This is a genomic window from Rhodococcus sp. 06-1460-1B (assembly GCF_002258475.1).
Taxonomy (GTDB): domain Bacteria; phylum Actinomycetota; class Actinomycetes; order Mycobacteriales; family Mycobacteriaceae; genus Rhodococcoides; species Rhodococcoides fascians.
Map to the genome: position 1 here is coordinate 1 of NZ_NOYS01000043.1, position 115,343 is coordinate 115,343.

Annotated in this window: 107 protein-coding genes (1 of these 107 running past the window's edge); 74 read left to right on the plus strand and 33 right to left on the minus strand. The window is 65.1% G+C overall.

The features are described 5' to 3' along the window. From CH268_RS25310 to CH268_RS28025, 8 genes are all read left to right on the plus strand, one after another. Positions 1-223 (plus strand): acetyl-CoA carboxylase biotin carboxyl carrier protein subunit (locus CH268_RS25310; RefSeq protein WP_141215192.1); only part of this gene is annotated, 223 nt, incomplete at its 5' end. A gap of 14 nt (positions 224-237) precedes the next feature. Next, a complete protein-coding gene (locus tag CH268_RS25315) occupies positions 238-702 on the plus strand; it encodes a MarR family winged helix-turn-helix transcriptional regulator (RefSeq protein WP_051365075.1) in 465 nt (154 codons plus the stop codon). Positions 703-866: 164 nt separating this feature from the next. Beyond that, the gene (locus tag CH268_RS25320) at positions 867-3,020 is read left to right on the plus strand and encodes an MMPL family transporter (RefSeq protein ID WP_255182501.1); all 2,154 of its coding nucleotides are present in this window, start codon (positions 867-869) and stop codon (positions 3,018-3,020) included. Positions 3,021-3,062: 42 nt separating this feature from the next. Next, positions 3,063-3,482: a DUF302 domain-containing protein gene (locus CH268_RS25325; RefSeq protein WP_094666230.1), complete on the plus strand. Its 420-nt coding sequence runs from the start codon at positions 3,063-3,065 to the stop codon at positions 3,480-3,482. Between the two features lie 52 nt (positions 3,483-3,534). After that, positions 3,535-3,804, plus strand: coding sequence for a metal-sensitive transcriptional regulator (locus CH268_RS25330; RefSeq protein WP_032366273.1), 270 nt, complete (start codon positions 3,535-3,537; stop codon positions 3,802-3,804). A gap of 128 nt (positions 3,805-3,932) precedes the next feature. Beyond that, entirely contained in the window at positions 3,933-4,412 is a 480-nt protein-coding gene (locus CH268_RS25335; protein WP_032366272.1) for a Fur family transcriptional regulator, read from the plus strand. Between the two features lie 75 nt (positions 4,413-4,487). After that, positions 4,488-6,683 carry a catalase/peroxidase HPI gene (katG, locus tag CH268_RS25340; protein WP_072692110.1) on the plus strand — a complete coding sequence of 732 codons (2,196 nt, stop codon included), beginning with the start codon at positions 4,488-4,490 and terminating at the stop codon, positions 6,681-6,683. A gap of 165 nt (positions 6,684-6,848) precedes the next feature. Then, positions 6,849-6,992: a hypothetical protein gene (locus CH268_RS28025; protein WP_155288482.1), complete on the plus strand. Its 144-nt coding sequence runs from the start codon at positions 6,849-6,851 to the stop codon at positions 6,990-6,992. 3 nt (positions 6,993-6,995) lie between these two features. Here CH268_RS28025 and CH268_RS25345 read toward each other — a convergent pair whose 3' ends face one another. Next, positions 6,996-7,994 carry a fumarylacetoacetate hydrolase family protein gene (locus CH268_RS25345; RefSeq protein ID WP_052053236.1) on the minus strand — a complete coding sequence of 333 codons (999 nt, stop codon included), beginning with the start codon at positions 7,992-7,994 and terminating at the stop codon, positions 6,996-6,998. A gap of 106 nt (positions 7,995-8,100) precedes the next feature. On the opposite strand from CH268_RS25345, the gene glsA reads away from it, so the two are divergent. Next, positions 8,101-9,309: a glutaminase A gene (gene glsA, locus CH268_RS25350; RefSeq protein ID WP_094666231.1), complete on the plus strand. Its 1,209-nt coding sequence runs from the start codon at positions 8,101-8,103 to the stop codon at positions 9,307-9,309. Between the two features lie 25 nt (positions 9,310-9,334). Here the strand turns inward: glsA and CH268_RS25355 are convergent, their stop codons facing one another. Both CH268_RS25355 and CH268_RS25360 read right to left on the minus strand, forming a co-directional pair. After that, positions 9,335-10,516: an NAD(P)/FAD-dependent oxidoreductase gene (locus tag CH268_RS25355; protein WP_094666343.1), complete on the minus strand. Its 1,182-nt coding sequence runs from the start codon at positions 10,514-10,516 to the stop codon at positions 9,335-9,337. Between the two features lie 8 nt (positions 10,517-10,524). Continuing rightward, entirely contained in the window at positions 10,525-10,992 is a 468-nt protein-coding gene (locus tag CH268_RS25360; protein WP_094666232.1) for a hypothetical protein, read from the minus strand. Positions 10,993-11,194: 202 nt separating this feature from the next. Between CH268_RS25360 and CH268_RS25365 the strand changes: the two genes are divergently transcribed. Further along, positions 11,195-11,881 (plus strand): HemK2/MTQ2 family protein methyltransferase, encoded by a 687-nt coding sequence (locus CH268_RS25365; protein ID WP_094666344.1) that lies wholly within the window; start codon positions 11,195-11,197, stop codon positions 11,879-11,881. A 61-nt stretch (positions 11,882-11,942) separates the two neighbouring features. Further along, positions 11,943-12,107 carry a CDGSH iron-sulfur domain-containing protein gene (locus CH268_RS25370; protein ID WP_063216898.1) on the plus strand — a complete coding sequence of 55 codons (165 nt, stop codon included), beginning with the start codon at positions 11,943-11,945 and terminating at the stop codon, positions 12,105-12,107. Here CH268_RS25370 and CH268_RS25375 read toward each other — a convergent pair. Further along, entirely contained in the window at positions 12,089-13,087 is a 999-nt protein-coding gene (locus CH268_RS25375) for an iron-containing redox enzyme family protein (RefSeq protein ID WP_094666233.1), read from the minus strand. The genes CH268_RS25370 and CH268_RS25375 overlap by 19 nt on opposite strands. A 127-nt stretch (positions 13,088-13,214) precedes the next feature. Here CH268_RS25375 and CH268_RS25380 point away from each other — a divergent pair, with 127 nt between their 5' ends. Further along, on the plus strand, positions 13,215-14,396 hold the full coding sequence (locus CH268_RS25380; protein ID WP_094666234.1) for a zinc-dependent alcohol dehydrogenase: 1,182 nt from the start codon (positions 13,215-13,217) through the stop codon (positions 14,394-14,396). A 76-nt stretch (positions 14,397-14,472) separates the two neighbouring features. Here the strand turns inward: CH268_RS25380 and CH268_RS25385 are convergent, their stop codons facing one another. After that, positions 14,473-15,426 carry a hypothetical protein gene (locus CH268_RS25385; protein ID WP_032366265.1) on the minus strand — a complete coding sequence of 318 codons (954 nt, stop codon included), beginning with the start codon at positions 15,424-15,426 and terminating at the stop codon, positions 14,473-14,475. A 207-nt stretch (positions 15,427-15,633) separates the two neighbouring features. Here CH268_RS25385 and CH268_RS25390 point away from each other — a divergent pair, with 207 nt between their 5' ends. Together CH268_RS25390 and CH268_RS25395 are read left to right on the plus strand one after the other, a co-directional pair. Next, positions 15,634-16,026 carry an OsmC family protein gene (locus CH268_RS25390; RefSeq protein WP_027496209.1) on the plus strand — a complete coding sequence of 131 codons (393 nt, stop codon included), beginning with the start codon at positions 15,634-15,636 and terminating at the stop codon, positions 16,024-16,026. Between the two features lie 39 nt (positions 16,027-16,065). Next, positions 16,066-16,902: a YihY/virulence factor BrkB family protein gene (locus tag CH268_RS25395; RefSeq protein ID WP_094643833.1), complete on the plus strand. Its 837-nt coding sequence runs from the start codon at positions 16,066-16,068 to the stop codon at positions 16,900-16,902. On the opposite strand, the gene CH268_RS25400 is transcribed toward CH268_RS25395, so the two are convergent. The 4 genes from CH268_RS25400 to CH268_RS25415 form a co-directional block, all read right to left on the minus strand. Continuing rightward, positions 16,850-17,563: a CDP-alcohol phosphatidyltransferase family protein gene (locus CH268_RS25400; protein ID WP_052053234.1), complete on the minus strand. Its 714-nt coding sequence runs from the start codon at positions 17,561-17,563 to the stop codon at positions 16,850-16,852. The two genes, CH268_RS25395 and CH268_RS25400, sit on opposite strands and share 53 nt — an antisense overlap. A gap of 98 nt (positions 17,564-17,661) precedes the next feature. Continuing rightward, positions 17,662-17,811: a hypothetical protein gene (locus CH268_RS28030; RefSeq protein ID WP_155288598.1), complete on the minus strand. Its 150-nt coding sequence runs from the start codon at positions 17,809-17,811 to the stop codon at positions 17,662-17,664. Positions 17,812-17,992: 181 nt separating this feature from the next. Then, complete coding sequence (locus CH268_RS28365; protein WP_255182502.1) at positions 17,993-20,242, minus strand: glycosyltransferase; 2,250 nt, start codon at positions 20,240-20,242, stop codon at positions 17,993-17,995. A gap of 65 nt (positions 20,243-20,307) precedes the next feature. Then, complete coding sequence (locus tag CH268_RS25415) at positions 20,308-21,252, minus strand: WcbI family polysaccharide biosynthesis putative acetyltransferase (protein ID WP_255182503.1); 945 nt, start codon at positions 21,250-21,252, stop codon at positions 20,308-20,310. A 202-nt stretch (positions 21,253-21,454) separates the two neighbouring features. Here CH268_RS25415 and CH268_RS25420 point away from each other — a divergent pair, with 202 nt between their 5' ends. Genes CH268_RS25420 through CH268_RS25440 form a run of 5 tightly spaced genes read left to right on the plus strand, consistent with a single transcriptional unit; the run spans position 21,455 to position 26,518 of the window. Then, positions 21,455-22,489: a glycosyltransferase gene (locus tag CH268_RS25420; protein ID WP_230074238.1), complete on the plus strand. Its 1,035-nt coding sequence runs from the start codon at positions 21,455-21,457 to the stop codon at positions 22,487-22,489. Beyond that, positions 22,486-23,598, plus strand: coding sequence for a glycosyltransferase (locus CH268_RS25425; RefSeq protein WP_032366263.1), 1,113 nt, complete (start codon positions 22,486-22,488; stop codon positions 23,596-23,598). The genes CH268_RS25420 and CH268_RS25425 overlap by 4 nt, the downstream gene beginning before the upstream one ends. After that, complete coding sequence (locus CH268_RS25430; protein WP_094666236.1) at positions 23,595-24,614, plus strand: glycosyltransferase; 1,020 nt, start codon at positions 23,595-23,597, stop codon at positions 24,612-24,614. Before CH268_RS25425 ends, CH268_RS25430 begins: the two co-directional genes overlap by 4 nt. Next, the gene (locus tag CH268_RS25435) at positions 24,611-25,462 is read left to right on the plus strand and encodes a glycosyltransferase family 2 protein (protein ID WP_094666237.1); all 852 of its coding nucleotides are present in this window, start codon (positions 24,611-24,613) and stop codon (positions 25,460-25,462) included. The genes CH268_RS25430 and CH268_RS25435 overlap by 4 nt, the downstream gene beginning before the upstream one ends. A 33-nt stretch (positions 25,463-25,495) precedes the next feature. After that, entirely contained in the window at positions 25,496-26,518 is a 1,023-nt protein-coding gene (locus CH268_RS25440) for an LLM class flavin-dependent oxidoreductase (RefSeq protein WP_032383516.1), read from the plus strand. A 70-nt stretch (positions 26,519-26,588) separates the two neighbouring features. Here CH268_RS25440 and CH268_RS25445 read toward each other — a convergent pair whose 3' ends face one another. Beyond that, positions 26,589-27,782, minus strand: a complete 1,194-nt coding sequence (locus CH268_RS25445) for an esterase/lipase family protein (protein ID WP_027496218.1) — start codon at positions 27,780-27,782, stop codon at positions 26,589-26,591. A gap of 353 nt (positions 27,783-28,135) precedes the next feature. Here CH268_RS25445 and CH268_RS25450 point away from each other — a divergent pair, with 353 nt between their 5' ends. Together CH268_RS25450 and CH268_RS25455 are read left to right on the plus strand one after the other, a co-directional pair. After that, a complete protein-coding gene (locus tag CH268_RS25450; RefSeq protein WP_032366259.1) occupies positions 28,136-29,392 on the plus strand; it encodes a PucR family transcriptional regulator in 1,257 nt (418 codons plus the stop codon). After that, positions 29,389-30,123 carry an EAL domain-containing protein gene (locus tag CH268_RS25455; protein WP_255182504.1) on the plus strand — a complete coding sequence of 245 codons (735 nt, stop codon included), beginning with the start codon at positions 29,389-29,391 and terminating at the stop codon, positions 30,121-30,123. Before CH268_RS25450 ends, CH268_RS25455 begins: the two co-directional genes overlap by 4 nt. A 62-nt stretch (positions 30,124-30,185) precedes the next feature. Here CH268_RS25455 and CH268_RS25460 read toward each other — a convergent pair whose 3' ends face one another. Then, entirely contained in the window at positions 30,186-30,383 is a 198-nt protein-coding gene (locus CH268_RS25460) for a CsbD family protein (protein WP_094666347.1), read from the minus strand. Between the two features lie 118 nt (positions 30,384-30,501). Between CH268_RS25460 and CH268_RS25465 the strand changes: the two genes are divergently transcribed. After that, a complete protein-coding gene (locus CH268_RS25465) occupies positions 30,502-30,963 on the plus strand; it encodes a hypothetical protein (protein ID WP_027496221.1) in 462 nt (153 codons plus the stop codon). A 74-nt stretch (positions 30,964-31,037) separates the two neighbouring features. On the opposite strand, the gene CH268_RS25470 is transcribed toward CH268_RS25465, so the two are convergent. From CH268_RS25470 to CH268_RS25480, 4 genes are all read right to left on the minus strand, one after another. Next, the gene (locus tag CH268_RS25470; RefSeq protein ID WP_027496222.1) at positions 31,038-31,586 is read right to left on the minus strand and encodes a Dps family protein; all 549 of its coding nucleotides are present in this window, start codon (positions 31,584-31,586) and stop codon (positions 31,038-31,040) included. Between the two features lie 79 nt (positions 31,587-31,665). Then, positions 31,666-32,730, minus strand: coding sequence for a TerC family protein (locus tag CH268_RS25475; protein WP_027496223.1), 1,065 nt, complete (start codon positions 32,728-32,730; stop codon positions 31,666-31,668). Continuing rightward, the gene (locus CH268_RS28035; RefSeq protein ID WP_167326732.1) at positions 32,727-32,882 is read right to left on the minus strand and encodes a hypothetical protein; all 156 of its coding nucleotides are present in this window, start codon (positions 32,880-32,882) and stop codon (positions 32,727-32,729) included. The genes CH268_RS25475 and CH268_RS28035 overlap by 4 nt, the downstream gene beginning before the upstream one ends. 160 nt (positions 32,883-33,042) lie before the next feature. Continuing rightward, positions 33,043-34,257, minus strand: a complete 1,215-nt coding sequence (locus CH268_RS25480) for a PucR family transcriptional regulator (RefSeq protein ID WP_094666238.1) — start codon at positions 34,255-34,257, stop codon at positions 33,043-33,045. Between the two features lie 215 nt (positions 34,258-34,472). Between CH268_RS25480 and CH268_RS25485 the strand changes: the two genes are divergently transcribed. Together CH268_RS25485 and CH268_RS25490 are read left to right on the plus strand one after the other, a co-directional pair. Next, entirely contained in the window at positions 34,473-35,912 is a 1,440-nt protein-coding gene (locus tag CH268_RS25485) for an amino acid permease (RefSeq protein WP_027496225.1), read from the plus strand. Then, positions 35,909-36,808, plus strand: coding sequence for a universal stress protein (locus CH268_RS25490; protein WP_027496226.1), 900 nt, complete (start codon positions 35,909-35,911; stop codon positions 36,806-36,808). The genes CH268_RS25485 and CH268_RS25490 overlap by 4 nt, the downstream gene beginning before the upstream one ends. Positions 36,809-36,815: 7 nt before the next feature. Here CH268_RS25490 and speB read toward each other — a convergent pair whose 3' ends face one another. After that, the gene (speB, locus tag CH268_RS25495; RefSeq protein ID WP_027496227.1) at positions 36,816-37,775 is read right to left on the minus strand and encodes an agmatinase; all 960 of its coding nucleotides are present in this window, start codon (positions 37,773-37,775) and stop codon (positions 36,816-36,818) included. A gap of 115 nt (positions 37,776-37,890) precedes the next feature. Here speB and CH268_RS25500 point away from each other — a divergent pair, with 115 nt between their 5' ends. Genes CH268_RS25500 through CH268_RS25510 form a run of 3 tightly spaced genes read left to right on the plus strand, consistent with a single transcriptional unit; the run spans position 37,891 to position 41,047 of the window. Then, a complete protein-coding gene (locus CH268_RS25500; RefSeq protein WP_094666239.1) occupies positions 37,891-38,523 on the plus strand; it encodes a helix-turn-helix domain-containing protein in 633 nt (210 codons plus the stop codon). Beyond that, on the plus strand, positions 38,520-39,365 hold the full coding sequence (locus tag CH268_RS25505) for a carbon-nitrogen hydrolase family protein (RefSeq protein ID WP_094666240.1): 846 nt from the start codon (positions 38,520-38,522) through the stop codon (positions 39,363-39,365). The genes CH268_RS25500 and CH268_RS25505 overlap by 4 nt, the downstream gene beginning before the upstream one ends. Next, positions 39,362-41,047: a flavin monoamine oxidase family protein gene (locus tag CH268_RS25510; protein ID WP_094666241.1), complete on the plus strand. Its 1,686-nt coding sequence runs from the start codon at positions 39,362-39,364 to the stop codon at positions 41,045-41,047. Before CH268_RS25505 ends, CH268_RS25510 begins: the two co-directional genes overlap by 4 nt. On the opposite strand, the gene CH268_RS25515 is transcribed toward CH268_RS25510, so the two are convergent. Together CH268_RS25515 and CH268_RS25520 are read right to left on the minus strand one after the other, a co-directional pair. Continuing rightward, positions 41,044-41,754, minus strand: coding sequence for a YoaK family protein (locus tag CH268_RS25515; protein WP_032371096.1), 711 nt, complete (start codon positions 41,752-41,754; stop codon positions 41,044-41,046). The genes CH268_RS25510 and CH268_RS25515 overlap by 4 nt on opposite strands. Before the next feature lie 28 nt (positions 41,755-41,782). Next, the gene (locus CH268_RS25520) at positions 41,783-43,279 is read right to left on the minus strand and encodes a PucR family transcriptional regulator (RefSeq protein WP_094666242.1); all 1,497 of its coding nucleotides are present in this window, start codon (positions 43,277-43,279) and stop codon (positions 41,783-41,785) included. Positions 43,280-43,408: 129 nt separating this feature from the next. On the opposite strand from CH268_RS25520, the gene gabT reads away from it, so the two are divergent. Both gabT and CH268_RS25530 read left to right on the plus strand, forming a co-directional pair. Beyond that, positions 43,409-44,773, plus strand: coding sequence for a 4-aminobutyrate--2-oxoglutarate transaminase (gene gabT / locus CH268_RS25525; RefSeq protein WP_094666243.1), 1,365 nt, complete (start codon positions 43,409-43,411; stop codon positions 44,771-44,773). A 1-nt stretch (position 44,774) separates the two neighbouring features. After that, a complete protein-coding gene (locus CH268_RS25530; protein WP_094666244.1) occupies positions 44,775-46,226 on the plus strand; it encodes an NAD-dependent succinate-semialdehyde dehydrogenase in 1,452 nt (483 codons plus the stop codon). 93 nt (positions 46,227-46,319) lie between these two features. Here the strand turns inward: CH268_RS25530 and CH268_RS25535 are convergent, their stop codons facing one another. Together CH268_RS25535 and CH268_RS25540 are read right to left on the minus strand one after the other, a co-directional pair. Continuing rightward, positions 46,320-47,348, minus strand: coding sequence for a Glu/Leu/Phe/Val family dehydrogenase (locus tag CH268_RS25535; protein ID WP_094666348.1), 1,029 nt, complete (start codon positions 47,346-47,348; stop codon positions 46,320-46,322). Between the two features lie 283 nt (positions 47,349-47,631). Next, the gene (locus tag CH268_RS25540; protein ID WP_027496234.1) at positions 47,632-48,111 is read right to left on the minus strand and encodes an Lrp/AsnC family transcriptional regulator; all 480 of its coding nucleotides are present in this window, start codon (positions 48,109-48,111) and stop codon (positions 47,632-47,634) included. Positions 48,112-48,245: 134 nt separating this feature from the next. On the opposite strand from CH268_RS25540, the gene pdhA reads away from it, so the two are divergent. The 3 genes from pdhA to CH268_RS25555 all read left to right on the plus strand — a co-directional run bounded on the left by pdhA (position 48,246) and on the right by CH268_RS25555 (position 51,753). Continuing rightward, positions 48,246-49,328 carry a pyruvate dehydrogenase (acetyl-transferring) E1 component subunit alpha gene (pdhA, locus tag CH268_RS25545; protein WP_032375633.1) on the plus strand — a complete coding sequence of 361 codons (1,083 nt, stop codon included), beginning with the start codon at positions 48,246-48,248 and terminating at the stop codon, positions 49,326-49,328. Continuing rightward, positions 49,325-50,329 (plus strand): alpha-ketoacid dehydrogenase subunit beta, encoded by a 1,005-nt coding sequence (locus CH268_RS25550; RefSeq protein ID WP_094666245.1) that lies wholly within the window; start codon positions 49,325-49,327, stop codon positions 50,327-50,329. Before pdhA ends, CH268_RS25550 begins: the two co-directional genes overlap by 4 nt. Positions 50,330-50,403: 74 nt before the next feature. Then, a complete protein-coding gene (locus CH268_RS25555; protein WP_094666246.1) occupies positions 50,404-51,753 on the plus strand; it encodes a dihydrolipoamide acetyltransferase family protein in 1,350 nt (449 codons plus the stop codon). A gap of 32 nt (positions 51,754-51,785) precedes the next feature. On the opposite strand, the gene CH268_RS25560 is transcribed toward CH268_RS25555, so the two are convergent. After that, complete coding sequence (locus tag CH268_RS25560) at positions 51,786-53,255, minus strand: MDR family MFS transporter (protein ID WP_094666247.1); 1,470 nt, start codon at positions 53,253-53,255, stop codon at positions 51,786-51,788. 110 nt (positions 53,256-53,365) lie between these two features. Between CH268_RS25560 and CH268_RS25565 the strand changes: the two genes are divergently transcribed. After that, on the plus strand, positions 53,366-54,013 hold the full coding sequence (locus CH268_RS25565; RefSeq protein WP_051365083.1) for a TetR/AcrR family transcriptional regulator: 648 nt from the start codon (positions 53,366-53,368) through the stop codon (positions 54,011-54,013). Between the two features lie 67 nt (positions 54,014-54,080). Here the strand turns inward: CH268_RS25565 and CH268_RS25570 are convergent, their stop codons facing one another. Both CH268_RS25570 and CH268_RS25575 read right to left on the minus strand, forming a co-directional pair. Further along, entirely contained in the window at positions 54,081-55,223 is a 1,143-nt protein-coding gene (locus tag CH268_RS25570; RefSeq protein ID WP_094666349.1) for an NAD(P)/FAD-dependent oxidoreductase, read from the minus strand. Beyond that, entirely contained in the window at positions 55,220-55,717 is a 498-nt protein-coding gene (locus tag CH268_RS25575) for an Lrp/AsnC family transcriptional regulator (RefSeq protein WP_027496240.1), read from the minus strand. The genes CH268_RS25570 and CH268_RS25575 overlap by 4 nt, the downstream gene beginning before the upstream one ends. 172 nt (positions 55,718-55,889) lie before the next feature. Here CH268_RS25575 and CH268_RS25580 point away from each other — a divergent pair, with 172 nt between their 5' ends. Both CH268_RS25580 and CH268_RS25585 read left to right on the plus strand, forming a co-directional pair. Beyond that, entirely contained in the window at positions 55,890-56,456 is a 567-nt protein-coding gene (locus tag CH268_RS25580; RefSeq protein WP_032366526.1) for an antibiotic biosynthesis monooxygenase, read from the plus strand. 46 nt (positions 56,457-56,502) lie between these two features. Beyond that, complete coding sequence (locus tag CH268_RS25585; RefSeq protein WP_094666248.1) at positions 56,503-57,027, plus strand: peroxiredoxin; 525 nt, start codon at positions 56,503-56,505, stop codon at positions 57,025-57,027. A gap of 3 nt (positions 57,028-57,030) precedes the next feature. On the opposite strand, the gene CH268_RS28370 is transcribed toward CH268_RS25585, so the two are convergent. Then, a complete protein-coding gene (locus CH268_RS28370) occupies positions 57,031-57,153 on the minus strand; it encodes a hypothetical protein (protein WP_255032376.1) in 123 nt (40 codons plus the stop codon). A 90-nt stretch (positions 57,154-57,243) separates the two neighbouring features. Here CH268_RS28370 and CH268_RS25590 point away from each other — a divergent pair, with 90 nt between their 5' ends. Next, the gene (locus CH268_RS25590) at positions 57,244-58,362 is read left to right on the plus strand and encodes a class I SAM-dependent methyltransferase (RefSeq protein WP_094666350.1); all 1,119 of its coding nucleotides are present in this window, start codon (positions 57,244-57,246) and stop codon (positions 58,360-58,362) included. 24 nt (positions 58,363-58,386) lie between these two features. Here the strand turns inward: CH268_RS25590 and CH268_RS25595 are convergent, their stop codons facing one another. Beyond that, complete coding sequence (locus tag CH268_RS25595) at positions 58,387-58,812, minus strand: hypothetical protein (RefSeq protein ID WP_027496244.1); 426 nt, start codon at positions 58,810-58,812, stop codon at positions 58,387-58,389. A 197-nt stretch (positions 58,813-59,009) separates the two neighbouring features. Between CH268_RS25595 and CH268_RS25600 the strand changes: the two genes are divergently transcribed. Next, entirely contained in the window at positions 59,010-59,858 is an 849-nt protein-coding gene (locus tag CH268_RS25600; protein ID WP_027496245.1) for a Bax inhibitor-1/YccA family protein, read from the plus strand. 64 nt (positions 59,859-59,922) lie between these two features. On the opposite strand, the gene CH268_RS25605 is transcribed toward CH268_RS25600, so the two are convergent. Both CH268_RS25605 and CH268_RS25610 read right to left on the minus strand, forming a co-directional pair. Then, on the minus strand, positions 59,923-61,143 hold the full coding sequence (locus tag CH268_RS25605) for an acetyl-CoA C-acetyltransferase (RefSeq protein ID WP_094666249.1): 1,221 nt from the start codon (positions 61,141-61,143) through the stop codon (positions 59,923-59,925). Between the two features lie 72 nt (positions 61,144-61,215). Continuing rightward, positions 61,216-62,229, minus strand: a complete 1,014-nt coding sequence (locus CH268_RS25610) for an SGNH/GDSL hydrolase family protein (RefSeq protein WP_094666250.1) — start codon at positions 62,227-62,229, stop codon at positions 61,216-61,218. A 95-nt stretch (positions 62,230-62,324) separates the two neighbouring features. Here CH268_RS25610 and CH268_RS25615 point away from each other — a divergent pair, with 95 nt between their 5' ends. Beyond that, positions 62,325-63,710, plus strand: a complete 1,386-nt coding sequence (locus tag CH268_RS25615) for a cystathionine beta-synthase (RefSeq protein WP_032375640.1) — start codon at positions 62,325-62,327, stop codon at positions 63,708-63,710. Positions 63,711-63,770: 60 nt separating this feature from the next. On the opposite strand, the gene CH268_RS25620 is transcribed toward CH268_RS25615, so the two are convergent. Then, complete coding sequence (locus CH268_RS25620; RefSeq protein WP_032387071.1) at positions 63,771-64,943, minus strand: acyl-CoA dehydrogenase family protein; 1,173 nt, start codon at positions 64,941-64,943, stop codon at positions 63,771-63,773. Between the two features lie 81 nt (positions 64,944-65,024). On the opposite strand from CH268_RS25620, the gene CH268_RS25625 reads away from it, so the two are divergent. The 10 genes from CH268_RS25625 to CH268_RS25670 all read left to right on the plus strand — a co-directional run bounded on the left by CH268_RS25625 (position 65,025) and on the right by CH268_RS25670 (position 76,162). Continuing rightward, positions 65,025-66,197 (plus strand): cystathionine gamma-synthase, encoded by a 1,173-nt coding sequence (locus CH268_RS25625; protein WP_032365667.1) that lies wholly within the window; start codon positions 65,025-65,027, stop codon positions 66,195-66,197. Beyond that, positions 66,194-66,964 carry a glutamate racemase gene (locus CH268_RS25630; protein WP_094666251.1) on the plus strand — a complete coding sequence of 257 codons (771 nt, stop codon included), beginning with the start codon at positions 66,194-66,196 and terminating at the stop codon, positions 66,962-66,964. The genes CH268_RS25625 and CH268_RS25630 overlap by 4 nt, the downstream gene beginning before the upstream one ends. Positions 66,965-67,048: 84 nt before the next feature. After that, positions 67,049-68,281 (plus strand): MFS transporter, encoded by a 1,233-nt coding sequence (locus CH268_RS25635; protein WP_032365665.1) that lies wholly within the window; start codon positions 67,049-67,051, stop codon positions 68,279-68,281. Positions 68,282-68,479: 198 nt separating this feature from the next. Beyond that, complete coding sequence (gene mdo, locus CH268_RS25640) at positions 68,480-69,751, plus strand: NDMA-dependent methanol dehydrogenase (protein WP_027496261.1); 1,272 nt, start codon at positions 68,480-68,482, stop codon at positions 69,749-69,751. 82 nt (positions 69,752-69,833) lie between these two features. Further along, on the plus strand, positions 69,834-70,871 hold the full coding sequence (locus CH268_RS25645; protein ID WP_094666252.1) for a MadB family AAA-type ATPase: 1,038 nt from the start codon (positions 69,834-69,836) through the stop codon (positions 70,869-70,871). Beyond that, positions 70,868-72,385, plus strand: a complete 1,518-nt coding sequence (madC, locus tag CH268_RS25650; RefSeq protein WP_032365663.1) for a MadC family VWA domain-containing protein — start codon at positions 70,868-70,870, stop codon at positions 72,383-72,385. The genes CH268_RS25645 and madC overlap by 4 nt, the downstream gene beginning before the upstream one ends. Positions 72,386-72,571: 186 nt before the next feature. Continuing rightward, positions 72,572-73,759: an iron-containing alcohol dehydrogenase gene (locus tag CH268_RS25655; protein ID WP_027496264.1), complete on the plus strand. Its 1,188-nt coding sequence runs from the start codon at positions 72,572-72,574 to the stop codon at positions 73,757-73,759. After that, the gene (locus CH268_RS25660) at positions 73,756-75,108 is read left to right on the plus strand and encodes a MadS family sensor histidine kinase (RefSeq protein ID WP_032408042.1); all 1,353 of its coding nucleotides are present in this window, start codon (positions 73,756-73,758) and stop codon (positions 75,106-75,108) included. Before CH268_RS25655 ends, CH268_RS25660 begins: the two co-directional genes overlap by 4 nt. Next, a complete protein-coding gene (locus CH268_RS25665; RefSeq protein WP_094666253.1) occupies positions 75,105-75,785 on the plus strand; it encodes a MadR family response regulator transcription factor in 681 nt (226 codons plus the stop codon). Before CH268_RS25660 ends, CH268_RS25665 begins: the two co-directional genes overlap by 4 nt. 119 nt (positions 75,786-75,904) lie before the next feature. Beyond that, entirely contained in the window at positions 75,905-76,162 is a 258-nt protein-coding gene (locus CH268_RS25670) for a hypothetical protein (RefSeq protein ID WP_094666254.1), read from the plus strand. A 38-nt stretch (positions 76,163-76,200) separates the two neighbouring features. Here the strand turns inward: CH268_RS25670 and mftM are convergent, their stop codons facing one another. Next, positions 76,201-77,028 carry a mycofactocin oligosaccharide methyltransferase MftM gene (gene mftM / locus CH268_RS25675; protein ID WP_094666351.1) on the minus strand — a complete coding sequence of 276 codons (828 nt, stop codon included), beginning with the start codon at positions 77,026-77,028 and terminating at the stop codon, positions 76,201-76,203. 277 nt (positions 77,029-77,305) lie between these two features. Between mftM and mftA the strand changes: the two genes are divergently transcribed. The 5 genes from mftA to mftD (CH268_RS25700) are packed head-to-tail and all read left to right on the plus strand — an operon-like array spanning position 77,306 to position 81,373. Further along, entirely contained in the window at positions 77,306-77,419 is a 114-nt protein-coding gene (mftA, locus tag CH268_RS25680) for a mycofactocin precursor MftA (RefSeq protein ID WP_069973092.1), read from the plus strand. 2 nt (positions 77,420-77,421) lie between these two features. Further along, positions 77,422-77,706 carry a mycofactocin biosynthesis chaperone MftB gene (mftB, locus tag CH268_RS25685; protein WP_032368354.1) on the plus strand — a complete coding sequence of 95 codons (285 nt, stop codon included), beginning with the start codon at positions 77,422-77,424 and terminating at the stop codon, positions 77,704-77,706. 33 nt (positions 77,707-77,739) lie between these two features. Continuing rightward, positions 77,740-78,972 carry a mycofactocin radical SAM maturase gene (mftC, locus tag CH268_RS25690; protein ID WP_094666255.1) on the plus strand — a complete coding sequence of 411 codons (1,233 nt, stop codon included), beginning with the start codon at positions 77,740-77,742 and terminating at the stop codon, positions 78,970-78,972. A gap of 2 nt (positions 78,973-78,974) precedes the next feature. Continuing rightward, entirely contained in the window at positions 78,975-80,153 is a 1,179-nt protein-coding gene (mftD, locus tag CH268_RS25695) for a pre-mycofactocin synthase MftD (RefSeq protein WP_094643293.1), read from the plus strand. Further along, entirely contained in the window at positions 80,150-81,373 is a 1,224-nt protein-coding gene (gene mftD, locus CH268_RS25700; protein ID WP_094666256.1) for a pre-mycofactocin synthase MftD, read from the plus strand. The genes mftD (CH268_RS25695) and mftD (CH268_RS25700) overlap by 4 nt, the downstream gene beginning before the upstream one ends. Positions 81,374-81,402: 29 nt before the next feature. Here the strand turns inward: mftD (CH268_RS25700) and CH268_RS25705 are convergent, their stop codons facing one another. From CH268_RS25705 to CH268_RS25715, 3 genes are all read right to left on the minus strand, one after another. Further along, positions 81,403-82,134 (minus strand): aspartate/glutamate racemase family protein, encoded by a 732-nt coding sequence (locus CH268_RS25705; protein ID WP_032408036.1) that lies wholly within the window; start codon positions 82,132-82,134, stop codon positions 81,403-81,405. Between the two features lie 10 nt (positions 82,135-82,144). Then, positions 82,145-83,698: an NCS1 family nucleobase:cation symporter-1 gene (locus tag CH268_RS25710; RefSeq protein WP_094666257.1), complete on the minus strand. Its 1,554-nt coding sequence runs from the start codon at positions 83,696-83,698 to the stop codon at positions 82,145-82,147. 94 nt (positions 83,699-83,792) lie between these two features. Further along, complete coding sequence (locus CH268_RS25715; protein WP_094666352.1) at positions 83,793-84,518, minus strand: GntR family transcriptional regulator; 726 nt, start codon at positions 84,516-84,518, stop codon at positions 83,793-83,795. Between the two features lie 70 nt (positions 84,519-84,588). On the opposite strand from CH268_RS25715, the gene mftE reads away from it, so the two are divergent. From mftE to CH268_RS25780, 13 genes are all read left to right on the plus strand, one after another. Further along, complete coding sequence (mftE, locus tag CH268_RS25720; RefSeq protein ID WP_094666258.1) at positions 84,589-85,275, plus strand: mycofactocin biosynthesis peptidyl-dipeptidase MftE; 687 nt, start codon at positions 84,589-84,591, stop codon at positions 85,273-85,275. A gap of 126 nt (positions 85,276-85,401) precedes the next feature. After that, complete coding sequence (mftF, locus tag CH268_RS25725) at positions 85,402-86,799, plus strand: mycofactocin biosynthesis glycosyltransferase MftF (RefSeq protein ID WP_027496281.1); 1,398 nt, start codon at positions 85,402-85,404, stop codon at positions 86,797-86,799. Between the two features lie 3 nt (positions 86,800-86,802). Further along, positions 86,803-88,356 (plus strand): mycofactocin dehydrogenase MftG, encoded by a 1,554-nt coding sequence (mftG, locus tag CH268_RS25730; protein WP_094666259.1) that lies wholly within the window; start codon positions 86,803-86,805, stop codon positions 88,354-88,356. Between the two features lie 57 nt (positions 88,357-88,413). After that, a complete protein-coding gene (locus CH268_RS28040; protein WP_167326762.1) occupies positions 88,414-88,551 on the plus strand; it encodes a hypothetical protein in 138 nt (45 codons plus the stop codon). Positions 88,552-88,660: 109 nt separating this feature from the next. Beyond that, on the plus strand, positions 88,661-89,956 hold the full coding sequence (locus tag CH268_RS25740) for a transcriptional regulator (protein WP_094666260.1): 1,296 nt from the start codon (positions 88,661-88,663) through the stop codon (positions 89,954-89,956). A 121-nt stretch (positions 89,957-90,077) separates the two neighbouring features. Then, positions 90,078-91,601 (plus strand): acetaldehyde dehydrogenase ExaC, encoded by a 1,524-nt coding sequence (exaC, locus tag CH268_RS25745; RefSeq protein WP_032386983.1) that lies wholly within the window; start codon positions 90,078-90,080, stop codon positions 91,599-91,601. Next, positions 91,601-92,140, plus strand: a complete 540-nt coding sequence (locus CH268_RS25750; RefSeq protein WP_052057186.1) for a DUF779 domain-containing protein — start codon at positions 91,601-91,603, stop codon at positions 92,138-92,140. The genes exaC and CH268_RS25750 overlap by 1 nt, the downstream gene beginning before the upstream one ends. 113 nt (positions 92,141-92,253) lie before the next feature. After that, positions 92,254-93,237 carry a cation diffusion facilitator family transporter gene (locus tag CH268_RS25755; protein WP_094666261.1) on the plus strand — a complete coding sequence of 328 codons (984 nt, stop codon included), beginning with the start codon at positions 92,254-92,256 and terminating at the stop codon, positions 93,235-93,237. A gap of 121 nt (positions 93,238-93,358) precedes the next feature. Continuing rightward, positions 93,359-94,813, plus strand: a complete 1,455-nt coding sequence (gene eat, locus CH268_RS25760; RefSeq protein WP_032383547.1) for an ethanolamine permease — start codon at positions 93,359-93,361, stop codon at positions 94,811-94,813. Continuing rightward, the gene (locus CH268_RS25765; protein ID WP_094643278.1) at positions 94,810-96,222 is read left to right on the plus strand and encodes an ethanolamine ammonia-lyase subunit EutB; all 1,413 of its coding nucleotides are present in this window, start codon (positions 94,810-94,812) and stop codon (positions 96,220-96,222) included. Before eat ends, CH268_RS25765 begins: the two co-directional genes overlap by 4 nt. Before the next feature lie 62 nt (positions 96,223-96,284). After that, positions 96,285-97,058 carry an ethanolamine ammonia-lyase subunit EutC gene (gene eutC, locus CH268_RS25770; RefSeq protein WP_037220145.1) on the plus strand — a complete coding sequence of 258 codons (774 nt, stop codon included), beginning with the start codon at positions 96,285-96,287 and terminating at the stop codon, positions 97,056-97,058. A 52-nt stretch (positions 97,059-97,110) separates the two neighbouring features. Next, entirely contained in the window at positions 97,111-98,727 is a 1,617-nt protein-coding gene (locus CH268_RS25775) for an AMP-binding protein (RefSeq protein WP_176458061.1), read from the plus strand. A 31-nt stretch (positions 98,728-98,758) separates the two neighbouring features. Next, positions 98,759-100,714 (plus strand): acetoacetate--CoA ligase, encoded by a 1,956-nt coding sequence (locus CH268_RS25780; protein ID WP_094666262.1) that lies wholly within the window; start codon positions 98,759-98,761, stop codon positions 100,712-100,714. Here CH268_RS25780 and CH268_RS25785 read toward each other — a convergent pair. After that, positions 100,690-101,124 carry an acyl-CoA thioesterase gene (locus CH268_RS25785; RefSeq protein WP_027496292.1) on the minus strand — a complete coding sequence of 145 codons (435 nt, stop codon included), beginning with the start codon at positions 101,122-101,124 and terminating at the stop codon, positions 100,690-100,692. The two genes, CH268_RS25780 and CH268_RS25785, sit on opposite strands and share 25 nt — an antisense overlap. Before the next feature lie 76 nt (positions 101,125-101,200). Here CH268_RS25785 and CH268_RS25790 point away from each other — a divergent pair, with 76 nt between their 5' ends. The 8 genes from CH268_RS25790 to CH268_RS25825 all read left to right on the plus strand — a co-directional run. Further along, positions 101,201-102,658 carry an amidohydrolase gene (locus CH268_RS25790; RefSeq protein ID WP_094666263.1) on the plus strand — a complete coding sequence of 486 codons (1,458 nt, stop codon included), beginning with the start codon at positions 101,201-101,203 and terminating at the stop codon, positions 102,656-102,658. Between the two features lie 111 nt (positions 102,659-102,769). Further along, positions 102,770-103,195, plus strand: a complete 426-nt coding sequence (locus tag CH268_RS25795; protein WP_094666264.1) for a hypothetical protein — start codon at positions 102,770-102,772, stop codon at positions 103,193-103,195. Then, positions 103,192-104,682: a sensor histidine kinase gene (locus CH268_RS25800; RefSeq protein ID WP_094666265.1), complete on the plus strand. Its 1,491-nt coding sequence runs from the start codon at positions 103,192-103,194 to the stop codon at positions 104,680-104,682. Before CH268_RS25795 ends, CH268_RS25800 begins: the two co-directional genes overlap by 4 nt. A gap of 10 nt (positions 104,683-104,692) precedes the next feature. Then, entirely contained in the window at positions 104,693-105,352 is a 660-nt protein-coding gene (locus CH268_RS25805) for a response regulator transcription factor (RefSeq protein ID WP_027496295.1), read from the plus strand. Positions 105,353-105,425: 73 nt separating this feature from the next. Next, positions 105,426-106,925 carry an SLC13 family permease gene (locus tag CH268_RS25810; RefSeq protein WP_080730092.1) on the plus strand — a complete coding sequence of 500 codons (1,500 nt, stop codon included), beginning with the start codon at positions 105,426-105,428 and terminating at the stop codon, positions 106,923-106,925. 30 nt (positions 106,926-106,955) lie between these two features. Then, positions 106,956-108,149, plus strand: a complete 1,194-nt coding sequence (locus CH268_RS25815; RefSeq protein WP_027496297.1) for a glycerate kinase family protein — start codon at positions 106,956-106,958, stop codon at positions 108,147-108,149. A gap of 168 nt (positions 108,150-108,317) precedes the next feature. Continuing rightward, positions 108,318-108,743 (plus strand): PPOX class F420-dependent oxidoreductase, encoded by a 426-nt coding sequence (locus CH268_RS25820; protein ID WP_027496298.1) that lies wholly within the window; start codon positions 108,318-108,320, stop codon positions 108,741-108,743. Between the two features lie 296 nt (positions 108,744-109,039). Further along, positions 109,040-115,343, plus strand: the 5' end (the start) of a protein-coding gene (locus CH268_RS25825; protein ID WP_255182507.1) for a non-ribosomal peptide synthase/polyketide synthase. Its footprint extends 14,564 nt past the window's final position; the window shows 6,304 of its 20,868 coding nt (coding positions 1-6,304); its start codon is at positions 109,040-109,042; its stop codon lies off the right edge, out of view.

Here is a 115,343-nt window from a genome sequence, read left to right on the forward strand (position 1 = left end):
CGCAGCCTCCGGTGACTCGGTCACCGCACCGATGCAGGGCACCGTGGTCAAAGTCGCCGTCGACGAAGGCCAGGAAGTCGCCGCCGGGGACCTCGTCGCCGTCCTGGAAGCGATGAAAATGGAAAACCCCGTCACCGCCCACAAAGCAGGCACCATCACCGGCCTGAGCGTCACCGCAGGCGACGCCATCACCCAAGGCACCGTCCTCGCAGAAATCAAGTAGGGGAGCACCTTTCGATGACTGCCCTCGCTGAATCGTTCGACGGCGACACCTCTCCGGCGCATTCCACCGAGTTCGAGATCGTGTCCACGGTATTGCGGATGGCCTCGGCCGCCCGGGTGCGGTTGGCGGAGGCGCTCGATGCCCAGGGACTGAGCTGGGCACGGTACGAGGTACTCGAATTGGTTTGTCGGAGAGGGCCGTTGTCGTACAGCGCGCTCTCACGTGAATTGGTGCGACACCGAACCAGCATCACTGCGACAACTGCCAGTCTCGTCGACGCGGGCCTGTTGGTGCGCAGTGTCAATCCGCGAAATCGACAGCAGTACTTGGTCGACGCCACCGACTCGGGGTATCGCGCGGTGACACGTGCCGAACGTGCGCTCGAACGGGCTCGGTCGCGGATGGCGGTCGATGCAGATTCCGAACAGACACTCGAAGTGCTGCGCGGCATCGAGAAGCAGTGGAACAGGCGGCGCTGATCGACACGTCCTGGTTGTGATCCGCCGACGGTGATGCAAGTACCCCTGGGCTGATACCCCCAGGGGTACTTGCATACCCCCTTGGGTATGTGCAATGGTGGGCACGTTCGATCGCTCGGGGTTTCGTCCGCCTCGACCGATACCCCCACCCGTATAGGAGAACCATGTCGCTGCGCGATGCCGAAATTCTTCGCCCACCTGACGACCTGCCCGCGAGAGGGCCAGGACTACTCGGCCGTGCGGGTGCGTCGATGGTGACCCACCGTCGTTGGGTGTTCGGCGTATGGCTCATCGCGCTGATCGGCCTCGGTTCGTTCGCGCCCTCGGTCTTCACCGATCTGGCGGGAGCCGGGTGGCAGGCGAACGGATCCGAATCCGTACAGGTTCGAGAACTGGCCCAGCAGCATTTCGGTGGCAATTCGTCCGCAGCGGTGCAGGTGGTCGTTCACTCCGACGCAGCATCCATCACGGACCCCGCTGTTCGGGCAGTGATCGACGACGTGACCGAGGTGTTCTCCGGTGACTCCCGATTCGGAGACGTCGTTGCGCCGCAACCGAATATGACGATCAGCCCGGACGGCCGCACCGGCATCGTCATCGCCGGCGCGAACGGCACGACCGACGAGATGGTCAAAGCCGTCGACGATGTGAAGGAACGGTTGACTGCGCTCTCGACCGACGGAATCGAGGTGTATCCCACCGGTTCGTCGGCCCTGTGGTCGGACTTCAACAAGGCGAACCACGACGCCATGATCCAAGCCGAACTGTTCTCGTGGCCGGTCACCTTGGCGATCATGGTGCTTGCCTTCGGTTCCCTCGTCGCGGCCGGTTTGCCGCTGCTGCTCACCGTCGCGGGGCTCGTTGCCTCCGCAGGTGGTCTCGTTCTGCTCAACGGTGTCACACCGATCTCGGTGTGGGCCATGAACTTTGCAATGATGTTCGCCCTCGCGCTGGGAATCGACTACGCCCTGTTCATCGTCGCTCGATTCCGCGACGCGCTGCGGAACACCGACCCTCGGGCTGCCGTCGCCGCCACCATGGACACCGCAGGTAAGGCCGTCGTGTTGTCCGGGCTGACGGTGCTGGTGAGTCTGTCCGCAGTGCTGCTGGTCCCCGCGCCGGCGGTGCGCACGATGGCCGTCGGGATCATGCTGGCTGTCGCCTTCGTGTTGCTGGCAACGATGACTCTGCTGCCTGCGGCATTGGGTGCGCTCGGACCCAAGGTCAACGCCGCTTCGTTGCCGTACGCCAAGCGTCAAGTGCATCGATCCCCAAGGTTCGCGGCATGGGGGGAGTTGCTGCACAAGCACCCGTGGCCGTTCGCGGTCGTGTCGGTGGGGATTCTGATTGCGCTCGCCCTGCCGGTGCTCGGGCTGAAGGTGGCAATGCCGTCGATAGCAGTGGTGCCCGAGGATGCCCCCGTGCGGCAGGGCTACGAGCTCGTTCAGGACCGGTTCGGACCGGGCGCACCGGGTTCGCTGCAGATCGTGGTTCCCGAAGTTTATGCTGCCGAGACCGCAACCGTCGCTGCGCGGGTCGACGGGATCTCGATGGTGACGCCGCCGCAGAGTGCGGCTGACGATTCGGGATATGCACTGCTGCAGGCAATTCCGTCGGTGGATCCGTCCGACGAAGCGATGAGCTCCGTTCTCGCCGAGCTGCGATCGACACTGCCCGATTCGGCACTCGTCGGCGGAGCACCGGCAGAGAACCTGGACCTGCAGCAGGCCTTGAACGACTACCTGCCGATAGTCGTCGGGATCATCCTGGTTCTCGGATTCGTGCTGCTGCTGGTGGCGCTTCAGGCTCCGCTCATCGCGTTGCTCGGTACCGCGGTGAGCCTGCTGTCCACCGCGGCGGCGTTCGGCGTCGCCAAGCTGATCTTCCAGGACGGACACGGATCCTCGCTGCTGGGCTTCACGCCGCAGGGATTTCTCGACGGTTGGGGCCCGGTCTTCTTCTTCGCGATGATCTTCGCGATCGCCATGGACTACACGGTGTTCCTCCTGGCTACCGCCAAGGAACATTACGAGCGCTCCGGTGATTCCAAGGTTGCCCAGGTGGACGGGTTGGCCCACTCGGGACGAGTCATCTTTGCCGCAGCAGCGGTGATGGTGGCAGTGTTCTTCACATTCGCACTGTCGGATCCGTTGCCCCCGAAAGAGATGGGCATCATCCTGGGTGTTGCGGTACTGCTCGACGCGTTCCTGGTTCGACTCGTCCTGCTTCCGGTCCTGCTACGGCTGACCGGACACGGCGCGTGGTGGTCGCCGGCATGGTTACGTGCCGTCCTGCCCTCCATCCGCTTTTCACACTGAATCGACAGCTCACACTGACACAACAATTTTCGAGGAGACATCATGAACATCGCACTGTCCACCACACTGACCGACACCGATTTCGCCGACGCGATCGAGAGCACGAGAAAGGCGTTGTCGCAGCAGGGATTCGGAGTTCTCACCGAAATCGACATGCAGGCCACGTTGAAGGCCAAGCTCGACGAGGACATGGAGCGCTACGTGATCCTGGGCGCGTGCAACCCGGGACTGGCTCACCGCGCAGTGGGGGTGATGAAGCAGATCGGTCTGCTGTTGCCGTGCAATGTGGTCGTACGTGAGAACCCGGCGGCGGCGCGGTCCGTCGTCGTCGAGGCCATGAACCCGGCCATCATGGTCGAGGTCACCGGTGAGCCGCGGTTGGGTGCGGTCGCCGCCGAGGCCACGGCGAAACTGCAGGCGGCAATCGCGGCCCTCGGCGGTACCGGTACCGCGCCGCAATGATGCCCCCGGGGGTACCCTCGAGTTCACTGCTACCACCATCGAAGGAATCGACATGATCGGCGACGAAGACAGCATTGCACTGGTACTCAACCGGCTCAAGCGTGCGCACGGCCAACTTGCGGGTGTCATCGGGATGATCGAGAACGGTCGTGATTGCAAGGATGTCGTCACCCAGCTCGCTGCCGTGTCGCGGGCGCTCGACCGTGCCGGGTTCAAGATCGTGGCAACCGGCCTACGGGAGTGCATGACGGGGGATGCTGCTGACGGTAGGGAACCGATGACCGAGGCCGAGCTCGAAAAGTTGTTCCTGGCTCTGGCCTGAGCCGCCGGCCGAACTCCGGGCGAACGGCATGTGTCGGGTTGCCGTCGATACCGAGTTGCAGTCGACAAGCAGCGGATTCGCCTGCATACTTGACTTGGTCCAGAAAACCGGAGGATACTGAGGCTGTGATGCCGATCTCACCCTATGCGGAGCAATTACGCACCGCCGATTTGCGCGTGACCCGTCCGCGGGTCACCGTGCTCGAGGTCGTCGAAACCAATCCGCATGCGGACACCGACACGATTCTCGGACTCGTCCGATCGGTGCTCCCCGAGGTATCACGCCAGACGGTGTACGACGTTCTCAATGCCCTGACCGCTGCGCGCCTGGTGCGTCGCATCGAGCCCGCGGGATCTCCCGCACGATACGAATCTCGGGTCGGGGACAACCATCACCACGCTGTGTGCCGCAACTGCGGCGTGATCGCAGACGTGGATTGCGCGGTGGGCGAGACGCCGTGTCTCACCGCATCGGACTCCGTCGGTTTCACGATCGACGAGGCAGAGGTCATCTACTGGGGCTTCTGCGCACAGTGTTCGGCTGCTCGCGAGCAGCCGGCAGTTCCCGTTCAGTTCCCTCCCCGGTCTCGAACACAGCAGAGTTCGTGACCACCGATCACAGCCCGATCGTCACACCTTGGAAGGAAGCACGTGTCTGAAGATCACGTAACACGCGAAAAAGAGATGAACGAGGATCAGCCGCAGGAGAGCGGTGGCAAGTGTCCGGTCATGCACGACGCGATGCCCACGCCTGTCGAAGGCGGCGGCAACCGCGAGTGGTGGCCCAAGGCGCTCAATCTCAAGATCCTCAAGAAGAACCCGGCCGTGGGCGATCCGATGGGTGCGGATTACGACTACGCCGCCGAGTTCAATTCTCTCGATCTCGCCGAGGTCAAGCGTGACATCGAAGCCGTGATGACGAACTCGCAGCCGTGGTGGCCCGCGGACTTCGGGCACTACGGTCCGTTCTTCATCCGCATGGCGTGGCACGCGGCCGGAACCTACCGCAAGCAGGACGGTCGCGGCGGTGCCGGAGCCGGCATGCAGCGATTCGCTCCCCTCAACAGCTGGCCCGACAACGCAAGCCTGGACAAGGCCCGCCGTCTCATCTGGCCGGTCAAGCAGAAGTACGGCCGCAAACTGTCCTGGGCCGACCTCATCGTGCTCACCGGCAACGTCGCCATCGAGTCCATGGGCCTGCCGACCTACGGCTACGCCGGCGGACGCGTCGACGCCTGGGAGCCGGACGAGGACGTCTACTGGGGCCCCGAGCAGACCTGGTTGGGCGACGAGCGCTACCACGGTGACCGCACGAGCCTCGAGAACCCGCTGGCCGCAGTGCAGATGGGCTTGATCTACGTCAATCCCGAAGGCCCCAACGGCAATCCGGATCCCGTGCAGTCCGCACTGGACATCCGCGAGACCTTCGGCCGCATGGCCATGAACGACATCGAGACTGCGGCACTCGCGGTCGGTGGACACACCTTCGGCAAGACCCACGGCGCAGCCGACCCCGATGCCCACATCGGACCGGAGCCCGAGGGCGCGCCCATCGAGCAGATGGGCCTGGGCTGGAAGAACAGCTTCGGCACCGGCTCGGGCGCCGACGCGATCACCAGCGGACTCGAGGTCATCTGGACCCCGACGCCGACCCAGTGGGACAACTCGTTCCTCGAGACCCTCTACGGCTTCGAGTGGGAGCTCTACAAGAGCCCGGGCGGCGCACACCAGTGGCGTCCGAAGAACGGAGAAGGCGCGGATCTCGTTCCCGACCCGGCGGATCCGTCCAAGCGTCGCCACCCGTCGATGCTGACCTCCGACATCGCGATGCGCGTCGATCCGATCTACGAGCAGATCACCCGTCGTTGGCTCGATCATCCCGAGGAGCTCGCAGAAGAGTTCCAGAAGGCGTGGTTCAAGCTTACCCACCGCGACATGGGACCGGTCTCGCGTTACCTCGGCCCCGAGGTTCCGGCGGAGCCCCTGCTCTGGCAGGACCCGATTCCGGCCGTCGATCACGAGCTGATCGGTGACGCGCAGATCGCCGAGCTCAAGCAGACCATCCTCGGTTCCGAACTGAGCCAGGATCAGCTGATCTCGGCTGCGTGGGCGGCGGCATCGTCGTTCCGCGTCAGCGACAAGCGCGGCGGTGCCAACGGTGGCCGTCTGCGCCTGCAGCCGCAGGCCGGCTGGGAGGTCAACGAGCCCGACGAGATCGCACAGGTCATCCGCGTTCTCGAAGGCATTCAGCAGTCGTTCTCCGGAACGGTGTCCTTCGCGGACCTCGTCGTCCTCGGCGGTGTCGCAGCCGTCGAGCAGGCCGCCAAGAACGCAGGCGTCGACATCACCGTCCCGTTCACCCCGGGCCGCATGGATGCGACGCAGGAGAAGACGGACGTCGACTCGTTCTCCGATCTCGAGCCCAAGGTGGACGGCTTCCGCAACTTCCTGGGCAAGGGCCAGAAGCTGCCCGCCGAGTTCAACCTGGTCGATCGGGCCAACCTGCTCTCGCTCAGTGCACCGGAGATGACCGTGCTGGTCGGCGGTCTGCGTGTACTCGGCGCGAACTACAAGGGGTCGACGCACGGCGTCCTCACCGACAAGGTCGGCACGCTCACCAACGACTTCTTCGTCAACCTCCTCGACATGGGCACCGAATGGGTTCCCACCGCGGAGGACGGCATCTACGAGGCCAAGGACGCCGCTACCGGCGAGAAGAAGTGGACCGGAACACGTAACGATCTGGTCTTCGGCTCGAACTCCGAATTGCGCGCTCTCGCAGAGGTTTACGCTTGCGATGACGCCAAGGAGAAGTTCGTCCGGGACTTCGTCGCAGCCTGGGACAAGGTCATGATGCTCGATCGCTTCGAGCTCGCCTAGTACTCACCGGCGCTGATGCGCCACCCGAACTCGAAGTTGTGGATGGAAAACGAGCTGGATCCATCCACAGCTTCGAGTTCGTCGTTACCGGGCTGTTATCGTTCGATGCCGATTCGTGACTTTGCACCTGGATTTGTCGCAATGTCCGATTGTCATGCTGGTTGCATGACACAACAGGACGTATCCGCAGGCTCTGCGGACAACAACAGAGACGAAACACGTCAGAGTGCATCCGGTTTCGGGTCGTTCCTCGAGATGTTCCAGGACGCGTCGACCGACAAGTCGGACACCGAGCGCGGAATCCGATAGGACTCAGCGAGCACCGATGGTGTTGGTGACGGAGCCGATTCGTTCGATATCGAGTTCGACGCGGTCGCCCGGAGCGATCCACCGGTCGAGTTCGAGCCCACAACCGCGAGGCAGAGTGCCCGACGTCAGGAGCTCGCCGGGGTAAATGCTCTCGCCGCGACTCGCAAACGCCAGAGATTCACCCATGGAATAGCGCATCCCGGCAGTGCTGGTGGTCGACCAGAGTTCGCCGTTGACCCGGACGGTCGCGGCCAGCGAATCTATTTGCGCCGCAACCTCATCGGGGGTGACGATGTCTGCGCCCATCGAACTGGCGAAGGTCTTGGTCTTGACCACCGGTCCGAACGGAGTGCGACGCTGCTCCTCCCACTGCGTGTCCCGCGCGCTGATGTCGTCGAAGACGACGTAACCGCCTATCGAAGCCTCGGCCTCCCGCTCGGATGCATCTCGGATCGGTCGGGTGACGACGGCACCGAATTCGAGCTCGAAATCGAGAACTCGGCTGTACGACGGCCACTCGACATCGGCCCCGTCGGCTACGACGGTCAGGTGGTTACCGGTGTAGTAGATCGGATGGTCGTCGAACCCCGGACCGGGACGCAGGGCCGGGAATGTTCGACGCGTCAGCATCTCGAATCCACGGATGAACGGGACGGCACGCGGTAGATTTCGCCGAACGAGGTTGTGTGCGGCCAGGTCCCAGTGCTCGTCCCAGCCCAGGAAGCAGCGCAGTGACGCGGGAACGACCGGAAGGGTCGGTGCCGGTCGGTCCATCGTCGCGACGCCCTCGTCGGCCGCCCGCCGCGCCACCGTCGTTGCGGCTTCACGTGCGGGTTCACCTGCATCGAGGAACCGAAGCATGGACCCGGTGAGCGGGTGCAGGATCTCGGGGGCACCCAGAGTCGAGACCGCAGCCTCGAGATCGATCCACGTGGTTGTGTCGGGCACGTGGACGGCAAGGCGGTCGGCGGAATCGGTGGAGGTCAAGCGTCGCAATCGCACGGGCGCGTCCGATCTGTGCGGAGCGATGCTCCACAACGGTTGAGGAACCCGGAGTGTAAACGGTGCCACGGTCGGCGTGTCAAGACCCGACGGTTAGCGTGGGGTGATGAGATCACCGGTGCCCGAGTATCTTCAGTCCGTCCTGACGGAGTGCCGACACCTCGACGATGGGGAAATGTCGAGCGGCAACCCGGAATTGGCGGCGGCCGATCCCGACACGTTCGCGGTTGCGCTCGCCACCGTCGGTGGGTCGCACTACGGGGCGGGCGATACCGACACCGAATTCTCGATCCAGTCGATCGCCAAAGCGGTGGCCTATGCGTTGGCCATCGAGGACAACGGGCTCGCAGCGGTGCTCGAGGCCGTCGACGTCGAACCGTCGGGTGATTCGTTCAACGAGATCTCGTTGGAAGCGCGGACCGGTCGACCTCGCAACCCTCTGATCAATGCCGGTGCGCTGGCGGTACATTCGATGATCGCGGGCAGTGACGGCGAAGAACGAGCGGGGCGGCTCATCGAGCTGCTCGGAGCCATGGCCGGCCGTGAACTCCACATCGATCGGGCGGTGTACGAGGCCGAACTGGAATCCGACGATCGAAATACCGCGATCGCGCACCTGCTGAAGTCGGTCGGCCACCTCGGTGCGGAACCCGCGGTCGTCGTCGATGGGTATGCGCGCCAGTGCGCGGTGACGGTGACGTGCAACGATCTGGCCGTGATCGCCTCGGTGATGGCGAACGGCGGAACCGATCCGGCCACCGGCCGACAGGTCGTCGACCCCGCGGTCAACCGTCACGTTCTCGCTGTCATGGCAACCTGTGGGATGTACGACGGCAGCGGCAGTTGGATTGCGACAGTGGGCATTCCGGCCAAGAGTGGAGTCGCGGGAGCCATCATGGGCGTGCTCCCCGGTCAGGTGGGTGTTGCCGTGATCTCGCCCCGGTTGAACGAGCACGGAAACAGCGTCCGCGGGGTTGCGGTGTTCGAGAGGCTGTCACGCGACCTCGGTCTGCACATGATGCACGTCCCTCCCAGCGGCGAATCCGCCATTCGCACGCTGAGCGATTCCGACGGCGTCACCACCGTCGAACTGCAGGGCGATCTGAGGTTCGCCGGTGCGGAATCCGTCGTCGCCCGTCTTGCGGCCGGCGTCCCGGACTGCGAGGAGATAGTCGTCGATTTCACCGAAGTGCGCGCCGTCGACGGCGCTGCACAGCGCCTCCTTCGAGAGGCTGTGAGCGGACTGGAAGACGACGGCTACCGCGTCGTCGTCGAGGATCCCGACGGGCTGATGAACGTCTCCCGCGACAGCTGACACCCCTCGAATAAGACGGTCGGTGTCACAGTCTCCCGGCGAGAATCATGTGCCAGTAGGACTGCGGTAGGCCGTATCGGTCGAACGCCCACGCGGACCGTCTGGGTTTCAGGGGATCGAGAAACGAGGGTAGCGACGACGCCAGTGCACCGGTGCGGTCGAACTCGGCAGCGATCAGAGTGTGTGCTTCGACAGCGATGGGTGCGACAGTGTACCCGTCGTAACTCGACATCGCTCCGCCGCTCCTGGATGCGACGAGATTGTCGACGAGAACCGAAATCTGTTTGCGTAGAGCGCCACCCGACGAGTCGGTGTCGGTCGCTGCACCGTCGCCCGCAGCCCACACCTCGGGGTGGCGTCGGTGCCGCATCGTGCGGGAGTCGATGTCGACGACACCGTGCTGCTGCTCTCCGGCCAGACCGGACTCCTGTACCCACAGTGGTCCGCGATACGGCGGGACCAGGTGCAGCATGTCGTAGTCGATTCGCTCGTCGACCCCGGCGTGATCGGTGACGGTGATGCGCTTGCTCTCGGGCTCGAGCGCCGTGACCGATGTATCCATCAGGACGCGCACACCCAGGTCTCGGAGGTGGCCGGCGAGCCGGGGGTCCAGGTCAGGGACACCGAGCAGACTCTCACGATCTACGACCAACGTGATGTCGACGGTCGGTAGTCGTCCTGTGCGTTTCCAATGGGCCGCCGCGAGAAACAGCGGCTTGACGGTTGTCCCGGTACACCCGACGGGCGGACGCGGCACGGTGAACACGGCGTGGCTGTGTGCAGGCAGGTCACGGACCAGCCGCCATGTGCGCTCGGCCCGGTCGAGGTAATTGCTGGCGACATCGGGAAAACGAAGTGCCGCGTGCACACCCGGCAGATCGGCTTCGTCGGCGATCAGGCCTTGCCCCAGCACGAGATCGCGGTAGCCGTACTCAATTCCCGACGCGCAGCGAACCGATCGTTCTGCCAGATCCACCGACACGACCGAGTCTTCGAGCCACACACAGCCCTCGGGGATCACCGAGCGTTGGGTCCGTTCGGCCTCGGTCAGCGGTGCCTGACCGGCACCGACGTACGACAACAGGGGCTTGTACGTGTGCACCTGCTTGGGCTCGATCACGGCGACGTCGGACACGCCCTTCTTCAGCAGTCGTGCGGCCGCGCTGATCCCGGCATTGCCTCCACCGATGATCAGCACGTCGTACATGGTGCGGCTCACCGTGAATCGGCCGCCTGCGCTGTGACGTCGGTGCGGGCACCGGTTTCGGTGCGGGCTTCGGCGAGCGTGCGGTAGACGAACACGCGGTCCGAGACGCCGCTCGGGTCTGCGCCGTCGGGAAGCACGACGGAGAGTTTCTGCTGCCAGCGACCCTGGCGAATAGCGGTGGCGTCGAGCACGGAGCGAACTCCCGCCGCGACGAACGTGACGCGAGACAGATCGAGAATCAGAGCCCGGCCGCGCTCGGCGGCTTCCCCCAACGTCTCTGCCAGCACCGGAACGTCCACGTCGGTGATGGTGCCGGCAATGCGCACCTCGATGTCGTCGCCTGCGCTCTCGTCGACCGACACCGTCATCTCGGCCTCCGGGAGCGAGGAACGGGTACTCGAGGCACGGTCGTCGGCGGTGGAGAGCGATGGAACCACACCGGCGAGCGGAGTTCGAATGGACGGAACGACGATCATGGACAACTCCTCTGGAGCCGAACTCCTGAACCCGTGCAGGGGGAGTGCGGCAGTCGACTGCCGAGACTGCGGGCTGCTCCTCAACCAACCACGTCCTAGCACTACCCCGAAGTGCGTGTCGGTAAGCCTGTTCCGAACAACCGGTTTGCGGGGCTCGGACACGGGAATACGAATCCGACAATCCACGCTGGGAGGAATGTCCATGACGACAGCCGAATTCGATTCCGTCCGTTCGCTGGCACGAGTACACGCCGATCCCGGAGTGTACGAGCCTCAGGAGGATTCACTTCTGCTGTGCGACGTCGCCGCAGATTCGGGGCTCGTGCCCGGAGCCCGTGTGCTCGACATGTGTACCGGTAGCGGCGCAGTAGCCATCACCGCAGCACTGCTCGGTGCCCGCGAGGTGGTGGCCTTCGACATCTCTCCGCGTGCGGTTGCCTGTGCGCAGCGCAATGCCCGGTCGGTCGGAGTCGATGTGGATGTGCGGCTGGGGTCGTTCTCGGAGGCAGCCGAGCTGGAGCCGTTCGACATTCTGCTGTGCAACCCTCCGTACGTTCCGTCGGAGACCGCGCCCACCGGCATGGGTTTGCACCGCGCCTGGGATGCGGGTGAGGACGGGCGAGTGGTGCTCGACCCTCTGTGCACGCGAGGCGCGGAACTGTTGGCACCCGGTGGTGTGTTGCTGGTGGTCCACTCGGAATTCTCGGGTCCGCAGCGAACACGGGAGATGCTGAATACTCACGGTTTCGGTGCATCGGAGGCGGCGTGCCGCACAATCGACTTCGGGCCCGTCATGACGGCTCGTGCCGAGTGGCTCGAGGCCAAGGGCGTGCTCGAATCGGGCCGCAGAACGGAAGAATTGGTGGTGTTGCGTGGCGACAAGCGATGAGCCGACGGGTGGTAACGCTGCACCTGCGCGCACTCGGGTGAGACTGGTCCGGGGCGGACCGATGCTGATCGACGGGCCGGTCGAGATCGAACTCGACGACGGCTCCGTCGTCACCTCGGATCGTTTCGTTGTCGCGCTGTGCACGTGCAAGCGCAGCAAGACGTACCCACTGTGCGACACGAGCCATCGCGCGAAGCGACGAGCGAGTCAGTCCAGCGACGACTGACCGGCGGACCACCGCTGCATCACGTGGTCCGCGAGCTCGTTCTCGACGAAATCCAGTGCGCGCATGCCGAATACGATGTCGGCTTCGATGTGCGGTTCCTGTCCGATCAGGTTCTCCACCACGTCGTGGCGCAGGACCTGCTCGTGGACGGCGTCGGCCTCGACGTGCTCCGCGTAGAACGCGATGCATGCAGCCGGCGCTGACAGCCTGCGAAGGCCCTGCACGAACCGCTGTGAACCCGGCGAGGACGTGATCTCCGTGGCGGCGAAATGGCCCACGGTGGCACCTCGGCGGCTACGGTGCAATCCGAACAACGACATGAGGTTGACCCACGCGAGTGTCTGGGCGGGGACGCGGTCCACGTACCCGAGGTACGACGCATCGAGATCTGCTGCCGTCATGGATTCGGCCCACAGATGCTGGTGGACACGCTCACCCCTGCCACCGCCGTACTCGTCGAATTCGACTGCGACATACGAGGCCTTGACCTGGCCGACCAGCCTCGGGATCGCCCACGCATGGGGATCTGCTTCCTTGAGGTGGTAGATGGACCGATGTACGAAGTACTCGCGCATCTGCTCCCACGATCCTTCGTCCCGCAGGAACCACGACGGGCCGGTACCGGACGACGACTCGATCGACAGTCGCTTCATTTCGGCGACGACGTCGTCGCCGGGTTCTACATTCGAGCGCACGTAGTTCAGAAACGCGGATTCGAGTGCTGCTCTGAACTGCAGCAGTGCTGGATCCCACTCCAGTTCGTCGTCCACGCCCTCGAACCCGCGGTAGTGCAGTTCGTAGCTGACGAGCAACGCCAGTTGCATATCACGCGACGTCGGATCGGCATCCGACGCGCTGGGCAGTGCGGCACCGCCGCCGGTGGAGAGATACCGGATCACGGCGTCCGAGAGTGGACCACACGGCACCGGCAACCGAGGCGACACGAGGGTGGGGGCGATGGAAGGGGTCACAACACTCATTGTTCACGCCTACCCGCTGCCGGTCACGGTCAATCGTGTGGGTCCGATGCGTTTGCACGCATACGAAGCAGGTAATCCGCTTCGTGCGATTCCGAGTTTCGGGGTCGAGTAACAGAGAGGAGCCTCCATGCGCGCAGTGACATGGCAGGGCAAGAGGAACGTCAGCGTCGATTCGGTGCCCGATCCCCGCATCGAAGCGCCGACGGACGCAATTGTGAAGATCACGACCACCAATATCTGCGGATCGGACCTACACCTGTACGAGACGCTCGGTGCCTTCATGGACCAGGGCGATATTCTGGGTCACGAGCCCATGGGCATCGTGGAGGAAGTCGGTTCGGAGACAGGCGATCTCGCCGTCGGAGACCGTGTGGTCATCCCGTTCCAGATTTCGTGTGGACATTGCTACATGTGCAATTCGAGTCTGTACACCCAGTGCGAGACCACCCAGGTTCGTGAGCAGGGCATGGGTGCCGCGTTGTTCGGCTTCTCCAAGCTGTACGGCCAAGTGCCCGGTGGGCAAGCGGAGTACCTCCGTGTTCCGCAGGCGCAGTTCACGCACATCAAGGTCCCCGAGGCCGGACCCGATTCGCGATTCGTCTACCTTTCCGACGTATTGCCTACCGCGTGGCAGTCGGTGGAGTACGCGTCGATACCTGCAGGCGGGTCGGTGACGGTGCTCGGACTCGGTCCCATCGGAGACATGGCCGCCCGCATCGCCCAGCACAAGGGTGCTCGGGTCATTGCTGTCGACCTCGTACCCGAGCGTTTGGCGCGAGCTGCGGCACGGGGAATCGAAACGGTGAATCTGGCCGAACACAGCGGGGGCGTCGGCGACGTCATTCGTGACATGACCGACGGCCGAGGAACGGACGCGGTGATCGATGCCGTCGGAATGGAGGCGCACGGCTCACCGGTCGGCAAGCTGGCCCAGCAGATCGTCGGAATGCTGCCCGACGCCGTGGCCGCACCGATGATGCGGAAGGCCGGCGTGGACCGGCTGGGTGCGCTGTACTCGGCAATCGACATCGTTCGACGCGGCGGAACCATCTCGATCATCGGTGTGTACGGAGGTATGGCCGATCCGCTACCGTTGATGACCCTGTTCGACAAGCAGATTCAGCTGCGGATGGGCCAGGCGAACGTCAAGCGATGGGTCGACGACATCATGCCGCTTCTCGGCGACGACGATCCGTTGGGCGTCGATTCGTTCGCTACTCACGAGCTTTCGCTCGAAGATGCGCCACATGCGTACGACATCTTCCAGAAGAAGCAGGACGGTGCGATCAAGGTTCTGTTGAAGCCCTGAACCTTTCGAATACAGCGATGCGGCCCGGAACTTCACGGGCCGCATCGGTATTCGCAGAAGGATCGATCGATCGTCGTCAGTCGACGGAGATGACGTCCTTGGCGATTGCTGCCAGGCGAGTCTGTCCTGCGGACACGACTCCGTGGCGGTTCTTGTGTGCCTCCTCGTACGCCACGACAGTGCGTACGTCGGCGGGTGTGGTCAGTTCCTTGATGGCGGCCACCGCGTCCGAGACGTTGAGGTCGTCGTAGTCCGCTACGGGAAGCTCGTCGGCACCGAGAGTTCCACCGGCGGACCGCGCGGTGTGAATGGCGTCGGCGACAGAATCGACACCTTCGCTACGGGTGACATCCTCGGCGGCCTCGAGTGCTGCGTCGCGGCTGGCGGTCAACGTTCTGACGGCGACGTCGCCTGCGTGTGCACCGCGGCCCAGCAGAGCGCTCAGTCGATCCGGGGTGGCGCGAGCGGCGTCCAGTGCGCGGTCGAGACCGCGGGCCGACCAGTTGGCCGGTGCGTTGACGATCTTGACTGCGGTGCCGGCAGCTGCCTGGAAAGGCGTCCGGCGCAGTGCGGCGGGTCCACCCAGGGCGTCTTCGGCGAGGACGGTCTCGAGCCATTCGACCGTCGCGGCGTGCGCGGTGGCCAAGCGGCCGGCCAGTGCCACGACGGACGGTTCCTCGGCTGCTGTCGCCAGAGCCTTGATGTACTTCGCTCGACCCAACAGTTGCTGCTCGAGGGCGAGATCGCCCAGCAGTGCCTCGTCGAACGGCTGCGCCTGCTCGGCGACTGCCTTCACCGCTGCGAAGGTGCGTCCGATGAACGGTGCCACTACCTCGGGCAGGCCACCGAGGTTGCGCAGTGCTTCCTCGATAGCGGCGGCGCGGTCACGTCCGTTGGCGGCGTTCTGCGTCAGTTCCCGACGAACCGCTTCGGTGCGCGCCTGCACGACGCGGGTTTCCGCGACCTGAATTTCGGTGTGGGTCAGCTGCAGTGCAATCCGCAACTGAGCGATCAAAGTCGATGTGCTCATGGTGCTCCCCTTTCGGTGGGTGGGTACATGGATCCGGCCGATGCCTGTGGGTCACAGCGTGATGCTCGGCCCTGTTCGGGTGTTACCCGCCGGTAAGTTCTGCCAAACGGCTGTACCGCAGGTGTGAACAGCGACACGTCCGAACCGCTACTCGTGTCGGCGGGATTCGACGGTTTCGATCGGCGGCGGAATGGACATCCGACACCGATGACTACCGAGCTGTACACAGCAACCGTCTCTGCAACTGCGACCGGCGTGACCTCCGACGACGGAGTGCTGTCGTTGAGTGTGCGAGAACCGGCCGAACTCGGTGGCCCGGGCGAGGCCACCAACCCCGAGCAGTTGATGGCCGCAGCGCTGTCGAGTTGCTTGGTGGAGTCACTGCGAATCGCACTGGGGACCGTCGGCGGCAGTGTCGACGAACTCGCGGTCAAGGGCACCGTCGTGCTGACCGATTCCGACGCATCCGGTTACGACGCAAAATTCGCTCTGTCGGTGTCGCTACCGGGCACCGACAACCCGGAGGCCGTACTCGCGCAGGCCACGTCGATCTGCCCGTTCCTCAAAGTGATCGACGCCGTGGACGTCACCCTTGAATAACCGCTCGATCGTTCGGCGGACCCGCTCCGAACGCGCGCGATGACATCCGTTCGCGTTCGGGCGGTTCGCGGAGTGCAGGCGATCAAAGCCGGCTTCGCGCGTGAGGACACCACGCTGATCGCGGGCGGACTGACGTTCTACGCGGTGATCGCCGTCGTCCCACTGTTGCTTCTGACGATCCGGGCGACCGTGTTGTTGGTGTCGGCGCAGTGGGTACAAGGCGGATTCGACGCCATGTCTGCGTTACTGCCCGATGCGTTGGGTGCCCGCGCGGCGCTCGACGGTCTGGCCGATGCCGGAATACACCTGGGACCGCTGGGGGTCGTGATCTCGATATTCCCCGCAACGTTCTACGGAGAGGGTCTGCGGAGGGCGATCGTGCGTTTCGCCCCGACCCGTGAAACATTCACCGGGTGGCGAGGCAGAGCTGCCATGGTTCCCTTCTTCGTCGCCGCCCCGGTGCTGCTCATCGGGGTGCTGACCGTCGCACGCGTCCTGCAGGCGACCACGGGCGGCGGAGGTGCCGGTGCGCTGGCTCTACGAATATTTCTGGGGTTCAACTGCCTGTGGCTGATCCTGGCCGTTCCGCTTGCCTGGACCTACCGGGTCATCGCGCCGCGGGCGGTGGGGTGGCGGGCACTCGTGGCCGGCTCCTTGGTCACGTCGTCGATCGTCACCGGATTCGTGCACGGCTTCATCCTGTTCCTGGCCATTCCGGTCGACCTCGGTGCACCGTTCGGCGGTCTCACCGACATCGGCGGCGGTGTGGCAATCATGCTGTGGATGTTCGTCTTTCACGTGCTGGCGCTCGCCGGCTGGCTGATCACCGCCGAGTTCGATCGGCCCGTCGGTACAGCCCGAACATCAGCTGGGTGAACCCGAGAACAGCCAGCCCACACGTCACCGATATTCCGATCGTCGCGGACGTCTGAGCGCTACCGGGGCCCGCGCCCGCAACGGTCGCGGTGACGACGGCGGCAACGACCCGAGACGGCCGCTCCCACACCGTCAGGAAGCCGACGTCGGAGATCCCGGCTCCGACGGCACGCGCGCGGGCCGTCTCGTGCAGCAATGTCGTCACACCGACGGCAACGACGATGGGCATCGGAGCGCCCAGCGCGAGGCTGCCCGCCAGGAACAGCAGATCGCTGCACCGATCCGACACCGTGTCCAGCAGATAGCCCCACTGCGATTGGGAACGGCCGATCATGGCCACGCCGCCGTCGATACCGTCGAGCAGCCCGGAGAACACGATGAGCACCGCCGCCAGGAGGGGCAGCGAGGTGCCCGGCCGGGACAACGCCACCGAGCCTGCAGCCGCAACCACCGCGGCGACGGTGACGACGTGGGCAGAGACGGACGCGCGCACGAGCGGGGCGCTCACGAAGTACACCAGACGAAGCCACGTCGACACGAGCACCGACGACGATGGATCGATGTTGCTGTGCAGACCCGACCATGTCGACAGATATTCCTGGCGGGTCGCCGGAAGTTCGGACGAAGTGCGCCGGCTCGGTGTGCTGCGCTGGTTGACCATCGACGATCCTTGCTCGGCAAATCGAAAGACCGACTCTACGAAAGATTCGTCGGTGTATACCCGCCTATTCGAAACCCACACCCGAGCGGCTCCAACAGTTACTGCTCGTCGGAGTTGCTCTGTCTCCTGCGGGCTTTGAGCCGCGATATTTTGATCCCGACGGCCGCGAACAGAATCAGCCATCCCGCGATCAACACTCCGCCTCCGACGAATGCCGCTCGCTGCAGAGGATGGGTGTCTGCGTACACGTAACCGACTGTGCCCCACAGTAAAGCGACGAAAAAGATAATCGCCATCATCCACATCATCGAATACAGCGTTCTGTTCATCATTCGCCCGATCTCGCCGTTGCTTTCGTCTGCCGCCGACTTACATTCTCCCACTGGCCGTACCCGATTCGGTCGAGTCGACACCGGAACCACCCCACATTCACCACGCAAGTTTCGGTTGAACCTCGCCCGCGGAGAGCCCGAACTCCGCACCTGTCCGATGCATGTGCCCGAACAGGGCCTCCGCGAGGTCCTCGGAAGCCGTTCCCATCGTCGACGACCACCGTCGAGCGCGACAGCTCGACCGAGAGGTGCGCAGCTCGACCGTGCCCGAGTTGCCCACGTCGACCGTCAGACGATCCGCTCCTGTCTCCACGAGACGACGAAGTGCGTCGGCACCGAACAGGACGAGGCCGCGCACCTCGAGCACCGCGTGAGAACGTGCAGTGTCTCCCGGAAGACCTACCTGGATGCGGCAGTCGGCGTCGCCCCACTGCCGCCGTAATTCTTCGGCACCGGGTCCGTGAATCCACACTCGACAATCAGGATGCCTCAGGACCGAGCCGACGGTCTCGAGGAGGGACGCAGCGCTGTGCCCGGTGGTATCGACAACCGCGACGATCTCCGGCAGCGCGAAGATCAGACCCTGGGTCCGCGCCGCGGGGTCGGTGATGCGGGAGGCCAGCATCAACGCTTCGGCATTCTTTCGCTCTCGGTCTCCGCCCGTGCGTTCGGCCCAGTCGGGCCCGTCGTGCCAGGCGACTGCTCGCGGCCGATGGGCCAGGACGGCACCTGCGGCGTAGGCCCGATGCGCGAATTCCCAGTCTTCTCCGCCGTACCCGACGAACGTCGGGTCGAACCCGCCGAGTTCCTCGAACAACGTTCGGCTGCAGGACATCACGGCACTGATGACGTATCGGTACGAACGACGGTCCGCGTCCAGAAGATCTCGCGAGCCGGCGTAGCCGTCACGAAGCCATCGGGGCTCGGTGAATTCCGTGGGGCCCGCAGATCGGCCGTCGAACCAGGTGCCGATGTCCGCGGGCGTCCACCCGCCGAGATCGGCATGTCGACGCCTACCCACCGTCACCGCATCGGGAAGGGCCACGATCAGGCGTACCGATTCCTCGATGTAATCGGGTTCGGGCACGGTGTCGGCGTCGAGGAAGCAGAGGATGTCTCCGCGCGCTGCGGACGCACCGAGGTTACGTGCGGCGGCGGCCCGGAATCCGAGATCCGGTTGGCGCACGACGGTGATGTCGAGAGCCGAGCCGAAACCCTCCACGTTCGGTTCCTCGGGAGATCCGTCGTCGGCGACGATGACCTGGATGCGCGACGCGGGCCAGGTCTGCGCGGTCAACGCTGCCAGAACCAGGTCGAGCTGGTGCTGCTGCCGGAAGTGGGGAATCACGACCGACACTCGGGGCGTGTCGGATGCGGTCGGTGCCAGATCCCACCGATTGTGCGGAACCACCGAGCGGCCATCGGGCAGCGCGATGGACGGTAGAGCCATGCCTTCTCGGAACAGGGAGCTGTACAGGTCGGCCGCCTGAGCAGGCGATGGATACGGTGCCGAGTCGGCGGACTGCCATGTTTTCTCGGGTCGGCGTAACGCTTCTGCCATGGCCTCGGCCAGGCCCTCCACTGTGTCCTCGTGAATCCACAGCGCATCGGGCGAATTGACGGCCATCTCGTCGACGTATCGACCACGAGGGACCAGAGGACGACGGCCCGCCGCGATCCAGGTGTTGATCGAACCGGATGCCGACACATGCCGGTGGAAGGCAACCGGAACAGCAATGGACCGCAATCGACCGCCCAGTTCGGCATCGGGAACGAAACCGGTCGTCGAAAACGGCCTGCCCAGATGCCGGGCAGTGCCGCGTAGTTCGTCGAGCACGTCCTCGTGTCCGGCCGACGCGGCCCCGACGATGTCGAACCCGACGTCGGTGTCCAGTGCAGACATGGCACCGAGTACCTCGCTGTGTCCCTTTCCCGGATAGACGAACCCGAGAATCCCGACGACTCGCCGGGGGACGACGTCGTCGGATCGTAGTGCCGGGCGGTCTATCGGTAGGGGAATGACGCGGATGTCGGGTCGGCTGTCGAGTATGTCCTCGAGAAGCAGTCGCTCGTGCACACTCGACACCACGACCGTTGCAGCGCAGTCGATCACTCGGCGGTAGCAGTCGGTGCGTGCCGCGAACGCGGAGCCGTCCGAGATCTGGGGTACGTCGTGCAGCGTGACGGTGATGCGGGCTCGATGCTGCTGTGCCAGTGCGACAATGGCATCGGCGGCCTCGTGCGCGGTACGTCCGAACAGCCGGTCGGTGAAGTGAATGTGGACGGGAGTGTCGGGCGGTAGTCGGTCGGGAGCGGTCACCACGGGACTCGCTGTGGCCGTAGCCATGTCGCGGGCACACCGGACGACTCCGTGGTCCGGTGGGCCGACCACGAGATGATGCACGGGTGCGATCACGGCGTCGTCTGCAGGATTCGCAAGAGCTCGGAGTGGCGGGCCAGTGCGGCGTCGACGAACTGGGGATGTGCCGCATACCAATCGAGGTGAGCGCGGTGCACGACGTCGCTGGACACGTCGGAACCGTCGACCGTCCAGTCTGGGCGAGCATCACCGGGGAGGCCGAGGGCGCGCAGTACCCGACGTTCGACGGGCGCTCGCACACCGCCGAGCAGTTCTCTCCCTGGATCACCCACAGTGCAGGCGGTGTCGAGGTGGTCCAGGATCCGCCGCGCGAGTGCAGTCAACACCACGTTGGTCGGATGGTTGATCGTATGAGTGGCACGGCTTCCCGCACTCTGGAACAGGTCGGACGCAGCGATGTCGGTGTCGCGGCTCTCGCGTCGTCGTAGCTCGTCCAGGCTCGCCTGCGCGGCATCACGAAAGCCGGCGTCGGATACCGGGAGGTCCCAGTTCTCGCCGGACCGCACGCCACGCTCGAAGGCCACAATCGTCCGCAGATCGTGGTACGGAACGAGATCCGGAACGGCCGCTGGGTCGCTCGGATGCCGAACGATGATCTGAAAAGGATGCAGCGCAGCGTATCTCAGCACGGGCCAACGAAGTACCACGGCGTGCGGCGGGAGTGATCGTGTCAGATCGGGGACCCCGAGCGGAAAATGCCGATAGCCCTCCCGCACAGGTTGAGTCAGCAGTACCGAGGTCTGCCGGACCAATCGATCGACGTGCGGCAGATCGGCGGATTCGAGTTCGTGTACCGGCGGGATTCGTACCGTCCGAAACGGCATCGCCGCATCCGAGCTCAGCAGAATGCGCATCGCCTCGGCCTGGCAGTTACCCCAGACGAGCAACAGGGGGCGATCGTCGACGGGTGTACGTGGCGCGGCCTCGAGCCCCGATATTCCGTAGAAATCGCCGTAGTGGCGAGTACGCCCGTCCATGTCTGCCCCGACGTCGTGTGAGTGCGTGTGTTCGACCATTCTTCTGGTCAACGTAGCCCCGCCGAACCTGCGACGCCAACCGCGATTGAACTCGGTACGAAGTGGGTACAGACCCCATGCGCGTGTCGGGAACAGGCACGATTCGTCTGACCTGTACCCGAAGGAATTCATGATTCGTATTGCGTCCGTACCCTCCTCTCACGTGTACGTACAGCACGTGCAGCCGGTGCCCGACGGCTCCGGTAACTCGGTGGTGCTGTTGCCCGATCCGACGCCGGTTCGCGTCGATGTGCCGGGCCAGTGGTGGCCGCCTCGTCTCCTCGACGCCGGGTGGTTGGCCGAGCAACCCGATTCGAGCTTCGACGTTCTGCACGTGCACTTCGGCTTCGAGTCCTTCTCACCGGAAGACTTGACCCGCACGGTCGAGTATCTGAGGGCCCGTCGCAAGCCCCTGGTGCTCACGGTCCACGACGCGCACAATCCCCACTTCGCGGACAACACCGGTCATCTGGAGCAGCTGGACGTGTTGATACGTGGTGCCGATGCCGTGATCACCCTCACCGAGGGAGCAGCTGCGTGGATAGCCGATCGGTGGAACGTGCATGCGACGGTGATCGAGCACCCACACGTGGTGCCTCTCGAGAGAATGAACGTCCCACGCCCGGTGTCGGACTCGTTCGTCATCGGAGTCCACGCCAAGAACCTGCGAGCGAACATCGACCCGCTTGCGGTGATGGACGCCGTCGTCGAGGCGGCTCGATCGCTACCGGCTGCGACGGTGCGGTTGGACATCGACGAGGACGTGTTCGACACGGCCGGCCACTGGTACGACCCGACCGTCGGCGCGAAGTTGCTGGACTACAACAGTTTCCCCGACGTCGATGTGCGGGTGCACGCCCGATTCGACGACGAGCAACTGTGGGACTACCTGTCTTCGATCGACGTCTCGGTGCTGCCGTATCGGTTCGGTACACATTCGGGTTGGCTCGAGGCCTGTCGGGATCTGGGAACGGCCGTCGTCGCGTCCGATTGCGGCTTCTATGCCGACCAAGCGCCGATTCACAGTTTCGTCATGAACACCGACTCGTTCGATCCCGCCACGTTGGTGGCAGCCGTGCAGGCGGCCCACGCCGATCGGACCACAGCGCTCGACGCCGCAACCCGGGCCGAGCAGAGACAACGAATCGCAGCGACCCACGCTGGGATCTACGCAGCAGTGACAAAGGAGATGCGTTGAACGAGAAGCCACTTCGCATCGCGGTGCTGGCGTCATCGAGTTTTCCGGTGGCACAGCCTTTCGCGGGCGGTCTGGAGGCACACGTCTACAATCTGGTGCGGGCGCTGACCGACCGTGGGCACCACGTCAGTCTGTTCGCCGCAGACGGATCGAGCGTCGATCTGGATGCCACGATGTTGCCGGTCCGAACGCTGGATCTGACACCGATTGCCCTCGCCGATCTCGCGGTCACCCCCACTGCGGTTCGCGAGCACCACGCATACCTCGCCGTGATGATGGAACTGGCCGGTGCGCTGTCGAACTCGTTCGACATCGTGCACAACCACAGCCTGCACTACCTGCCGTTGGCTATGTCCGCCACACTGCCGGTGCCGATGGTGACCACTCTGCACACGCCGCCGTTCGCGTGGCTGGAGTCGGCTGTTGCCCTGGCTCCGTTCGGTGCCAACACTTTTGCTGCTGTCAGTGCGTTCGCAGCCGAACAATGGGCCGACGTCGCGTCCGGGACGATCGTCATCCGGAACGGGATCTCGCTGCAGGACTGGCCGTTCGGTGCGGGCGGCGACTACGTGGTGTGGTCCGGACGGTTGGTTCCCGAGAAAGGATTGCACCTGGCCATCGCCGCCGCGAAGCTCGCCGGCCGGTCACTACGAATCGCCGGACCCATCAGCAACCTCGAATACTTCCACGGTGTCGTCGAACCCCTGCTCGACGATCGAGTCCGATACGTCGGACACCTCGATCAGCCGGCCCTCGCCGCGCTGGTGGCCGGTGCCGAGGTCGCGCTGGTGTCGCCGGTGTGGTCCGAGCCGTACGGTCTGGTGGTCGCCGAAGCTCTGGCCTGCGGTACCCCGGTGGCGGCGTTCGCCCGCGGAGGGATACCCGAGATCATCGACGCCTCGTCCGGAGTGTTGGTACCCGCCGACGACGTGGCCGGGCTGGCCGCCGCGATTCCCGCCGCGGCAGCGTTGAACAGGCACGACGCGCGGGCGCGCGCCGAGCAGGTGTGTTCGGTGGACCGGATGGTCGACGAGTACGAGGAGCTGTACCGATCGACCCTCGAGTCCGCATCGGCACCGGAGTCCGCCCACGGTCTCGCGATTGCATGATCGGCTACTACGCACACCACCACGGGGTAGGCCACGTCACTCGGTCCGACGCGATTGCGCGCCGCCTGGGTGAGCCGATCACGGTGCTGTCCTCGCGGGCGCGGCCTCCGGAACATGCTGCAGCGGAATGGATCGCACTCCCGCTGGATGTGAACGACACCGTGGGCGAGGCAGCCGCCGACGACATCTCGGCGGGGGGAGTGGTGCACTGGGCACCCCACGACGTCGACGGGCTGACCGCACGGATGGCGATCATCGCCGACTGGGTTGCGCGTGAGCGACCGCGGGCAGTGGTCGTCGATGTGTCCGTGGAAGTGGCGATGTTTCTGCGGCTGATGGGTGTCCGGGTGATCGTCATGGCGATTCCGGGAAACCGGGCCGATCCCGTCCACGCGATGGCCTACCGCGCGGCGACGCACATTCTCGCACCGTGGTCACGCAGTGTGTACGACCCGGGCTGGTTGCATCCGTACGCCGCCAAGACGACGTACTCGGGCTCGATCAGTCGGTTCGCCGAACGGACACGAATCGACGCGCTTGACACTGCGGCCACCGAAGGCTCGGTTGTCGTCCTGGGTGCGGCGGGTGGCACCTCGTTGACGCGTGAACTGGTGGACTCGTGGTCCGCCGCGGACGACCGGTTCGACTTCCGCACACTCGGAGTGGCGGGCGGCGACTGGGTGGACGACGTGTGGCCGGTGCTGTGCTCAGCGGCCCTCGTGGTGACCAACGCCGGGCAGAACGCCGTCGCCGACGTCGCAGCGTCGGGCACGCCGGCCATCGTGGTTCCGCAAGCCCGGCCGTTCGACGAGCAGGCTGCCACCGCGCACGCACTGGCGGCCGGATCCATCGCCGCGGTGCTCGACGAGTGGCCCTCGGTCGATCGGTGGCGACGCGCTGCCGACTGCGCCCTGGGCATCGGCGGACGGACATGGTCGCTGCTCGGTACCGACGGCGCACCCGATCGGGCGGCTCGCGCGATCGAGCAGGCTGCGTCCGGGACGGCTCGACGATGAAAGTGGTTGTCGTGACCGTGGTCTCGGGCCGTCACGATCACCTCGCCGCGCAGATTCGCGGGTTGGCCGAGTCCACCGACCGGCCCGTCGAGCACATCGTGGTCGCCATGGGCGATGACGACATTGCGGACGTGGTCGCCCGATCCGGCTCTGCGGCAACGGTTCTCGACATGGAGGCACAGACACCGCTGCCGGTGGCGCGAGCGCGTAACCTCGGGGCAGCCGCTGCCCTCGATCGGGGTGCCGAGCTGGTGGTGTTCCTCGACGTGGATTGCATACCCGCCCCGGAGATGCTCGACAGGTATCGCCGCGCCGCACTGCGCCCCGACAGCCGGCGAACTCTGTTGTGCGGGCCGGTGACCTACCTCAAACCCGACAGCATCGGGATCGAAGGTGACGCACTGATCGCGCTCACCGCACCGCATGCGGCGCGACCGAATCCGCCCGCGGGCGCAGTGGAACCCGGACACGATTTCGACCTGTTCTGGTCGTTGTCCTTCGCCGTGCACGCCGACACCTGGAGCGAGATCGGCGGCTTCTGCGAGGACTACACCGGGTACGGGGGCGAGGACACGGATTTCGCGGCCACGGCCCGCGCGTCGGGCATCGGGTTGCGGTGGGTGGGCGGCGCTCACGCGTACCACCAGTTCCATCCCGTGTCCGATCCTCCGGTGGAACATCTCGACCACATCGTCGTCAACGCTCGGATCTTCTTCCGCCGGTGGGGCCGGTGGCCGATGGTCGGATGGCTCGAAGCGTTCGCGTCGCTCGGATTGCTCGAGTACGGCGGCACCGAGATTCGCCGTCTCACCGCCGCTGTTCACGACACCGACGACGGTGTGAATTAGGCTGGCCGGACTTTCACGAAACGAGGTCCAGACGTGCCCGAACCATCCAGGCCCCTGCGTTCGCTCGGATTTCTGACCATCGGGCTCTTCGACGAGAACGCACCCGAGGCCGGCCACGAATCGACGCTGCGCATCATCGAACTCGGGGAGCGGCTGGGATTCGACAGTGCGTGGCTTCGTCATCGTCACCTGCAGTTCGGTATCTCGTCTCCCATCGCGGTCATGGCCGCCGCGTCGCAACGTACCGACCGCATCATGCTCGGCACTGCGGTGACGCCGTTGGGTTGGGAGAACCCGTTGCGTCTCGCCGAGGACCTGGCCACGGTGGATGTGCTGTCCGGTGGGCGCGTCAACGCGGGAATCAGTGTGGGACAACCGATGCACTTCGATCGCGTCGCACACTCGTTGTATCCCGACACCGCCGAGGACGAGGACTTCGGCTACGACCGAGTCTCGCGGCTGCTTCGGTTCGTAGCCGGTGAACCTGCGTCCACGTGGTCGGGGACCGAGGGAATCGAAGCGTATTCCGAACGAGTACAACCGTATTCGCGTGGTCTACGGGACCGAATGTGGTACGGCGGGGCCAGTCTCCGTTCTGCCCAGTGGGCAGGGGAGAACGCGATGAATCTTCTGGTGAGCAGTGTGGTGCGCGCCGAGGACTCGACGGATTTCGATGCGATCCAGCGCGCGCACATCGCGCGGTTCCGCGAGGCTCACCCGGCCGGGGCCGACGCGCGGGTCTCCCAGGGGCTGGTGGTCATCCCCACCGACAGTGCTTCCGCCGCGCAGAAGCGCAAGTACGAGGACTACGTTCACGCGCGTACTGCACGGACCGGAGCACCGCAGGGGCCGGCTCGGATGATGTTCGCACCGGACCTCGTGGGTACCTCGGACGAGATCGCGGAGCAGTTGTACGCCAATCGATCTTTTCGTGAGGTCGACGAGGTGGCGTTCGCGCTGCCGTTCAGCTTCGACCACGAGGACTACGTGCAGATCCTGACCGACACGGCGCAGAAGCTCGGCCCGGCGCTGGGGTGGACACCGGCACAGAACTGACCCGGACTTCCGCCGAGGGCGATCGGCTCGATCGGCCGATCGCCCTCGGTGGAACGGAGGTACCGGTGTACTACTGGCCCGTGATGGGCGAGTTGTAGGCACACGGGATCGACTTCGCGGGGAAGCCCTTCGGATCCAGTGCGTTCTTGACGATGCCGATCGCGCGCGGTGAGACGGAGATCGACAGGTGGTCCGACAGGTCGATGCCGCAGCCGTCCTGCAGGGTGACGTTGTTGACGGTGGCACCGGGGCCTGCGGTGAGGAACGTCGTCTTGTACGGGGTGACGACCTCGTCGTACTTGGTGCCGATCACGGTGTACTTGATGCCGGGGTCGGTGTCACCGCCGACGGCCAGTCCCTTGACGAGTGGCGAGTCGATCACCTGGTCCGAGGCTGCCGGCCCGGCGATGGCACCGACGACTCCCAGGACGTTGAGTCCCAGGTTGTTGATGGTGCGCCCCAGAGTTCCGATGCCGACGAGGGTGGTGCCGTGATTCGATCCGGCGACGCTGACGACCGTGTTCACTTTGTTCTTGGTCGGGTCGGTCGGATTGGCACCGCCCTCGAAACGGAGGTACTGACGGGTGACGAGCCCACCCTGGGAGTGGCCGACGATGTCGACCTGCGCAGAGCCCGTGGCCGTCCGCACAGCGTCGACGTAGGTGGCGATCTCCTTTGCGTTGGACGCGACCGATGCGGTACCGCGAAGCGACGGGAGATTGCCGACGACACTGGAGTCCCCGTCTCCGTAGTTGAGCGCGAAGATGCAGTAGCCCTCCTTCTTCAGGGCAGGCGACATGCGCGCGAAGTTGTTGTACGCGTTCTCCCAGGTGCCGTGCAGGAGGACGACCGGGCGGGGGTGCGCGGCGGTGGGCTTGCAGTTCCAATCGTTGGCACCTTGGGGTGCGACGTTGGGGTTGACGATGCTGTAGAGGAATCCGGCCAGGAAGTTCTTCTGATCGGGCCCGTATCCGGTGGTCTCGGTCCGTGGGTCGTACGTCGCGGTGGCGGGGGCAGCCGAATCGATGCTCGGTGCCGTGATGCCCTGATCCGAGGCCTTCGGGTATGCGCCGGTCGGCCCCGGCGGAACAACGGTGTTGCCCTGCACGGTTGCGGGCGGTGCCGGTACCGGGACGGGTGCCGGCTGAGCCTGCGCTGCGAAACCGGAACCGAGGGCAACGGAGCATGCCATTGCAGCAATCATCGCAGCGCGGACTGTGGTGGCCTTCCTCGTTGCACGGAAGGTGGACCGAGAAGTGGTCATGGAGCCTGACTTTCGACGAGGGTCAAGTGGACAAGTCGGAACTGTAGGCCCGGATTTCGGCCCGGAACGTGCGCCGCATCACGTTTGGAAACCGCCCGCACGTGACCGTTCATTCGTGATGGGGCGTCACAAATGACGACGAACCGGACGCTAATGCGGATTTGTTGCCGGGTTCACGGTCCAAAACAATCCCCAGGTTTTATTTGTGCACTATGGTTCGAGTGTCTTCACCCCGGCCGACGGTTCGGCCGGGGAAGGACGGTTCGATACCGAGGCAGGGGCGTTGTGGGCAGACATCGGCCGCCTGAAGGACATGACCTGACGCGGGTTTCGAGTACGAGGGGTGGGGTTCGGTGACTGCAACAGACAGTGTGGACACGGCGCAGGAGGAGTACGCAGGTGGTCGACGTGCATCGGACCGCTTGCGGACGCCCCGGGAGACTGCCGCGCGAATGCTGAACCGGTATTTCGTCGATCCGGAGGACGTACCGCCGCCGCGCGACTGTGCACGGGGCGAGCTCGACGACATGGCGACCACCTGCAGCGAACTGGCTGCAGGGGTCCTCGATTCCGGTCGACTACCGGTCGCGGGGGCCATGGACACCTTCCGGGACGCCGCAACGCGGTGGGCCCGCGACGGAGTGCCGCTCGGCCGAATTCAGCACGCGATCAACGAGGGCTGCGCGCTGGGTCTACGGGCTGCCGAGTCAGCGGTGAACCGGGAGGCAGGCGCGGCGGGTGATGACCGGACGATCCTGATCATGGAGCTTCTGAACGTGGTCACCGAGGCGGTGTCCGACGCTTATCTCACCGAGTTCCGCACGTTGGCGCAGAACGGTCCACGGCACGACGTCGAATTGCTCGACGCTCTGTTGACCGGCGACGGCACTGCCCGCAGGATCGCCGATCGGATGGGTGCGCTGCTCGCCGAGGAGTATCACGTCGTGGCCCTGCACTTTCCGGCGCATGCCGACGAAGGGGGTAGGCGCGGCGATGCGGCGATGATGGCCGCACGGAAGCTGCGGAGAATTCACGCGGCCCTGGCAGCGCACAACGGAGACATCGCCCCCATCGCATCCATCAGTGCGACGGGCGGAACGGTACTGCTGCCCGACGTTCCGGGTGCCGACGTCGACGAACTGGTCGAGCGGCTTGCCGACGCCGGCCAGGTCGCAGTGACGGCGACGACCGGGTCGGCAGCGATCGACGACATCTCGGTGACTGCGCCGCACCTGTACGAGCTCTTGAGCCTGGTCCGCAGGCTGCATTACACGCCGGGCACCTACCGCATCTCGGATCTGGTGTTCGAGTACCAGGTGAGCCGGCCCGGACTCGGTCGAAAGCACCTCGTGACCTTGATCGATCCGCTACGTGACTCGGTCGACCTTCTTCCGACGCTGCAAGCCTTCGTGGACTCCGATTCCAACAGGAAGAAGACAGCCACGTGGCTGACGGTGCATCCCAACACCGTCGACTACCGCCTCAAGCGGGTGGATCAACTCACCGGTCTCGATCCGATGAAACCGTCGGGGTTGCGGCGACTGCACGCAGCACTGATCGCCGATCGCCTCGAGGCACGCCGAACCCCGGTGGACGAGCGATCACTGTGACCGTCTCGGACGGCGCGGTGCTGGCAGCGTCCGCGGCGCTCGAGTCGGTGGATTCGGTGGCGGCGCTGTTTCAGCCGGTTGTCGAACTGTCGACGGGACATGTCGTCGGCTACGAAGCCCTCGCTCGGTGGCCGTCGCCGAGCAGCGCACTTCCCGAGGACGTCTTTGCTCTGGCCCGTGAACGGGGACTCGTCGGCCGAGTGGATGTGGCCTGCCGCGCGGCAGCTCTGCGCGCGGCGAGGGAACGTGCCTACTCCCGCAGGGTGCGGTTCTTCCTCAACATCGAACCGGGTTGCTTCCGTGACGAGCAGGACGTCGACATGCACCTCGACGCCATCGGCGACGATCTCGACGTGGTCCTCGAGATCACCGAGCGTGATCTGGATCGGAACGTTCCGTTGCTGATGGCCCTCGTCCGCGGCGCGCGCGCACGCGGGATGGGGGTGGCCATGGACGACGTCGGAGCGACACCGGCAACCCTGGATCTACTGGCGCTGGTGGCACCGGACATCGTCAAGCTCGACGCGTCGATCGTGCGAGCTCCGCTGCGATCCCGACCGGCAATGCGACAGATTCGCGCCTACGTTCGGTCGAGCAACGCGATCGTGCTGGCGGAAGGCATCGAGACGCGTCGGCATCTGCGACGTGCGAAAGCGCTCGGTGCCAGCTTGGGGCAGGGATGGATGTTCGGGCGGCCGTTGCCGCTGCCGAATCCGACAGCAGGCCTGTGACAGAGAAGAACCCCGCACCCGAGCCGTGAAGGCTGGGTGCGGGGTTCTGCTGCATCGATGGATCATTTCGTGAACTTGTCCTTGATGTTGCCGGCTGCGTCCGAGACGTCGTCGCCGACCTGCTTGGTCTTGCCCGACGCCTGGTCCTTTGCGCCTTCGGCAGCAAGGTCGTCGTTGTCGGTCTTGTGGCCGATCTTTTCCTTGGCTTCGCCCACGAGCTCTTCTGCCTTGTGCTTTGCCTTGTCGATGAAATCAGCCATGTGAACTCCTCGAGATCGATTGTGCTGCTCGTGCATGGGAGCTATACCCGAGATCGCGGTCGGTAATCATCGGACTGCCGGCCGTGTTGCCGGCACGGGATGCGGGTACGTGCCGTTCATGACTGCACAGACGAACGACCCACATTCGCATGAGACGCCGGCACCGGAGCACCGCCGCCCCGACGGAGTGGACGACGATACCGTGGCAGCCACGGGCAAACTGTCCGAGGCACTCGAATACGTCGAGCGCGCTCGCGGCCACCTGTACTCGTTCCATCAGCTGATGGGACACGCGGATCTGCTGCTCGGGGAGGCCTCCGACGCGTTGTCGGACGCCGGGCACGACGCGTTGGCACAGCGACTCGAGACCGACATGATCGGCCGCAACATCGCTCAGGGGCGGTGGACGTTCCAGCTCGTCGAGGAGTTCGACGACGGGTATTGGACGGTACTTCGTGATCACGAGCGGGCGGTCCGGAACGAGCTGCTCGACGGACGTCGGCACGTCTTCGAGGCCGAGATGAAAGAACAGCGACGAACGCACGGTCGCAGCGGCCACGAGGCGCGTCCGACGGAGTGATCTGGTTCTGTCACAACGAAAAGCACCGGCCTCGCCGTGATCGGCGAGACCGGTGCTTCGGGTAGAAATGTTTGTCAGCCGGCTTGCTTCGCAGCGTCGACTTCGCTGGTCGCGCTTGCGGTGGAGAGCTGACCACCGGAGTTCTCCAGGTGCGCGCGGACGAACCAGTGGAACAGTTCGAGCTGGGCGCTCTGGCCGATGAGCATGTCCTCGGTGATCGGATCGATCTCGCCGACCTCTTCGATGTTCTTACGGGTGGTCTCGATGACCCCGGTGTACACCAGATCGAGAGCGCCGAGGTGCTCGATCGCCGTCGCCCGGCCGATCGAGTAATCGTCCCAGGAACGTTCCTTGACGATGGTGCCCGGCGTTCCCTTCGCAGAGGAGCCGAGGGTCGCGATGCGCTCGGCGACCTCGTCGGCGAAGCCGCGCACGGCCTCGACCTGAGGATCGAGCATTTCGTGGACAGAGATGAAGTTCGGTCCGACCACATTCCAGTGAATGTGCTTGAGCGTGAGATGGAGGTCGTTGTAGGCGTTCAGGCGATCCTGCAGGATCGCTGCGACGCGCGCGCCCACGTCCGACGAGAGTCCGGGAACGGTGTACGAGTTCTTGTCAGCCATGACGACGGTTTGCCCCATCACGGCGAAGTACAAACATGCCCCGCCGGATCGATTCCGGCGGGGCATGTGTCGTGCGGAACTACTTGTCGAGTCGAGGCGAATCGGTACCCGACGTACCCGTCGACGAGGTGCCGGCGGTGGAGGTTCCGTCCGTCGGATCGACGATCGGACTGTCGGCTGCAGCCTTGTCGACCGCGTCGGCGCTGTCTTCCTCCGGGGGATTCTTCAGGCTCAGGATGATCGAGCCTGCCAGGACCACGACGATGACCACCAGGCTGACGAAGGACGGGATCTCGGGGATCGACGTGCTGATCACCTTGTGCCCGGCCTGCAGGATCAGCTTGACGCCGATGAAGGCGAGGATGATCGCCAGTCCCTTGGACAGGTAGTGGAACTTCTCGAGCAACCCTGCGAGCAGGAAGTACAGGGCACGCAGGCCGAGGATCGCGAACGCGTTCGAGGAATACACGATGAACGGGTCGTCGGTCACTGCCAGAACGGCAGGAACACTGTCGACCGCGAAGACCAGGTCGGCGGCCTCGATCGCCACCACGACGGCGAGCAGTGGCGTGGCCACCCGCTTGCCTGCTTCCTTGACGAAGAACTTGGTACCGGAGTACTCGTCCTGAACGGGGACGATCTTCTTGAGCAAGCGCACTGCAATGGAGGTGCCGGGGTCGTACGAGTCGTCCTCGTCCTTCATCAGCTTGTACGCGCTGTAGAGCAGGATGGCGGCGAAGACGAACAGAACCGCGGCGAACTTGCTGACGATGGCCACACCGGCGGCCAGGAAGATGGCACGGAAGACCAGGGCGCCGATGACACCGAAGAACAACACGCGGTGCTGGTACTCACGGGGGACCTTGAAGTAGCCGAAGATCAGCGCGAAGACGAAGAGGTTGTCGACCGACAGACTCTTCTCCAGCAACCATGCCGTCGTGTACTCGACTCCGGCCGTTGTTCCCAGCGTGAAGAACACCACGATGCCGAAGATGATGGCGACGCCTACCCACAGTGCGCTCCACCACGCGGCCTCCTTGAAGCCGATGATGTGCGCGCCGCGGTGCGCCAGCAGGTCGATGGCCAGCAGGATCAGGACGACGGCACCGAATGCGGCCCACGCCCACCATGGGACGACGTTCATGAACGTCCACCCTTACCGGTGAACTTCGTGCCCAATTGCTTCAACTTCGCCTGATTCTCGGGCTTGGTTGCATATCGGCGCGCTCGGTCGATCATCTGTTTGCCCTGAGGGCTGCGAGCGAACGCGGTCAACTTCTGTGTCAACGACGACATCTGTCCTGCTCCTTACGTTCTCGTTCGATCGGTATGTGGGGCGGTTCGACCGCAACTACTCCAGTCTGACTGTTTGCTTTACTGCAGGCAGGGTTGTTTTGCGGACATGTTTCAGCAGACTTTCTTGCCGACTTCCGGCAATCTCGGCCTCAGGTGCGATTCAGGAGTGCAGGCCGGATCGCGGCCAGTCGAGCAACATCGCGCCGAGTACTGCCGTGTGCAGCGCAAATGCCTCGACGGGATTGCCCACATCTTGCCCGGTCAAATCTCTTATTCGCGACAATCTGTACGTGACCGCGCGCACTGACAGATGCATCCGGCGTGCGGTGGACGCCGAGTTCGCGCCGGTCTCGAAGTACACCTGCAATGTTTCCAGCAGTGGGCCTGCTCCGCCCCGAGCGCTCGTCAACGGGGTCAGCAACGTCTCGACCAGATCGGCGATCGCGGCGCGATCACTGATCAGAACGCGATAGACGAGCAGATCACGGGCGTCGACGACGGGTGTGTGGAGCCCCAGCGACGACGCGAGGTCGAGCGCGTCCAGGGCGTCTCGGTACGACGCCGCCACGCCGACTGCGCCGCTGCGTGGGCGACCGACTCCGAGCTGTATCCGTCCGTATTCGCCGCGACGGCGCAGGTCGACCGTATCGCTCGGGCCGGCTGCAGACGCACCGAGGACTCGCCCCACACGGGTGAGCACGTGGTCGACGGCCTCGCGATCGGGTGCCGGAAACACCACGATCAGCCGACCCTGCTTGGTGGCGACGAGGAGATCGGCGTCCCCTTTGCTGCCCTGCACGCTGCGTTCGACCAGCCCGATGGCCGACGTCGCGTCGGTGAACGGAGTCGTGGACGTGACCACGGCGACTGCGTGCGGACTCGACAGATCCAGCCCGAACGTCTGCGCACGTCCCAGGACACCGGCGACATCGGCCGTTCCGGAGAGCAGATCGTCCACGAACTCGCGGCGTGCCAATACCTCCACGCGAACCAGGGTCCGCCGGGCGAGCTGAAAGCCTTCGGCGAGTTCGGCCGCGGCGTCGTCGACGGCTCGAAGCATGACCTCGCCCGCGGTGACGACCCCGGCCGGGTCTGCTGCGGCGGCCTGCACGGCGGGCAACTCGCGCCACAATCGCCACGCCGCCGACAGGTAGAGGTCGAGCAACGCGCGCAGAGCCACACCCGCTCGGGCTGCTTCGTCGCCGTGTACGCGGCACTCCCGAAGTTGCTTGCGGGTGAGCGGAACACCTGCGTCCACCGCATCGGTCACGACGTCGAGAAAGTTCCCCAGGAACGCGACGTCCAGGCCGCCTGCGTCCGAGGCCGCTTGCGCGGCCACCGCGTCGAGCGGTGTCGCGTCCGGCTGTGTGGCCATGTGTTCGAGGGTCTCCCATCCGAGTCGAGGTCAATGGTAGGCGGCGCTCACACCGACACCGGCTCGACGACGAGCTCGTGGACCGCGCGGCGTGTTCGGTGTGCGACCGGGTGGCTCGGGGAGCAGAATCACCGAAATCGCCTCGCGTCGGCTGCTGTACCGCCCGCGGCACGGTTCGGTCCGCACCGTTCGTCTTCACGTTGGGAGTCTCGACCATGACATCGTCGAACGGACCCGCATCGGGTCTGCGCTCGCAGTTGTTCCGCAAGAAACCGATCGCAGAGCCGGACCAGCAGCCCGGTGGTCTGGAACGCACCATCGGGACGTTCCAACTGACGATGTTCGGAGTGGGAGCGACCATCGGCACCGGCATCTTCTTCGTGCTCTCGCTCGCCGTTCCCGAAGCCGGTCCAGCCGTGGTCCTGTCGTTCCTGGCCGCAGGAATTGCCGCCGGGCTCGCCGCTATCTGTTACGCCGAAATGGCCTCGGCGGTGCCGGTCTCGGGATCGACGTACTCATACGCATACGTGACGATGGGGGAGGTGGTCGCGATGGGTGTTGCGGCCTGCCTGCTGCTGGAGTACGGGGTGTCGAGTGCCGCGGTCGCGGTCGGCTGGAGCGGATACCTCAACGAACTTCTCGGTAACCTCTTCGGCTTCACCATCCCGCACGCGTTGTCCGCGGCACCGGGTGACGCCGATCCGGGAATCCTGAACTTGCCCGCCGTCGTGCTGATCGTTCTGTGCGCCGTGTTGCTCATTCGCGGTGCGAGCGAGTCCGCAGCGGTGAACGCAGTCATGGTCGTCATCAAGCTGGGCGTGCTCGCGCTGTTCGCCGTCGTCGGATTCACCGCCTTCGATTCCGGCAACTTCTCGGACTTCATGCCGCTCGGAGCGGCAGGTGTCACCGCGGCGGCCGGCACCATCTTCTTCTCGTTCATCGGTCTCGACGCCGTCTCGACAGCCGGGGACGAGGTGAAGAATCCACAGAAAACCATGCCGCGAGCCATCATTGCCGCACTCGTCGTGGTGATCGTCTTCTACCTCGTCGTTGCGGTCGCGGCGTTGGGCACACAGCCGTGGACAGCATTCGCCGGGCAGGAAGAAGCCGGGTTGGCCGAGATTCTCCGAAATGTGACCGGACGGGCATGGCCGGCCACGATTCTGGCGGCGGGCGCGGTGATCTCGATCTTCTCGGTGACTCTGGTGACGATGTACGGGCAGACGCGCATTCTGTTCGCCATGGGCCGAGACGGGATGCTGCCCAAGGCGTTCGCGAAGGTCAGTCCCCGGACTCACACCCCCGTCAACAACACGATCGTCGTCGCGGTGATCATCTCGATCCTCGCCGCGTTCGTTCCGCTGGACAAGTTGGCCGATCTGGTGTCGATCGGAACGCTCGTCGCGTTCATCGTCGTGGCCATCGGCGTGATCGTCCTGCGCCGGACGATGCCCGACCTCGAGCGTCCGTTCAAGGTACCGGGCTACCCGGTGACACCGATCCTGTCCATCGCCGCGTGCATCTACATCCTGTCCGGCTTGCGCTGGACCACGTGGTTCTGGTTCGGGCTCTGGCTCGCCGTGGTTCTCGCGTTCTACTTCCTGTGGGGTCGGCATCATTCGGCGCTTCGATCGGTCGGAAAGGACGCGGAATGAGCGTGCTGATCGCCTTCGCGCCCGGCAAGGGAAGTGTCGGTGCCCTCGATCTCGGTGCGCAACTGGCCCGATCCCTGACCACGAACATCGACGTGGCAACCGTGGTTCCCAAGCCGTGGTCGACGCCGTCGATGGCCCGGGTCGACGCCGAGTTCGCCGACTGGGCCGCGTCGACGGCCACCGAGTCGGAGGCGAAAGCCCGTCACTACTTGGAGGAACGCGCACCCGATGTCGCGGCGTCGTTCCACCGGATGTCGCACCGCTCGGTGTCCACTGCATTGACCGAGGCCGCGGAGACCACCGGGGCGTCGATCCTGGTTCTGGGTTCCTCGGGTGACGGTGCTCTCGGGCAAGTCGTCGTCGGTTCCACCGCGGACAAGTTGCTGCATTCCTCGCCGGTCACCGTCGCGTTGGCCCCGCGCGGCTACCGCATTCGAGATCGGGCCGTCCTGACGCGGATCACGTGTGCGTTCTCGGGCGACAGTGAGGCCACCCGCGTCGTCGGGCCCACAGCGGAGTTGGCCCGCGACACCGGTGTGCCACTTCGCTTGGCCTCGTTCGTCGTTCGCGGGGCAACGATGTATCCGCCCGAGATCGGGCTGCGAGCCGAGGACGACGTAGCGGCCGAGCTCGCCCGAGGACTGAGCGAGGCGCTGACCGCTGCGGTGGACGACGCCGTCGCGGTGGGGTTACCGGCCGACCGCGTCGACACCGAGTTGGCGACCGCGGGCAGTTGGCGAGAAGCACTCGACGAACTGCACTGGCAGGACGGTGAAGTGCTGACCATCGGATCGTCCGGGCCGTTGGGTCCGATCGCTCGGGTGTTCCTCGGTTCACGGGCAACGAAGATCATCCGCCACTCGCCCGTACCGATTCTGGTGTTGCCGCGCCGGTGAATGCCCGCTACCGGTTCAGCGCCAGCACCGACAGCAACTCGTACGCGACATGGGCCGCCGCGATGCCGGTGATCTCGGCGTGGTCGTATGCGGGTGCGACTTCCACGATGTCGGCACCGACCACGTTGAGCCCCACGAGACCGCGCAGCGTGTTGAGCAACTCGCGTGAGGTCATCCCGCCGGCCTCGGGTGTGCCGGTGCCCGGAGCATGCGCGGGATCGAGAACGTCGATGTCGACCGAGACGTAGACCGGGCCACCGTCGAGGCGACGACGCATCCGCTCGACGATGCTGGCCACGCCGTCGACCTCGTAGTCGTCGGAGCGAATCACCTGGAAGCCGAGAACCCGGTCGTCCTCGAGGTCCTGCTCACTGTAGAGAGGGCCGCGGATACCGATGTGCTGGGAGCGTTCGAGGTCGATGAGCCCTTCCTCGCTGGCTCGTCGGAACGGCGTCCCGTGTGTGTACGGCGCACCGAAATACGTATCCCAGGTATCGAGGTGGGCGTCGAAGTGCAACACCGCAATCGGCCCGTGATCACGCGCGAGCGAACGCAGGATCGGGAGCGCGATGGTGTGGTCGCCGCCGAGAGTCAGCACCGAAGAGCCGTCGGCACGCAGGTCCGTCACGGCATCGTGCACGGTCTGCAGCGCTTCGGTGATGTCGAACGGATTGACCCCGATGTCGCCGAAGTCGGCTACCTGTTGGCGTGCGAACGGCGAGACCTGCAGGGCAGGGTTGTACGGCCGCAACAGTTTCGACGCCGCACGAATGTGGCCGGGTCCGAAGCGCGCACCCGGCCGGTAGCTCACCCCCGAATCGAACGGCACGCCGAGAATCGTCACGTCTGCCCGCGACACCTCGTCGAGCCGGGGGAGTCGCGCGAATGTCGTCGGTTCGGCGTAACGGGGGACCTTGGTGGCGTCGAGCGGGCCGACCGGGGTGTGTTCCGGGTTGTTCGCATTCATCGAGATGTCCCTCCGCAGTCGAGCGCCCGGCCGTCGAAAGGTCGACCATGTCGCTCGGCAAGCGTTACTCTGATGCTCGGTCTTGTCAACACAAGTTTCCTGAAAGGCGAAAAGGGTGTCTTCAGCCGCACAGGTCGACGTCGATGCGCCACGGATCGGTGCGCGCCTGAAGGAGGCGCGCCTGAAGAAGCGGCTGACGCTCGACGCGCTCGCCTACACCTGCGGGGTCACCAAGGGGTATCTGTCCAAGCTCGAGCGCGATCAGGTGAACGCATCGGTCGCATCCCTGGTTCGAGTGTGCGCCGCGCTCGACGTACCGGTCGGCTCGCTGTTCGACGCCGCACCCGTCGGCGAAGTGGTACGCGCACAGGCGTTGCCGCGCATCATGTTCGGTGGAGAACGGATGACCGAGTATCTGCTGACGCCGGTAGGGGAGCGTCGCGTGCAGGTGTTGTTGGGCCATATCGAATACGGCGGCGGAAGTGGGTCCGAGGCGTACGCGCTGCCGCTCGACGTGAGCTTCGTGTACGTGATCGACGGCGAGCTACGGGTGATCTTCGACGCCGATCCGGGCGCGGACTTCGGCGGGGACGACATCTCTCTCGGGGCGGGGGACGCCTTCACGTTCTCGCCGCGCCGTCGGCACAGTTTCCGCAGCGACAGCAGCGGTGGGGCGCGAGTGTTGTGGGTGCTGGCACCAGCCCTGCCCGAAGAATTGCCGATCGGAAAGCCGGGGTTGCATCGGTGACGAACACCGTCTCGCTCTATCAGGGGCCGGAGGATTCCGGCGATGTCGAGTCGAACCTCGAAGCACTCGACGCCGCGGCCGCGGCAGCAGCGGCGGCCGGCGCATCGATCCTGGTCACTCCGGAGATGTCGGTCAGCGGTTACGACATCGGCGAACTCGTCGTCGATCGTGCCGAACCGTTCGACGGACCGATCTTCTGGAAGGTCGCACAGATCGCCCGTGCTCACGGCGTCGCGATCGTGTACGGATATCCCGAACGCAGCGGCGAGTCGGTGTACAACGCCGTTCAGGTCGTCGATGCGACCGGTACGTCGCTGGCGCGTTACCGCAAGACGCACCTCTTCGGTGAGCTCGATCGTGCGCACTTCACCCCAGGCCAGGAGTTGGTGGTGCAGTTCGACTTCGGAGATCTGCGCTGCGGTCTGCTCACCTGTTACGACGTCGAATTTCCGGAGACCGTCCGCGCGCACGCCGACGCGGGTACGCAATGGTTGATCGTCCCGACCGGTCTGATGTCGCCGTTCGAGATCATCGCAACCCACGTGGTTCCCACGCGGGCCTACGAGAGTCAGGTGTTCGTCACCTACGTCAACCGGTGCGGCACCGAGTCGACTCTGACCTATTGCGGCCTGACGTGCGCCGTTGCTCCCGATGGCACCGACATCGCCAGAGCCGGTGTGCACGAGCAACTGTTGACGGTGCACTTGGACCCCGCCGACCTCGACAGGTCCCGAGCGATCAACACCCACCTTTCCGACCGACGTCCGGATCTGTATCGGACGGCACCTCGTCCCGCAGGGACCGCAGGCCCGGTACGAGCCGAGCAGGAGAACGACAGATGACCACACCCGTCACCCCGGACAGCGCGATCGAGCCCGAGGACGAACAACCGCTCACCATGTTCGGGCCGGACTTTCCGTTCGCCTACGACGATTACCTCGCCCACCCGGCCGGCCTGGGAAGTGTTCCCGACGCCGCACTCGGTACCCGAGTCGCGGTGGTCGGCGGCGGACTCGCAGGAATGGTCGTGGCCCGCGAGTTGCTTCGGCTCGGCCTGGAACCGGTTGTCTACGAATCGGATCGAATCGGCGGCCGCATGCGATCGGTGCCGTTCGATGGGCATCCGGGTGTGGTCGCCGAGATGGGCGCGATGCGGTTTCCGCCGTCCTCGACCGCGTTGTTCCACTACCTCGACTCCGTCGGGCTCGAGACGACGCCGTTCCCGAACCCGTTGGCCGAGGCGACCCCCAGTACGGTGATCGATCTCAAGGGCACCAGCCACTACGCCCGCAAGCTCGAGGATCTCCCGCCGATCTTCGCCGAGGTCGCCGACGCATGGAACAGAACGCTCGAGGAGCACGCCGAACTGATTCCGTTGCAGCGCGCCATCCGCCGGCGGGACGCGGCCGAGATCAAGCGCATCTGGAACGAACTGATCGTGAAATTCGACGATCAGACCTTCTACGGATTTCTCGCTGCGTCCGAGCATTTCTCGTCGTTTCGCATGCGAGAGTTGTTCGGCCAGGTCGGTTTCGGAACAGGAGGTTGGGACACCGACTATCCCAACTCCATTCTCGAGATCCTTCGTGTCGTCATCACCGCAGCCGACGATCACCACCGCGGCATAGTCGGCGGGTCACAGCAGCTGCCGATGCGGTTGTGGACCGACACACCCGCGGACCTGGCGCACTGGCCCGCGGGTACGTCGGTGTCCTCGGTGAACGGCGGCACCACGATGCCGCGCGTCACCGAGATCAGGCGCACCGGGGGCGGCACCACGATCCACGACGACCGAGGAAACATCCGTACGTACGCGGCCGCGGTCGTGACCGCGCAGAGTTGGATGTTGCTCAGCAACATCAGGTGTGACGACGATCTGTTCCCGATCGACCACTGGACCGCCATCGAACGTACCCACTACATGGGGTCGACGAAGGTGTTCGCACTCGTCGATCGGCCGTTCTGGAAAGACAAGGACCCGGTGACCGGGCGTGACCTGGTCAGCATGACGCTGACCGACCGAATGAGTCGCGGCACATACCTTCTCGATCAAGGCGAAGGAAAGCCGGGGCTGATCTGCCTGTCCTACACCTGGTCCGACGACTCGCTCAAACTGCTGGCTCTCGATCCCACCGAACGCATGAACATCATGTTGCGATCCCTCGAGGAGATCTACCCGGGCGTCGACTTTCGCAGCCACATCATCTCGACTCCGGTGACGCTGTCCTGGGAGACCGAGCGCGACTTCATGGGTGCGTTCAAGGCCAACCTGCCGGGGCACTACCGCTATCAGGAAAGACTGTTCACCCACTTCGTGCAGGACGAACTCGAACCCCGACACCGCGGCATCTTCCTTGCCGGCGACGACATCTCGTGGACCGCCGGTTGGGCGGAGGGCGCGATTCACACAGCACTGAACGCGGTGTGGGGCGTCGTACATCATCTGGGTGGCACCTCGGCACCGGACAACCCGGGCCCGGGGGACGTCTTCGACTCCATCGCGCCGCTTCGACTGGGCGACTAACGCTTCGTTGCAGCCGATCGAGGTGGGCGCTCGTCGAACACGAACAGTGCCAGCGCAACGATCAGCATGACGGCCACCACCCAGATCGCGCGCAGAGCGAACAGCTCCACCGACACCGCGCCGAGTACAGCGCCGCCGAGAAATCCGGCGATGACCGTGCCGAACCGCCGAGCCCTGATCCCCGCCTCCCGATCGTGCTCGACCACACGATGAAACGCCGCCATGGCCATGGTGCGGAGGTTGCCGGTCGTCATCGTCGTGTTGAACGGCGAATCCACCAACACCCGAAAGGTCGTCACCTGCACGCCCGCGACATGCGCGAGGATGACCGACACCACCGCATCGGGAACCGTTGCCGGCAGAAACCCGACGATCACCAGAACCAGGATCTCGTAGCACAGCACAGCCCGCACCGGCCTGCGCACGATCCTCTCGATCGCAGGCAACGCGATGAACTCCGCCGTCATGACTCCCAGAACGAACGCCGTCAACGGCGGCAGGAACACCAGCGCCTCCACCCAACGCCCGCCCGCCACGTCCACGCCGAGCAGCACCACGTTGCCGGTCTGGGCACCGGCGAACACACCGCCGCGAGTGACGTAGGTGTACGCATCCAGAAATCCGCCCACTGCCGCCAGCAGCACTCCGAGCCGAACCGACTTCGCGGTGGCGACGGAGATCTGGGGTTCAGGACGAGGGGTGGTCATCGCGAAATCCTGACACAGAGGGGCGCTCTCATGCCGCGAGTAGGGAGAGCAACAATTCCGCACGCACCCGCGCCGACGTCAGATCCACCCCCAGCAATTCCTCGCATCGTGTGATGCGGTTGCGCAAGGTGTGACGATGCACCGACAGGTGGGCAGCTGCGGTTTCCCAGTGCCCGTTGGCCTCCAGGAACGCCCGAAGCGAACCCACCAGATCCGCGGTGTGAGTGCGGTCGTACTCGGCCAGGACGGCGATGGTGACGGCAGCCATGGCACGCAACGATTCCCGAACCGGTTCCGACGCCAGCAGCATCGACCCGGTGAAGTGGACGACCCGATCACCGGGACCGGCCGCCGCGCACGCGAGCCGCGCTTGTCTCAGCGCGGTGGGGGCCTCGGTGATGTGCATGTCGGTGCCGACCCCCGCACACACCGAACGGGGAAGAGAATTCATCAGCTGCGCAACGAAATTCGCGTCGCCGCCGGGTAGCAGCATCTCGGCGCCGTCGTCGGTGGACCTGACGAACGTCGGCCGTGCGTGGGCGCGGAACTGAGCATCGACGGCATCGGCGATGGAACCCGTCCGCCCCGTCGCGCCGCGGAGAACCACCACGGTGATGCGTGAGTCGTCGTCGGCCGCATCGGCGAGATAGCTCGGTACGTGCGTGTCACCGGGGGACAGGAGATGCCCGTCGAGGAGAAGTCCGAGCGCGCGCGAGTTGAGGGCCGTCTGCTCGGCGCGCAGCCGCGCAGGCTTTTCCAGTTCGAGGGTTATCAGCGACACCGCATGCCCGAGCAATATCTGCTCGACTCCCGTCACGGGCCCCTTTGTGCGAATCGCGAGAAAGCTCGGCGCACTGGCGGTGATCGGTACCGAGTGCAGGCTCACGGTGCGGCCGGGCTCGCTCACCGACACCGTCGCGGGTGACGACGACGGACGGATACTGGCGGCGATCTCGCGGGCCTGCGCGATCAGATCCGCCGCGTGGACCGGATGAAACGACTCGGTGCGATGTCCGATGAGCGCGACGGAGGTGGACGTGGCGACCGCCAATTCGCGCACGATCGCGTCGACGCCGCCGTGCAGTGCGGCGCGGGTGATGCGGCTCTGCACCGACGCCGCCCGCAGGACTTCCTCGTACTCCTGCTCGGCGATGCGCGTGGTGACCGCCCGAATGACCGCGGCGAAAGGAGTGTCGTAGGGAACCTCGACGACGGGTAGCCCGACCTCGTCTGCCGCGTCGAGAAGTTCTCGTGGAATCACGCTGTGCGAGAGACCGGTTCCGAATCCGAGGCAGGCAACCCCTGCCGTTCGGAGGGTGCGGACGTACTGCGCGAGTGCGGGGCCGCCGGAGTCGAAGCCGAGACCTGTCGTGAGGATCAGCTCGCCGCCGGACAACCACGGACTCGGATCTGTGAGCTCGGTCGCCTGCGCGAAGGTGATGGCGGCACCGCTGCGTTCGGGCCCGCCGCGATGACTCAGCCGGAGGTCGCGTTGTCTCAACAACCAGGAAATCTGCACACTCACCTGTCGCACTGTAATCGTGCCTGACGAAATGGCGTGTGCTTCTGCACCTGAATGTACGTATCGGCAGTCTCCGGTCGGCCCTCGCGGTCGCATACTTGCTGCACAGAGACCAACCCGAAAGGTGCGACCATGGCTTCGATCGAATACCGACTTCCGCAGGAGCGCAGGATCGTCACCGCGTTCCCCGGCCCGAAATCGTCGGCTCTGGCCGAGCGCCGCAAGGCCGTCGTCGGTGCAGGCGTCGCATCGACGCTGCCGGTGTACGTGGCCGACGCGGACGGCGGCGTCGTGGTCGACGTCGACGGCAATTCGTTGATCGACCTCGGTGCCGGTATCGCCGTGACGACCGTCGGTGCGTCGAATCCGGCTGTCGTTGCCGCCGTGCAGGATCAGGTCGCTCACTTCACGCACACCTGCTTCATGATCGCGCCCTACGAGGGATACATCGCGGTCGCCGAGAAGTTGGCCGAACTCACGCCGGGAGATCACGACAAGCGCACCGTCCTGTTCAACAGTGGTGCCGAGGCCGTCGAGAACGCAGTCAAGATCGCCCGGCACGCCACCGGCCGCTCGGCCGTGGTCGTGTTCGACCACGCGTATCACGGCCGCACGAACCTGACGATGGCTTTGACATCGAAGTCGATGCCGTACAAGAGTGGATTCGGGCCGTTCGCTCCCGAGGTCTATCGAGTTCCGATGTCGTACCCGTTCCGTGAAGGACTCGGTGCCGACGGATCGGCCGTCACCGGTGCACAGGCCACCGCCCGTGCGATCTCCATGATCGAAAAGCAGGTCGGCGCAGACAATCTCGCGGCCATCCTGATCGAGCCGATCCAGGGTGAGGGCGGCTTCGTCGTGCCGGCGGACGGCTTCCTGCCTGCGCTGACCGAGTGGGCGCGCAAGCACGATGTCGTGTTCATCGCCGACGAGGTGCAGTCCGGATTCACCCGCACCGGTGCCTGGTTCGCCAGCGAGCACGAGGGCATCGTGCCGGACCTGATCACCATGGCCAAGGGCATCGCGGGCGGTATGCCGCTCGCCGCGGTGACGGGCCGGGCAGATCTGATCGACGCCGTGCATCCCGGTGGGCTCGGCGGCACCTACGGAGGCAATCCCGTCGCATGCGCCGCTGCGCTGGCATCGATCGAACAGATGGAGACCCTCGACCTCAACGCCCGCGCTCGCGACATCGAACGCATCGTCGTCGATCGGCTCACGGCGTTGATGCCGGAGGTGGGAATCATGGGTGAGGTTCGAGGCCGTGGGGCCATGCTTGCCGTCGAGCTCGTCGTACCGGGTGGACGCGAGCCGAACCCCGAGGCCACCAAAGCCGTTGCCGCTGCGGCACTCGCGGCAGGCGTGATCGTGTTGACGTGCGGAACCTACGGCAACGTCATCCGCTTGCTTCCGCCGCTGGTGATCTCCGACGAGTTGCTCGACGACGCACTCACGGTCCTCGAGAACGCACTGCGCGACGCTTCGAAGGGACTCTGACATGGCCGTCGAGCAGCTGTTGTCCTCGCTGCCCACCGACCTGTGGCTCGGTGGAAAGCAGACCCCCGCGCAGTCGGGCGCGCGATTCGCCGTCCTGAATCCCGCCACCGGTGAGGAACTGACCACCGTCGCCGACGCAGGCGCAGCCGACGGCATCGTGGCCCTCGATCTCGCTGCCGCGGCGCAACCGGAGTGGGCGGCAACGCCTGCACGGGAGCGAGCCGAAATTCTGCGGCGCGCCTTCGTCCTGTTGCAGGAACGTGCAGCCGATTTCGCTCTGCTGATGACCCTGGAAATGGGAAAGTCGTTGGCGGAGAGTCGCGGTGAAGTCAACTACGGCGGTGAATTCCTGCGCTGGTTCAGCGAGGAAGCGGTTCGGATCGGCGGCCGGTACACCCCTGCGCCCGCCGGTAACGGCCGCATCCTTGTCACCAAGATGCCGGTCGGCCCGGTACTCGCGATCACTCCGTGGAACTTCCCGCTGGCCATGGGAACTCGCAAGATCGGTCCCGCGCTCGCAGCGGGTTGCACCGTCATCGTCAAGCCGGCCGAGGACACCCCACTGACGATGCTCCTGCTCGGCCAGGTGTTCGCCGACGCCGGATTGCCCAGCGGTGTGCTGTCGGTGCTCCCGGCCTCGGACGCTGCATCCGTCACCGGTCCGCTGATGGACGACCCCAGACTGAGGAAGGTCACCTTCACCGGATCGACCGGAGTGGGAAAGCTGCTGGTGCGCAATGCAGCCGACCGACTGCTCCGGACATCGATGGAGCTCGGTGGCAATGCGCCGTTCATCGTCTTCGAAGACGCGAACATCGATGCCGCCGTCGACGGAGCGATGCTGGCCAAGATGCGCAACGGCGGTGAGGCGTGCACTGCAGCAAACCGTCTGTACGTGGCCGAGCCCGTTCGCGAGGAATTCACCGAGAAGCTGACCGCGAGAATCGCAGCACTGACGGTCGGCCCCGGTGATCGCGACGGTACCGACATCGGACCACTCATCAACGACAAGCAGCGACGGACGGTGTCGGCACTCGTCGACGACGCCGTTGCCAAGGGTGCCCGCATCCGCACCGGCGGATCGGTGCCCGACGGTCCCGGGTTCTTCTTCACACCCACTGTGCTCGACCGCATCCCGGCCGACGCAAACCTGTTGCGCGACGAGATCTTCGGGCCGGTTGCCGCCATCGTCGGATTCGAGACCGAGGACGAGGCCGTCGCCGCGGCCAACGACACCCGATACGGATTGGTGGCCTATTTCTACACCGAGAACCTCGATCGGGCTCTGCGGGTCTCGGCTGCTCTCGACACCGGCATGGTGGGGGTCAACCGGGGTGCCATCTCCGACGCCGCGGCCCCCTTCGGCGGTGTGAAGGAGTCGGGCTTCGGACGAGAGGGCGGCTCGGAAGGGATCGAGGAATACCTCGAGACCAAGTACATTGCGCTGCAGTAGACGGGCGCTGCAGTAGATCGCAGCGGTGCGCTCCACTCCTGAGGCCGGCGCGGTACATGCGCTGCCGGGTGGAGCGCACCGGGCGTGCGGTCCCTAACCTCGGGCGGCCGCAATTCGCTTCTCGGCCAGTCGGTCCGCGGCTGCTCCGAGCAGGATCCCTTCGCTGCGTGCCATGGCGAATATGCCGGCGACGGTAGTACGGATCTGTCCGATCGTTGCCATCACCTCGGCCGAATTTCGTCGGCGCAGTTCACCTTCCACCTGAATCAAGCCGCCGGCGTTGGCCACGTAGTCCGGTACCCAGACGATGCCCCGGGCGGCCAGCAGCGATTCGACGTCGGGCGTGAGCAGTTGATTGTTCGCGGCACCGCACACGATGGACGCCGACAGCCGGTCCACCGAGGACGCGTCGAGCGTTGCTCCCATGGCGCACGGCGCGTACACATCGATGTCGGCTCCGATGATGTCGGTTCCGATCGTGACGCCGGGGAAGTCCTGGGCGATCCGTTCGAGGGCGGGTTCGTAGGAGTCGCTCACGAGCACGTCGGCACCCGCTCCGCGCAGGAGCGCCACCAGGTTGTAACCCACTTTGCCTGCGCCTTCGACACCTACTCGTCTGCCGGTCAGATCGTCGGAGCCCCAGGTCGATTCGGCTGCCGCCAGCAGGGAGAGATAGACCCCCAGGGCCGTCTGTGGACCGCTGTCGCCGGTGCCGCCCGCGGTGGTGTTCTTACCGACGACGTAGGCCGTTTCTTCGGCGACGATATCGAGGTCGTCGCTGTTGGTGCCGACGTCGCCTGCCGTGACGTACGTGCCGCCGAGCGATTCGACGAACCGGCCGTAGGCCTCGAGCAATGTCGGGGTCTTGATGACGGTCGGGTCGCCGATGATGACTGCCTTCCCGCCGCCCAGATTCACCCCTGCGACAGCCGCCTTGTAGGTCATCCCGCGGGAGAGTCTCAATACATCGGTCACGGCGTCCTGCTCGCTTGCGTAGGGGTAGAAGCGAGTTCCGCCGAGTGCCGGTCCCAGCACGGTCGAGTGAATCGCGACGATCGCGCGCAGACCGGTGTCTCGATCGTGGCAGAACACCACGCGCTCGTGCGCGGAGTCGGATGGCATGTCGGGCCGGTCGAAGACACCGGGTGCGGCCGGTGCCGAAGCCGAATTCGCGGTCTGGGCAACAGAAGAGCGATGTCGAGTGGGTGTGACGGCAGAGTGGTCGGCAACGACGGACACAGTCGGTCTCTTTCGGTCAGGGGATGGGAGCAGATGCAGCGGCTACCCGGATGTCTTGTCCGTCACAGGGTGTCGTGCACGACGCAGACCGGTCAACCGGCATCGCTCGGACCGTGCAGATTGCGTGATGCGGTCGGTATCGGCCCGACGGGGATGGTCGGGGTGCTCAGCGGCGGCCGTCGTCGGCGAGCTGTTCGAGCAACGGCTTGGTTCGGTACTGAATCAGCTCGGACATGGCAATCGACATGTTGGTCCGCTCGACGCCAGGAATGTCGAGGATCAGGCCTGCTATCCGGTACAGGTCGTCGGCGTCGACCGCCGCAATGCGGATGTGCATGTCCGCGGCGCCGGACAGGCCGAACACCTCGAGTACCTCGGGGATCGTGCGGAGGTGTTCGGTGACCGCTGCCAACGTGTGCTGATTGACCTGAGCGGTCACGAAGGCCTGCAACGGACGTCCCAGCGACTTCGGCGGAATGCGGTGATCGATGGGGGTGAGAGACCCCTTGTCGTCCCACCGCCCGAGGCGTGCCTGGACGGTGTTGCGGGACAGGCCCAACGTGGTGGCGAGTTCGACGCCGGTGGCTCGAGGCTTGGCGCAGAGGGCGAGGAGGAGTCGGGCGTCGGTCTTGTCGAGATCGGTCATTGCGCACTTCCTGTAGCTCGGTCGTTACCCGATATTGTGCACACTGCGTAATTCTGAAGTCATCACTTGTGCACGCTGGGCGTCGGTGGTCTCCTTGTGAAGGACATCACATCACGACGGAGAGTGCCACGGACATGAACACCACCTCGCTGATACAGCTGATCAAGGAATCCGGAACGGTGGTCCGCAACGAGACGTATTCACCTCTGGTCGCGGACATCGACACGGCTGCGATGAAGGAGATCTATCGCGATCTCGTGGTCGTCCGGCGCATCGACGCCGAGGCCACCGCGCTGCAGCGGCAAGGCGAGTTGGGGCTGTGGGCTCCGTTGCTCGGACAGGAAGCGGCGCAGGTCGGCTCGGCCCGCGCACTCGACTCCGAGGACTTCGTGTTCGCCAGCTACCGCGAGCACGGGGTGGCTTACTGCCGCGGAGTCGATCCCACTCGGATGCTCCGTTTCTGGCGGGGATCGACCCTGTCGGGATGGGACCCGTACGAATATCGAATGACGACGCCAGCGATCATCGTCGGTTCGCAGGGTCTGCACGCGACCGGATACGCGATCGGCATGCAGCTCGAGGGTGCCGACGGCGCGGCCATCACCTACTTCGGAGACGGAGCGACCAGCCAGGGCGATATCTCGGAGGCTCTCGGGTTCGCGGCCAGTTTCCATGCACCGGTGGTGTTCTTCTGCCAGAACAACCAGTGGGCGATCTCCGAACCGGTCACCGTGCAGACCAAGTCCACGATCGCGGCACGCGGTGAGGGATTCGGCATCCCATCGGTACGGGTCGACGGAAACGACGTCCTCGCGGTGCTGGCCGTGACCAGAGCAGCGCTCGCCCGCGCCCGTGAGGGCAGCGGCCCGACGCTCATCGAAGCCGTCACCTACCGCATGGGGCCGCACACCACGTCCGACGATCCGACGAGGTATCGATCCGGGGCCATGGACGACGAGTGGCGTGCCAAGGATCCGATCGACCGAATCGAGAAGCTGCTCAGACGAATCGGCGTGTTCGACGACGAGTTCGTGGCATCGGTCCAGCGGACGGCGGACGACGTCGCCGCCGATCTGCGACGTGGATGCCTCGAGACCGTCGAACCCGAGGCGATGACGGTGTTCGACAACGTCTACGCCGACCCGCACTCTCTGCTCGACGACGAGCGGGCCCAGTTCGCCTCCTACCAAGCTGGATTCGAAGGAGTCACGTCATGACCACCCTGGAACGGCCCACCAGCCTGCCGCTCGGCAAAGCCATCAATGCCGGCCTGCGTCGCGCGATGGAGAACGACCCCAAGGTGTTGCTGATGGGCGAGGACATCGGCAAGCTCGGTGGCGTCTTCCGCATCACCGACGGCCTGCAGAAGGACTTCGGGCCCGGACGAGTACTGGACATGCCGCTGGCCGAATCGGGCATCATCGGTACCGCTGTGGGCCTGGCGATGCGCGGATTCCGTCCCGTGTGCGAGATCCAGTTCGACGGCTTCATCTACCCGGCGTTCGATCAGATCGTGTCGCAGGTGGCCAAGCTGCACTATCGCACGAGCGGAAATGTCAAGATCCCCATGACCATCCGGGTGCCCTACGGCGGCGGAATCGGTGCAGTGGAACATCATTCGGAATCACCGGAGGGCTACTTCGCCCAGACTGCCGGACTGCGCGTGGTGACCTGCAGCAACGCCGCCGACGGCTACTCGATGATCCAGCAGGCCATTGCCAGCGACGACCCCGTGCTGTTCTTCGAACCCAAACGTCGATACTGGGAGAAGAGTCCGATCGACCTCGGTGTCGACGATCTCGACACCGCCTTCCCGCTGCATCGGGCGCGGGTGGTCACCGAGGGCACCGACATCACACTGGTGGCCTACGGGCCGTTGGTGTCCACTGCCCGTAAGGCAGCCGAAGTTGCTGCACACGAGGGTATCTCGATCGAGGTCATCGATCTGCGGTCGCTGTCGCCGATCGACTTCGAGACCGTCGAAGCGTCGGTTTGCAAGACCGGACGGCTCGTCGTCACACACGAGGCGCCGGTCTTCATGGGCCTCGGCTCGGAGATAGCCGCTCGCATCTCCGAGCGGTGCTTCTACAACCTCGAAGCGCCGGTGCTGCGGGTCGGTGGATTCGGAACGCCGTACCCGGCGTCGAAGCTCGAGAAGTTCTATCTTCCCGACGTCGACCGGATCCTCGACGCAGTGGACCGCTGCCGTTCCCACTGAGCTGCCGTTGCCCCTCGGCTGCCGTTTCGCCCCGATCACATCCTCCGCCGATACCGACCGAACAGGATTCGACGATGTCCACCATCAAGAGCTTTCCGCTGCCCGACCTGGGGGAGGGCCTCACCGAGGCCGACCTGTTGACCTGGCTCGTCGCGGTCGGTGACACCATCGAACTCAACCAGAACATCGCCGAGGTCGAGACGGCCAAGGCTGCGGTGGAATTGCCTTCTCCGTTCGCCGGTGTTGTTGCTGCCCTGCATGTTTCCGAGGGCGACACGGTAGAGGTCGGAGTGCCGATCATCGACATCAGAGTCGGCGGTGACGACGAACCGGTCGCTACCGATCCAGAGCAGTCCGCTTCCCCGATTCAGACCACGTCGTCCGGGGAGGACGAGGACGAGCGCGTCCCGGTGCTCGTGGGTTACGGCGTCGCGAAGGAAGGCTCGAGCCGACGCGGTGGCCGCGTCGACCCACCCGCGGCGTCCGCGCCGAACGAGCAGAATGGAAAGCCGCTTGCGGCCCCACCGGTACGAAAGATGGCCAAGGACAACGGCATCGAATTGAACGAGCTGCCCGCGAGTGGACGCCACGGCGACGTCACCCGTCAGGACGTGGAGTCGTACCTGCAGGGCGGGACGGCTGGGCAGACTGACACCGATGCGCAGAGTGACACTGAAGTGCAGCTCGAGACCGAGGCGCAGCAGTCGGTATCCGGGCGGACCGGTCGAGAGGAGCGAACTCCGATCAAGGGTGTACGCAAGCACACCGCCGAGGCCATGGTGCGAAGTGCATTCACTGCACCTCACGTCACCGAATTCGTGACCGTCGACGTGACCGAGACGCTCGAACTCCTCGAGTCGCTGCGGTCCTCCACACATTTCCGGGACGTGCGTCTGACCCCGTTGGCTCTGGTGTCCAAAGCCGTTCTCGTTGCCCTGAAATCGAATCCGTCGCTGAACTCGAGCTGGGACGAGGCTGCGCAGGAAATCGTGACCAAGTACTACGTCAACCTCGGCATCGCGGCGGCGACACCCCGCGGATTGATGGTGCCCAACATCAAGAACGCACACGAGCTCTCTCTGGTGGACATCGCGCGTGCCCTGGCCGACCTGACGCGCATCGCGAAGGAGGGCAAGAGCAGTCCGGCCGATCTGGCCGACGGCACCATCACCATCACCAACGTGGGGGTGTTCGGAGTCGACGCAGGCACGCCGATCCTCAACCCGGGCGAGGCGGCCATCCTGTGCTTCGGGTCCATCCGTCGCACGCCGTGGGAACACAACGGCGAGATCGCTTTACGGTCGGTGACGACACTGTCGCTCTCGTTCGATCATCGACTGGTCGACGGCCAACAGGGGTCGGAATTCCTCGCCCTCGTCGGTCGTCTGCTGACTCACCCGATCGATCTGATCGCGCTCGGCTGACCGCGGCGGCGCGGTGTGAATGCCGCCGGGGTTCAGTGCACCGGCTGCGCCGACACGGCCTCGTCTCGATCACTGCTTGCCTGTGCTCGGATGAAGAACGACGCAGCCACCGCGACCAGTGACACCGCCCCACCGCACAGGAATGCGGTGTGGATGCCTGCCTCGGAACCACCCATTTGCGTTGCCCCGTCGGAGATTCGGGCCGCTGCGGTGTTCGACATGACGGTGACGAACAACGCGGTTCCTGCGGCTCCGGCCAGCTGCTGCACGGTGTTGAAGATTGCGCTGCCGTGCGAGTACAGGCGGGTGGGGAGGGATCCGAGCGAGGAGGTCATCAGCGGAGTCATGATGAGCGCAAGCCCCGCCGAGAGCAGCATGTGGATACCGACGACCAGCGGTAGTGCCGACTGTGCGTCCAGCACCGTCATCGACCACAACGCGGCGCTCACCACCATGGCTCCGGGAATGACCAACGGGCGCGGCCCGATTCGGTCGAAGATGCGGCCGACGAAGGGTGCGAGCAGACCCATCAGCAATCCGCCGGGCAGAAGCATCAGGCCGGTTGCAAGGGTGTCGAGTCCGCGCACGTTCTGCAGATACATCGGCAGGAGGATCAGGGCACCGAACAGGGCCATCATCGAGATCGCGATCATGCCGAGTCCGATGCTGAAGGTGGGGGTGCGGAACGGACGCATGTCCAGCAGCGCGCCGCCGCGTTCCTGGCGGGCGATCTGCCGCAGCACGAAGACGACGAGTGCGATCACTCCCACCACCAACGGCAACCAGACCGGTACGACGGACTCCTCGGCAGAATGACCGAGGCTGCTCAGGCCGTAGACGATGCCGCCGAACGCCAAGGCGGACAACACGACCGACGTGGGATCGAACGAGGGCCGCCCCGTCTCGGTCACGTTCTTCACCAGTGTGGTTCCGATGCCGAACGCGACGAGCGCGATGGGAAGCACCAGCCAGAACATCCAACGCCAATTCAGCGAGTCGAGAATGACTCCGGAGATGGTGGGGCCGACAGCCGGTGCGACGGCGATGACGATGGAGATCACACCCATCATCGCGCCGCGCTTGTGGGCCGGGACGACGGTGAGCACTGTGGTCATGAGCAGCGGCAGCATGATCGCCGTCCCGCTGGCCTGCGTGATGCGGCCGAGCAGAAGCAGCTCGAAACCGGGTGCCGAGGCCGCGAGCAGGGTGCCGACGGTGAACAGGGTCATCGCTGTCACGAACACCTGACGCAGCGTGAAGCGTTGGAACAGGTAGCCGGTGACGGGAATGACCACCGCCATGGTCAGTAGGAATCCGGTGGTGAGCCACTGGGCCGTCGTTGCCGTGATCTCGAGGTCGACCATCAGCGTCGGGAGCGCCACGCTCATGATCGTCTCGTTGAGGATCATGACGAAGGCCGCGATGACCAATATGCCGATCAATAGCTTGCTGCCCGGCGCGAGTTGCTCGTCGGGGGTGCGGTCGGTCTCGGGTGAACTCATGTGTCGACAAACTTTCGCGTATGGGATCGAAGCGTGCAATCGTATGCAGATAGCTTCAATCATTATGACAGTGACTGTCAACTTGACGATTGCTGGTAAGTTGACAGCGAATGACGACCGCAGTCGACGGATGGACGAGGATGAGCGAACGAGTGCCGGACCTGCGAGAGCGACGTCGCCGAGACACTCGGCTCGAGATCACTCGCGCCGCACTCGAGCTGTTCGAGAAGCAGGGCTGCGCCGCGACCACGGTGGACGAGATCGCGCGCCGAGCGGGGGTGTCGCCCAGTACGTTCTTTCGCAGCTTCGCCTCGAAGGAGGAGTCCGTTCTCGGCATCGACCCTGATTTCGAGGTCGACTTCGACCAGTGGCTCGCCGCTACCGCGCCCGAGCACATCACGCTGCCTGGAATCGAAGCGTTGTACGAGCAGTCCGTCGAGCGACTGTCGACAGCGCCCGAGGAGGAGCGCGACCGACTCCTACGCACTCGGCGACTGATCGGTATCGACGCGCATCTGCGGGCCGCAGCCTTCGCGGCCGACGCGATGACACTGTGCCGCGTCACCGATGCGGTGACGGAGCGCCTCGGCGACCACGAATCACGTTCGTATGCACGACTGTTGGTCGAAGGTGCCGGTATGGCCCTGCGCATCGCCTTCGACGACTGGGCGGTACGGATCGACGGCGGGCAGGATGCCGACCTGCTGGACATCTATCGGACGACAGTGCGCGATCTGCGACGCGTCGTCGCCGGCTGAGGTCTCACGTCGTGAGTGGAACTTCGTAGCCCAGGTCGAGTTTCCGCGCACGTGGCGCGCAGCGCCTCTAGCCGAGACGGCGGGGCGACAGATCCGCTTCCAGAAGGCCGCGCTCGGCCACATCTGCCGGAACCGGTTCTCCGCGAACGACAGCCGCGCCCACCCGGGCCAGCGCCGCGCACGTCTGGATTCCGTAGCCGCCCTGCCCGGCGCACCAGAAGAAGCCCTCGAGCTCGGGGTCGAACCCGACCACCGGGGTGCGATCGGGAACGAAGCTGCGCAGTCCGGCCCAGGACGAACGAACGTGTCGCGCAGTCAGGGTGGTCACCTCGCCGATGTCGTCGAACGCCCGCGCAATCTCCAACTCGTCCGGACGGGCATCGCTCGGTTCGACCGCCGTCTCGTCGGCCGGCGAGCACAACAGTTGTGCACCTTCGGGTTTGATGTAGAACTTCTCGTCGATGTCGCTCAGTGTCGCCAGATTCTTTGTGTCGAGATCGTCGGGTGCGGCGACCATGAAGACCGACCTGCGCTTGGGAACCAAGCCGATGTGGCGGGCCCCCGCCATCGCACCGACGGCATCCGCCCAGGCCCCTGCCGCGTTCACGACCAGTGGAGCCCGATGAGTCGACCCGTCCGAGGTGCGTACGTGCCACAGACCGTTCAGGCGCTCGAGTTCGGTCACCGAGGCCTTGGTGTGGATCCGACCGCCCTGCTGTCGCAGACCTCCGACGAAGCCCTGATGCAGAGCATGGACGTCGACCTCCATCGAATGCGGTTCGTACAGAGCGCAATCGATCAGCTCGGGCCGTAGCGGTGGGAAGAATGTGCATGCGTCGGTGGGGGATACCAGCTGCGCATCGGGAGTGAGGCGACGGACGTCGGTGTACATCGCTTCGAGGGCATCGCCGCGTCCCGTGGCCGCGTATTGCAACAGTGGACGCGGAGTGAGCAAATCCGACCGGAAGCAGTCGGGTGGGTTCACCAGAAAGTCTCGGCTGGCGGTCGTCAAGGCGCGAATCGTGCTGTTGCCGTACGTCTCCAGAAACAGAGCCGCGGATCGACCGGTGGTGTGGAACGCCAGCGTGGACTCACGCTCGAGCAGCGTGACACGGCGGTCGCCGGCGAGTTCGTATGCGAGTGAGACACCGCCGATGCCGCCGCCGATGACAACGACGTCCGAGAGGGCGGGCTGTTCGGTGGCGCTCATGGATGTCTCCTGTTCGGCTTCGGCGTGAACCACTGCGCTCCGGGGCCGACTGCTTCGTCGAAGATCAGCCACGTCCGCGTCGAGAGTATCCCGTCCAGCCCTTGCAACTTGTCGAGTACCAGGTGTCGCAATGCCGAGTTGTCCGGAGCGCGCACGAGGACCAAGGCGTCGAAGTCGCCGCCCATCAGACTGACGTGTTCGACGAAGGGGAACGTGCTGAGGTCGTCGGCGACAGCCCGCCAGGAATCTTGCCGAATCGACAGTGCGACATACGCGGATGCGCCGAATCCGGCCTTCTCGTACGCGATGCGGGCGGTGAAACCCTCGATCACACCTTCGTCGACGAGGCGGTCGACGCGAACGTAGGCATGTGCGCGGGAAATGTGGGTGGCCTCGGCGAGGGCCCTCATGGACATGCGCCCGTCTCGGCTCAGTTCGGTGACGATCCGTCGGTCGACGTCGTCGAGTTCGTACTCGGTCTCGCTCGGTGCCATACGTCCACTCCAGACCGATCGCGATGGAAGCTCGTGGACGAATAGTCACACAGCGAGCTCCAGTATGCCATCGGTCTGCAATCCGGTTCCTGATTTGATACTCGGTCCATTTCGACACAGTCTGTGTAGAACGCACCGACGACGAACCAGCGCAGGAGGGGACCCCATGGCCATGACCGACACGCTCGAGCACGTCACGACCTCGGTCGCACGACGCGTTCGCGAGGGACACGAGGCGGACTTCGTCGAATGGACCGACCGGGGCATCGACCTGGTGCGAACCTTCCCGGGCTTTCTCGGCGGAGGCTGGCTGCGCAGCTCGGCCGAATCCAGTGACTATCACGTGGTGTATCGATTCGAGACGCACGACCATCTCGAGGCGTGGTTGCGTTCGGAGGCGAGGCGCGATTGGCTCGGCCGTGGCCGACCGATAGCGGACGACGTTGTGACACATCGGCTTTCCGGCGTGGAGGGATGGTTCGAGCCACAGTCGAACCTGACCGACGCCGTGCGCGTCGTGGGCGGTCCGCCGCCGCGGTGGAAGCAGGCCGTGTCCATCGGTGTTGCGTTCTATGCCGTCAGCCTGTTGGTGAACCTCGTGATCACTCCACATCTGACCCACCTGAACGTGGCCCTGCGGACTGCGGTCGTAGTGATGATGTGCACTCCGCTGATGGTGTACGTGGTGATGCCGTTCGTCACCGCACGACTGCGAAAGTGGCTCGTACCGCGCGGTTGACGGCCACGGCCCTGCTCGTTGCGAGCCGAGCGGTACCCTCTGCGTCATGCGAATCGGACAGACCGCCCCGGATTTCGAGCTGCCCGATCATTCCGGTGAACGTCGTGCGCTCACCGAGCTCACGGCGTCGGGGCCGGTGGTCCTGTTCTTCTATCCGGCTGCGAACAGTCCGATCTGCACGGCCGAGGCGTGCCATTTTCGGGATCTGGGAGCGGAGTTCGGCAGGTTCGGTGCGCAGCGAGTGGGGATCAGCACCGATACCCGAGACAAGAACCAACATTTCGCGCTGCAGAGGTCGTTCGACTTCCCGTTGCTCTCGGATTCCGACGGTGCGGTGGCCGAACAGTTCGGAGTGCGGCGCGGCGGGTGGTTCGCCCGTAGGCGTCGACTTCGTGATTTCGAGCGCGGCCACTCGAACGTGGCTCGTCGCAGTTATCTACGGCAGTTGTTGTCCGTGAAGCGGACGACGTTCGTGATCGATCAGCACCGTACGGTGCGGATGGTGGTGCAGAGCGAGCGCGGTCACGTACACGCGACCAAGGCGCTGGAGTACCTGCGGTATCTGTCGTGAGGGTCAGTCGTTGGCACCGCTGAAAAGGGCCGTGTAGACGGCGGGCTTCGTCGCTTCGGCCGAGGCATCGGTCGAAGCGTCGTCGGGATGGCTGAAGAGCGCCTCGTTCTTGTCTTTGTGTTCCATTCCCCGAGCATGCACCTCATCGGTCGCAATAGCCACTTGCCGCGCGGAACGACCGCGTCGGCCGGTCGCGTTCGGTGGAATACTGCCCGGGTGTCCGATGAAACGTTGTTCGAAGCTCTGCGGCGTGAGCCCGATGCCGAGGCACCCAATCTGCATGCGGTCGACGCGGCAGATCGTCTGCTGCTCGATACCGTCGACGAACTGGGGGTCGACCGCACGGCACCGATTGCTGTGATCGGTGATCGCTACGGCGCTCTGACTCTGGGTGCGGCGGCCCTGGGGTTCACCGACGTGCGAGTGCACCAGGACGCTGTTACCGGCGTACGCGCTCTGGAGCTGAACGCGGCGCGTGTGTCGATGGTCGGCACGTACACCCACCACGGGCTGGGTGCGGGACTGCTCGACGGCGTCGGCACCGTGTTGATGCAGTTGCCACGAGGTCTGGCCGAGCTCACCGAGATCGCCGAGCACATCGCGGCGCATGCGCTCCAGAACGTCGTCGTCCTGGCCGGCGGCCGGGACAAACACATGACGCCTGCGATGAACGACATCCTCGGGCGGTCGTTCGAGACCGTCACGGCGGGTCGGGGACGGCAGAAGGCGCGGGTACTGACCGCGACCGGGGCAGTGGCGTCGGAGATGACGTATCCGGTCGACAAACGAATCGACGACCTCGGCCTGACGGTCGTGGCCCACGGCGCGGTCTTCGCCGGGGCGGGCCTCGATATCGGGACGAGATTCCTACTGGGGTTCGTGCCGAAGATGGCACCTCGCGCAACCAACGCCGTCGATCTGGGGTGCGGCAGTGGAATCCTCGCGACCGAATTGGCTCGAACCCGGCCCGGTCTCGAGGTGATCGCAACGGACCGATCGGCCGCAGCCATCGCGTCGGCCGCTGCCACCGCCGAGGCGAACGGGACGACGATCTCGGTGGTGGCCGACGACGCGATGTCGACGTTCGAGTCCCGGTCGGTCGATCTGATCGTCTGCAACCCGCCGTTCCACGAGGGCGCTGCGGTACACACAGGCGGGGCAGGCAAGTTGTTCGAGGCCGCCGGACGCGTGCTGCGGCCGGGCGGACAGCTGTGGACGGTGTTCAACACGCACCTGAACTATCGTCGGGCTCTCGCCGACGCCGTCGGGCCCACCGATCCGATGGGACGCAACACCAAGTTCACCGTCACTCGCTCGGTGCGCCCGAGCGAGTAACGGTGAAGACCAGATGCGAGAGCGTCAGGTGACGGGGCCGCCGTCTTCCGGGGTGCCGTCGATCTGGCCCCTGTCGCGCCCACGATCCTCGACGAGAGTCCCTTCGACGATCTCGGCCTGACGCTGGCCTTCCGCGTAATCGATGTCGGGATCCTCGTCGGACTCCTCGATGACGTGGTCGACCAGTTCTTCGGTCAGTTCGTCGTCCGGGGTCTCGGTGATCGGGCGGTCGAGATCCTCCTCGACGGCGATGTCGGGTTCTTCTTCGCTGAGCTTGAGGTCGAGGCTCTCGCCCTCGGCTGCTTCACGGGCGGTGGTGCCGAAACTGTTGGCTTCGCTCCAGTGGTCCGGGGGATCGACCACGGTGTCGCCGTCGTCGTTGCGCACCTCGTCGGAGTCGAGGCTTTCGCTTTGGTCCAAGGTCTGGTCGGGTCCGTCTTCGATTGCCATTTCCTCATAGTGCCCGTTTCGATTCGGTGTCACACACGCGGTCGTGGCTGCCTGTCGAGGGGCGACCCGGTAGAGTCCGTTTTGTCCGACGTAGAGGTTCTCGTCACGGGAACTTTTGTCCGGATGTCGAACGTTCTACTGATGACCGACGGGGAGATCCCCGGTGGGGATCAGAACTTACGAAGGGAAGAGACACGGTGCGCACCTCCAGCAACCCGGTGTTCCGCAACCTGCCCAAGCAGCAGGGCGGCGGATACGCCACATTCGGATCTGCGACGGCTGGAGCCTCGCAGGCCGCAACGTTCGGCCAGCATCCCGGAACACAGGCCGACCCGTACACCACGCAGCCCGCTCAGCGGGCCATGACGATCGACGACGTGGTCACCAAGACCGGCATCACCCTCGGTGTGCTCAGCGTCACGGCGATCATCTCGTACTTCCTGGTCTCGGGTAATCCGGGCTTGGCCATCCCCTTCGTGATCGGCGGCGGCCTCATCGGCTTCGGCTTGGTCATGTTCGCGACGTTCGGTCGCAAGATGGACAACAAGGCAATCGTGCTTGCCTACGCCGCGGCGGAAGGTGTGTTCCTCGGCGCGCTGTCGCTGATGTTCACCGACGTCTCGTTCGGCGGAGTCGGCGGATCGGCACTGATCGGCCAGGCCATCCTCGGCACGTTCGGCGTGTTCTTCGGCATGCTGATCGTCTACAAGACCGGCGCTATTCGCGTCACGCCGCGTCTGACTCGCATGATCGTCGGTGCCCTCATCGGTGTCGTCGTGCTCATGCTCGGCAACCTCGTCGCCAGCTTCTTCATGGACGGTGGATTCGGGCTGCGTGACGGTGGACCCATTGCCATCATCTTCAGCCTCGTCTGCATCGGCATTGCGGCGTTCAGCTTCCTGCTGGACTTCGACCAGGCCGATCAGCTGATCCGCGCACAGGCTCCGGAGAAGGCAGCCTGGGGCGTCGCGCTCGGCCTGACCATCACGTTGGTCTGGCTGTACGTCGAAATCCTGCGTCTGCTGAGCTACTTCCAGAACGACTAGTACTCACGCAAAAAGCCCCGCCCTCCGATTCGGAGGGCGGGGCTTTTCCGTTGTGCGTCTGGGATCAGCTGAGGCGTTCGAGCACCATGGCCATGCCCATGCCGCCGCCGACACACATGGTCTCGACACCGAACGTCTTGTCCTGTGTCGTCAGGTTGTTCAGCAGAGTCGTGGTGATGCGGGCACCGGTCATGCCGAACGGGTGGCCGACCGCGATGGCACCGCCGGAGACGTTGAGCTTGTCCTCTTCGATGCCGAGGTCGCGTGCCGAGCCGAGGACCTGCACGGCGAAGGCCTCGTTGATCTCGAACAGGTCGATGTCGGAGATGGACATGCCCGCGATCTTCAGCGCCTTACGGGTGGCCTCGATCGGCCCCAGGCCCATGATCTCGGGAGACGTGCCGGTGACGCCGGTGGACACGATGCGAGCCAACGGGGTCAGGCCCAGCTCCTTGGCCTTGGTGTCGCTCATGATGACGAGCGCTGCTGCGCCGTCGTTGAGCGGGCACGCGTTACCGGCGGTGATGGTGCCGTTCGGACGGAAGACCGGCTTGAGCTGGCTGATCTTCTCGTACGTGGTGCCGGCGCGAGGGCCGTCGTCGGTGGTGACGACGGTGCCGTCGGGCAGGGTCACCGGGGTGATCTCCCGCTCGAAGAAGCCGGCGTTGATGGCCTCTTCGGCGCGGTTCTGGCTGCGGACGCCCCAGCGGTCCTGGTCCTCACGGCTGATGCCGGTGAGCAGGGCGACGTTCTCGGCCGTCTGGCCCATCGCGATGTACGCGTCGGGCAGCTCGCCGTTCTCGCGGGGATCGGTCCAGCTGTCCGCGCCCTCTTCCTGTGCCTTCTTGGTACGGGCCTCGGCGTCGGCGAAGATCGGGTTGTGGCTTTCCGGGAGCGAATCCGAGCTGCCGTGGATGAAGCTGGACACGCTCTCGACACCAGCGGAGATGAACACGTCACCCTCGCCTGCCTTGATCGCGTGCAGCGCCATCCGGGTGGTCTGCAGCGAGGACGAACAGTAGCGCGTGATCGTCGTTCCGGGGAGCGAGTCGTAGCCGAGCTGAACCGCGACGATGCGGGCGAGGTTGTTGCCCTGCATCCCGCCGGGCAGGCCGCAGCCCAGGAGCAGGTCGTCGATGTCCTTCGGGTCGAGCGAGGGCACCTTGGCCAGCGCAGCGGCGACCATCTGAGCGGTGAGGTCGTCGGGACGAATGTCCTTGAGCGACCCCTTCATTGCCCTGCCGATGGGTGAGCGCGCGGTGGCGACGATGACTGCCTCTGGCATGAGATCTCCTTCGATATCGATACTGCTTACCTGCTCTGTTACCGCCGAGTAGGCGATGTCTCCTGATCGAACTTACAACCCTGCCTGACGGCCATCTCCACGACGTAGGAGATCCTCCGCCGCGCTGTCGATCTCGGCGTCGAGCTCGGCAGTTCTACGCCGGAGAAAGCGGTGCACTGCGGCGGTGGCGCGGGGGATGGCTCTGCGTGATTCGGCGGCGGCGGACACCGTCGGCAGTTCGGGCAGTGGACCGCCGTGCCATACGCCGAGGGCCGAGGCGAGCACCGGCAGAATCTGTTGCGCGGCCAGCTCGTACCCCGCAGCGGACGGGTGGAAGCGGTCCGCCGAGAACATCGTGTCGGGGGCGGCCAGAAACTCGGGTGCCAGCAGATCCGCCAGGGCAACCGGATGCCCGCCGGCGCCGAGAGTCCTGGCCGTCTGGGCATGGGCCAACCGCCGACCCCAATTTCGGACGACGGTACGCAGCGGTTGCGGAATGGCCGTCACGACACCGAGATCGGGGCACGTTCCCACCGCGACGACGCAGCCCTTGGCCGTCAATCGTTCGACTGCATCGCCCAGCCTGGCCGCTGACGCCGGAATGGAGAACTTTTTCGTGACGTCGTTCGCGCCGATGAAGATCACCGCGGCGTCGGGCGGCGGGCCCGCGACGAACATGGCGTCGACCTGACCTTCGAGTCCCTTGGACGTGGCACCGGCAATTGCTTTGGTGCTCAAGCGAATTCGTTGACCGGTTTCCTCGGCCAACCCGCGGGCGAGCAGGACACCCGGGACCTCGTCGGCCACAGTGCAACCCACGCCTGCCGCGGTGGAGTCGCCGAAGATCATCAGATGAATATCTGCTGAACTTCCCATGCGCCACCGCTCAGGTGCTGCGCAGCCGGCGGTGTAGACCCCGTCGGCCTCGGGTGGCTTGGCAATGTTGCGTCCGATGACACCGCGAGCCGCGGCGGCCTGCCCCATCAGATGTCGATACGCGGCCCAGGACGCAGTCCCTGCTCCTGAGCCTGCAAGTACCGTCGCGGCGCTCGCTTTCGCGGCGGTACGCCATCCGCTCGCCGTCACAGATCGATCCCTCTCGTCGTGCCCCCTCACCATCGTATGCGGGTGTCGACAGCCGTGGCCGTGAGTCCGATACCTGCATCTGGGAAGATGGAGCAATGCGCATCGCACAGCACATCACCGAACTCATCGGCAACACCCCGTTGGTGAAGTTGTCCTCCGTCATCGGCGACGGCGCCGGCACGGTCGCAGCCAAGATCGAGTACCTCAACCCGGGTGGTTCGTCGAAGGACCGCATCGCCGTCAAGATGATCGACGCAGCCGAGGCCTCGGGCGAGTTGAAGCCCGGCGGCACCATCGTCGAGCCCACGTCCGGTAACACCGGCGTCGGCCTCGCGCTCGTCGCTCAGCAGCGTGGCTACAAGTGTGTGTTCGTGTGCCCCGACAAGGTCGGTGAGGACAAGCGCAACGTGCTGCGTGCCTACGGTGCCGAGGTCGTCGTCTGCCCCACGGCCGTCGCGCCCGAAGACCCCAACAGCTACTACAGCGTCTCCGACCGACTCGTCCGCGAGATCGAGGGAGCGTGGAAGCCGAACCAGTACGCCAACCCGGCCGGCCCGGCCAGCCACTACGAGACCACCGGGCCCGAGATCTGGGCCGACACCGACGGCAAGATCACGCACTTCGTCGCAGGCGTCGGCACCGGCGGCACCATCTCCGGCACTGGCAAGTACCTCAAGGAGGTCTCCGGCGGCAAGGTCAAAGTCATCGGCGTCGACCCCGAGGGATCGGTGTACTCCGGTGGCACGGGACGTCCGTACTTGGTCGAGGGTGTCGGTGAGGACTTCTGGCCGACCGCCTACGACCCGTCCATCCCGGACGAGATCATCGCCGTGTCCGACAACGACTCGTTCGACATGACTCGTCGCCTCGCCCGCGAGGAAGGCCTGCTGGTGGGCGGCTCGTGCGGCATGGCTGCTGTCGCGGCCATTCAGGTTGCCGAACGCGAAGGCCCCGACGCGTTGGTCGTCGTCCTGCTGCCCGACGGCGGTCGCGGCTACCTGGCGAAGATCTTCAACGACTCGTGGATGTCCTCGTACGGCTTCCTGCGTTCGCGGTTGGACGGCACCACCGAGGAGACCTCGGTCGGCGCAGTGCTGCGCGGCAAGTCCGGCGCTCTGCCCGATCTGGTGCACACCCACCCGTCCGAGACCGTGCGCGACGCCATCGAGATCCTGCGCGAGTACGGCGTCTCGCAGATGCCCGTCGTCGGAGCCGAGCCGCCCGTCATGGCAGGCGAGGTTGCCGGCAGCGTCACCGAGCGCGATCTGCTCAGCGCCGTGTTCGAGGGTCGCGCAGCGTTGGCCGACCCGGTCGCCAAGCACATGAGTGCCCCGTTCCCGCTGATCGGTGCCGGCGAAACCGTCTCCGACGCCACCAAGGCACTCGGGGAGTCCGATGCGCTGATGGTCGTCGAAGAGGGCAAGCCCGTCGGCGTCATCACTCGCCACGATCTGCTCGGGTTCCTCAGTAAGGGTGCCTAGGCATGTGAGTGGAACTTCGTAGCAGGCTACGAGGTTCCGCTCACAAGCGGCGCAGCCGCCTTATCGGAAAGCGCTGGAGCCCGTCAGCGCCTGCCCGATCACGAGTTGATGGACCTCGGATGTGCCCTCGTAGGTGAGGACGGATTCGAGGTTGTTGGCATGCCGGAGTACGGGGTATTCCAACGTGATTCCGTTGGCGGCCAGGATGGTTCGGCATTCGCGTGCGATCTTGATGGCTTCACGCACGTTGTTGAGCTTGCCGAGCGACACTCGCTCGCCCGGTAGCTCTCCCTTGTCCTTCAGCCGGCCCAGATGCAGCGCGAGCAGTTGACCCTTGCCGAGTTCGAGCGCCATGTTCGCGAGCTTGGCCTGGGTGAGCTGGTATCCGGCCAGCGGCTTGTCGAACACCGCGCGGGTCTTGGAGTACTCGATCGCCGACTCGATGCAGTCCCGAGCCGCCCCCATCGCGCCGAACACGATGCCGAAACGGGCTTCGTTGAGGCAGCTCAACGGGCCGCTCAGGCCGCGGGCCTCGGGCAGCATCGCGTCGGCCGGGAGTCGGACGTCGTCGAACACCAGCTCGCCCGTGATCGACGCGCGCAGAGACAGCTTCTTCTTCACCGTGTTCGCGGTGAATCCGGGGGTGTCCGTGGGGACGACGAAACCCCTGACCTTGTCGTCGGTTTGAGCCCACACGACGGCGACGTCGGCGACCGGACCGTTGGTGATCCACATCTTGCTGCCGTTGAGAATCCAGTCGTCACCGTCGCGCTTGGCTCGGGTGAGCATGCCGCCGGGGTTGGACCCGAAGTCGGCCTCGGTGAGACCGAAGCAGCCGATGAGCGAACCCTCGGCCATCCCCGGCAGCCACTGCTGCTTCTGTTCCTCGGACCCGTACTTCCAGATCGCGAACATCGCCAGCGAGCCCTGCACCGAGACCAATGAGCGGATGCCGGAATCGATGGCTTCGAGTTCGAGGCAGGCCAGCCCGTACGCCGTCGCCGATGTTCCGGCGCAGCCGTAGCCCTCGAGATGCATGCCGAGCAGGCCGAGCGAGCCCAGCTCCTTGGCGAGTTCACGCGCGGGAACGGTGCCCTCGTCGAACCAGTCGGCGATGTGTGGTCGGATGCGTTCGTTGCCGAACTTGCGGACGGTGTCCCGGATCTGACGTTCTTCGTCGTCGAGGAGGGAATCGATCGCGAACAGTTCGTCGACGCTCTGGGAGTTGGCCACGGTGCCTCTTTCCGCTGGGGGTTGTCTTCGCAGGTTACCCACGCCCCTGCCGGGCGACGCAGGCCGATTAGTGTGGAGGCCATGAGTGAGCAGCGCAGCAAGGCAGACAACACCTCCTGGCAGGGCTTTTCCACGAAGGCGGTCCACGCGGGTTACGAGCCCGATCCACTGACCGGCGCGGTGAACGTGCCGATCTACGCCAGCTCCACCTTCGCGCAAGACGGGGTCGGCGGAATGCGTAGCGGATTCGAGTACGCGCGCACCGGCAACCCGACGCGTCGGCCGCTCGAGGCCAACCTCGCAGCCATCGAATCCGGTACTTACGGTCGCGCTTTCTCGTCGGGCATGGCCGCTACCGACTGCATGCTGCGGTCGGCGCTGCGTCCCGGTGACCACCTCGTCATTCCCAACGACGCCTACGGCGGCACGTACCGATTGATCGACAAGGTCTTCACCCAGTGGGGCATCGAGTACTCCGTGGCCGCGGTCTCGAACGTCGACGAGGTCCGCGCCGCGATGCGTCCGAACACCAAGCTGGTGTGGGTCGAGACGCCCACCAACCCGTTGCTCAACGTCGGTGACATCGAGGCGCTCGCGGGCGTCGCGCACGAGGGCGGGGCCAAGCTGGTCGTCGACAACACGTTCGCGTCTCCCTACCTGCAGCAGCCGTTGTCCCTCGGTGCCGACGTGGTGCTGCATTCGACGACCAAGTACATCGGTGGTCACTCCGACGTCGTCGGCGGCGCTCTGGTGACCGACAGCGAAGAGCTCGATACCGCGTTCGCATTCCTGCAGAACGGTGCCGGGGGCGTTCCCGGACCGTTCGACGCATTCCTGACCTTGCGCGGCATCAAGACCCTCGCGTTGCGGATGGAACGGCACAGCGACAACGCGGAGAAGATCGTCGAATTCCTCGACGGGCATCCGGCCATCTCGCAGGTCATCTACCCCGGCCTCGAGTCGCACCCGTCTCACGCGGTGGCCGCGAAGCAGATGCGACGGTTCGGCGGCATGGTCTCCGTGCGGCTGGCCGGCGGCAAGCAGGCCGCTCTCGATTTCTGCGCGAAGACCGAGATCTTCACTCTCGCAGAGTCTTTGGGCGGCGTCGAGTCGCTCATCGAGCATCCCGGCGCGATGACGCACGCGTCGACTGCCGGTTCGCTGCTCGAGGTCCCGGACGACCTGGTGCGTCTGTCCGTCGGTATCGAGGACGGTGCCGATCTGGTGGGCGACGTCGAGCAAGCGCTGGCATGATCGTCGCACTGATCGACTCGGGGTTGGGAATGCTCCCGACGGCTGCTCGCCTGCGTGAGTCGCGTCCCGAGCTCGATCTGGTGCTGATGATGGATCCCGACAACGCTCCGTGGGGTCCGAAGCCGGATGCGTGGGTGGTCGAGCGGGTGGTCGGTACCGCTCGGCATGCCGTCGAACTCGGTGCCGAGGTCGTGGTGCTGCCGTGCAACACGGCCAGTGTGACGGCGTTGAGCCAGGTGCGGGCTGCGCTCGGTGATTCGATCCCCGTGGTGGGGACGGTCCCGGCGATCAAACCCGCAGCGGCGGTCAGTGATCGGATCGCGATCTGGGCGACGGCGGCCACGACGGCAAGTGCGTACCAGGCCCGGTTGATCGACGAATTCGCCTCTCGTCGGACGGTGACCAGCGTGGCCTGCCACGGCCTGGCCGATTCGATCGATCGCGGAGACTCGACCGGAATACGTGCGGCCATCGACGCTGCGGTGGCCGCCACTCCCGACGACGTCGAGTCCATCGTGTTGGGGTGCACCCACTACCCGTTGGTGCTGGACGAGATCGTCGCGCGTCTGCCGGACGGCGTGACGATGTTCGACAGCGCGGCGGCGGTGGCCAATCAGACGGTGCGGCGCGCGGACGAGGTCGGTTCGGCGCGGGCCGGCACCGGATCGGTCTCGGTGTGGCTGAGCGGCATCGAAGGCGTACTGCCGGAGAGTGCACATCGTTACCGCGAGGCGACGGTGCTACTCGACGGTGCGCGGGCCCGGTAGTTCCGCGCCGCCGGGGAATGCCCGGTGGGTTCGTGCGTTGTCTTTCACTGAGGTAACGGTTGTTGCAGTGGAGGGAATGAGCACATGGTCGGTGTCGACACGCGGGACGTACAGGGCAGAGCAGCGGCGCGGATTCCGCATCGGTATGCCTTCTGGGTGGTCGGCGTCGCCTTCATCGTGCTCATGGCGTCCTCGGCTGCACCGTCGCCGCTGTACCCGGTGTACCAGCAGTCGTGGGGGTTCAGCGCGATCACCCTCACGGTCGTTTTCGCCGTCTATGCGCTGGCGCTGCTGCTGACTCTGCTCACGGTGGGAAGTCTGTCGGACCACATCGGACGCAAACCGATCCTGGTCGCGTCACTGCTGCTGCTGATCGTCAGTCTGGTGTTGTTCATCGTGGCCGACAGTGTTCCGGTATTGATCGCTGCTCGCGTCGTTCAGGGGATCGCCGCAGGCGCGGCGACGGGTGCCATGAGTGCGGCCATCATCGATCTGCAGCCCACCGTGTCGACCGGCCCGCTGCTCAACAGCGTCGCCCCCTCCTTCGGTCTGGCGGCAGGCGCAATCGGGGCCGGGTTGTTGGTGCAGTTGGCGCCGGCACCCGAAATTCTCGTGTTCGCCCTGTTGATCGCCGCCGCGGCAGTACTGGCCGTGGCCCTGCTGTTCGTGCCGGAGACGTCGGCGATGCGCGGCTTCGATTCCCGACGTCACCTGGCGTCGACCCTGCTGCCGCGAGCCTCGCTGCCGAAGTCGGTGCGGGCACCGTTCGTGGTCATTGCCCCTGCCCTGTTCGCGACCTGGTCGCTCGGCGGGTTCCACCTCTCGCTGGGCCCGTCGATCATCGGCACCGTCTTCGGTATCGACAACCACATCGTGGGCGGCCTGGAGATCTTCTCGCTGTTCGCCTCGGGCTCGGTAGCAGCTGTCGTCGTGCGCAACGGGCTTCCTCGCACGGTGATGATGATCGGCGCGTCGGTGCTCGCAAGCGGCGTCGCGCTGACCTTGGTGTCGGTCGAAATCGGCTCGGTCGCGCTGTATTTCGTCGGCGCTGTCGTCGCAGGATCGGGCTGGGGAGCAACGTTTCTCGGTGCGATGCGCACGCTCGGTTCGTTGGTCCCCGCTGCGGAGCGAGGTGGCGTGTTCGCCACGACATTCGTCATCAGCTACCTCGCCTTCAGCCTGCCTGCGGTGATCGCCGGTCTCGCCGTGCATCGGCTCGGATTGAGCACCACGGTCGAGGTGTACGGGGCGTTCGTCATAGCTCTTGCACTGATCTCGGTCGTCGGGTTCTCGGTTGTGCAGCGACGAAATCGATAGCGCAGCAATCACTCCTCGATCTCCCCTCCCGAGGACGGGCACCATGTACTGCCCAATCGGATAGTCCGGCAGCGGTGTTGGAACGGTTCTGCCCTGCAGGTGTTCCGATCTCCTCTCGGTGCGGCCATGGTGGTCATCAGTGAGACGCCGATCACACACCCCAGGCGTTTCCTGACCACACTCACCGAGGAGACACCGATGGCAATCGAGCTCAATCAGATCTGGGAATTCCCCATCAAGGAGTTTCACCCGCTGCCCCGCGCCAAGCTGGGGGTCGGCGCTCACGACATGATCGGCGTCGAGGCGAAGGAACTCGGATTCAAGCGTGCCCTGCTCGTCACCACCGGACTGCGCGGATCCGGGATCATCGAGGAACTGATCGGCAAGATCGAATACCAGGGCGTCGAGGTGGTTCTCTACGACAAGGTCGAGTCGAACCCCAAGGACTACAACGTCATGGACGGTGCCGCGCTCTACCAGAAGGAGAAGTGCGACAGCGTCATCTCCGTCGGTGGCGGCTCCAGCCACGACGCGGCCAAGGGCATCCGCGTCGTCGTTGCCCACGACGGCCGCAACATCAACGAGTTCGAGGGATTCTCCAAGTCCACGAACAAGCAGAACCCACCCCATATCGCCGTATCGACCACCGCCGGAACGGGTTCCGAGACGTCCTGGGCGTACGTCATCACCGACACCTCGGACATGGAGAAGCCGCACAAGTGGCTCGCCTTCGACGAGGCGTCGACACCGACTCTGGCACTGGACGATCCGCTGCTCTACTACACCTGCCCCCAGCAATGGACCGCGTTCTGTGGCTTCGACGTTCTGGCACACGGTGCCGAGCCGTACGTGTCGCGTCTCGATTTCGCGCCGTCGCTGGGCAACGCGATCTACTCGATCGGCCTGGTGTCCAAGCACCTTCGCGAGGCCGTCTACGACCCGGGCAACCTGAAGGCTCGCGAGGGCATGATGAACGCCCAGTACATCGCCACGCAGGCGTTCAACTCCGGCGGACTCGGTGTCATCCACTCGATTTCCCACGCGATCAGTGCGTTCTACGACAGTGCTCACGGCCTCAACAACGCCATCGCTCTGCCGCGCGTGTGGGAGTACAACCTGCCTTCGCGCTACGAGCGCTATGCGGAGATCGCCGTGGCCATGGGCGTCGACACGAAGAACATGACCACCGTCCAGGCGGCCGACGCGGCAGTCGAAGCCGCCATCCGGCTCGCGAAGGACGTCGGCATTCCCGACAACTTCGGGTCGATCCGTTCCGCGACGTACGACAAGAACCGGATGAACACCGGCAAGTACGCCGGTAAGGGCGACGTGATCAAGGGTGACGAGAAGTCGGTACTCAAGATCTCCGAGCACATCCAGGAAGACTGGTGCACCCCGGGTAACCCCCGCGAGGTCACCGTCGAGTCGATGATTCCGGTCGTCTCGCACGCGATCAACGAGTCGTACTGATGCTGCGCAGTGGTGCGGTTATGTGCCCCGGGCGGCGCATAACCGCACCACTGCGGCTCCGCCGCACTACGAAGGGAAACACATGACCTCGCTGTCGACAGTGCGTAGCGACGACACCGACACCGTTCGATTCACCGACGCTGCCGATCTGCGGAGGGCGCTCGCCGAGCAGGACTACATCGCCGACGACGACCTCGCCACCGTGGTGCATCTGGCGACAGCACTCGATCGCCCGCTGCTGCTCGAAGGACCGGCGGGTGTGGGAAAGACAGAGCTCGCCAAATCGCTTGCTGCGGCGAGCGGCCGCAAGCTGGTGCGCCTGCAGTGCTACGAGGGCCTCGACGACAACCGGGCTCTGTACGAGTGGGATTACGCCAAGCAGCTTCTGCACGTGCAGATGCTGCGTGAACACATCGGTGCGCTGACGCAGCACGTCACCGACATCGACGACGCCTCGAACATGCTCGCCGCCAAAGACTTCGGCCTGTATTCCGAGCCGTTCCTGTCTGTGCGTCCGCTGCTGGAATCGATCCTGTCCGAGGAGCCGGTGGTTCTTCTCGTCGACGAGGTCGACCGCACCGAGGAATCCATGGAGGCGCTGCTGCTCGAGGTGCTCGCCGAGAAGCAGGTGACCATTCCCGAGGTGGGCACCTTCACCGCACGAAGTGATCCTTGGGTCATTCTGACCTCCAACGACACTCGCGAGCTGTCTTCCGCCCTCAAACGCCGCTGCCTGCACTTTCATCTCGACTACCCCTCTGCCGAACGGGAACGGGAGATCGTCACCGCCCGCGCTCCGGAGGTACCCGATCGGGTCGCAGCCGACATCGTGGCGCTGGCAACCGAACTGCGGGCGCTGCCGCTGCGCAAGAGCCCATCGATCTCGGAGGTCATCGACGCGGCTCGTATCGCGTCGGTCCTCGGCCACACGGAGGACACCCGCAAGTATCTGCTCGCCGCGCTGGTCAAATACTCCTCGGACATGAAGATCGCGATGGCAGGCCCGGCGACGGAGACAGCCTCTGCAGCACCATCTCTCGGAGCCGTCGTCAACACGACTGCGACGGCGTTCCGGGGTCATGGTGGACGGGACAAGGGCGGCATCGGGATTCGACGATGACTGCGGTCGAGCCGTTCGCTCCGTCGGTGGTACTCGACGTGCTGTCGGCAGTGTTCGGCCGGACGCTGCGGCGGTTCGGAGTGGCGGCGTCGCCGGCCGAGGTCATCGAAGTCCGACGCGTGCTCGGGCTCCTGGGGGCACGTGACCTGACGGTTCTGCGCGCGGCGTTACGCGCCACGTGCGCGAAGTACGATCACGAACAGCAGGGATTCGATCTCGCGTTCGACTCGCTGTTCGCAGTCGGCTCGAACACTGTTGTCCACGAACACACTTCGCCGGTAGGCGCGCAGGTGGCGGGTGGCCTCCCGACCGACCTCGACGTGGGAGCCGACCAGGAGGCGGCGAAGTACGCCGAATACAACGAGCGTGCCGTCGAGATCGGAGATCTGCTCGACGCCCCCGAGGCCGACAAGGGCTTCAATCCGCACAAGGACGACGACGACATCAGTCTGTCGTCGGAGGATCACGATCTGTCCATCGATACCGATGGCGACATGGGTCGACGGGGCGTGACCTACACCGTCGATCTGGAGCGTTCCGGTTCGACGGCGGCAGGGGAGTTGGCGTCGAGCACGAGCGGAGCGGTTGCAGGGCAACTGAACTGGGAGGATCCGGCAAGCATCCTGGCATGGTTCGACGCCTACGATCCCAGTAGCGTGTACGGCGATGGCGGAGATTCCGGGCCGCTGAGCGCGGCGATGTTGGACAGGATCACCGATGCCGTCGAAGCCTTCGTCGCAGCTCTGGGTGAGTTGACCGGGACGATGTCGTCACCGGTGCCGGTCGACGGCGCAGGGCGGGGGATCGACAGCCATGCCGAGATCGAACGCGCAAGTCACGAAGTGTTGCGGCACATGCGCGGGACTCCTCGGCCTCGGCCTCGCGAACACTCTCGGGGCCCGCTGGACATGCGTCGCACGGTTCGGTCGAGCCTGCGCACGGACGGCATTCCGTTTCGGTTGGTCACCAGGACACCGGTTCCGGACAAGGTTCGATTGTTGGTGCTGGCGGACGTCTCGTTGTCCGTTCGCCCGATCACCGCATTCACGCTCAGACTTGCCCAGGCGATGCACTCGCGTGCGCACCGCTGCACTGTGATGGGCTTCGTCGATTCTCCGGTGGACGTGACGACCACCTTGCTCGGGAGTACGGGCGACGGTGCTCTGGCTGCAGTACTCGCAGATGCGCGATTGGACCTCGAAGCGAGCAGCGATTACGGCAGAACCTTCGCGGACCTGCTGGACTCGCACGGAGACGTGTTGAACAAGCGCACTGCCGTGATCATCGTGGGGGACGGTCGGTGCAACGGACGGCCGCCCGGACTCGATGCGTTGGAGAAGATTCGGTCCAAGGTGCACCGCATCGCCTGGATCACTCCCGAAGCTCGTCGTTACTGGGCGCAGGCCGCGTGCTCGATGGAGGAGTACGAGCCATTCTGCGATCGAGTGGTGGTGGCACGAGACGGGGAACAGTTGGCGGCGCAGGCCGCCGATCTGGGGCATGCGCTGTCCTGACCCGACCCGTCACACCGCGTACCTGCCCGATCGGGTAGGTAGGAACCTGGCCCGGTGCTGGTGGGAACGGACCGTCTGCGCTCGTAAGGTTGTAACCTGAATCACAGGTCCGGGTCGTGTTCGGATCGAAGGACAGCGAGGGTGTGAACGGTGGACCAGGCAGCTACTGCGAACGTCGGCAAGGCGCTGCACGATCTCGATACTCGGCGCAGCCGAGCCGAGACGCCACGTGTCCTCAAGTTCCATGCGCCCGAGATCGTGTTCGGTCCGGATTCGCTCGGAGAGGTCGCGCATGCGACGCGTCGTCTCGGTGGGGTACGGCCGATGCTCGTCACGGACGCCGGCTTGATCGAGAGTGGCTGGGCCGGGCAGCTCGTCGACCTCCTTCTTGCGCAGGGGCTCGAGCCCCAGGTCTGGAGCGCACTGACGCCCAATCCCAAGGACGTCGAGATCGAGGCCGGCCACGGTTACTACGCGGACTTCGGCTGCGACGTGTTGGTGGCGATCGGGGGAGGGTCGGTGATGGATGCGGCGAAAGGGATTGCCGTCCTCGCCGGCAACGGCGGTCGAATCCTCGACTACGAGGGGGTGGATCGGGCCACCCGGCCGATCCCGCCTCTGGTGATGGTGCCCACGACATCCGGCACCGGAGCCGACGTCTCGCAGTTCTGCATCGTCACCGATACCGCGCGCTCGACGAAGATCACCATTCTCGGCCGAGCCCTGGTACCGGACATCACGGTGATCGATCCGATGTTGCTCACCACGATGCCCGAATGGCTCAACGCCGCAACCGGTTTGGATGCTCTGACGCACGGGATAGAGGCGTTCGTGTCGTTGGGTCACAACCAGCTCACCGACCATCATGCGCTCCGAGCCATCACCATGGTGATGTCACAGTTGGCTCGCACCATCGATGAGCCGACCGACATGGTTGCACGAGGGTCGATGGCGCAGGCGAGTCTGGAGGCCGGCCTGGCATTCACGAACGCGATACTCGGTGCGACGCACGCGATGAGCCACCAGGTGGGCGGGCTGCTCGATCTCCCGCACGGGGTGATCAACGGTGTGCTGCTGCCGCACGTCATTCGTTTCAACGCTGCCGAGGATCCATTGCCGTACGTGGCCATCGCGACGAGTCTCGGGCTACCCGAGGGCAGGGCCAGGCCGGAGGAGGCCGCCATGGCCGTGGCCGATCGAGTGGACCGCCTCGCTCGTCAGGTCGGTGTTCCCGCCGGCCTGGCCGAGATCGGCGTCAGCGAGTCCGATCTCGATGTGTTGGCCACCAACGCATTACGCGATGCGTGCATGTCCACCAACCCGCGCTCGGCCACGCACCGCGAGATGGTCGATCTGTTCAGGACCGCACTGTGACAACCGGACCCGACCTCTCGTTGCTGACGGGACTGCGTTCGGGCAAGAACACGTTCTACCCCCAGTATCGCGGCGCGGCAGAACGTTTGGAACGCGTTGTCTATGCGCTGGAACTGATCTCGCGAGCACTGGTGCGCACGGTCGACGGTCCGGAAACGCTGGTGTGCGCTGTGGCCGAGGCCGCACGAGCCCATCTGAGTGCGCGCTGGGTCGTGTTCGCTCTCGCCGACGGGGCGTTCCCCGACGCCGGTCCTCGCAGATTGGTACTCGGACCCGACGCCACACCGTTTCTGGTCGACAACGTCGAAGGGCCACCGTTGCCGGACGACGTCGTCGACTGCCTCGAGTCGATCCGACAGTCGACGTGCGGCGACGGGCTGACCCCGGTGATCTCCGCCCATCACGCCTTCGTGCCGATCGCGTACGACGGGGGTGTCGTGGGCGCTTTTGCCGCATGGACCGGCGAGCAACGTGTGCTGGACGCCACCGACGCCGCGGTGCTCAGCATCCTGGCCAGCCAAACTGCGGTCGCCCTGCAGAATTCGGCTCTGTTCCAGAGCCGAAGACAACTCCTCGAGCGCACCGAGAGTGCCTACGCCGAGGCGAATCGAACAGCGGCCGACCTCGCCGCCCGCAATGCCGAACTCCTGCTGACGCAAAGACAATTGGGTGCCGCGCATCGGCATCAGGTGCTCGACGACGAACGGCATCGCATCGCGCGCGAACTGCACGACAGCGTGACCCAGGCCGTGTTGTCGGCCGGTATGCAGATCGAGGTCTGTCGCAGCGACATCTCGGCCGACGAGCGCAGTGACAGGCTGGATCTGGCCAAGGATCTGACGCGTCGGGCAGTGGATCAGCTGCGGTCGGCGATCTACGCGCTCAATCACCCTCAGGACGCCGACCGAACGTCGCTTCCCGAAATGCTCGAACAGCTTTCGGTGGTCCACATGCCCGACGAGTTGCAGGTCTCGCTGCGGGTGGAGGGAACTCCCGTCGAGTTGAGCAGCGAATGCGAGCATGCTTTGCTCCGCATCGCCGGAGAGGCGTTGTTCAACACTGCAGTGCACGGACATGCATCCCGGGCCATTCTTCGATTGAGCTATTCACTCGATCAGGTACAGCTGTCGATTGCCGATGACGGTGACGGCGATCCGGCGCACTTGCGCATGATGCTGCACATGGCCGAGTCCACCGACGTCGACGGCCGCCACCGCGGGTTGGCGAACATGGCGGCGCGCGCCCGCGAACACGGCGGGGTCTTCGAGATCCGCCGTGCCCGCACCGGGGGCGTGCGAGTGGCAGTGCGTATACCGCTCGACCCGAATTCCACGAAGGGCACAGCATGAGCGTCACAGCGGTACGAGACGGTTCGCCTCAGGCGGCGCCGCCCAGAGTTCGGATCGTCCTGGTCGACGACCACGCGATCCTGCGCGACGGGTTGCGTTCGGTACTCGAGCGTGAAACGGATCTGACGATCGTGGGGGAGGCGTCGACCCGAGAGGAGGGGTTGGCCGTCGTCGCTCGGGTCACACCCGACATCGTGCTGATGGACCTCAAGCTCTCTGCCAGCTCCGATTACGAGGGTCTCGCCCTGTGTGCGCAGTTGTCCAAGGCGCACAACGGAATCGGTCTGCTCGTCCTGACGACGTTCCTCGACGACCGTCTGGTGGTGGAGGCCGTTCATGCCGGTGCCCGGGGATATGTGGTCAAGGACGTCGACACCACCGAGTTGGTTCGCGCGATCCGCGCGGTGTCGCGCGGTGAGAGTGCGTTCGATTCCCGGAGCGCGTCGGCCGTGGTCCGTTCTCTCAACGGCACACCGAGCAGCATCGAGCGGCTCACCGAGCGGGAGCTCGAAGTGCTCCGGCTACTGGCAACGGGTCTGTCCAACAACATGATCGGAACACGTCTGTTCATCTCGGCGACGACGGTGAAGTTTCACGTCAGCAACATCATGCGCAAACTTGCGGTGTCCCGCCGTGCCGAGGCCGTCTATGCCGCGAGTAAACAGGGATTGATCTGAGCGATGAGCCTTCGGGCGCAGAGTGCAAAGTAGACGGCGCTCGGCGTCCTGTCGGGAGCGTCCTCGCGGTGCAGGCTACGGATAACACATACCAGTGATATCCACGCCGAGGAGCACCCATGACGACTGTTCAGGAAGATTCGCGCTGGACCGCCGTCATGCTCCCCGGCGGCGCGATCCTGTGGACCTCCACCTCGAAGAAAACCCGAATCACCCTGCCCGCCAACGGAACAGCCGTACCCATCATCGGCAACGGCCTCCGGCCACACATCCCCACCCAACCCAGACGATCCGGCATCATCGCCTACCCCGACCCACCCGACAACCCGACACCCGAACCGAGCGACGAGGAAGCCGACACAGCACCACCGTTCTAGTACTCCCGCGGATCCCATGCCTGCGGTATCGAGACTGTTCAGACGAGTTGTGGTGCCGTCGTCTTGTCGATCACGAGCCAACCGCCGTGGAAGGTCGAGGTCTCGAAGGGCTTCCCCGTCGATAATCCCAGCTCGGCCAGCGCCGTCTCGTCGAACGTGCGGATGTGTCCGTGGCAGACGGTGGTCTCGGTCTCGAACGGTACCGCGATGACGACGCGGAAGCGCGCCACCCGGAGTGCCTCCGCGACGATGGCAGAGCCCGTCTCGGCATCGACGTGTTCGAGCAGGTGCAGAGCTGTCACAGTATCGACACTGTTGTCGTCGAACGGGATTCGGGCTGCATCGAACACTGCCGTGTCGAGTCTCGCGCCGAGGTGCGGAGCGACAGTCGCGAGCAAATTCATGGTTCCCGCTGACTGGTCGGTCGCGGTGACCGAACAACCCTGCATAGCCAGCCGCAATGGGAAGAAGCCGAAGCACGAACCCAGATCGAGTACCGAACCGCGGACCGACGCGGCGGCACGCTCGTGCACAGGAGCGAACTCTGCTCGACCGGAGAGGAGGTCATCCAACGAGTTTCGGTAGTACGTCGTCCATGCCTCGACCGGATCGGCGACAGTGGTGCGCACGATGCCGACCAGCACGTGCTCGAACTCGCGTTGAGACAGCCCGATATGGCGCGCCTGTTCGGTGATGAGCGGCACGAGGCCCTCACCGATCTGGCCCGCAGCGAGGCAGTGGTTGACCTGCACTGTCGATCCTGCACGGATGGCGTCGAATCGGAGCCCGGGAGTGTGCTGGACGACGACGTTCTCATGAGCCCAGACCCCGTCGGGTCCGGGTGCCAATGCATCGATCTCGGTCATGTAAGTCTTCTTCTGTCGTTTCTGCTGTGACCCTCTGTTCAGGTCAGCTTTCCACAGCGAACCGCGGCAGAACTCGGATCGACCGCTGGTCGGTCCGCTCGGACGCCGCTCACCCCGCACGCCGGACGGGCCGGTACCTACCCGACTGGACGGTTGATCGCGACGGCCGACCAGTTCCTGCGCCATGACCCGTCGGAAACCTCGATGGCCGTTAGCGTGGTGATCCTGAACACAGTCGATCGGATTGTGGCCGAACAGATTTCGTAGGAGGAATCAGATGTCGAAGAAGAGTGAGAACGCTGTGGTCGGTACGTCGGTTGTCGAGTCCGATCTGGTGGAGGAGTCGTTGGTGGAGGAAGTCTCGATCGACGGTATGTGCGGCGTGTACTGATCATGACTACTGCTGTGCAGGACGCGCTCGATCTGGACGTGCGGTGGGTGTTGCATCCGCAGGTGGCGTTGCGCCCGGAGTCGTTCGGGGCGTTGCTGTACCACTTCGGGACCCGCAAGCTGTCGTTTCTGAAGAACCGCACGATCGTGGCGATCATCGAGTCCCTTCCCGACCACCGGGATATGCGGTCGGCGATCGCGGCCGCAGGGATCAGCGATTCGGCATCGGCTCCCTACGTGAGAGCGCTCGAGACGTTGGCGGACTCGAACATGATCACTCGCCCGTAGAACCTGACCCATTCGTAGAAGAGGACGGCCCCTATGACTTCCACCCTCGAAAGACCAGCTCCGGTAGGGAGATTGGTCGATCAGTTCGAGCTCGGTCTCGATGCTCCGATTTGTTTGACGTGGGAGTTGACCTACGCCTGCAATCTGTCGTGTGTGCATTGTCTGTCGTCGTCGGGTCGTCGTGACCCGCGCGAACTGAGTACCGAGCAGTGCAAGTCGATCATCGACGAGTTGCAGAAGATGCAGGTGTTCTACGTCAACATCGGTGGCGGTGAGCCGACGGTCCGGTCGGACTTCTGGGAACTCGTCGACTATGCGACGGCGCATCAGGTGGGGGTGAAGTTCTCCACCAACGGAGTCAAGATCGACAGACAAGTCGCCGCGCGTCTCGCGGCGTCGGATTACGTCGATGTGCAGATTTCCATCGACGGGGCGACGGCGGAGGTCAACGACGCGGTGCGTGGTCCGGGGTCGTTCGACATGGCGTGCCGGGCGTTGGAGAATCTGAAGGAGGCCGGGTTCCGGGATGCGAAGATCTCCGTCGTCGTCACCCGGCACAACGTGAGCCAGCTCGACGACTTCAAGGCTCTGGCCGACAAATACGCTGCGACACTGCGTATCACGCGGTTGCGGCCGTCGGGTCGCGGTGCGGATGTCTGGGACGATCTGCATCCCACGGCGGGTCAGCAGCGCGAGCTGTACAACTGGCTCGTTGCGAACGGTGAGGGTGTGTTGACGGGGGATTCGTTCTTCCACCTCTCGGCGTTCGGTGACGCTCTGCCGGGGTTGAACCTGTGTGGTGCGGGGCGGGTGGTGTGTCTGATCGACCCGATCGGTGATGTGTATGCGTGCCCGTTCGCCATTCACGAGAACTTCCTCGCCGGCAACATCGTCCGAGACGCCAAGGACGGTATGGGCGGATTCCAAACCGTCTGGCAGACCTCGGAGTTGTTCCAGGAGTTGCGCTCACCGCAGACCTCGGGTGCGTGCACCAAGTGTGCTCATTTCGATGCGTGCCGGGGTGGGTGCATGGCTGCGAAGTTCTTCACCGGTCTGCCGATGGATGGCCCGGATCCCGAATGCGTGATCGGCAACGGTGAGATGGCGTTGGCGGCGGCGGGGGAGATCCCGAAGTCGAGTGTCGATCATTCGCGCACCGGTCAGCGTAAGACTCCCCGTAAGTCGGTGCCGTTGACCTTGATGATGTGTCCACCGACGAAGATCTGCGACGAAAATCCGCTCGCGGGAATGGAACAGGAAGCGTAGTGATGGCGAAGAGTGCGTGGTTCGAGACCGTTGCCGAGGCGCAGCGGCGGGCGAAGAAGCGTCTACCGAAGTCGGTGTATGCCGCGCTGGTGGCCGGCTCCGAACGCGGCATCACGGTCGACGACAACATGTCGGCGTTCGGCGAGTTGGGTTTCGCTCCGCATGTGGCGGGGTTGTCGGACAAGCGGGACTTGTCGACGACGGTGATGGGGCAGCCGCTGTCGTTTCCGGTGATGATTTCCCCGACGGGTGTGCAGGCCGTGCACCCCGACGGTGAGGTTGCGGTGGCGAGAGCTGCTGCGGCGCGGGGTATTCCGATCGGATTGTCCTCGTTCGCGAGCAAGTCCGTGGAGGAGGTCGCGGCGGCGAATCCGCAGACGTTCTTCCAGATGTACTGGGTCGGTTCGCGGGAGATCTTGTTGCAGCGGATGGAGCGGGCTCGTGCGGCGGGGGCGGTGGGGTTGATCATGACGTTGGATTGGTCGTTCTCCAACGGCCGCGACTGGGGTAGCCCGTCGATTCCGGAGAAGATGGACCTCAAGGCGATGGTTCAGTTCGCTCCGGAGGGTGTCATGCGTCCGAAGTGGTTGTGGGAGTTCGCGAAGACCGGCAAGATCCCGGATTTGACGACCCCGAACCTGACCCCACCGACCGGTGGTCCGGCTCCGACGTTCTTCGGGGCGTATGGGGAATGGATGGGGACCCCGTTGCCGACGTGGGAGGACGTGGCGTGGTTGCGTGAGCAGTGGGGTGGGCCGTTCATGCTCAAGGGTGTGATGCGGGTCGATGATGCGAAGCGGGCTGTCGATGCCGGTGTTACGGCGATTTCGGTGTCCAATCATGGTGGTAACAATCTCGATGGGACGCCGGCTCCGATTCGGGCGTTGCCGGCGATCGCGGAGGCGGTCGGTGATCAGGTCGAGATCACCCTCGACGGCGGCATCCGCCGGGGTAGTGATGTGGTCAAGGCGTTGGCGTTGGGTGCTCGGGCGGTGTTGATCGGTCGGGCGTACCTGTGGGGTCTGTCGGCCGGCGGTCAGGCCGGGGTGGAGAACGTGCTCGACATCCTGCGTGGGGGAGTCGATTCCGCTGTCCTCGGTCTCGGGCACACCTCGGTGCATGATCTGTCCCCGTCGGATGTGGTGATGCCCGCCGGATTCGACCGGAAGCTGGGTGTGTGAGCGAGTGGTTCGAGACTGTCGCCGAAGCGCAGCGGCGAGCGCGTAAGCGACTTCCGGCATCGGTGTATTCGGCGCTGGTGGCGGGGTCCGAACGTGGTCTGACGGCGGGCGACAACACCACTGCCTTCGCCGAGCTCGGGTTCGCCCCACACGTGGCCGACCTGTCGGATTCGCGGGAGTTATCGACGACACTGATGGGGCAACCGTTGTCGTTTCCGGTGATGATCTCTCCGACGGGTGTGCAGGCCGTGCACCCCGACGGTGAGGTGGCGGTGGCGAGGGCTGCGGCGGCGCGCGGTGTTTCGATGGGGTTGTCGTTGTTCGCGAGCAAACCGATCGAGGAGGTCGTGGCGGCGAATCCGCAGACGTTCTTTCAGGTGCATTGGGTGGGTTCGCGGGAGTTGTTGCTGCACATGCTCGATCGTGCCCGCGCTGCGGGTGCGGTCGGGCTGATCGTGACGATGGATTGGTCGTTCTCGGAGGGCCGCGATTGGGGGAGTCCGGTGATACCGGAACGCCTCGACGCGCGGGCGATGCTGCGGCTGGCACCCGAAGCGTTGGCCCGTCCACGGTGGCTCGCCCGGTGGGCGCGGACGGGGACGTTCCCGGATTTGACGGCACCGAATCTCGCCGCGCCCGGTGGGGCCGCGCCGACGTTCTTCGCCGCGTACCGGGAGTGGATGTCCACCCCGCTGCCATCGTGGGAGGACATCGCGTGGCTACGCGCGCAGTGGGACGGTCCGTTCATGCTCAAAGGTGTGTCCCGGGTCGACGATGCATTGCGGGCGGTCGATGCCGGTGTCACGGCGATCTCGGTGTCCAATCACGGGGGCAACAATCTCGACGGGGCTCCGGCGTCGATTCGGATGTTGCCGGCGATTGCCGAGGCGGTGGGAAATCAGGTGGAGGTCACCCTCGACGGCGGGATCCGGCGGGGCAGCGACGTCGCGAAAGCACTCGCCCTCGGCGCGCGGGCGGTGCTGATCGGGCGGGCGTATCTGTGGGGTCTCGCCGCGAACGGTCAGGCCGGTGCGGAGAACGTGCTCGACATCCTGCGCGGCGGCTTGGATTCGGCGGTCCTCGGTCTTGGACACTCGTCGGTGCACACCCTCGAACCGACCGACGTCGTTGCACCGCATGACTTCACCCGTGCGAATCAGCTCCCCGGTTTGGAATATCCGACGCCGATCGGAGTCCGGGATACGGAACCGAGGAGCTGATTCGATCGACAACCCAGCGCAGCTGACGCTCAGGCCCTGCTGAATCCGTCGAGCATGCCGGTGTACAGCTTGGGCGGAGGAGTCGCGAACTCTCCACGCTTACCGGTCCCGAGTCCCAGGGTGACGAGGGATTGCACGAACAACGTTCCCGCTGCGACCCCGTCGACGACGGGCACTCCGATTTCGGACGAGATGTGTCGGCAGAGATCGGCCATACCCGCGCAGCCGAGGACCACGGCATCACTACCGTCCGTCTCTACCGCGATGCGGCAGGCCTCGGTGACGATCTTGCGAGCGTCGGGGTCGGTTTCGAGATCGAGGACGGGCAGGTCGCACGCATGGATGCCGAGGCACTGCCGTCCGAAGCCGTAATGGTCGGCCAAATCCTGTGCCCGTCCGATCGTGCGCGCGAGCGTGGTGACGACGCTGAAACCGCGGCCGAGGAAACTCGCGGCATGCATGGCCGCTTCCGCGATCCCGATGACGGGCCCCGATGCGAGCTCGCGGGCCGCGTCGATGCCGGGGTCGCCGAAACAGGCGATGACGTAGCCGTCGACCCCGGCGGCCTCGCCGCGGGCGATCTCGGCGAGAATGCCTGGGACACTGAGGGCTTCGTCGACGTGGCTTTCGATCGACACCGGCCCCATGGATGGGCTGACCGCATCGACGACCGTGCCCGGGCCGACTACGGCCCGGGCACAGTCACCGATCGTTGCGGTCATCGAACTCGTGGTGTTCGGATTGATGACCTTGATGAGCACGTGCGAGATCCTATGCTTCTACTGGAGTGTCCAAGTTGGTGACGGCCAGCTTGGTCCGCGTTGCGAGGTAGAAGTACATCGCGAATCCGATGCCGCATCCGATGAACCAGCTGTACTTGGACGCCGTCGACATTCCGGCGATCTGCATGCCGTCGATGGCTCCGTTGAACAGCACGGTGAACATGGCCACCAGCGCGCCGACGATGGTGGAGTACACCGCAGCCGGGTTGTATCCCTTGGAGTACCAGTACAGACCCGTCGTCGACATCGAGAACAGCTCGTCGACGACGACCTTCTGCTTGCGGACGAGGTAGTAGTCGGCGATCAGAATGCCGAACAGTGGTCCGATGAATGCGCCCAGAGTTTCGAGGGTCAGGTGGATGACGTCGGGGTTGTTGTACAGGTTCCACGGGGTGATCAGCACCGAGCCGATGGCGGCGATCATTCCGCCTGCGCGCCAGCTGATGCGCTGCGGGCTGACGTTGGAGAAGTCGAACGCGGGGGAGATGAAGTTCGCGACGATGTTGATGCCGATGGTGGCGATCGTGAACGTCAGTGCACCGAGAACGATGGCGAACGTGCTGTCGATTCGAGCGACGGTCTCGACCGGGTCGGTGATCAGCTCACCGAACACCGGAAGCGTCAACGACGCCGTGACGACCACCAGGATGGAGAAGACCAGGAAGTTGACCGGGAGGCCGAGGAAGTTGCCCTTCTTCACCGCGGAGTAGGACTTGCCGTAGCGGGAGAAGTCGCCGAAGTTGAGCATGGGGCCGGAGAAGTACGAGACCACGAGGGCGATGGCTCCGAGCATCACCGGAATCGAACTCAGACCCGTGTGCTCGACATCTTGGAGGTTGAGATCGATTGCGCCCCAGCCTGCTTTCCAGATCAGGTAGCCACACAGTATGAACATCACGACGTAGACGGCGGGCCCGCAGAAGTCGATGAACTTGCGGATCGATTCCATGCCGCGCCAGAAGACCGCTGCCTGAACGACCCAGAGGAACAGGAAGCTGGCCCAACCGAGCAGGGACAGACCGGCGAAGCCGTAGTCGGCGGTGACGGCGTACGGGGCCAGTGACGGGAACAGCTTGATCAACACGATGTCGAGGGCTGCCGATGCCAGGAACGTCTGGATGCCGTACCAGGCCACGGCGATCAGACCGCGAATGATGGCGGGGATGTTGGCACCGAGGACGCCGAACACGCTGCGGCAGATGACCGGGTAGGGCACCCCGGAGACCTGGCTCGGCTTGGCGACGAGGTTGCAGAAGAAGTACACGATGGTGATGCCGACGAGCAGCGCGATCAGCACCTGCCAGCTCGCCAACCCGAGTGCGAAGAGGCTGCCGGCCGTGACGTAGCCACCCACCGAGTGCACGTCGGACATCCAGAAAGCGAACAGGTTGTAGGACGTCCAGGTCTGCTTCTTCAGCGGAGCGAGGTCTTCGTTGGTCAGCCGTGGGTCGTAACTGTCCTTGATCAGGCCTCCACCGACGGGGTGGCCCGCGGCTTCCACGAGATCTCCCGTTTGGGCGGGACCGTGCGCTGTATCTGTCATCGATGCTCCTGACGGCCGGGCAATGAATGGAACGAGTGAATGGGGAAAAGCTAGCGGCGAAGTATTGCGCCCTCGTGACGTGAGCGATATATCTTCAGCCCGGCGTTTCCGTGGGTGGATCGGCAAACAATCCGTGATCGTTCGACAATGTCGAAATGACCGAATTGAGACGCGTGTGATGGTGCTGGGCAGCGCGCAACAGTGCGTCGGAGTCGCGATCGAGGAAGGCGGCGATCATGTCGGCGTGGTCGTCGTGCAGTGACACCCGATCGGATCCGGCGACATGCACCATCGGTTGCACGGGTTCGGTGATGTTCCAGGCGGATTCGAGCATGTGCAGGAGTCGGTGCATCCGCGACGGCCGGGTCAGCGACAGGTGGAATTCGCGAGATAGGCGGTGGTACTCGCGTGAGTCGTCCTCGGTCAACGAGGCCTCGAGCTGCCGGTTGATCTCGATCAGGTGCACGCGATCGGCATCGGTGGCCTGTTCTACCGCGATCGGGAGTGCAGCAGTTTCGAGAACCTCACGCACGATGTACATTTCGCGCAGTTCTGCCGCTGTCAGCTGCGCCACCCGGTAGCCGAGATTGGGTCGATGGTCGACCAATCCCTCGCCGATCAGAGTCTTCAGGGATTCACGTACCGGAATGCGGCTCACGCCGAACAATTCCGCGACCTCGTCTATCGGAATGGGTGTATTCGGAGGAGCGTCACCGGCCAGGATGACGCGTCGGAGCTCGTCCAGAATTGTCGGCTGCGGGCCACCCGGTGCCGATATGGACAATTGCGAGAGCAATATCGACCGACGGCGGGGTGGCACGAATCGAAGATTATCGGCCGTGTGTTTCGTCCGCGTGACGGCTCGGTTCCGTCCGATAGCATCTGCACTCATGGCCACTGACACGCTCGGTACCCAGTACTGGCCGGACATCGTCGGACCGAAGCTTCTCGTGGTTCCGGTCGGCTCGCTCGAGCAACACGGGCCGCACCTACCTCTCGATACCGATACCCGCATCGCCGACGCCGTCGCGCGAACGGTTCCGAACGCTCTCGTGGCACCCGCGGTGGCGTACGGCTCCAGCGGCGAGCACGAGGGTTTCGGCGGCACCGTGTCCATCGGGTCCGCCGCGCTCGAGGCGCTGTTGGTGGAGTACGGGCGCTCCGCGTGCCGGTGGGCAGAGAGGATCGTCTTCGTCAACGGCCACGGCGGCAACGGTCCCACCCTGCGCTCGGCGGTGACGCTGTTGCGTTACGAGGGGCGCGACGTCGTATGGTTCCCGTGCTCGGTGCCGGGAGCGGATGCGCACGCCGGACGCACCGAAACATCGCTGCTGCTGCATCTTTCGGCCGATGTGGTCGACATGACGAAAGCGGCACCGGGAAACACCACCGAGATCGCGGCTCTACTGCCCGAGCTGCGCGCCGGTGGCCTGGCCCCTGTCACGGCCAACGGTGTGCTCGGCGACCCCCTCGGGGCCACCGCCGAGGAGGGACGGCTCATTTTCGAGCAACTGCGGGAACGCGTGCTGGGTGCGGTGCAGAGATGGAGTCCGTCCCCGTACGGCGTCATCGTGTGAGCGATCGCGGTACAGAACCGGCGGAAAGCCTGTTCGAGGCCTCGAACAGAAACGGGGAGCAGGTATGTTCCGACCGATTTACCGGGTGGCCGACACGCCGACCGTTTGTCCGCTTACGATGCCCTGATGGGTGAAGGTCGGTTGCCTGACGGCTTCGGGGTGCGAGTGGATCCACGCGTACGCACATTCTCCGAGGGACGCGTTCTGATCGGTGGTTCACCGATGCGGATGCTCACGTTGGCACCGACGGCCGCGGCAATGATCGGTGACGGTTTCATCGAGGTGACCGACTCGCAGTCCGCCCTCGTGGCGCGCAAACTGCTCGACTCGGGGGTGGGCAACCCGCGGCCCATGTCCATCCCGTCGCCCAGTGATGTCACCGTCGTGGTGCCGCTGAAGAACAACGAGGCCGGGCTCGCGCGGCTGATCACGGCGATGCACGGCATGCACGTGATCATCGTCGACGACGGATCCGACGTCCCGGTGGCGGTTCCTGCCGTGTCGTGGAGCGTGGGTAGCGTGACGGTGCTGCGGCACGAGACCTCACGCGGGCCTGCGGCCGCACGTAATACTGGACTACGTTGCGCTACAACGGATTTCGTTGCTTTTCTGGACTCGGACGTGGTGCCGCGCAAGGGCTGGCTCGAGGTGATGCTCGGGCACTTCTCGGATCCGGCGGTGGGCCTGGTGGCACCCCGAATCGTCGCGCTGGAGCCCGAAGGCAGCGCACTGGCCCGCTACGAGCACGCCCGCTCCTCGCTCGACCTCGGACGCAAGGAAGCGGCGGTGCGCGCAGGGAGCGCGGTGTCGTACGTACCCAGTGCCGCCATGTTGCTACGCCGGTCTGCTGCGGTGGAATGCCACGGGTTCGACGAGTCGATGCACGTGGCCGAGGACGTCGATCTGTGCTGGCGTCTGCAGGAGGCGGGCTGGCGACTGCGCTACGAGCCCGTCGCCCACGTGGCGCACGAGCACCGCGTCGCCTTCGTCGAATGGTTCGCCCGCAAACTGTTCTACGGCACCGGTGCCACACCGTTGTCCGCGCGTCATCCGGGCATGGTGCCGCCGATCGCGATGTCGCCGTGGACGTTGGTGACGTGTCTGCTCGCCGCCAGTCTGACGCGTATCGGATTGCTCGGCGCTCTGGCCAGTTTCGGGGTCACGGTCGTCCGGCTGCGCAAGATGTTCGTCGGTCTCGATCAGCCCACCCGCATCGCGGCCGTTCTCGCTGCCGAGGGCTTCGTGGCCGGGTTGTGGCAACTTGCCTCGGCGCTGTGTCGACATTATTGGCCGATCACGTTGCTCGCGGTGTTGTTGTCGAGCCGTATCCGGAAGATCGCGCTCGGTATGGCTGTGGCAGAAGCATGTTCGGATTGGTACAAGCATCGTGAACTGGGCGGGCTCGATCCGGTTCGATACATCTTCTTCAAACGCGCCGACGACATCGCGTACGGAACCGGGCTGTGGAGCGGCGCGCTGTCGGCTCGTTCCATCGAGGCGTTGAAGCCCCGCCTGGACGGCTGACCCGTGCGCCGGGAAGGCCGGGCCGACGACGAGGGAAGTCCACTCGACGCCGACGCCGACGTCATCGTCGTCGGAGGCGGGTCGTGCGGCTGTGTCGTCGCGGCGCGACTGAGCGAGAATCCCGACCGCTCAGTTTTGCTGCTCGAAGCCGGGCCGGCATCTGCGGGGGTCGACGACATTCCGCTCAGCCTGGGCGACTCGACGACGCTCCCCATCGGTCCGGACAGCCGCTGGGTGAGCCGCTACACCGCCGAACTCACCCGCGACGTCACGCGCACGGTGACCCGGGGCCGAGTGCTCGGCGGATCGGGCGCCGTCAACGGTGGCTACTTCGTCCGGGCGATCCCCGCCGACTTCGATGCGTGGCCACAATCGAACTGGTCGTTCGATCAGGTGCTGCCGTTTTTTCGCCGTTCCGAGAGCGATCACGACCTCGATGCCGCCGGCGGACCTAGCATCGCGCGTCGCTGGCACGGAACGGACGGGCCGATGCCGATCACCCGACCGCCCGCGCGGGCCTGGCATCGGCTGACCGCCGCGTTCGTGGACTCGGCGACGGACGCCGGGATCGACTACCGCAAGGACCTGAATGCTCCCGATGCGGGGGCGGGCGGTGTCGGTGCTGTTCCCTCGAACGTTCTGGGCGGGACACGGGTGAGCGCGGCCAGGGCATACCTCCTGCCGAATGCCGACCGGACCAACCTTCGTATCGAGGGTGATACGACAGTCGTGTCGTTGAAGTTCAACGGCAGCAAGGTGATCGGAGTGGAGACAGTCGTCGGCGGAGTGCGCAGAATCGTTCGAGCCGATACCGTGATCGTGTCGGCGGGGTCCGTGCACACGCCCGCGCTGCTGATGCGATCGGGCATCGGTGATCCCGAAAATCTTGTCCCGCTGGGTATCTCGATGGTGGTCGACAGTCCGGGCGTGGGTCGCGGATTCTCCGACCACCCCGAGGTCGCCGTTCCCCTCGCTCCGAAACATTCCCCCGAACATTCCCCGGACGATCGGTTGTCGTCTCCGCTCGAGGCGGTGCTGCACGCGGGCGACGTGGAAATCCGGCCGTACACGAGGCGGTTCGACGAATTGATACCCGGTCTGGACGTGGGGCCGCACTCGTTCGGCGTGGGTCTGATGCGGTCGACCGCGCGAGGACGCATCGCGTTGCGCACGGCGGACGCGTTCACTCCTCCCACGGTGAACTACCACTACCTCGAATCGGAACGGGACCGTCGGGCGATGCGAGACGGAGTCGAACTCACCGTCGATCTGCTCCGATCCCCGGCCATGGCGTCGGTCGTGGACGTTCCCGCCATCGCAGACCCGCTCGCGCCACTCGGTACGTCGCTGCACCTGTCCGGAAGCGCTCGAATGGGGCCAGAATCTGATCCGGGGTCGGTTCTGGACGACCATTGTCGGGTGCGTGGGATCGACGGCGTGTACGTCGTCGACACCTCGGCGTTCCCGGTAGTGCCCAGCAGAGGGCCCCACGCAACGGCCGTCATGTTCGCCGAACGGGCCGCGGCGCTGATCGATCGGCACGATCGCGGCGCATGAGGCGTAGCGTTCGTGGTCTGGGGACCGTTCAGGTTCCCCAACAGATGGGTTTCTGCCATGTCGGACAAATCGCCCCGCAACACGATGACCAAGAAATCCGGCAAATCGCTCAAGGACAAGCGCGCCGACAAGCGAGCGAAGTCGAGTGGCGACACCAGCAACGACATCATCACCTCCGCCGTCAAGAAGAAGTAGCCGGTCGTCGTCGACGGGACCGGCCCCGGTCGCACCCGTCGACAGCGGCTGTATCCTTGCCTGTGAGCTGGGTTACAACGATGTGGACAGGTCACGGAGGAAGCGTCGAATGGCAAGCCGATCGGACAGTGGCGGCAACCCCTGGGTCGCAGTGCGTCCCGGTGAGGATGTCACTGTGCTGGCGCGCCAAATGTCCAGTGCCCATCAATCTTTCGTCGACGACATTCGTACTCACGGCTCGGCGGTGCGGTCCGTCGTACTCGACTCGTGGATGCGAAGTCGAACCAAGGGCGTCGACCCGGACGGCGGTAGTCAGGCACCGGCCCTGAGCGGGCCGGACCTCGACCGCTATCGCAACGGGCATCCGATGGCACTCATCCGCCCGGTGATCCGCAAACTGCTCGTCGAGGACGCCTCCGACACCGGTCTGCTCGTCGCGATCTCCGACGCGGAGGGCCGGTTGTTGTGGGTCGAGGGCGATTCCTCGGCCAAGGACCGCGCGCTGACGATGGATTTCGCCGAGGGCGTCGATTGGAGCGAGGAGAGCAAGGGGACCAACGCTCCGGGAACGGCACTCGCCGTCGATCACAGCGTGCAGATCTTCGCGTCCGAGCACTTCTCGCGATCGGTCCACGAATGGAGTTGCTCGGCAGCACCGGTCCATCACCCCCGCAGCGGCCACATCCTGGGAGCCATCGACATCACCGGCGGGCCGCGGGTGGCCGTACCCGAGGTGCTCTCGCTGGTGCGGGCCACCGTCGCAGCCGCCGAGTCCGAGTTACGTCTGCACCTGTTGAACTCGCCGAAATCGTTGGGCGACACGGCTCCTCGTCTCGAAGTTCTCGGATCGGGCCGGCCTGGAGTGGTGCGCGGCTCGGGCCGAACACCTCTGTCGCAGCGGCACGCCGAGATCCTCCTGTTGCTCGGCGATCATCCGGAGGGGCTCAGTTCGGACCATCTCGCCGTCCTGCTCGACGAGCAGGAACTCGATTCGGTGACCATCCGCGCAGAGATGTCGCGGCTGCGTAAGTCTTTCGGCACCGCAGGCCTCGCTTCCCGGCCGTACCGATTGGTCGGCGAGTTGTCCTCCGATGTCGGCGACATCCGACGAGCACTGGACCGCGGCGACGTCGAGGCGGCTCTACGGATCTACACCGGACCGGTGTTGCCCGGCTCGTCCGCCCCCGGCATCGAGGAGATTCGCGAAGAACTGCGGTCTCGTATGCAGGCGGCGCTGTTGCGGCTGGGGGATCCGGTGTTGCTCGCCCAGTGGACCTCCTCCATCCACGGCCGATCCGACGTGATCGCGTGGGAGGCCTATCGCGCCACGCTGAGTCGCGATTCAGCGCTCTACGGCCAGGTCAGCGCACGTATCGATCTCCTCGACCGAGATCTGGGAATCTGACGCACCCGTTGCTGCGGTGCCGTCGGCACGACGGCAACGTAGTTGCAACGTTGCACCCCCTAGTGTCCTGAATCACACACCGCATCAGCAGTGCAGCACGTGTCGATCAGGAGGATTTTCAATGTCCGTCTATGCCCGTCCAGGTACCGCCGATTCCGTCATGTCGTTCCAGTCGCGCTACGACAACTGGATCGGCGGCGAATGGGTGCCACCGGTCAAGGGCCAGTACTTCGAGAACCCGACTCCGGTCACCGGTGAGAACTTCTGCGAGGTCGCCCGTTCCACGTCCGAGGACATCGAACTCGCCCTCGATGCTGCGCACGCCGCCGCTCCCGCCTGGGGCAAGACGTCTGCGGCCGAACGCGCCGTGATCCTGAACAAGATCGCCGACCGCATCGCCGAGAACCTCGAGTCGATCGCTCTGGCCGAGTCCTGGGACAACGGCAAGCCGATTCGCGAGACCCTCAACGCCGATATCCCGCTCGCCATCGATCACTTCCGATACTTCGCCGGCTGCATCCGCGCGCAGGAAGGATCGCTCTCCGAAATCGACAGCGACACCGTCGCTTACCACTTCCACGAGCCGCTGGGCGTCGTCGGGCAGATCATCCCGTGGAACTTCCCCATTCTCATGGCCGTGTGGAAGCTCGCGCCTGCGCTCGCTGCCGGCAACGCCGTCGTGCTCAAGCCCGCCGAGCAGACTCCCGCGTCGATCCTGCACCTGATCTCGATCATCGGCGATCTGCTGCCCGCAGGCGTGCTCAACATCGTCAACGGATTCGGCGTCGAGGCAGGCAAGCCGCTGGCATCGAGCCCGCGTATCTCCAAGATCGCGTTCACCGGCGAGACCACGACCGGACGCCTGATCATGCAGTACGCGTCGCAGAATTTGATCCCGGTGACACTGGAGCTCGGTGGCAAGAGCCCCAACGTCTTCTTCTCCGACGTGCTGCAGGCCAACGACGACTACCAGGACAAGGCACTCGAGGGCTTCACGATGTTCGCCCTCAATCAGGGTGAAGTGTGCACCTGCCCGTCGCGCTCGCTGATTCAGGCGGACATCTTCGACGAGTTCCTGGCCCTCGCCGCGATCCGCACCAAGGCTGTGCGACAGGGAGATCCGCTCGACACCGAGACGATGATCGGTGCGCAGGCCTCGAACGATCAGCTCCAGAAGATCCTCTCGTACATCGAGATCGGCAAGGGTGAGGGCGCACAGGTCGTCACCGGCGGCGAGCGCGCACAGCTCGGCGGCGACCTCAACGGCGGCTACTACATGCAGCCCACCATCTTCACCGGCAAGAACAACATGCGCATCTTCCAGGAAGAGATCTTCGGGCCGGTCGTCTCGGTCACGTCGTTCACCGACTACGACAACGCCATCGAGATCGCCAACGACACCTTGTACGGGCTCGGCGCAGGCGTCTGGTCGCGGGACGGCGGTATCGCCTACCGTGCCGGCCGCGATATTCAGGCCGGTCGCGTGTGGACCAACACGTACCACCAGTACCCCGCGCACGCCGCGTTCGGTGGCTACAAGCAGTCGGGTATCGGCCGCGAGAACCACAAGATGATGCTCGATCACTACCAGCAGACCAAGAACCTGCTCGTGAGCTACGCCCAGAAGGCGCAGGGCTTCTTCTGATGGAGAACGCTCGGCCGCCCGCGCGGCTGAAGACAACCGCCGAGGCGATGGATCTTCTCCGTCGCCTCGGCGGTATCCACGGCGAACTGATGATGCATCAGTCCGGCGGATGCTGTGACGGCTCGTCGCCGATGTGTTATCCCGCAGGCGAATTCATCGTCGGCGATCGCGACGTTCTGCTCGGGTACATCGACCTCAGGCTCGGAGTGGGCGAGATAGCCCAGGACCTCCCCGAGGGTGTCGACGGCGTGCCGGTGTGGATCTCGGGTTCGCAGTTCCAGGCGTGGAAACACACCCAACTCGTACTCGACGTGGTGCCGGGCCGCGGCGGCGGATTCTCGCTCGAATCGCCAGAAGGCGTTCGCTTCCTGAGCCGTGGGCGCGCCTACACCGCGGAAGAGAACGAACTTCTCGCCGCGCATCCACCCCTCGTCGGAGTCGACTGGGAAGAGGGCCGACGACCGCCGGTACCCGACGACCCACTCGTGGTCGCCGAGGCCGTCGACGCCTGTCCTGTGCCGGGAATGCTCCAGGGCTGAGTGCCTGCGGCAGTGGCGCGGCTCCGCTTCCGGGTCGCTCCGCATGCTCCGCTCCCGTGTACCCCAGGCGGCACATAACCGCACCACTGCGCGCAGCGCATACAGTGCGAACGATGAAGAGCTCATCGAAAACCGACGCGGCCGACGGCGGCGACAGCCTGCGTACCGTGATGATCGCGTTCGTTGCCAACCTCGGTGTAGCCATTGCCAAGACGTTCGCGGCAGTGTTCACCGGGTCTGCGTCGATGGTCGCCGAGGCCGCTCACTCCTGGGCCGACACCGGTAACGAGATCTTCCTGCTCGTCGCCAATCGCCGCGGGGCGCGCGGACCCGACGATCGGCGGCCGCTCGGGTACGGCCGGGAGACGTACTTCTGGTCGACGCTCGCGGCCATCGGTTTGTTCGTCGCCGGTGCGGCGGTATCGGTATGGCACGGCATCACCTCGTTGCTTGCGGGCGAGTCGAGCAGTGAGAACTACCTCGTCGCCTACGTCGTGCTCGCCATCGCCTTTCTGCTCGAGGGCGTGTCGTTCCTCCAGTCGGTACGGCAAATACGCGGCGAGGCAGCGCAATACGACAAGGACTTTCTCGATTACGCGTTGGAGACCTCGGATCCGACGCTGCGGGCAGTGTTCGCGGAGGACAGCGCGGCTCTGATCGGCATCGTGATCGCCGGTGTGGGAATCGGTTTGCACCAGCTCACCGGTTCGGCGGCGTTCGACGCCATCGGCTCGATTCTGGTGGGCGTTCTACTCGGGATCGTGGCGTTCGTGCTGATCGATCGAAACCGCCGATTCCTTACCGGGGAGCCAGGATCGAGAGCATTATGGAACGCGGTAGTGCAGCGAATCGAGCTACTCCCCGAGGTGGCGTCGGTCCGGTTCGTTCGCATCGAGTTCGTCGGTCCCAAACAGATCTACGTGGTGGCGAGTGTCGATCTCGTCGGTGACTTCGCAGAGTCACGCATCGCGCACACGCTCCGGCGGCTGGAGCGTGAGCTGGAAACCAACAGAGCTGTGGTGGACGCAGTACTGACAGTCGCAGAACCGGACGAGGGAGATATCGGTGACGTGAATGCGGTTGCACAGCAGCCGTAATTCGCCCGTCATTCACCGATGACACCCCGCTTACATCACGGACCTATCGTGAACCGGTTCGCGCGCCCCACACACCCGAATGGGCGTCCCCTCGCGAGGGACCTGGTACGAGAGGCTTGCAATGTCCGTGAAAGATCCACAGTCGCCTCACCCGAAATCCGGCTCCTACGAGGGCACACAGTCGCACGTCGAGGGCGGTGACTACCTGGCCAAGAGAACCTTGAAGAAGGGGACCGCCGGGTGGGTACTTCTCGCGGGCCTCGGTGTCAGCTACGTCATCTCCGGTGACTACTCGGGCTGGAACCTCGGTCTCGCCGAGGGCGGCTTCGGTGGTCTGCTCATCGCGGCGATCATCATCGCGGGCATGTATCTGGCCATGGTCCTCGGAATGGCCGAGATGTCCTCGGCACTGCCCGCTGCGGGCGGCGGCTACACCTTCGCCCGCCGTGCTCTCGGACCGTGGGGCGGGTTCGCCACCGGCACAGCCATTCTCATCGAGTACGCCATCGCTCCCGCCGCTATCGCCACGTTCATCGGCGCGTACGTCGAATCGCTCGGACTGTTCGGGATCACCGACGGGTGGTGGGTGTACCTGGTGGTCTATGCCGTGTTCATCGGAATCCACCTCTCCGGCGCAGGCGAAGCCCTCAAGATCATGTTCGTCATCACCGCTGTCGCCTTGGTCGGACTCATCGTGTTCGCGATCGCTGCCCTCGGACAATTCGATGCGAGCAACCTGACCGACATCGCGCCGACCGACGCAGCCGGAGCCTCGGGATTCCTGCCGTTCGGCTACCTCGGCATCTGGGCGGCTGTGCCGTTCGCCATCTGGTTCTTCCTCGCCATCGAGGGCGTGCCGCTGGCCGCCGAGGAGGCCAAGGATCCGACCAAGAACGTCCCGCGCGGCATCATCGCCGCTATGGGCGTACTGCTCGTCACCGGTGCCGTCGTGCTGTTCCTGGTGACCGGAGCGGGCGGGGCCGACGCCGTCAAGGAATCGGGAAACCCGTTGGTCGAGGCGCTCGGTGACGGAACTGCGAGCAAGATCGTCAACTACATCGGCCTGGCCGGACTGGTCGCGTCCTTCTTCTCGATCATGTACGCGTACTCGCGTCAGCTCTTCGCGCTGTCCCGTGCCGGCTATCTGCCGAAGACGCTGTCCATCACCAACTCTCGCAAAGCCCCTACGCTCGCGCTGATCGTGCCCGGCGTCATCGGATTCCTGCTCTCGCTGACCGGTCAGGGCGGAATGTTGCTGAACATGGCCGTGTTCGGTGCGGCACTGAGCTACGTTCTGATGATGGTCAGCCACATCGTGCTTCGCCGCAACGAGCCGAACATGGAACGGCCGTACCGAACCCCCGGGGGCGTTGTGACCACCGGATTCGCGTTGATCATCGCGGCACTCGCCGTCGTCGCCACCTTCGTCGTCGATTCCACTGCGGCACTGTGGTGTCTGGCAGTGTTCGTCGCGTTCATGGCCTACTTCGGCATCTACAGCAGACATCATCTGGTCGCCAACTCGCCCGACGAGGAGTTCGCCGCACTGGCCGAGGCCGAGGCCGAACTGGAATGACGATCTACACCCAGCAGGTATCCGGGACCACCTACACGTTCGACGGTCTGGTCGACCTGATGGCCAAAGCGACACCGCTGCGATCGGGTGACGAATTGGCCGGCTGCGCGGCCGAATCCGATGCCGAACGGGCTGCCGCGCAGTGGGCGTTGTCCGAGGTCTCCCTCGATGTCTTCCTGCACGATCTGCTCGTTCCGTACGAAACCGACGAGGTCACCAGGCTCATCATCGATTCGCACGACCGCATCGCGTTCGGGGCCATCTCACACCTGACCGTGGGAGGTCTTCGGGATTGGCTGCTGCAGGTGACCGCGGGGCCCGATGCGGCCGCGACACTACGATCGGTCGCGGCCGGATTGACACCCGAGATGGTCGCGGCGGTCAGCAAGATCATGCGGAACCAGGATCTGATCGCGGTGTCTCGGGCCGCGCAGGTGACGTCGGCGTTCCGGACGACGATCGGCCTACCCGGGACACTCACCACGCGTCTGCAACCCAACCACCCGACCGACGACCCGCGTGGCATCGCCGCGGCCACACTCGACGGGCTGCTCCTCGGGTCGGGTGACGCGGTCATCGGAATCAATCCCGCGACCGACTCACCTCAGGCCACCGCCGACCTGTTGCATCTGCTCGACGAGATTCGGCAGCGCTTCGAGATCCCGACACAGTCCTGTGTGCTCTCGCACGTGACGACGACGATGGAATTGATCGACAAAGGAGTTCCGGTCGATCTGGTGTTCCAGTCCATCGCGGGCACCGAGGGTGCCAATTCGAGCTTCGGAGTGAACATTCCGTTGCTGCGCGAGGCCAACGAGGCCGGCAGATCGTTGCACCGCGGAACCGTCGGGAACAACGTCATGTATCTCGAAACGGGGCAGGGTTCGGCGCTGTCGGCGGGAGCGCATATCGGCACCGGCGACCGGCCCGTCGATCAGCAGACCCTCGAAACACGCGCGTACGCGGTGGCCCGTGATCTCGAGCCGCTGCTGATCAACACCGTGGTCGGATTCATCGGGCCCGAGTACCTGTACGACGGCAAGCAGATCATCAGGGCAGGCCTCGAAGATCACTTCTGCGGCAAGCTCCTCGGACTGCCGATGGGAGTGGACGTCTGCTACACCAATCACGCCGAGGCCGATCAGGACGACATGGACACGTTGCTCACGCTGCTGGGTGCGGCCGGCGTCGCGTTCGTCATCGCAGTGCCGGGAGCCGATGACGTCATGCTCGGCTACCAGTCCCTGAGCTTCCACGATGTGCTCTATGTGCGACAGGTCCTCGGTCTGCGGCCCGCACCGGAATTCGAGTCCTGGCTCTCGCGGCTGGGGATGGCGGACGCCGACGGCCGAGTCCTCGACGTCGATGCCGCGGGATCGCCGCTGCGGGCCTTGATGAGTGCGCGATGAGCACGCCTGCGGAACGACCGGAAGCGGCAGGAGTGGAGCCTGCGGAACGACTGGATTTGGGAGTGGAGCCTGCGGAACGACCGGAAGCAGAGTTCTGGGGTGAGTTGCGGGCGAGTACCCAAGCTCGGATCGGCCTGGGGCGTATCGGCGATTCGTTGCCGACGACGCGGGTGCTCGAGTTTCGCTCGGCGCACGCCGCGGCCCGAGATGCGGTGCACATGCCACTCGAGGTCGACGAGTTCGTGCGTCGGGTTGAGCAGGTGGGGCTTGGTACACCCTCGGTGGTGACGTCGTTGGCGACGAGCCGGGCCGAGTATCTGCGTCGTCCGGACCTGGGTCGTCAGCCGAAGGATTTGTCGGCGATTGCACATTCGGAGGACGAGATAGGCATCGTGCTGAGCGACGGACTGTCTCCCCGGGCCCTGGCGGATCACGGTGTCGCCATGGTGGAAGCACTGAAAACCGAACTTGCCGAACGGTATTCGATTGCTGCACCGGTCATTGCGACCGAGGCCCGAGTGGCGCTCGGTGATCACATCGCGGCGGCGATGGGCGTGCGGACGGTACTGGTTCTCATCGGGGAGCGACCCGGCCTGTCCGTCGCGGACAGTCTCGGCATCTACTTGACGCACCTTCCCAAGCCCGGCCGTACCGACGCCGATCGCAACTGCATCTCCAACATCCACCCGCCCGAGGGGCAGGGGTACGCGCAGTCGGCCCGCATCGTGGCAGGTCTGCTGGCCGGAGCCAGGAAGCTCGGACGGTCCGGGGTCGCGCTCAAGGACACGTCGCGCGCCGAGGTGCTCGAGGCTGCGGACGTCATCACACTGGAGTAGGACCCCCATTCGGGGGTGGCCGGCCGTGACCGGCGTCACTACCGTGAGGCTCATGGACAGTTACGCCCGCGGAGATTCGGACACAGCGATACTCGACGACACGATCGGCCGAAACCTGCATCGCACCGTCGAGCGGCACGCCGAACGCGATGCCCTGGTCGATGTCGCATCGGGCAGGCGGTGGACCTACTCGGAGTTCGCGGCGGACGTCGAGTTGTTGGCGGCGGGGCTCCTCGTGGCCGGAGTACAAGTAGGCGATCGAGTAGGGATCTGGGCACCGAACTGCCCCGAATGGACGCTGGCGCAATATGCGACGGCGGAGATCGGGGCAATTCTGGTCAACATCAATCCGGCGTACCGCTCGCACGAGCTGCAGTTCGTGCTGAGACAGGCGGGTGTCTCGGTGCTGTTGTCGGCCACCGAGTTCAAAGGGTCCGACTACACGGCCATGATCGACGACGTGCGACCGGAAGTGACAACTCTGCGCGAGGTCCTCTTCATCGGAAGCATTCAGTGGGAAGCGATGACCGATCGAGGGCATCGAGCGTTGGCGAAGACTCCGCGGATGGTCGCCGACGTGTCGAGCACACTCCGCCCGGACGACGCGATCAACATCCAATACACCTCGGGTACAACGGGTTTCCCGAAGGGTGCGACGCTCAGTCATCGAAACATACTGAACAACGGCTTCTTCGTCGGCGAGCTCTGCCATTACACCGAGAACGACAGGGTCTGCATTCCGGTGCCGTTCTACCATTGCTTCGGCATGGTGATGGGCAATCTCGCGTGCACGTCGCACGGAGCAACGATGGTCATCCCCGGTCCCGCGTTCGACCCGGTGGCGACGTTGACGGCCGTGGCCGATGAGAAGTGCACCTCGCTCTACGGCGTACCGACCATGTTCATCGCCGAGTTGGCACTGGAGAACATCGGCGCATTCGATCTGAGCAGCCTGCGTACCGGAATCATGGCCGGATCACCCTGTCCCACAGAGGTGATGAAGCAGGTCATCGAACGCATGGGAATGGCAGAGGTGTCCATCTGCTACGGCATGACCGAGACGTCGCCGGTATCGCTGCAGACTCGCAGCGACGACTCGATAGAGCAGCGAGTGTCCACTGTCGGTCGTGTGGGTCCGCATCTGGAAGTGAAGATCGTCGACCCCGTTCTCGGTGAGACACTGCCGCGAGGCGAAGCGGGTGAACTGTGCACCCGTGGCTACTCGGTGATGATCGGTTACTGGGAGCAGCCCGACAAGACCGCAGAGGCGATCGACAGCGACGGGTGGATGCACACCGGCGACATCGGAGTCATGGACGGTGACGGCTACGTCGCGATCACCGGGCGCATCAAGGACATGGTGATTCGCGGCGGCGAGAACATCTATCCCCGCGAGGTCGAGGAATTTCTCTACACCCACCCCGACATCCTCGACGCTCAGGTCATCGGTGTTCCCGACGAGAAGTACGGCGAGGAATTGATGGCGTGGATACAGCTCAGAGACGGTGCCGCACCGCTGGATTCGGACGCGGTGCGGCAGTTCTGCGACGGTCGCCTCGCGCATTACAAGATTCCGCGCTACGTGCACATCGTCGACGAGTTCCCGATGACCGTCACCGGCAAGGTGCGCAAGGTCGAGATGCGTGAACGCTCGCTCGGGTTGATCTGAACCCAGCCGTTGGGCTGACATACTGACGTCCATGACCAGTGCGCTGTGGACGCCCACCGATACCGATGTCGAGCACGCTCGGGTCACCGAGTTCACCCGGTTCGTCGAGGAGCGCCACGAGGTGATGCTGCCCGACTACGCAGCGTTGTGGCGGTGGTCGATCGACGACATCGAATCGTTCTGGACAGCGGTGTGGGACTACTTCGACATTCGCTCCACCATAGAGCCGGCGTCGGTCCTCGAGGGCCACGGTATGCCGGGGGCGCAGTGGTTCCCGGGTGTCGAGCTGAATTACGTCGATCAGGTCGTCCGGCACGCTCGAGGAGATCGAGCCGCCATTGTTCATGCCTCCGAGGACGGTTCGACGCGGACCGTCACGTGGTCCGAGATGATTGCTCAGGCCGGTGCGTTGGCGGGCACCCTGTCCGACGCAGGCGTTCGACGCGGCGACCGCGTCGTCGGATACCTGCCCAACGTGCCCGAGGCGATCATCGCCTTCCTGGCGACAGCAAGTCTCGGCGCGGTATGGGCTGCGTGTGGGCAGGACTACTCGGCGGCTGCGGCGCTCGACAGACTGGGGCAGCTCGACCCCACGGCGTTGATCACCGCGTCCGGGTACGTCTACGGAGGGGCCTTCCGCGACAAAGGTGCGGACGTGAACACTCTCGCAGAGGGATTGCCGACGGTACGCACCGTGGTGACCATCGGCGACGCTGTGGGGACCGCGGGGACGGCGCTGAATTGGGCGGACGCGACCGCGACACCGCGCGAGCTCGCTCCGGTCGCAGTGCCGTTCGATCACCCGTTGTGGGTCGTGTTCTCGTCGGGGACCACGGGACGGCCCAAGGGGATCGTGCACGGCCATGGTGGCGTGCTGCTCGAGCATCTCAAATCCGTTGCACTGCACTCGGATCTAGGACCCGACGATGTGTTCTTCTGGTACACGAGCCCGAGCTGGATGATGTGGAACTTCCAGGTGGCCGGCCTGCTGGTCGGGGCCACGATCGTGTGCGCCGACGGAAATCCCGCGTTCCCGAGAACGGACGCGCTGTGGAGCATTGCGGCCGCGCAGGGCGTGACGTACCTCGGTACCAGCCCCGGGTACGTCCTCGCGTGCATCAAGGCGGACGCACACCCCGGTGCCGATCACGATCTCTCGAGCCTGCGCGCCATCGGGATCACCGGGTCTGCGATGCCCGCGACGTCGTCGATCTGGTTGTCGGAGAAGGTCGGAGCCCACGTACCGGTGTTCTCGATCTCCGGTGGTACCGATGTGGTGTCGGCGTTCGCCGGGGGAGTGCGGACCATGCCGGTCTGGCCGGGCGAGTTGTCGGTTCCGTTCCTGGGCGTTGCGCTCGATGCCTACGACGAGGCAGGCAACTCGGTGCACGGCGCAGTGGGCGAACTGGTCGTCACCGAACCGATGCCGTCCATGCCGGTGCGGTTCTGGAACGATCCCGACGGAACCCGTTATCGGGACGCGTATTTCGATACCTATCCGGGCATCTGGCGGCACGGCGACTGGATCACCGTGACCGAACGCGGCAGCGTCGTCGTGCACGGTCGTTCCGATGCGACGCTGAACCGCAACGGGATTCGAATGGGAAGCGCAGACATCTATCAGGCCGTCGAATCTCTCGACGAGGTCACCGAGGCCCTGGTGCTCGGCATGGAACAGCCCGACGGGGGATACTGGATGCCGCTGTTCGTGGTGGTCCCGGATGGGCTCACCATGGAGCTACGCGAGCGCATCGTTGCCGTCATCAGGACACAGGCATCCCCGCGGCACGTTCCCGACGACATCGTCGCAGCGCCCGCGATCCCGCACACGCGGACCGGTAAGAAGCTCGAAGTGCCGCTCAAGAAAATGTTCCAAGGTGCTGCCGAGACAACTGCTCTCGACACCAGTGCCGTCGACGATCCGGAGGCGGTGCGGTGGTTCGCAGATCGCGCGGCGGAGTATCAGCGAGTCCAGCGCGCGAGGTAGGCCTTCTCCTCGGGCGCTATCCGGCGCAGAGTCTCCGCCCCGACGTCGACCATCGCCATGCGAGTGGTCGCCACCACCGCAGGCGGCGAATCCGGGGCCGCGCCCGCTGCCCGTACCTCGTAGCCGATGGTGAAATCGACCGCACGTACCTTCTCGAACCAGAGTGTGACGTCGAGCGGACCGTCCGAGTGCCGAAGCGGCTTCTTGTACGCGATGGTGACGTTCGCGATCAACGCACTCTTGATCAGGCTTTCGTTGGCCTCGCCCTCGCTGAGCAGCCATTCGATGCGCGCCTCTTCGAGCAGAGTGACCATCCGGGCGTGATTGATGTGCGCGAATGCGTCCATGTCCGACCACCGCACCGTGACGGTCGCGTGATATCCGACGGGGTCGGTCCGATCTGTCTGCATCGCCACAGGCTCTGTCTTCATTGCTAGAGGATGGCATGCGCGCCTGCGTCGGGGGCGACGCTCTAGAGTCCCAGGAGTGATTATCGCCAATGTCGCACTGGATGATTCCGGCGTGCTCTTCGACATCGAACTCGTCGGCTCGACCATCGGGTCCATCACCCCGGCCGGAAGCGATCGCACCCGCGGCGTCGAGGTCGTCGACGGGGCGGGGGGAGTGGCCCTGCCGGGTTTCGTGGACAGTCATGTTCATCTGACGCAATGGGCAGCGGCGCGGCGGCGTATCGACGTCGGGCCGGCCTCGTCGGCGGCCGATGCCGTGGCACTGGTGTTCCCCTATGCGCGCACAGCAGGCGATTCCGTAGTGCGCGCCAACGGGTTTCGGGACGCGCAGTGGCCCGACGAACCACACAAGGACCTGCTCGAGAACGCGCTGCCCGGTGTGCGTGTGGCGTTGACGAGCATGGACCTGCACACGCTGTGGCTGAGTCCGGCGCTGCTGCGCGATCTCGGTATCGACCATCCCACCGGAGTGCTTCGTGACGTCGACGGTCTCGAGGCCGTCATGGCGCTGGAGGCCTTGGAGGACCCGGCCGAGTTGGACCGAGCGGTGCTCGACGCCACCGCGGCACTGGCGGTCCGCGGAGTGACCGGCGTCGTCGATTTCGAGTTCGCGGACAACCGGACGGTCTGGGATCGACGCCTGTCGGCCGGATCTCCCGCAGTGCGCGTCGACACCACGGTGTGGCCGCAGTGGCTCGACGAAGCGCTCGATCGTGGGGAGCGCACCGGCGACGTCTCGGCCGTCTCGGACATGATCAGGCGCGGACCGCTGAAGGTCATGCTCGACGGCTCGCTGAACACCAGAACGGCCTGCTGTCACGATCGCTACCCGGGCGTCGACGGTGACAACGCCTACGGACTGTTGCTCGAGACCCGCGACGGACTGTTCGAGCTCGTCTCTCGCGCAGCTCGCGGCGGAATCACCTCTGCTGTCCATGCGATCGGTGACCGGGCGAACGGCATTGCGCTCGATGCATTCGAGCGGGCCGGTTGCGGAGGTCGTATCGAACACGCGCAGCAGCTCGTCCCCGAAGACATCGCACGCTTCGCGGCGCTGGGCGTTGCGGCGTCGGTGCAGCCGCAGCACGCCATGGCCGACCGCGACATCGCCGAGGATCTGTGGGCAGGTCGACGCTCGGTGGCCTACGGCTACGGGTCGCTCCATCGAAGCGGTGCCACGCTGCTCTTCGGTTCCGACGCTCCGGTGAGTCCACCGGAGCCATTGGCAGGCGTTGCGGCGGCGGTATTCCGAACCGACGACGACCGGCCGCCGTGGCGTGCCGAGGAATCGGTTCCTCTCGACGCGGCACTGCAGGCGGCGAGCGGCGACCGCGCTGCGCTCCGCGTCGGGGACGTCGCGGACATCGTCGTTCTCGAGGAGCACCCGGCGCACCGCTCGGTGCACGATCTGGCGGAGACGGAGATCAGGGCAACGGTCTGTGCAGGCACGCTGACACACGCAGCTGCGGTATAGCTCCCGCTCGGCGGGACCCGTATGCCGTCGAGGTTCGGTCCGATCGCGGACATGAAAATTTACTCATGTCGCCTTCATCGTCGTCTCACGCACCGGAGGGAGTGTGGCGGTGTGAAGTTCGCACCCAAGATTGCAGTCCTGGCGGCTGTGGTGATCGTGCCGGTAGGCGTCGCGCTCGCGAGCACCGTGCTGGCCGACGCCCCGCAGCCACCGAGCTTCGAGCCGCGCGTCACCGTCGGAGTCGCGACGTCGAGCGGTGCACCTCAGACGTCGGGCGCAGCCAGATCGACGACTACTGCCCCGTCGACAACCGCAGCCCCACCGGCGACCGCCGCCCCACCCATCACCGCAGGCGCTCCTACCGACACGGGGCCGTCGGTCGGGAATGCTCCAGCCGTTCCGCCATCAGCACCGCAATCCATCGTCGTGCCGGCCCCGCCGCCCGTGGTGGTTCTGCCGGACGGGGATGATGACGACGACGTCGGCAACCAGGACGATGTGGGTGGCGACGACGATGCGGAAGATGACGACGGGTGAACTCGACCGAAAAGATGATCGACGGCAGCAACGCCCGCACCGAGGTGCTCGCGCCGACGGGACTCGAGCGCGAGCCTGCGATTCGTCGCCCCCGGGTGGGAAGCCGAGTTCCGGCACGGGTGCGCATCCTCGGCTGGCTGTTGTTCGTGATGGCGTTGGCCATGCTGGCCGTCGGCGTTGCAGTGCGAACGATCCTCCTCGCGGACGTCGAGCGAGACACCGCAGTGGCGCTCGAGCAGGAGATCAGCGAGTTCAGCGAGTTCGCGGCGACCGGCCGTGACCCGGACGACGGTCTGCCGTTCGGCAATGTGGCAGATCTGCTCCAGTTGCACCTGCAGCGTCAATACCCGGACGACGACGAAATCTTGTTCGGATACACCGATCGACTCCTGCGTCAGGAGCGCGGCGGTCCGGGGGATCTGGTCGCCGACGCCGCTGTCGTATCGGCCATCGTGGACTCACCCGACAGCGTGGGATCGACACCGACCTCGGAGGGAGAAGTCATCTGGGCGAAACAGGTGGCCGAACCTTCCGGCGGGGGCCAGGCCGGGACGTTCGCTATCGGAATCCTGGTCGACCGTGAGCGCGCAGACGTGTCCAACACCATTCGTGTAGTTGTCGGGGTATCGCTCATGGCACTTCTGTTCACCGGCGGTATCGCTTGGGTGGTGGCCGGGCAGATTCTTGCGCCCGTACGTCTCGTTCGCCGGACCGCGGCCCAGATCACCACCGACGATCTGTCCAGGCGGATCGAGGTGGAGGGCCGCGACGACGTCGCCGAGCTCGCGGACACGTTCAACGACATGCTCGACCGGCTGGAGTCCGCGTTCGCCGCGCAGCGACAATTCGTGGACGACGCGAGCCATGAGCTACGTACGCCGATCACGATTGTCAGTGGGCATCTGGAACTGATGGGTGAGGACCCACACGAGCGTGAAGAGACGGTTCGGCTCGTCACCGACGAGTTGGACCGGATGAACCGGATCGTGGAGGACCTGTTGATCCTTGCCAAAGCCGAGCGGCCGGATTTCGTCCGCAAGCAACCGGTCGATCTCGAGATCCTCACGCGCGACATCGACGCCAAGGTGCGAGCGCTCGCCGACCGCGATTGGATTCTGGGGCACGTCGGTACGGGCTCGGTGCGGGTCGATCCGCAGCGAGTCACGCAGGCAGTGCTTCAGCTGGCGCAGAATGCGGTGTCGCACACCCGGACCGGTGACCGGATCGTCGTGGGCTCGGAGCTCGCCCTGGACCGAGTTCGGTTGTGGGTGAGCGACACCGGGCCCGGTGTGTCCAGCGTGGATGCGTCGACCATCTTCGAACGGTTCGCCCGCGGAAGCAGTGGCTCGCTTCGCTCGGACAGTGGCGGCGCAGGGCTGGGGCTGAGCATCGTGCGAGCAATTGCCGACGGGCACCACGGTGCCGCGACGCTCGACAGTCGACCCGGTGCGGGTGCGACCTTCGGATTGGACCTGCCGGCACGATGAGAGACCGACGATGAGCCGAATATTGATCGCCGAGGACAACGTCCGCATCTCGTCCTTCATCGAAAAGGGTTTACGGGCCAACGGTTTCACCACGACCACCGTGGCCGACGGCATCTCCGCGATCGATTATGCGACGACCGGAGACTTCGATCTCGTCGTTCTGGATCTGGGCCTGCCGGGCAAGGACGGGTTCGAGGTGATCGAATCGCTACGAGGCGCCGGTGTCGGTATTCCTGTGATCATCCTGACGGCCCGGGACTCGGTGCGCGACACCGTGACCGGCCTCGAAGGGGGAGCGGACGACTACATGACCAAGCCGTTCCGGTTCGAGGAGTTGCTTGCACGTGTTCGACTGCGGCTGCGTGGCGGTGACCGAGAGCCCTCGGTCTCCGTTCTGGAATCAGGCTCTCTGGCTGTGGATCTGCACACCAGACGTGCCGTGGTGAACGGTGTGGTGGTGTCGCTGACATCGCGCGAGTTCGTTCTGCTCGAGATGTTTCTGCGTCACCCACGGCAGGTCCTCTCTCGTGAGCAGATCCTCAGTCACGTATGGGGATACGATTTCGACCCCGGCTCCAACGTCGTCGACGTCTACGTTCGTATGCTGCGCAAGAAGATCGGCTCCGATCGAATCGAGACGGTGCGCGGGATGGGGTACCGCCTGGCCTGAGCAGAACCGCTCATGAAAGAACGCTCATGGACTGTTCATCGGCGTTTCATCGGTCGGCTCCAGACTGGTAATCATGAACACGGTCAGCTTCAGGACGCAGCCACCTCCCCTTCCGCAACCGATGCGGGCGTGGCGCTTTCGCGATCTGTGGACCCGCCGGGTGGTTCAGCTCGTCGTCAGTTCGGTTGCACTGCTGGTGCTGTTGGCCGTGCTCGCCGGCGCGGCGCAAGGGTTGCCGAGCGCGGGACGGACGACGCTCGTCGTCTTCTCGGCAGCTGTCGCCCTCTGGGTGTTCACCAAGATCGACGACACCTACGTCGCACTCGGTGCCGCACTGGCTCTGGTATTGACAGGTGTGGTCAGCACCGACGCCTTGTTCGACACTCTGGGCGAAGAGACCATCTGGCTTCTCATCGCGGCGTTCATCATCGCCGCTGGAGTTCGCGAGTCCGGTTTGGCAACGCGCGCAGCGGTGTTCATCGTCAGCGGTGCGGGCAGCGTACGCCAGCTCGCCCATTTGGTGACGTCTGCACTGATCGTGACCGCATTCGCAATTCCTGCCACCTCGGGTCGTGCGGCACTTGCGCTGCCGGTGTTCGTGGCGTTGGCGCAGGCGCTCGCCGAGCGCAAGCGGGTGGTGCGGGCGTTGGCAATCCTGTTTCCCACCGTCATCCTGCTGTCCGCTGTGGCGACCCTCATCGGCGCGGGGGCACATCTGATCACCAGCCAGGTGCTCGAAAGTGCGACGGGCACCGGCATCAGCTTCACCGCGTGGTTGTTGCTCGGTGTGCCGCTGGCCGTGGTCAGTAGCCACTGTGCGGCCGAGCTCGTACTGCTGCTGTTCACCGATCGTGAGGATCGCCGAATCCCACTGGCGGTGAACGTATCCGACATGGCGTCGCGGCTTCCCACCCCGGTGACGGGACCGCTGACCATCGCGGAGAACCGGGCCGCGACGTTGCTGGCCGTCGTCATCGTGCTGTGGTGCTCGGAACCGCTGCACGGCGTGCACCCCGCCATCATCGCCCTGCTCGGTGCACTGATCTCCACCTCTCCGCGTTTCGGTACCACCGATTTCGGCAAGGCGCTGTCGACGGTGCCGTGGTCGCTGCTGCTGTTCATGGCGGCGACGCTGGCCCTAGGGACCGCGCTGACGACGTCCGGTGCGGCAGGGTGGCTCTCGGACGGGCTGTTCACGGTGGTCCCGATCGGATCGGCACCGCCCTGGGTGTTCATTGCAGTGGTGATCGTTCTGTCCGTGGCGTCACATCTTCTCATCCAATCTCGCTCGGCCCGTTCGTCCGTGCTGGTTCCACTCGTCGTCACCACGGCTGTGGCGCTCGGCATCGATCCAGTGGCCGCGGCCTTCGCCTCGACGGCTGCGGCAGGCTTCTGCCACACCATGCCGTCCTCGGCGAAGCCAGTGGCGATCTTCGCCAAAGCCGAAGGTGTGGATACATATTCACCGAAGGACCTGCTGCGGCTGTCCGCGTTCCTCGCGCCGCTGACCGCAATGACCGTGCTGTTCTTCGCCGTGGCCGTGTGGCCTCTGCTCGGCACCCCCATCTCCTGATCTCCGACTTCCGACAAGGACACGATCACCATGCCCTCTTCAACTCCTCTCCGCTTCGTCGTCGCCCCGTCCGGGTTCAAGGAATCCCTCGGTGCCGACGAGGTCGCAGTGGCTATCGGTGCAGGTATCCGCCGGGTGGTGCCCGGTGCCATCGTCAGCTCGGTTCCCCTGGTCGACGGGGGTGAAGGGTCTGCCCGCGCACTTGCCGGTGCCACCCTGGGAAAGGTGATCGACGCCGTCGTGACCGGGCCGGTCGGCACGCCGGTGGCGTCCCATTTCGCTCTCCTGGGAACCGACGGGCCGATCACAGCGGTCGTGGAGATGGCAGCGGCGGCCGGCCTGTCGCTGGTTCCGCGAGATATGCGTGACCCGACGATCACCACGAGCCGCGGAGTCGGTGAGCTCATCCGCGCCGCCCTCGATTACGGTGCCGAACGAATTCTTCTGGGCTGCGGTGATTCCGGTACTTCGGACGGCGGCGCAGGTTTGCTCCAAGCGCTCGGAGTGCGACTCCTCGATGCCGAAGGCCTCGAATTGGGTGACGGCGGAGGCGAGTTGGTCCGTCTCGATCACATCGATGTGTCCGGTCTCGATCCACGTCTGACTCCGGGAAGCGGCGTGGAGATCAGGGTCGCATGCAATCCGCACAACATTCTGTGTGGACCGGGGGGAGTCGCCCGGGTCTTCGCACCGCAGAAGGGTGCCACTCCGGGGCAAGTGGAGGTTCTGTCGGCTGCGATGGACCGCTGGGCCGAGGTGCTCGAGCGTGACGTGTCGACACGGCCCTCGGGCCTGAACCTGCGCACCGGGCCGGGCACGGGGGCGTCCGGCGGGATGGGTGCCGGCGTGGCTGCGGTCCTGCGAGCAGAGCTCCTACCGCGCTTCGAGGTGATGCTCGATCATGTCGATCTCGACAGCCTCATCGCGACGGCCGATCTGGTGTTGACCGCCGAGGGTTCCATCGACAAGCAGACGCCGAAGGGCAAGATCCCTACGGAGGTCGCGCGCCGAGCGAAGCTCCACGGCAAACCAGTGGTGGCGCTCGCGGGCACCATCGGTCTCGATGCCCGGGCCAATTACGACTCGGGTATCGACGCCTTCGCAGGCATTCTGCCCTCGCCGGTCGAACTGGTCGAAGCGCTCGAACGAGGTGCCGAGTTTCTGACCGATGCCACGGAGCGAGCGATGAGATTGATTCTGATCGGAGCGACGTTGGGTCGCTGAGAGGGCCATATCGGTGAAGCCCCTCCGCGATCTCGTGCAGGAGATCGTCGACTCGAAGCGCGAGATATGCCGACGGTGCCCGGCACAGCATCGTCGATCGGGCGGCACGTCCTGGCCGAGTTCGTCGGTGACGTGAACCTGTCGGTCCGGCCGAGTAGCGTGACGTCGATGACGTCTTTCACCGATCCACGCGTGCGAGAGTTTCTGTCGGCAGGTACCCGCACCGGAAAGGTCGGCTACCTCGCTTCGGACGGACGGCCCCTGGTCGCCCCGATCTGGTTCGTCGTCGAGGACGATTCCATCGTGTTCAACACCGGAGCCGATACCGCCAAGGGGCGAGCGATCCGCAGGGACCCTCGGATCGTGTTGACCGTCGATCTCGAAGAGCCGCCGTACGGGTTCGTGCAGGTGCAGGGCGTTGCCTCGATCGACGAGGATCCCCGAGAACTGGTGCGCACGGCCACCGAGATCGGAGCGCGGTACATGGGCCGCGACAGAGGGGAGGAGTTCGGCAGACGCAACGGAGTTCCGGGCGAATTGATCGTTCGTTTGGTACCTACCAAGGTGATTGCCGCTTTCGACATGACGGCGTGACAACCGACGAACTCCGCGCGTGCGGGCCTGTAGATTGGCCGGGTGCCGAATCCAGCCACCGGTTCTGCACGTACGGGGGCGGGTGCTCTCGACGCGTGCTGGGCATGTAACGGTCCGGCCCATCTCGACGGATAAGTACTGAAAGGTAACTTCCGAGTTGTTCATGGTGAGAAAATAGAGATCGACGTAGTCAGCTTGCTCGATGTGTTCGGTGCCCATCGTTGTCCGCCGCTTCGGCGGCCGGTGGGGGCGCGTGTGATTGTGGGAAAGAGAGGAATCGATTGGACCCGCTAGGTGTGGAAGGTGCTGGAGACGACGACACGGGAGTCGACAGTCGGCAGCATCCCTCGTTCCCACTGTCACCGGCCCAATTGGGGATGTGGTTCGCGCAGCACGTGGACCCCTCGGTACCCGCCAACATCGCGCAGTACGTCGAACTGCGCGGTGATCTCGACGTCGAACTGTTGCGGCGCGCATCGTCACGCGCAGCCCTCGAACTGCAGTCCGGTTTCGTCCGTATCACCGAGATCGACGCGGAGCCACGACAGATCGTCGACCCCACCCTGGACGACTCGCTCGGACTGGTGGATCTGCGCGGCGAGAACGACCCCCGCGCGGCCGCCCTCGAGTGGATGCACGCCGATTACAGCGCTCCGATCGACATTCTTCGCGATCGACTGATCGCCGCCACCGTCCTGCGTATCGAGGACGATGTCTGGTTCTGGTACGAGCGCGTGCACCACGTCGTTCTCGACGGCTTCGGTGCCGTGACCTTCATGAACCGCGCTGCGGAGTTGTACACGTCCGAGGTCGAGGGCACCGAACCGACGAAGAACCTGGCCTCGGATCTGACCAAGGTCTATGACATCGAGATGTCCTACCGCGATTCGAGCCGCTTCCAGGCCGATCGCGAATACTGGGCGTCGCGGATCGACGGAATCGACGGAGTCACCACCCTCGCCGGACACACCGCTCCGCCGGCCCCGAAGAGTCAGATCGACAGCACCGCTCTGTCTGCCGACACGATGAGCAGTCTCGATGCCCTGCGCGCCGAAACCGACACGACGATGGCGACCATCGTCATCGCCGCGTTCGCGGCGTATCTGGCCCAGATGACCGGCCGCGAGGACGTCGTGCTGTCACTGCCGGTGACCGCGCGAACCACCGCGGTACTGCGCCGCTCCGGCGGCATGGTGTCCAACGTGGTGCCGCTGCGGTTCGACGTCTCGGGCGACACCACCGTCGAAACGATGCTGGCGCGCGTCAACGCCGAGGTCTCCGGTGCACTGCGCCACCAGCGGTACCGGCACGAGGACATTCGCCGCGACGCCGGCGGCGCAAGCGGTCAAGCTGCGTTCTTCGGTCCCTGGGTCAACATCATGCTGTTCTTCGGCGAGGTGCGCCTGGGATCGATGGTCGGCGGGATCAACATCCTCTCCACCGGCCTCATCGAGGATTTCGGCCTGAACCTCTACACGAGCGTCGCCGGGGCCACGACCCACATCGACTTCGAGTCCAACCCCAACCTCTACGGCCCCGATCAGTCCGGCCGCAATCACGAGCGGTTCGTCGACTTCCTCGGCCGTTTCGTGGCAGCAGCCCCGACGGACCTCGTCTGGGACCTGGCTCTGACCGACGGATCCGAGCGCGCACTGGTCGTCTCCGAGTGGAACCACACCGAACACGAGACGACGCCCAGCACTCTGCTCACCGCCTTCGAGGCTGTTGCGGCAGCTCGTCCCGACGCCACGGCTCTGGTGTACGAGGGCGACGTCCTGACTTACGGAGAACTGTCGGCGCGGGTGAACGGCCTCGCTCGCCATCTGATCGACATGGGCGTCGGCCCGGAGACCCTCGTCGGCTTGTCCATTCGACGCTCGTTCGATCTCGTGGTCGGCATGTACGCCATCGTGGCGGCAGGCGGAGCGTGGGTACCGATCGACCCGGATCATCCCGCCGAACGCACGGCCTACATCCTCGATTCCGCGCAGCCTCGGTGCGTACTGATCTCGTCGCGTGACGACGTGTCGCTGCCCGAGGGCACCGACACGGTCGCCGTCGATCTGGTCGAACTGTCCGCCCGGTCGTCCGCTCCGCTCGGCGACGCGGAACGGACTGCGCCGCTTCGTGTTTCGAACACCGCGTACGTCATCTACACCTCCGGCTCCACCGGCCGCCCGAAGGGCGTCGCCGTGGACCACGCCGCCATCCACAATCAGATGGAGTGGATGCTGGCGGAGTATCCGATGGATACCACCGATGTCTATCTGCAGAAGACGGCGACGACGTTCGACGTCTCGCTGTGGGGTTTCTTCCTGCCGCTGCGAGTGGGCGCGACGATGGTGCTCGCCACCCCCGACGGGCATCGCGACTCGGTCTACGTGGCGAACAGGATCGCCGAACATCGCGTCACGGTCACCGACTTCGTGCCCTCGATGCTGACCGTGTTCGTCGCCAACGCGCCGGCCAACACCTGTGCTTCGCTGCGTCACGTCTTCGTGATCGGCGAGGCGCTTCCGGTCGAGACGGCAGCAGCATTCCGATCCGTCTGCGCCGCGGGACTGCACAACCTCTACGGTCCCACCGAGGCGGCGGTCTCGGTGACGTACCACGAGAGCAGCCCACAGGACACGCGAACCGTCCCGATCGGTGTGCCCGAGTGGAACACCCGCGCCTTCGTACTGGACAGCCGGCTGCGACCCACTCCGGTGGGAGAAGCGGGCGAGCTCTACCTCGCGGGCGTCCAGCTGGCGCGGGGCTACGTGGGTCGCCCCGACCTGAGCTCGGATCGGTTCGTGGCCAACCCCTTCGGCGACGCCGGAGAGCGGATGTATCGCACCGGCGACCTCGTTCGGTGGCGCAGCGACGGAGTGCTGGACTACATCGGACGCACCGACTTCCAGGTGAAGTTCCGTGGCCAGCGCATCGAGCTGGGCGAGATCGAAACCGTGCTGCTCGCACACGAATCCATCTCGCAGGCAGTGACATTGGTCGTGCAGACGGTCACCGGCGACCAACTCGTCGCCTACGTCGTCGCCGGGCCGGGGAAGTCCATCGACTCCGCCGAGGCCATCGAATTCGCCGGGCATGCGCTGCCGTCCTACATGGTTCCCGCAGCAGTGGTCGTGCTCGATGCGCTGCCGCTCAACACCAGCGGGAAGCTCGATCGAAAAGCGTTGCCGGAGCCGGTGTTCACCAGCGCCAAGAAGTACCGAGCACCGCAGAGTCGCGCGGAATACGTCGTCGCCGGAATCTACGAAGATCTGCTCGGCGCGTCCAAGGTCGGTCTGGACGAGGACTTCTTCGAGCTCGGCGGCAACTCGCTGATCGCCACACAGTTGGTGACACGAGTCGGCGGCGCACTCGGAGTACGCCTGGGAGTGCGCGAGCTGTTCGAGGCTCCCACCGTCGGCGCACTGGCTGCCCGGGCCGAGTCTGCCGCCGGCCGCGGATCCGACACCCCGATCCTCGAATCCCGGGAACGCCCCGAGCGCATCCCACTCTCGCCTGCACAGCAACGCATGTGGTTCCTCAACCGGTTCGATCCGGCCACTGCGGTGTACAACCTGCCGTTCTCGGTCCATCTGAGCGGCCCACTCGACGTGAGTGCCCTGTCGGCTGCATTCGCAGACGTCGTGGAACGACACGAGACGCTGCGCACGGTGTACCCGGAAGTGGACGGATCGCCCGAGCAGGTCGTGCTCAACGCGGCCAGGACACCGGCCACGATCACCCCGATCCGCATCGAACGGCACGAGCTCGGTGGCCGACTGCACGGTTTGGTGGCCAAGGGCTTCGACGTCACGATCGACACGCCGTTCCGAATCGCGCTGTTCGAGATGTCGCCCACCGAGTACGAACTGGCGATGGTCCTGCACCACATCGCTGCCGACGGAGCCTCCTTCGGACCGTTGGCGCGCGACGTCCTGCTGGCCTACTCGAGCCGGATACAGGGCCGCGCTCCCGAGTGGACGCCGCTCGAGGTCCAGTACGCCGACTACGCGCTCTGGCAGCGTGCGGTACTCGGTCCCGAAACCGATCCGCATTCGCTCGCTGCACGCGAAATCGCCTATTGGAGTGCCACACTCGAGGATCTACCCGATCAGCTGGCGCTGCCGTCGAGTAGGCCCCGCCCCGCCGTGTCGTCCAACGCAGGCAGCAAGCTGCGCATCGAGATTCCGGCCCGGTTGCACAGTGCTCTGGCCGATCTCGCCCGCGCGAACAACTCGTCGCTGTTCATGGTGATGCAGTCGGCATACGCGCTGTTGCTGGCTCGACTGAGCGGCACCACCGACATCGCCATCGGCGCGCCGGTGGCCGGTCGCGGTGAGCCTGCACTCGACGACCTCGTCGGAATGTTCGTCAACACGTTGGTACTTCGAACCGATGTCGATCCGGCACTGTCGTTCGAGCAGCTGCTCGCTCGCGTCCGCGACACGGACCTGTCGGCGTTCGCGCATGCCGACGTTCCGTTCGAGCGCCTGGTCGAGGTTCTCAATCCGGTCCGCTCGACATCACGGCACCCGTTGTTCCAGGTGGCGCTCTCCCTGGAATCGGCCATGTCTCGTGAACTCACCGTCGGCGGGCTCCGCGCCGTGGCCGCCGAATTCGACGTCCCGATAGCGAAATTCGACCTCCAGCTCTGGCTCACCGAGCACCAGGTCGACGGAACTGCCGCGGGTATCGATGCGGTGTTCGAGTACGCGACCGATCTGTTCGACGCAGATCTGGTCGACAGCTTCGCGCAACGCTTCCTCGGAATTCTGGACGCAGTCACCACCGACGCGTCGGTTCCGGTCGGCGACGTCGACATCGTGGACGCCGCTGAATACGAGTCCGTCGTGTCCACCTGGAACGTGTCCGGGCCGGACGTCTCTCGCGACGTGACGTTGATCGACCTGCTCGACGCTGCGGCCTCGGCACAGCCGGACGGAGTGGCCGTGCGCTTCGGCGACACGTCGCTGACGTACGCCGAGTTCGATGCTCGGACCAATCGCCTTGCCCGCGTACTGATCTCGCACGGCGTCGGCCCCGAGAGCCTCGTCGCGGTCGCCCTACCGAGGTCGGCGGAACTCGTCGTCGCGCTGGTCGCGGTCGTGAAAGCCGGTGGCGGTTACCTCCCTGTCGATCCGAGCTACCCGCTGGACCGCGTCGAGTACATGCTCGACGATGCGCGTCCGACATCGATTCTCTTCTCGGGAACGGACCCGATCGAGCTGCCCGCGGACGTCGAATCTCGCATCGGCGCAACGTTCGTCGACATCGACACGGTCGATCTGTCGTCGATCTCGGGCGCACCGGTGACCGACATCGATCGCATTCGCCCGCTTCGCCCCACCAACGTCGCCTACGTCATCTACACCTCGGGGTCGACCGGTCGCCCCAAGGGTGTTCTGGTGCCGCACCGCAACGTGGTTCGGCTTCTCGCGAACACCGATGCGGTCTACTGCTTCGGAGCCGACGACGTGTGGACGATGTTCCATTCCTACGCGTTCGACTTCTCGGTGTGGGAACTGTGGGGTCCGTTGCTGTACGGCGGCACTCTGGTGGTCGTCGACTACTTCACCTCGCGCTCACCCGAGGCGTTCCATCAGCTGCTCGTGGACGAACGGGTGACGGTGCTCAACCAGACTCCGTCGGCGTTCTACCAACTGTCCGAGGCCGATCGCACGGCGGCCTCGACCGGCGGCGAGCTGTCTCTGCGCTACGTGATCTTCGGCGGCGAGGCCCTCGAACAGCGTCGATTGAGCGGCTGGTTCGAGCGGCACGGCGATCGTGCACCGCAGCTGATCAACATGTACGGCATCACCGAGACCACGGTGCACGTGTCGTATCAGGCGTTGGGCTCCGCGTCCGTCGCAACGACCGCATCGGTGGTCGGCAAGCCGATCGCTGGGCTGCGCGTCTACGTTCTCGATACCCGGCTCCATCCGGTCCCGGTCGGGGTGCCCGGCGAGATGTACGTTGCCGGTGGACAATTGGCGCGCGGATACCTGGGACGCGCACCGCTCACCGCGGTGCGGTTCGTGGCCGATCCGTTCGCCTCCGGCTCCGATGCCGGGTCGTTGCTCTACCGCACCGGCGATCTGGCGCAGTGGAACGCGTCGGGCGAGCTCGAATATCTGGGCCGCTCCGACGATCAGGTCAAGGTGCGCGGCTTCCGAATCGAGTTGGGCGAGGTCGAGGCCGCGGTCACCGCGCACCCCGCCGTCACCCAGGCTGCCGTCGTCGTCCGTGAGGATTCACCCGGGGCGGCCCGGTTGGTCGCCTACGTGGTCTCGGCGGTGGCGAACGGTCGGCCTACCCTCGACCTCGAGGATCTGCGAACCGGTATCGCCGAACTGTTGCCGGAGTACATGGTTCCGTCGGCGTTCGTTGCGCTGGAGACGATTCCGTTGACGGTCAACGGAAAGCTGGACCGGCGCGCACTGCCTGCGCCGGTGTTCGAGGTGCGAGATTTCCGCGCACCGACGACACCGATCGAAGAGATCGTCGCCGACGTCTTCGCCGAGGTCCTCGGCGTCGAGCGGGTAGGACTGGACGACGACTTCTTCGAGCTCGGCGGTAACTCGCTGATCGCCACCCAGGTGGTCTCGCGGC

What these genes read in the sequence shown, in the direction of transcription:
- CH268_RS25315 (WP_051365075.1), top strand. Translation starts at nt 238, where the DNA reads ATGACTGCCCTCGCTGAATCGTTCGACGGCGACACCTCTCCGGCGCAT.
- CH268_RS25320 (WP_255182501.1), top strand. Translation starts at nt 867, where the DNA reads ATGTCGCTGCGCGATGCCGAAATTCTTCGCCCACCTGACGACCTGCCC.
- CH268_RS25325 (WP_094666230.1), top strand. Translation starts at nt 3,063, where the DNA reads ATGAACATCGCACTGTCCACCACACTGACCGACACCGATTTCGCCGAC.
- CH268_RS25330 (WP_032366273.1), top strand. Translation starts at nt 3,535, where the DNA reads ATGATCGGCGACGAAGACAGCATTGCACTGGTACTCAACCGGCTCAAG.
- CH268_RS25335 (WP_032366272.1), top strand. Translation starts at nt 3,933, where the DNA reads ATGCCGATCTCACCCTATGCGGAGCAATTACGCACCGCCGATTTGCGC.
- katG (WP_072692110.1), top strand. Translation starts at nt 4,488, where the DNA reads ATGAACGAGGATCAGCCGCAGGAGAGCGGTGGCAAGTGTCCGGTCATG.
- CH268_RS28025 (WP_155288482.1), top strand. Translation starts at nt 6,849, where the DNA reads ATGACACAACAGGACGTATCCGCAGGCTCTGCGGACAACAACAGAGAC.
- glsA (WP_094666231.1), top strand. Translation starts at nt 8,101, where the DNA reads ATGAGATCACCGGTGCCCGAGTATCTTCAGTCCGTCCTGACGGAGTGC.
- CH268_RS25355 (WP_094666343.1), bottom strand. Translation starts at nt 10,516, where the DNA reads ATGTACGACGTGCTGATCATCGGTGGAGGCAATGCCGGGATCAGCGCG.
- CH268_RS25360 (WP_094666232.1), bottom strand. Translation starts at nt 10,992, where the DNA reads ATGATCGTCGTTCCGTCCATTCGAACTCCGCTCGCCGGTGTGGTTCCA.
- CH268_RS25365 (WP_094666344.1), top strand. Translation starts at nt 11,195, where the DNA reads ATGACGACAGCCGAATTCGATTCCGTCCGTTCGCTGGCACGAGTACAC.
- CH268_RS25370 (WP_063216898.1), top strand. Translation starts at nt 11,943, where the DNA reads ATGCTGATCGACGGGCCGGTCGAGATCGAACTCGACGACGGCTCCGTC.
- CH268_RS25375 (WP_094666233.1), bottom strand. Translation starts at nt 13,087, where the DNA reads ATGAGTGTTGTGACCCCTTCCATCGCCCCCACCCTCGTGTCGCCTCGG.
- CH268_RS25380 (WP_094666234.1), top strand. Translation starts at nt 13,215, where the DNA reads ATGCGCGCAGTGACATGGCAGGGCAAGAGGAACGTCAGCGTCGATTCG.
- CH268_RS25385 (WP_032366265.1), bottom strand. Translation starts at nt 15,426, where the DNA reads ATGAGCACATCGACTTTGATCGCTCAGTTGCGGATTGCACTGCAGCTG.
- CH268_RS25390 (WP_027496209.1), top strand. Translation starts at nt 15,634, where the DNA reads ATGACTACCGAGCTGTACACAGCAACCGTCTCTGCAACTGCGACCGGC.
- CH268_RS25395 (WP_094643833.1), top strand. Translation starts at nt 16,066, where the DNA reads ATGACATCCGTTCGCGTTCGGGCGGTTCGCGGAGTGCAGGCGATCAAA.
- CH268_RS25400 (WP_052053234.1), bottom strand. Translation starts at nt 17,563, where the DNA reads ATGGTCAACCAGCGCAGCACACCGAGCCGGCGCACTTCGTCCGAACTT.
- CH268_RS28365 (WP_255182502.1), bottom strand. Translation starts at nt 20,242, where the DNA reads ATGGCTACGGCCACAGCGAGTCCCGTGGTGACCGCTCCCGACCGACTA.
- CH268_RS25415 (WP_255182503.1), bottom strand. Translation starts at nt 21,252, where the DNA reads ATGGACGGGCGTACTCGCCACTACGGCGATTTCTACGGAATATCGGGG.
- CH268_RS25430 (WP_094666236.1), top strand. Translation starts at nt 23,595, where the DNA reads ATGATCGGCTACTACGCACACCACCACGGGGTAGGCCACGTCACTCGG.
- CH268_RS25435 (WP_094666237.1), top strand. Translation starts at nt 24,611, where the DNA reads ATGAAAGTGGTTGTCGTGACCGTGGTCTCGGGCCGTCACGATCACCTC.
- CH268_RS25445 (WP_027496218.1), bottom strand. Translation starts at nt 27,782, where the DNA reads ATGACCACTTCTCGGTCCACCTTCCGTGCAACGAGGAAGGCCACCACA.
- CH268_RS25460 (WP_094666347.1), bottom strand. Translation starts at nt 30,383, where the DNA reads ATGGCTGATTTCATCGACAAGGCAAAGCACAAGGCAGAAGAGCTCGTG.
- CH268_RS25465 (WP_027496221.1), top strand. Translation starts at nt 30,502, where the DNA reads ATGACTGCACAGACGAACGACCCACATTCGCATGAGACGCCGGCACCG.
- CH268_RS25470 (WP_027496222.1), bottom strand. Translation starts at nt 31,586, where the DNA reads ATGGCTGACAAGAACTCGTACACCGTTCCCGGACTCTCGTCGGACGTG.
- CH268_RS25475 (WP_027496223.1), bottom strand. Translation starts at nt 32,730, where the DNA reads ATGAACGTCGTCCCATGGTGGGCGTGGGCCGCATTCGGTGCCGTCGTC.
- CH268_RS28035 (WP_167326732.1), bottom strand. Translation starts at nt 32,882, where the DNA reads ATGTCGTCGTTGACACAGAAGTTGACCGCGTTCGCTCGCAGCCCTCAG.
- CH268_RS25480 (WP_094666238.1), bottom strand. Translation starts at nt 34,257, where the DNA reads ATGGCCACACAGCCGGACGCGACACCGCTCGACGCGGTGGCCGCGCAA.
- CH268_RS25485 (WP_027496225.1), top strand. Translation starts at nt 34,473, where the DNA reads ATGACATCGTCGAACGGACCCGCATCGGGTCTGCGCTCGCAGTTGTTC.
- CH268_RS25490 (WP_027496226.1), top strand. Translation starts at nt 35,909, where the DNA reads ATGAGCGTGCTGATCGCCTTCGCGCCCGGCAAGGGAAGTGTCGGTGCC.
- speB (WP_027496227.1), bottom strand. Translation starts at nt 37,775, where the DNA reads ATGAATGCGAACAACCCGGAACACACCCCGGTCGGCCCGCTCGACGCC.
- CH268_RS25510 (WP_094666241.1), top strand. Translation starts at nt 39,362, where the DNA reads ATGACCACACCCGTCACCCCGGACAGCGCGATCGAGCCCGAGGACGAA.
- CH268_RS25515 (WP_032371096.1), bottom strand. Translation starts at nt 41,754, where the DNA reads ATGACCACCCCTCGTCCTGAACCCCAGATCTCCGTCGCCACCGCGAAG.
- gabT (WP_094666243.1), top strand. Translation starts at nt 43,409, where the DNA reads ATGGCTTCGATCGAATACCGACTTCCGCAGGAGCGCAGGATCGTCACC.
- CH268_RS25530 (WP_094666244.1), top strand. Translation starts at nt 44,775, where the DNA reads ATGGCCGTCGAGCAGCTGTTGTCCTCGCTGCCCACCGACCTGTGGCTC.
- CH268_RS25535 (WP_094666348.1), bottom strand. Translation starts at nt 47,348, where the DNA reads ATGCCATCCGACTCCGCGCACGAGCGCGTGGTGTTCTGCCACGATCGA.
- CH268_RS25540 (WP_027496234.1), bottom strand. Translation starts at nt 48,111, where the DNA reads ATGACCGATCTCGACAAGACCGACGCCCGACTCCTCCTCGCCCTCTGC.
- pdhA (WP_032375633.1), top strand. Translation starts at nt 48,246, where the DNA reads ATGAACACCACCTCGCTGATACAGCTGATCAAGGAATCCGGAACGGTG.
- CH268_RS25550 (WP_094666245.1), top strand. Translation starts at nt 49,325, where the DNA reads ATGACCACCCTGGAACGGCCCACCAGCCTGCCGCTCGGCAAAGCCATC.
- CH268_RS25555 (WP_094666246.1), top strand. Translation starts at nt 50,404, where the DNA reads ATGTCCACCATCAAGAGCTTTCCGCTGCCCGACCTGGGGGAGGGCCTC.
- CH268_RS25560 (WP_094666247.1), bottom strand. Translation starts at nt 53,255, where the DNA reads ATGAGTTCACCCGAGACCGACCGCACCCCCGACGAGCAACTCGCGCCG.
- CH268_RS25565 (WP_051365083.1), top strand. Translation starts at nt 53,366, where the DNA reads ATGACGACCGCAGTCGACGGATGGACGAGGATGAGCGAACGAGTGCCG.
- CH268_RS25570 (WP_094666349.1), bottom strand. Translation starts at nt 55,223, where the DNA reads ATGAGCGCCACCGAACAGCCCGCCCTCTCGGACGTCGTTGTCATCGGC.
- CH268_RS25575 (WP_027496240.1), bottom strand. Translation starts at nt 55,717, where the DNA reads ATGGCACCGAGCGAGACCGAGTACGAACTCGACGACGTCGACCGACGG.
- CH268_RS25580 (WP_032366526.1), top strand. Translation starts at nt 55,890, where the DNA reads ATGACCGACACGCTCGAGCACGTCACGACCTCGGTCGCACGACGCGTT.
- CH268_RS25585 (WP_094666248.1), top strand. Translation starts at nt 56,503, where the DNA reads ATGCGAATCGGACAGACCGCCCCGGATTTCGAGCTGCCCGATCATTCC.
- CH268_RS28370 (WP_255032376.1), bottom strand. Translation starts at nt 57,153, where the DNA reads ATGGAACACAAAGACAAGAACGAGGCGCTCTTCAGCCATCCCGACGAC.
- CH268_RS25595 (WP_027496244.1), bottom strand. Translation starts at nt 58,812, where the DNA reads ATGGCAATCGAAGACGGACCCGACCAGACCTTGGACCAAAGCGAAAGC.
- CH268_RS25605 (WP_094666249.1), bottom strand. Translation starts at nt 61,143, where the DNA reads ATGCCAGAGGCAGTCATCGTCGCCACCGCGCGCTCACCCATCGGCAGG.
- CH268_RS25615 (WP_032375640.1), top strand. Translation starts at nt 62,325, where the DNA reads ATGCGCATCGCACAGCACATCACCGAACTCATCGGCAACACCCCGTTG.
- CH268_RS25625 (WP_032365667.1), top strand. Translation starts at nt 65,025, where the DNA reads ATGAGTGAGCAGCGCAGCAAGGCAGACAACACCTCCTGGCAGGGCTTT.
- CH268_RS25630 (WP_094666251.1), top strand. Translation starts at nt 66,194, where the DNA reads ATGATCGTCGCACTGATCGACTCGGGGTTGGGAATGCTCCCGACGGCT.
- CH268_RS25635 (WP_032365665.1), top strand. Translation starts at nt 67,049, where the DNA reads ATGGTCGGTGTCGACACGCGGGACGTACAGGGCAGAGCAGCGGCGCGG.
- mdo (WP_027496261.1), top strand. Translation starts at nt 68,480, where the DNA reads ATGGCAATCGAGCTCAATCAGATCTGGGAATTCCCCATCAAGGAGTTT.
- CH268_RS25645 (WP_094666252.1), top strand. Translation starts at nt 69,834, where the DNA reads ATGACCTCGCTGTCGACAGTGCGTAGCGACGACACCGACACCGTTCGA.
- madC (WP_032365663.1), top strand. Translation starts at nt 70,868, where the DNA reads ATGACTGCGGTCGAGCCGTTCGCTCCGTCGGTGGTACTCGACGTGCTG.
- CH268_RS25665 (WP_094666253.1), top strand. Translation starts at nt 75,105, where the DNA reads ATGAGCGTCACAGCGGTACGAGACGGTTCGCCTCAGGCGGCGCCGCCC.
- CH268_RS25670 (WP_094666254.1), top strand. Translation starts at nt 75,905, where the DNA reads ATGACGACTGTTCAGGAAGATTCGCGCTGGACCGCCGTCATGCTCCCC.
- mftM (WP_094666351.1), bottom strand. Translation starts at nt 77,028, where the DNA reads ATGACCGAGATCGATGCATTGGCACCCGGACCCGACGGGGTCTGGGCT.
- mftA (WP_069973092.1), top strand. Translation starts at nt 77,306, where the DNA reads ATGTCGAAGAAGAGTGAGAACGCTGTGGTCGGTACGTCGGTTGTCGAG.
- mftB (WP_032368354.1), top strand. Translation starts at nt 77,422, where the DNA reads ATGACTACTGCTGTGCAGGACGCGCTCGATCTGGACGTGCGGTGGGTG.
- mftC (WP_094666255.1), top strand. Translation starts at nt 77,740, where the DNA reads ATGACTTCCACCCTCGAAAGACCAGCTCCGGTAGGGAGATTGGTCGAT.
- mftD (WP_094643293.1), top strand. Translation starts at nt 78,975, where the DNA reads ATGGCGAAGAGTGCGTGGTTCGAGACCGTTGCCGAGGCGCAGCGGCGG.
- CH268_RS25710 (WP_094666257.1), bottom strand. Translation starts at nt 83,698, where the DNA reads ATGACAGATACAGCGCACGGTCCCGCCCAAACGGGAGATCTCGTGGAA.
- mftE (WP_094666258.1), top strand. Translation starts at nt 84,589, where the DNA reads ATGGCCACTGACACGCTCGGTACCCAGTACTGGCCGGACATCGTCGGA.
- mftF (WP_027496281.1), top strand. Translation starts at nt 85,402, where the DNA reads ATGGGTGAAGGTCGGTTGCCTGACGGCTTCGGGGTGCGAGTGGATCCA.
- CH268_RS28040 (WP_167326762.1), top strand. Translation starts at nt 88,414, where the DNA reads ATGTCGGACAAATCGCCCCGCAACACGATGACCAAGAAATCCGGCAAA.
- CH268_RS25740 (WP_094666260.1), top strand. Translation starts at nt 88,661, where the DNA reads ATGGCAAGCCGATCGGACAGTGGCGGCAACCCCTGGGTCGCAGTGCGT.
- exaC (WP_032386983.1), top strand. Translation starts at nt 90,078, where the DNA reads ATGTCCGTCTATGCCCGTCCAGGTACCGCCGATTCCGTCATGTCGTTC.
- CH268_RS25750 (WP_052057186.1), top strand. Translation starts at nt 91,601, where the DNA reads ATGGAGAACGCTCGGCCGCCCGCGCGGCTGAAGACAACCGCCGAGGCG.
- CH268_RS25755 (WP_094666261.1), top strand. Translation starts at nt 92,254, where the DNA reads ATGAAGAGCTCATCGAAAACCGACGCGGCCGACGGCGGCGACAGCCTG.
- eat (WP_032383547.1), top strand. Translation starts at nt 93,359, where the DNA reads ATGTCCGTGAAAGATCCACAGTCGCCTCACCCGAAATCCGGCTCCTAC.
- CH268_RS25765 (WP_094643278.1), top strand. Translation starts at nt 94,810, where the DNA reads ATGACGATCTACACCCAGCAGGTATCCGGGACCACCTACACGTTCGAC.
- CH268_RS25775 (WP_176458061.1), top strand. Translation starts at nt 97,111, where the DNA reads ATGGACAGTTACGCCCGCGGAGATTCGGACACAGCGATACTCGACGAC.
- CH268_RS25780 (WP_094666262.1), top strand. Translation starts at nt 98,759, where the DNA reads ATGACCAGTGCGCTGTGGACGCCCACCGATACCGATGTCGAGCACGCT.
- CH268_RS25785 (WP_027496292.1), bottom strand. Translation starts at nt 101,124, where the DNA reads ATGCAGACAGATCGGACCGACCCCGTCGGATATCACGCGACCGTCACG.
- CH268_RS25805 (WP_027496295.1), top strand. Translation starts at nt 104,693, where the DNA reads ATGAGCCGAATATTGATCGCCGAGGACAACGTCCGCATCTCGTCCTTC.
- CH268_RS25810 (WP_080730092.1), top strand. Translation starts at nt 105,426, where the DNA reads ATGAACACGGTCAGCTTCAGGACGCAGCCACCTCCCCTTCCGCAACCG.
- CH268_RS25815 (WP_027496297.1), top strand. Translation starts at nt 106,956, where the DNA reads ATGCCCTCTTCAACTCCTCTCCGCTTCGTCGTCGCCCCGTCCGGGTTC.
- CH268_RS25820 (WP_027496298.1), top strand. Translation starts at nt 108,318, where the DNA reads ATGACGTCTTTCACCGATCCACGCGTGCGAGAGTTTCTGTCGGCAGGT.